Annotated in this window: 115 protein-coding genes, 2 tRNA genes, 2 rRNA genes and 3 other annotated features (1 of these 122 running past the window's edge); of the genes, 14 read left to right on the top strand and 105 right to left on the bottom strand. The window is 50.2% G+C overall.

Annotated features, from left to right (window positions below; genetic code table 11):
* From tuf to I8U19_RS12030, 27 genes are all read right to left on the bottom strand, one after another.
* Nucleotides 1-268 carry the 5' end (the start) of an elongation factor Tu gene (gene tuf, locus I8U19_RS12160; RefSeq protein WP_033100617.1) on the bottom strand. Its footprint begins 920 nt before the window's first position, so only the first 268 of its 1,188 coding nucleotides appear in the window; it begins with the start codon at nt 266-268; the stop codon falls past the left edge of the window.
* A gap of 107 nt (nt 269-375) precedes the next feature.
* Complete coding sequence (gene fusA / locus I8U19_RS12155; RefSeq protein ID WP_033100618.1) at nt 376-2,451, bottom strand: elongation factor G; 2,076 nt, start codon at nt 2,449-2,451, stop codon at nt 376-378.
* Between the two features lie 37 nt (nt 2,452-2,488).
* Nucleotides 2,489-2,959 (bottom strand): 30S ribosomal protein S7, encoded by a 471-nt coding sequence (gene rpsG / locus I8U19_RS12150; protein ID WP_033100619.1) that lies wholly within the window; start codon nt 2,957-2,959, stop codon nt 2,489-2,491.
* A 60-nt stretch (nt 2,960-3,019) separates the two neighbouring features.
* A complete protein-coding gene (gene rpsL, locus I8U19_RS12145) occupies nt 3,020-3,433 on the bottom strand; it encodes a 30S ribosomal protein S12 (protein ID WP_033100620.1) in 414 nt (137 codons plus the stop codon).
* Between the two features lie 152 nt (nt 3,434-3,585).
* Nucleotides 3,586-3,834, bottom strand: coding sequence for a 50S ribosomal protein L7ae-like protein (locus I8U19_RS12140; RefSeq protein WP_033100621.1), 249 nt, complete (start codon nt 3,832-3,834; stop codon nt 3,586-3,588).
* 79 nt (nt 3,835-3,913) lie between these two features.
* Entirely contained in the window at nt 3,914-7,528 is a 3,615-nt protein-coding gene (gene rpoC / locus I8U19_RS12135) for a DNA-directed RNA polymerase subunit beta' (RefSeq protein WP_198056017.1), read from the bottom strand.
* 74 nt (nt 7,529-7,602) lie between these two features.
* Nucleotides 7,603-11,142, bottom strand: coding sequence for a DNA-directed RNA polymerase subunit beta (gene rpoB / locus I8U19_RS12130; RefSeq protein WP_370589223.1), 3,540 nt, complete (start codon nt 11,140-11,142; stop codon nt 7,603-7,605).
* Nucleotides 11,143-11,392: 250 nt separating this feature from the next.
* Nucleotides 11,393-11,995 carry a class I SAM-dependent methyltransferase gene (locus I8U19_RS12125; RefSeq protein WP_198056016.1) on the bottom strand — a complete coding sequence of 201 codons (603 nt, stop codon included), beginning with the start codon at nt 11,993-11,995 and terminating at the stop codon, nt 11,393-11,395.
* A 138-nt stretch (nt 11,996-12,133) separates the two neighbouring features.
* Nucleotides 12,134-12,496, bottom strand: coding sequence for a 50S ribosomal protein L7/L12 (gene rplL, locus I8U19_RS12120; RefSeq protein WP_033100625.1), 363 nt, complete (start codon nt 12,494-12,496; stop codon nt 12,134-12,136).
* A gap of 47 nt (nt 12,497-12,543) precedes the next feature.
* A complete protein-coding gene (gene rplJ, locus I8U19_RS12115) occupies nt 12,544-13,056 on the bottom strand; it encodes a 50S ribosomal protein L10 (RefSeq protein ID WP_198056015.1) in 513 nt (170 codons plus the stop codon).
* Nucleotides 13,057-13,083: 27 nt separating this feature from the next.
* Nucleotides 13,084-13,217: a sequence feature (ribosomal protein L10 leader region), on the bottom strand.
* Nucleotides 13,218-13,289: 72 nt separating this feature from the next.
* Nucleotides 13,290-13,988 (bottom strand): 50S ribosomal protein L1, encoded by a 699-nt coding sequence (gene rplA, locus I8U19_RS12110; protein ID WP_033100627.1) that lies wholly within the window; start codon nt 13,986-13,988, stop codon nt 13,290-13,292.
* 83 nt (nt 13,989-14,071) lie between these two features.
* Nucleotides 14,072-14,497 (bottom strand): 50S ribosomal protein L11, encoded by a 426-nt coding sequence (gene rplK / locus I8U19_RS12105; protein ID WP_033100628.1) that lies wholly within the window; start codon nt 14,495-14,497, stop codon nt 14,072-14,074.
* A gap of 162 nt (nt 14,498-14,659) precedes the next feature.
* Nucleotides 14,660-15,193, bottom strand: a complete 534-nt coding sequence (nusG, locus tag I8U19_RS12100; protein ID WP_198056034.1) for a transcription termination/antitermination protein NusG — start codon at nt 15,191-15,193, stop codon at nt 14,660-14,662.
* A gap of 40 nt (nt 15,194-15,233) precedes the next feature.
* Nucleotides 15,234-15,461: a preprotein translocase subunit SecE gene (secE, locus tag I8U19_RS12095; RefSeq protein WP_052154121.1), complete on the bottom strand. Its 228-nt coding sequence runs from the start codon at nt 15,459-15,461 to the stop codon at nt 15,234-15,236.
* A 42-nt stretch (nt 15,462-15,503) separates the two neighbouring features.
* Entirely contained in the window at nt 15,504-15,653 is a 150-nt protein-coding gene (gene rpmG / locus I8U19_RS12090) for a 50S ribosomal protein L33 (RefSeq protein WP_033100629.1), read from the bottom strand.
* A 133-nt stretch (nt 15,654-15,786) separates the two neighbouring features.
* Nucleotides 15,787-16,032 carry a hypothetical protein gene (locus I8U19_RS12085; protein WP_198056014.1) on the bottom strand — a complete coding sequence of 82 codons (246 nt, stop codon included), beginning with the start codon at nt 16,030-16,032 and terminating at the stop codon, nt 15,787-15,789.
* A gap of 161 nt (nt 16,033-16,193) precedes the next feature.
* Nucleotides 16,194-16,847, bottom strand: a complete 654-nt coding sequence (sigH, locus tag I8U19_RS12080; protein WP_220184955.1) for an RNA polymerase sporulation sigma factor SigH — start codon at nt 16,845-16,847, stop codon at nt 16,194-16,196.
* A 94-nt stretch (nt 16,848-16,941) separates the two neighbouring features.
* Nucleotides 16,942-17,463, bottom strand: coding sequence for an NYN domain-containing protein (locus I8U19_RS12075; protein WP_033100631.1), 522 nt, complete (start codon nt 17,461-17,463; stop codon nt 16,942-16,944).
* Complete coding sequence (rlmB, locus tag I8U19_RS12070) at nt 17,456-18,196, bottom strand: 23S rRNA (guanosine(2251)-2'-O)-methyltransferase RlmB (RefSeq protein ID WP_033100632.1); 741 nt, start codon at nt 18,194-18,196, stop codon at nt 17,456-17,458. The genes I8U19_RS12075 and rlmB overlap by 8 nt, the downstream gene beginning before the upstream one ends.
* Entirely contained in the window at nt 18,189-18,623 is a 435-nt protein-coding gene (locus I8U19_RS12065) for a Mini-ribonuclease 3 (RefSeq protein ID WP_232330953.1), read from the bottom strand. Before I8U19_RS12065 ends, rlmB begins: the two co-directional genes overlap by 8 nt.
* The gene (cysS, locus tag I8U19_RS12060; RefSeq protein ID WP_198056013.1) at nt 18,620-20,020 is read right to left on the bottom strand and encodes a cysteine--tRNA ligase; all 1,401 of its coding nucleotides are present in this window, start codon (nt 20,018-20,020) and stop codon (nt 18,620-18,622) included. The genes I8U19_RS12065 and cysS overlap by 4 nt, the downstream gene beginning before the upstream one ends.
* Nucleotides 19,983-20,723, bottom strand: coding sequence for a serine O-acetyltransferase (gene cysE, locus I8U19_RS12055; RefSeq protein WP_081943797.1), 741 nt, complete (start codon nt 20,721-20,723; stop codon nt 19,983-19,985). Before cysE ends, cysS begins: the two co-directional genes overlap by 38 nt.
* Before the next feature lie 55 nt (nt 20,724-20,778).
* Nucleotides 20,779-21,006, bottom strand: a binding site (T-box leader).
* 35 nt (nt 21,007-21,041) lie between these two features.
* Complete coding sequence (gltX, locus tag I8U19_RS12050) at nt 21,042-22,502, bottom strand: glutamate--tRNA ligase (RefSeq protein ID WP_198056012.1); 1,461 nt, start codon at nt 22,500-22,502, stop codon at nt 21,042-21,044.
* 31 nt (nt 22,503-22,533) lie between these two features.
* A complete protein-coding gene (gene ispF / locus I8U19_RS12045) occupies nt 22,534-23,022 on the bottom strand; it encodes a 2-C-methyl-D-erythritol 2,4-cyclodiphosphate synthase (protein ID WP_033100635.1) in 489 nt (162 codons plus the stop codon).
* A complete protein-coding gene (gene ispD / locus I8U19_RS12040) occupies nt 22,997-23,662 on the bottom strand; it encodes a 2-C-methyl-D-erythritol 4-phosphate cytidylyltransferase (protein WP_198056033.1) in 666 nt (221 codons plus the stop codon). The genes ispF and ispD overlap by 26 nt, the downstream gene beginning before the upstream one ends.
* A 272-nt stretch (nt 23,663-23,934) precedes the next feature.
* Nucleotides 23,935-25,029, bottom strand: a complete 1,095-nt coding sequence (locus tag I8U19_RS12035) for a PIN/TRAM domain-containing protein (RefSeq protein ID WP_033100637.1) — start codon at nt 25,027-25,029, stop codon at nt 23,935-23,937.
* A gap of 118 nt (nt 25,030-25,147) precedes the next feature.
* Nucleotides 25,148-25,648 (bottom strand): CarD family transcriptional regulator, encoded by a 501-nt coding sequence (locus tag I8U19_RS12030; protein WP_268745617.1) that lies wholly within the window; start codon nt 25,646-25,648, stop codon nt 25,148-25,150.
* Between the two features lie 240 nt (nt 25,649-25,888).
* On the opposite strand from I8U19_RS12030, the gene I8U19_RS12025 reads away from it, so the two are divergent.
* Nucleotides 25,889-26,284 (top strand): nucleoside triphosphate pyrophosphohydrolase family protein, encoded by a 396-nt coding sequence (locus I8U19_RS12025; protein WP_033100726.1) that lies wholly within the window; start codon nt 25,889-25,891, stop codon nt 26,282-26,284.
* Nucleotides 26,285-26,362: 78 nt separating this feature from the next.
* Here I8U19_RS12025 and pssA read toward each other — a convergent pair whose 3' ends face one another.
* From pssA to I8U19_RS11980, 9 genes are all read right to left on the bottom strand, one after another.
* Nucleotides 26,363-27,073 (bottom strand): CDP-diacylglycerol--serine O-phosphatidyltransferase, encoded by a 711-nt coding sequence (pssA, locus tag I8U19_RS12020; RefSeq protein WP_033100639.1) that lies wholly within the window; start codon nt 27,071-27,073, stop codon nt 26,363-26,365.
* A gap of 102 nt (nt 27,074-27,175) precedes the next feature.
* Nucleotides 27,176-28,252, bottom strand: a complete 1,077-nt coding sequence (gene disA / locus I8U19_RS12015) for a DNA integrity scanning diadenylate cyclase DisA (protein ID WP_033100640.1) — start codon at nt 28,250-28,252, stop codon at nt 27,176-27,178.
* Nucleotides 28,253-28,255: 3 nt separating this feature from the next.
* Entirely contained in the window at nt 28,256-29,626 is a 1,371-nt protein-coding gene (radA, locus tag I8U19_RS12010) for a DNA repair protein RadA (RefSeq protein ID WP_033100641.1), read from the bottom strand.
* Nucleotides 29,627-29,855: 229 nt separating this feature from the next.
* Complete coding sequence (gene clpC / locus I8U19_RS12005; protein ID WP_232336373.1) at nt 29,856-32,297, bottom strand: ATP-dependent protease ATP-binding subunit ClpC; 2,442 nt, start codon at nt 32,295-32,297, stop codon at nt 29,856-29,858.
* 166 nt (nt 32,298-32,463) lie between these two features.
* Nucleotides 32,464-33,561, bottom strand: coding sequence for a protein-arginine kinase McsB (gene mcsB, locus I8U19_RS12000; RefSeq protein ID WP_033100643.1), 1,098 nt, complete (start codon nt 33,559-33,561; stop codon nt 32,464-32,466).
* A gap of 13 nt (nt 33,562-33,574) precedes the next feature.
* Nucleotides 33,575-34,096 carry a protein-arginine kinase activator protein McsA gene (gene mcsA / locus I8U19_RS11995; RefSeq protein ID WP_033100644.1) on the bottom strand — a complete coding sequence of 174 codons (522 nt, stop codon included), beginning with the start codon at nt 34,094-34,096 and terminating at the stop codon, nt 33,575-33,577.
* A 6-nt stretch (nt 34,097-34,102) separates the two neighbouring features.
* Nucleotides 34,103-34,570 (bottom strand): CtsR family transcriptional regulator, encoded by a 468-nt coding sequence (locus tag I8U19_RS11990; RefSeq protein WP_033100645.1) that lies wholly within the window; start codon nt 34,568-34,570, stop codon nt 34,103-34,105.
* Nucleotides 34,571-34,690: 120 nt separating this feature from the next.
* Complete coding sequence (locus tag I8U19_RS11985) at nt 34,691-35,380, bottom strand: MgtC/SapB family protein (protein ID WP_198056011.1); 690 nt, start codon at nt 35,378-35,380, stop codon at nt 34,691-34,693.
* 125 nt (nt 35,381-35,505) lie between these two features.
* Nucleotides 35,506-36,162 carry an HAD family hydrolase gene (locus I8U19_RS11980; RefSeq protein WP_235281643.1) on the bottom strand — a complete coding sequence of 219 codons (657 nt, stop codon included), beginning with the start codon at nt 36,160-36,162 and terminating at the stop codon, nt 35,506-35,508.
* A 206-nt stretch (nt 36,163-36,368) separates the two neighbouring features.
* Between I8U19_RS11980 and I8U19_RS11975 the strand changes: the two genes are divergently transcribed.
* The 7 genes from I8U19_RS11975 (at nt 36,369) to rbsK (ending at nt 41,906) form a co-directional block, all read left to right on the top strand.
* Nucleotides 36,369-36,518, top strand: a complete 150-nt coding sequence (locus tag I8U19_RS11975; RefSeq protein ID WP_160173828.1) for a hypothetical protein — start codon at nt 36,369-36,371, stop codon at nt 36,516-36,518.
* Nucleotides 36,519-36,854: 336 nt separating this feature from the next.
* A complete protein-coding gene (locus I8U19_RS11970; RefSeq protein ID WP_235281646.1) occupies nt 36,855-37,715 on the top strand; it encodes an ABC transporter ATP-binding protein in 861 nt (286 codons plus the stop codon).
* Entirely contained in the window at nt 37,699-38,508 is an 810-nt protein-coding gene (locus I8U19_RS11965; protein WP_198056009.1) for an ABC transporter permease, read from the top strand. Before I8U19_RS11970 ends, I8U19_RS11965 begins: the two co-directional genes overlap by 17 nt.
* A gap of 185 nt (nt 38,509-38,693) precedes the next feature.
* Nucleotides 38,694-39,548 carry a sensor histidine kinase gene (locus I8U19_RS11960; RefSeq protein ID WP_198056008.1) on the top strand — a complete coding sequence of 285 codons (855 nt, stop codon included), beginning with the start codon at nt 38,694-38,696 and terminating at the stop codon, nt 39,546-39,548.
* Nucleotides 39,549-39,570: 22 nt separating this feature from the next.
* On the top strand, nt 39,571-40,176 hold the full coding sequence (locus tag I8U19_RS11955; RefSeq protein ID WP_052154123.1) for a LuxR C-terminal-related transcriptional regulator: 606 nt from the start codon (nt 39,571-39,573) through the stop codon (nt 40,174-40,176).
* Between the two features lie 209 nt (nt 40,177-40,385).
* Nucleotides 40,386-40,799 (top strand): FixH family protein, encoded by a 414-nt coding sequence (locus tag I8U19_RS11950; RefSeq protein ID WP_033100649.1) that lies wholly within the window; start codon nt 40,386-40,388, stop codon nt 40,797-40,799.
* Nucleotides 40,800-41,000: 201 nt separating this feature from the next.
* Nucleotides 41,001-41,906: a ribokinase gene (gene rbsK / locus I8U19_RS11945; RefSeq protein WP_033100650.1), complete on the top strand. Its 906-nt coding sequence runs from the start codon at nt 41,001-41,003 to the stop codon at nt 41,904-41,906.
* A 17-nt stretch (nt 41,907-41,923) separates the two neighbouring features.
* Here rbsK and I8U19_RS11940 read toward each other — a convergent pair whose 3' ends face one another.
* The 7 genes from I8U19_RS11940 to I8U19_RS11910 form a co-directional block, all read right to left on the bottom strand.
* The gene (locus I8U19_RS11940) at nt 41,924-43,030 is read right to left on the bottom strand and encodes a site-2 protease family protein (protein WP_033100651.1); all 1,107 of its coding nucleotides are present in this window, start codon (nt 43,028-43,030) and stop codon (nt 41,924-41,926) included.
* Nucleotides 43,031-43,280: 250 nt separating this feature from the next.
* Nucleotides 43,281-44,474 (bottom strand): ABC transporter permease, encoded by a 1,194-nt coding sequence (locus I8U19_RS11935; RefSeq protein ID WP_198056007.1) that lies wholly within the window; start codon nt 44,472-44,474, stop codon nt 43,281-43,283.
* A complete protein-coding gene (locus tag I8U19_RS11930) occupies nt 44,471-45,166 on the bottom strand; it encodes an ABC transporter ATP-binding protein (protein ID WP_198056006.1) in 696 nt (231 codons plus the stop codon). Before I8U19_RS11930 ends, I8U19_RS11935 begins: the two co-directional genes overlap by 4 nt.
* Complete coding sequence (locus I8U19_RS11925) at nt 45,163-46,044, bottom strand: efflux RND transporter periplasmic adaptor subunit (RefSeq protein WP_198056005.1); 882 nt, start codon at nt 46,042-46,044, stop codon at nt 45,163-45,165. The genes I8U19_RS11930 and I8U19_RS11925 overlap by 4 nt, the downstream gene beginning before the upstream one ends.
* A 36-nt stretch (nt 46,045-46,080) precedes the next feature.
* Nucleotides 46,081-46,764 carry a YknW family membrane protein gene (gene yknW, locus I8U19_RS11920; protein WP_033100655.1) on the bottom strand — a complete coding sequence of 228 codons (684 nt, stop codon included), beginning with the start codon at nt 46,762-46,764 and terminating at the stop codon, nt 46,081-46,083.
* Nucleotides 46,765-47,091: 327 nt separating this feature from the next.
* Nucleotides 47,092-47,877, bottom strand: a complete 786-nt coding sequence (locus I8U19_RS11915) for a DUF169 domain-containing protein (RefSeq protein WP_198056004.1) — start codon at nt 47,875-47,877, stop codon at nt 47,092-47,094.
* A gap of 126 nt (nt 47,878-48,003) precedes the next feature.
* Nucleotides 48,004-48,741 carry a protein kinase family protein gene (locus I8U19_RS11910; protein WP_033100658.1) on the bottom strand — a complete coding sequence of 246 codons (738 nt, stop codon included), beginning with the start codon at nt 48,739-48,741 and terminating at the stop codon, nt 48,004-48,006.
* Nucleotides 48,742-48,907: 166 nt separating this feature from the next.
* Between I8U19_RS11910 and I8U19_RS11905 the strand changes: the two genes are divergently transcribed.
* From I8U19_RS11905 to I8U19_RS11895, 3 genes are all read left to right on the top strand, one after another.
* Nucleotides 48,908-50,203, top strand: coding sequence for an MFS transporter (locus tag I8U19_RS11905; protein WP_198056003.1), 1,296 nt, complete (start codon nt 48,908-48,910; stop codon nt 50,201-50,203).
* Between the two features lie 197 nt (nt 50,204-50,400).
* The gene (locus I8U19_RS11900; RefSeq protein ID WP_198056002.1) at nt 50,401-50,727 is read left to right on the top strand and encodes a hypothetical protein; all 327 of its coding nucleotides are present in this window, start codon (nt 50,401-50,403) and stop codon (nt 50,725-50,727) included.
* A gap of 27 nt (nt 50,728-50,754) precedes the next feature.
* On the top strand, nt 50,755-51,291 hold the full coding sequence (locus tag I8U19_RS11895) for a hypothetical protein (protein WP_198056001.1): 537 nt from the start codon (nt 50,755-50,757) through the stop codon (nt 51,289-51,291).
* A 44-nt stretch (nt 51,292-51,335) separates the two neighbouring features.
* Here the strand turns inward: I8U19_RS11895 and I8U19_RS11890 are convergent, their stop codons facing one another.
* From I8U19_RS11890 to I8U19_RS11880, 3 genes are all read right to left on the bottom strand, one after another.
* Complete coding sequence (locus I8U19_RS11890) at nt 51,336-52,025, bottom strand: hypothetical protein (protein WP_198056000.1); 690 nt, start codon at nt 52,023-52,025, stop codon at nt 51,336-51,338.
* A 50-nt stretch (nt 52,026-52,075) separates the two neighbouring features.
* Complete coding sequence (locus I8U19_RS11885) at nt 52,076-52,864, bottom strand: hypothetical protein (RefSeq protein ID WP_198055999.1); 789 nt, start codon at nt 52,862-52,864, stop codon at nt 52,076-52,078.
* A gap of 64 nt (nt 52,865-52,928) precedes the next feature.
* A complete protein-coding gene (locus tag I8U19_RS11880) occupies nt 52,929-53,846 on the bottom strand; it encodes a hypothetical protein (protein WP_198059206.1) in 918 nt (305 codons plus the stop codon).
* 442 nt (nt 53,847-54,288) lie between these two features.
* On the opposite strand from I8U19_RS11880, the gene I8U19_RS11875 reads away from it, so the two are divergent.
* Nucleotides 54,289-54,792, top strand: a complete 504-nt coding sequence (locus tag I8U19_RS11875) for a GNAT family N-acetyltransferase (RefSeq protein ID WP_198055997.1) — start codon at nt 54,289-54,291, stop codon at nt 54,790-54,792.
* Between the two features lie 113 nt (nt 54,793-54,905).
* On the opposite strand, the gene I8U19_RS11870 is transcribed toward I8U19_RS11875, so the two are convergent.
* Nucleotides 54,906-55,808 (bottom strand): YheC/YheD family protein, encoded by a 903-nt coding sequence (locus I8U19_RS11870; protein ID WP_198055996.1) that lies wholly within the window; start codon nt 55,806-55,808, stop codon nt 54,906-54,908.
* The gene (locus I8U19_RS11865; protein WP_033100669.1) at nt 55,795-56,202 is read right to left on the bottom strand and encodes an aspartate 1-decarboxylase; all 408 of its coding nucleotides are present in this window, start codon (nt 56,200-56,202) and stop codon (nt 55,795-55,797) included. The genes I8U19_RS11870 and I8U19_RS11865 overlap by 14 nt, the downstream gene beginning before the upstream one ends.
* A gap of 401 nt (nt 56,203-56,603) precedes the next feature.
* On the opposite strand from I8U19_RS11865, the gene sugE reads away from it, so the two are divergent.
* The gene (sugE, locus tag I8U19_RS11860; RefSeq protein WP_033100670.1) at nt 56,604-56,921 is read left to right on the top strand and encodes a quaternary ammonium compound efflux SMR transporter SugE; all 318 of its coding nucleotides are present in this window, start codon (nt 56,604-56,606) and stop codon (nt 56,919-56,921) included.
* Between the two features lie 240 nt (nt 56,922-57,161).
* On the opposite strand, the gene I8U19_RS11855 is transcribed toward sugE, so the two are convergent.
* The 47 genes from I8U19_RS11855 to I8U19_RS11625 all read right to left on the bottom strand — a co-directional run bounded on the left by I8U19_RS11855 (nt 57,162) and on the right by I8U19_RS11625 (nt 105,206).
* Nucleotides 57,162-58,685 carry an Hsp70 family protein gene (locus I8U19_RS11855; RefSeq protein WP_033100671.1) on the bottom strand — a complete coding sequence of 508 codons (1,524 nt, stop codon included), beginning with the start codon at nt 58,683-58,685 and terminating at the stop codon, nt 57,162-57,164.
* 234 nt (nt 58,686-58,919) lie between these two features.
* Nucleotides 58,920-59,549, bottom strand: a complete 630-nt coding sequence (locus I8U19_RS11850; protein ID WP_033100672.1) for a nucleotide exchange factor GrpE — start codon at nt 59,547-59,549, stop codon at nt 58,920-58,922.
* A gap of 875 nt (nt 59,550-60,424) precedes the next feature.
* The gene (gene lysS, locus I8U19_RS11845) at nt 60,425-61,915 is read right to left on the bottom strand and encodes a lysine--tRNA ligase (protein ID WP_033100674.1); all 1,491 of its coding nucleotides are present in this window, start codon (nt 61,913-61,915) and stop codon (nt 60,425-60,427) included.
* 107 nt (nt 61,916-62,022) lie between these two features.
* Complete coding sequence (gene dusB / locus I8U19_RS11840) at nt 62,023-63,018, bottom strand: tRNA dihydrouridine synthase DusB (RefSeq protein WP_033100675.1); 996 nt, start codon at nt 63,016-63,018, stop codon at nt 62,023-62,025.
* A 49-nt stretch (nt 63,019-63,067) separates the two neighbouring features.
* Nucleotides 63,068-63,601 (bottom strand): 2-amino-4-hydroxy-6-hydroxymethyldihydropteridine diphosphokinase, encoded by a 534-nt coding sequence (gene folK, locus I8U19_RS11835; RefSeq protein WP_033100676.1) that lies wholly within the window; start codon nt 63,599-63,601, stop codon nt 63,068-63,070.
* Nucleotides 63,598-63,957: a dihydroneopterin aldolase gene (folB, locus tag I8U19_RS11830; protein ID WP_198055995.1), complete on the bottom strand. Its 360-nt coding sequence runs from the start codon at nt 63,955-63,957 to the stop codon at nt 63,598-63,600. The genes folK and folB overlap by 4 nt, the downstream gene beginning before the upstream one ends.
* 2 nt (nt 63,958-63,959) lie before the next feature.
* On the bottom strand, nt 63,960-64,799 hold the full coding sequence (gene folP / locus I8U19_RS11825; RefSeq protein ID WP_033100678.1) for a dihydropteroate synthase: 840 nt from the start codon (nt 64,797-64,799) through the stop codon (nt 63,960-63,962).
* Nucleotides 64,780-65,676, bottom strand: a complete 897-nt coding sequence (locus tag I8U19_RS11820) for an aminotransferase class IV (protein ID WP_232330955.1) — start codon at nt 65,674-65,676, stop codon at nt 64,780-64,782. Before I8U19_RS11820 ends, folP begins: the two co-directional genes overlap by 20 nt.
* 31 nt (nt 65,677-65,707) lie before the next feature.
* On the bottom strand, nt 65,708-66,286 hold the full coding sequence (locus I8U19_RS11815; protein ID WP_198055994.1) for an anthranilate synthase component II: 579 nt from the start codon (nt 66,284-66,286) through the stop codon (nt 65,708-65,710).
* 151 nt (nt 66,287-66,437) lie between these two features.
* The gene (cysK, locus tag I8U19_RS11810; RefSeq protein ID WP_033100680.1) at nt 66,438-67,361 is read right to left on the bottom strand and encodes a cysteine synthase A; all 924 of its coding nucleotides are present in this window, start codon (nt 67,359-67,361) and stop codon (nt 66,438-66,440) included.
* A 313-nt stretch (nt 67,362-67,674) separates the two neighbouring features.
* A complete protein-coding gene (gene hslO, locus I8U19_RS11805; RefSeq protein WP_052154125.1) occupies nt 67,675-68,544 on the bottom strand; it encodes an Hsp33 family molecular chaperone HslO in 870 nt (289 codons plus the stop codon).
* A gap of 59 nt (nt 68,545-68,603) precedes the next feature.
* The gene (locus tag I8U19_RS11800) at nt 68,604-69,389 is read right to left on the bottom strand and encodes a type III pantothenate kinase (protein WP_033100682.1); all 786 of its coding nucleotides are present in this window, start codon (nt 69,387-69,389) and stop codon (nt 68,604-68,606) included.
* A gap of 192 nt (nt 69,390-69,581) precedes the next feature.
* Complete coding sequence (gene ftsH / locus I8U19_RS11795) at nt 69,582-71,609, bottom strand: ATP-dependent zinc metalloprotease FtsH (RefSeq protein WP_198055993.1); 2,028 nt, start codon at nt 71,607-71,609, stop codon at nt 69,582-69,584.
* A gap of 69 nt (nt 71,610-71,678) precedes the next feature.
* Nucleotides 71,679-72,218: a hypoxanthine phosphoribosyltransferase gene (hpt, locus tag I8U19_RS11790; protein WP_033100684.1), complete on the bottom strand. Its 540-nt coding sequence runs from the start codon at nt 72,216-72,218 to the stop codon at nt 71,679-71,681.
* 22 nt (nt 72,219-72,240) lie between these two features.
* Entirely contained in the window at nt 72,241-73,677 is a 1,437-nt protein-coding gene (gene tilS, locus I8U19_RS11785) for a tRNA lysidine(34) synthetase TilS (protein WP_198055992.1), read from the bottom strand.
* Nucleotides 73,678-73,770: 93 nt separating this feature from the next.
* Nucleotides 73,771-76,233, bottom strand: a complete 2,463-nt coding sequence (gene spoIIE, locus I8U19_RS11780) for a stage II sporulation protein E (RefSeq protein WP_198055991.1) — start codon at nt 76,231-76,233, stop codon at nt 73,771-73,773.
* 305 nt (nt 76,234-76,538) lie between these two features.
* The gene (locus I8U19_RS11775) at nt 76,539-77,027 is read right to left on the bottom strand and encodes a ribonuclease FAU-1 family protein (RefSeq protein ID WP_160173830.1); all 489 of its coding nucleotides are present in this window, start codon (nt 77,025-77,027) and stop codon (nt 76,539-76,541) included.
* Between the two features lie 96 nt (nt 77,028-77,123).
* Nucleotides 77,124-77,200 (bottom strand) — tRNA-Met (locus I8U19_RS11770).
* A 5-nt stretch (nt 77,201-77,205) separates the two neighbouring features.
* Nucleotides 77,206-77,281 (bottom strand) — tRNA-Met (locus I8U19_RS11765).
* Nucleotides 77,282-77,716: 435 nt separating this feature from the next.
* Nucleotides 77,717-78,094 carry an FtsB family cell division protein gene (locus tag I8U19_RS17680; protein WP_033100687.1) on the bottom strand — a complete coding sequence of 126 codons (378 nt, stop codon included), beginning with the start codon at nt 78,092-78,094 and terminating at the stop codon, nt 77,717-77,719.
* Between the two features lies 1 nt (nt 78,095).
* Nucleotides 78,096-78,659 (bottom strand): spore cortex biosynthesis protein YabQ, encoded by a 564-nt coding sequence (gene yabQ / locus I8U19_RS11755; RefSeq protein WP_033100688.1) that lies wholly within the window; start codon nt 78,657-78,659, stop codon nt 78,096-78,098.
* On the bottom strand, nt 78,656-78,946 hold the full coding sequence (gene yabP / locus I8U19_RS11750; protein ID WP_033100689.1) for a sporulation protein YabP: 291 nt from the start codon (nt 78,944-78,946) through the stop codon (nt 78,656-78,658). Before yabP ends, yabQ begins: the two co-directional genes overlap by 4 nt.
* A 41-nt stretch (nt 78,947-78,987) precedes the next feature.
* Nucleotides 78,988-79,272, bottom strand: a complete 285-nt coding sequence (locus I8U19_RS11745) for an RNA-binding S4 domain-containing protein (protein ID WP_033100690.1) — start codon at nt 79,270-79,272, stop codon at nt 78,988-78,990.
* A gap of 278 nt (nt 79,273-79,550) precedes the next feature.
* Nucleotides 79,551-81,017 (bottom strand): bifunctional methyltransferase/pyrophosphohydrolase YabN, encoded by a 1,467-nt coding sequence (gene yabN / locus I8U19_RS11740; protein WP_198055990.1) that lies wholly within the window; start codon nt 81,015-81,017, stop codon nt 79,551-79,553.
* Between the two features lie 4 nt (nt 81,018-81,021).
* Nucleotides 81,022-82,650 carry a putative polysaccharide biosynthesis protein gene (locus tag I8U19_RS11735; protein ID WP_198055989.1) on the bottom strand — a complete coding sequence of 543 codons (1,629 nt, stop codon included), beginning with the start codon at nt 82,648-82,650 and terminating at the stop codon, nt 81,022-81,024.
* Nucleotides 82,651-82,952: 302 nt separating this feature from the next.
* Entirely contained in the window at nt 82,953-83,495 is a 543-nt protein-coding gene (gene spoVT, locus I8U19_RS11730; protein WP_033100693.1) for a stage V sporulation protein T, read from the bottom strand.
* A gap of 150 nt (nt 83,496-83,645) precedes the next feature.
* Nucleotides 83,646-84,641, bottom strand: coding sequence for a peptidylprolyl isomerase (locus I8U19_RS11725; protein WP_033100694.1), 996 nt, complete (start codon nt 84,639-84,641; stop codon nt 83,646-83,648).
* Entirely contained in the window at nt 84,628-88,170 is a 3,543-nt protein-coding gene (gene mfd, locus I8U19_RS11720; RefSeq protein WP_198055988.1) for a transcription-repair coupling factor, read from the bottom strand. The genes I8U19_RS11725 and mfd overlap by 14 nt, the downstream gene beginning before the upstream one ends.
* 127 nt (nt 88,171-88,297) lie before the next feature.
* Nucleotides 88,298-88,528, bottom strand: a complete 231-nt coding sequence (locus I8U19_RS11715) for an anti-sigma-F factor Fin family protein (protein ID WP_033100696.1) — start codon at nt 88,526-88,528, stop codon at nt 88,298-88,300.
* Nucleotides 88,529-88,616: 88 nt separating this feature from the next.
* Nucleotides 88,617-89,189, bottom strand: a complete 573-nt coding sequence (gene pth, locus I8U19_RS11710; RefSeq protein ID WP_033100697.1) for an aminoacyl-tRNA hydrolase — start codon at nt 89,187-89,189, stop codon at nt 88,617-88,619.
* Between the two features lie 256 nt (nt 89,190-89,445).
* Nucleotides 89,446-90,033: a 50S ribosomal protein L25 gene (locus I8U19_RS11705; RefSeq protein WP_052154127.1), complete on the bottom strand. Its 588-nt coding sequence runs from the start codon at nt 90,031-90,033 to the stop codon at nt 89,446-89,448.
* A 284-nt stretch (nt 90,034-90,317) separates the two neighbouring features.
* A complete protein-coding gene (locus I8U19_RS11700) occupies nt 90,318-91,265 on the bottom strand; it encodes a ribose-phosphate diphosphokinase (protein ID WP_033100698.1) in 948 nt (315 codons plus the stop codon).
* A 25-nt stretch (nt 91,266-91,290) separates the two neighbouring features.
* Nucleotides 91,291-92,673 (bottom strand): bifunctional UDP-N-acetylglucosamine diphosphorylase/glucosamine-1-phosphate N-acetyltransferase GlmU, encoded by a 1,383-nt coding sequence (gene glmU, locus I8U19_RS11695; RefSeq protein WP_198055987.1) that lies wholly within the window; start codon nt 92,671-92,673, stop codon nt 91,291-91,293.
* A 146-nt stretch (nt 92,674-92,819) separates the two neighbouring features.
* Nucleotides 92,820-93,122 carry a septation regulator SpoVG gene (spoVG, locus tag I8U19_RS11690; RefSeq protein ID WP_033100700.1) on the bottom strand — a complete coding sequence of 101 codons (303 nt, stop codon included), beginning with the start codon at nt 93,120-93,122 and terminating at the stop codon, nt 92,820-92,822.
* Nucleotides 93,123-93,240: 118 nt separating this feature from the next.
* Nucleotides 93,241-93,615: a RidA family protein gene (locus I8U19_RS11685; protein WP_033100733.1), complete on the bottom strand. Its 375-nt coding sequence runs from the start codon at nt 93,613-93,615 to the stop codon at nt 93,241-93,243.
* 8 nt (nt 93,616-93,623) lie between these two features.
* Entirely contained in the window at nt 93,624-94,454 is an 831-nt protein-coding gene (gene purR / locus I8U19_RS11680) for a pur operon repressor (protein WP_033100701.1), read from the bottom strand.
* Nucleotides 94,455-94,494: 40 nt separating this feature from the next.
* On the bottom strand, nt 94,495-95,388 hold the full coding sequence (gene ispE / locus I8U19_RS11675) for a 4-(cytidine 5'-diphospho)-2-C-methyl-D-erythritol kinase (RefSeq protein WP_198055986.1): 894 nt from the start codon (nt 95,386-95,388) through the stop codon (nt 94,495-94,497).
* Between the two features lie 175 nt (nt 95,389-95,563).
* A complete protein-coding gene (locus tag I8U19_RS11670) occupies nt 95,564-95,728 on the bottom strand; it encodes a small, acid-soluble spore protein, alpha/beta type (protein ID WP_370589224.1) in 165 nt (54 codons plus the stop codon).
* 147 nt (nt 95,729-95,875) lie between these two features.
* Nucleotides 95,876-96,157, bottom strand: a complete 282-nt coding sequence (locus tag I8U19_RS11665; RefSeq protein WP_033100704.1) for a Veg family protein — start codon at nt 96,155-96,157, stop codon at nt 95,876-95,878.
* 127 nt (nt 96,158-96,284) lie between these two features.
* Nucleotides 96,285-96,758: a ribonuclease H-like YkuK family protein gene (locus I8U19_RS11660; RefSeq protein WP_033100705.1), complete on the bottom strand. Its 474-nt coding sequence runs from the start codon at nt 96,756-96,758 to the stop codon at nt 96,285-96,287.
* Nucleotides 96,759-96,792: 34 nt separating this feature from the next.
* On the bottom strand, nt 96,793-97,695 hold the full coding sequence (rsmA, locus tag I8U19_RS11655) for a 16S rRNA (adenine(1518)-N(6)/adenine(1519)-N(6))-dimethyltransferase RsmA (RefSeq protein ID WP_370589222.1): 903 nt from the start codon (nt 97,693-97,695) through the stop codon (nt 96,793-96,795).
* Nucleotides 97,683-98,249 carry a ribonuclease M5 gene (gene rnmV / locus I8U19_RS11650; protein ID WP_232330957.1) on the bottom strand — a complete coding sequence of 189 codons (567 nt, stop codon included), beginning with the start codon at nt 98,247-98,249 and terminating at the stop codon, nt 97,683-97,685. The genes rsmA and rnmV overlap by 13 nt, the downstream gene beginning before the upstream one ends.
* 88 nt (nt 98,250-98,337) lie before the next feature.
* Nucleotides 98,338-99,123, bottom strand: coding sequence for a TatD family hydrolase (locus tag I8U19_RS11645; protein ID WP_198056029.1), 786 nt, complete (start codon nt 99,121-99,123; stop codon nt 98,338-98,340).
* Between the two features lie 17 nt (nt 99,124-99,140).
* Nucleotides 99,141-99,692 carry a signal peptidase I gene (lepB, locus tag I8U19_RS11640; protein WP_198055984.1) on the bottom strand — a complete coding sequence of 184 codons (552 nt, stop codon included), beginning with the start codon at nt 99,690-99,692 and terminating at the stop codon, nt 99,141-99,143.
* Nucleotides 99,693-99,984: 292 nt separating this feature from the next.
* Nucleotides 99,985-101,967, bottom strand: a complete 1,983-nt coding sequence (gene metG, locus I8U19_RS11635) for a methionine--tRNA ligase (protein ID WP_033100707.1) — start codon at nt 101,965-101,967, stop codon at nt 99,985-99,987.
* Nucleotides 101,968-102,013: 46 nt separating this feature from the next.
* Nucleotides 102,014-102,248, bottom strand: a binding site (T-box leader).
* A gap of 135 nt (nt 102,249-102,383) precedes the next feature.
* Nucleotides 102,384-104,219, bottom strand: a complete 1,836-nt coding sequence (locus I8U19_RS11630) for an ATP-binding protein (RefSeq protein ID WP_033100708.1) — start codon at nt 104,217-104,219, stop codon at nt 102,384-102,386.
* Between the two features lie 36 nt (nt 104,220-104,255).
* Complete coding sequence (locus I8U19_RS11625; protein WP_033100709.1) at nt 104,256-105,206, bottom strand: DNA double-strand break repair nuclease NurA; 951 nt, start codon at nt 105,204-105,206, stop codon at nt 104,256-104,258.
* A gap of 393 nt (nt 105,207-105,599) precedes the next feature.
* Between I8U19_RS11625 and I8U19_RS11620 the strand changes: the two genes are divergently transcribed.
* Nucleotides 105,600-105,872: an AbrB/MazE/SpoVT family DNA-binding domain-containing protein gene (locus tag I8U19_RS11620; protein WP_033100710.1), complete on the top strand. Its 273-nt coding sequence runs from the start codon at nt 105,600-105,602 to the stop codon at nt 105,870-105,872.
* A 314-nt stretch (nt 105,873-106,186) separates the two neighbouring features.
* On the opposite strand, the gene nagE is transcribed toward I8U19_RS11620, so the two are convergent.
* From nagE to I8U19_RS11570, 10 genes are all read right to left on the bottom strand, one after another.
* On the bottom strand, nt 106,187-107,647 hold the full coding sequence (gene nagE / locus I8U19_RS11615) for an N-acetylglucosamine-specific PTS transporter subunit IIBC (RefSeq protein WP_198056028.1): 1,461 nt from the start codon (nt 107,645-107,647) through the stop codon (nt 106,187-106,189).
* 184 nt (nt 107,648-107,831) lie between these two features.
* Complete coding sequence (gene rsmI, locus I8U19_RS11610) at nt 107,832-108,704, bottom strand: 16S rRNA (cytidine(1402)-2'-O)-methyltransferase (RefSeq protein WP_033100711.1); 873 nt, start codon at nt 108,702-108,704, stop codon at nt 107,832-107,834.
* On the bottom strand, nt 108,695-108,964 hold the full coding sequence (locus I8U19_RS11605) for a GIY-YIG nuclease family protein (RefSeq protein WP_033100712.1): 270 nt from the start codon (nt 108,962-108,964) through the stop codon (nt 108,695-108,697). Before I8U19_RS11605 ends, rsmI begins: the two co-directional genes overlap by 10 nt.
* A 97-nt stretch (nt 108,965-109,061) precedes the next feature.
* Nucleotides 109,062-109,421 (bottom strand): initiation-control protein YabA, encoded by a 360-nt coding sequence (locus I8U19_RS11600; RefSeq protein ID WP_033100713.1) that lies wholly within the window; start codon nt 109,419-109,421, stop codon nt 109,062-109,064.
* 51 nt (nt 109,422-109,472) lie between these two features.
* Nucleotides 109,473-110,303 (bottom strand): PSP1 domain-containing protein, encoded by an 831-nt coding sequence (locus I8U19_RS11595; protein WP_198055983.1) that lies wholly within the window; start codon nt 110,301-110,303, stop codon nt 109,473-109,475.
* 331 nt (nt 110,304-110,634) lie between these two features.
* A complete protein-coding gene (gene tmk / locus I8U19_RS11590; protein WP_033100716.1) occupies nt 110,635-111,264 on the bottom strand; it encodes a dTMP kinase in 630 nt (209 codons plus the stop codon).
* 33 nt (nt 111,265-111,297) lie between these two features.
* Entirely contained in the window at nt 111,298-112,710 is a 1,413-nt protein-coding gene (locus I8U19_RS11585) for an aminotransferase class I/II-fold pyridoxal phosphate-dependent enzyme (protein WP_232330966.1), read from the bottom strand.
* 546 nt (nt 112,711-113,256) lie between these two features.
* A complete protein-coding gene (locus tag I8U19_RS17330) occupies nt 113,257-113,460 on the bottom strand; it encodes a sigma factor G inhibitor Gin (protein ID WP_198059213.1) in 204 nt (67 codons plus the stop codon).
* 1,396 nt (nt 113,461-114,856) lie between these two features.
* Nucleotides 114,857-114,971: ribosomal RNA gene (rrf, locus tag I8U19_RS11575) — 5S ribosomal RNA — on the bottom strand.
* Between the two features lie 85 nt (nt 114,972-115,056).
* A 23S ribosomal RNA gene (locus tag I8U19_RS11570) occupies nt 115,057-115,343 on the bottom strand; the annotation flags it as partial.

The raw sequence follows: 115,343 nt of genomic DNA, 5'->3' as shown, positions 1-115,343 counted from the left end.
TCACGTAGTCAGCGTGACCCGGGCAGTCAACGTGAGCATAGTGGCGGTTGTCCGTTTCATACTCAACGTGAGCGGTGGAGATGGTGATACCGCGCTCTCTTTCTTCCGGAGCTTTGTCGATTTGGTCGTAAGCTTGTGCTTGAGCTTTACCTTGTTGAGCAAGCACGGTGGTGATTGCAGCGGTCAAAGTGGTTTTACCGTGGTCAACGTGACCGATGGTACCAATGTTAACGTGTGGTTTTGTACGTTCGAACTTGGCTTTTGCCATGACTGATGATCCTCCTTATTTAGGACTAAGTAATATTGTAATAGATTTATGGAAATCCGGGAAGCGGATTAAACCGCTTCACCAGTTTCTTTAACACAAATTAGACATTACTGTCCAGTTGCTTTTTTGATGATCTCATCAGCAATGTTTTTCGGCACTTCTTCGTAGTGATCGAAGAACATTGAGAAGACACCGCGTCCTTGGGTGCGGGAGCGCAGGTTATTTACATAACCGAACATCTCAGCCAACGGAACCATCGCGCGGATGACTTGGGCACCACCGCGAGCTTCCATTCCCTCAACGCGGCCGCGACGAGAATTGATGTCACCCATCACGTCACCCATGTATTCTTCCGGAACGGTCACTTCCACTTTCATGACCGGTTCGAGAAGAACTGGGTTACATTTGGATTTGGCCGCTTTCAGCGCCATGGAACCAGCGATTTTAAAGGCCATTTCCGAGGAGTCCACATCGTGGTATGAACCATCGACGAGGGTAGCCCGGATATCGACCATCGGGAATCCGGCCAAGACACCGTTTTGCATAGCCTCTTCGATCCCGCTTTGAACAGCCGGGATGTATTCTTTCGGAACCACACCGCCAACGATTTTGTTGACAAATTCGAACCCGCTTCCTTCCGGCAGTGGCTCGAATTCCACCCAAACGTGACCGTATTGTCCACGACCACCGGATTGGCGAACGAATTTCCCTTCCACTTTGGCAGAACTGCGGAAGGTTTCTTTGTAAGCAACTTGCGGTGCACCAACATTCGCTTCCACCTTGAATTCCCGTTTCAGACGATCAACGATGATTTCAAGGTGAAGCTCACCCATACCCGCAATAATGGTTTGGGCTGTTTCTTCGTCGGTATGCGTGCGGAATGTCGGATCTTCTTCCGCCAGCTTCGCAAGTGCAACAGCCATTTTATCCTGGTCAGCCTTGGATTTCGGTTCGATGGCAATCTCGATTACCGGTTCCGGGAACTCCATCGACTCGAGCAAAATCGGGTTTTTCTCATCGCAAAGCGTTTCACCCGTCGTCGTGTCTTTCAGACCGACAGCTGCAGCGATATCACCTGCGTAAACGGTGTTGATCTCTTCACGGTGGTTCGCATGCATTTGCAGAATCCGACCGATCCGTTCGCGTTTTCCTTTAGTTGCGTTAAGCACATAGGATCCGGAGGATAAGGTACCGGAGTAAACGCGGAAGAAGGTGAGTTTACCCACATAAGGGTCGGTCATGATTTTGAATGCCAAAGCGGCAAAAGGTTCTTCGTCGCTGGAATGGCGAACCGTTTCCGTACCGTCCGGCAATGTACCTTGGATCGCCGGTACGTCAACCGGAGACGGCAGGTAGTCAATCACAGCGTCCAGCAAAGGTTGTACCCCTTTGTTTTTGTAGGAAGAACCACAGAGAACCGGAGTGATTTTCACTTCACAGGTTCCTTTGCGAAGGGCTGCCTTGATCTCCTCGACGGTGAGCTCTTCACCTTCGAGATATTTCATCATCAGCTCTTCATCCAACTCGGCCACTGCTTCCAACAGCGCGGTCCGATACTCTTCGGCTTTTTCCTTGTATTCCTCAGGAATGTCACGAGCTTCGGAAGTGGTACCGAGATCATCGGTGTAGATAATTGCCTTGTTGGTTACGAGGTCAATGATGCCCTCGAATGTATCTTCAGATCCGATCGGCAATTGAATCGGAACTGCGTTTGCACCAAGGCGCTCTTTCATTTGTTCTACGGCCCCATAGAAGTTCGCACCGAGAATGTCCATTTTGTTGACATAGGCGATGCGTGGAACTCCATAGCGGTCCGCTTGGCGCCAAACGGTCTCAGATTGTGGCTCAACGCCACCTTTTGCACAAAATACTCCCACGGCTCCGTCCAATACACGCAGAGAACGCTCAACCTCTACGGTAAAATCAACGTGTCCCGGTGTATCAATGATGTTGATCCGGTGACCTTTCCATTGAGCGGTGGTAGCGGCGGACGTAATCGTAATCCCCCGCTCTTGCTCTTGTTCCATCCAGTCCATGGTTGCGGCGCCATCATGCACCTCACCAATTTTGTGCACGCGACCGGTATAGAACAAAATCCGCTCAGTCGTCGTTGTTTTACCAGCATCGATATGAGCCATAATCCCTATATTACGCGTATTTTGCAAGGAGAATTCACGTGCCATCGGAAATTTCTCCCTTCATGTTGGAAAGAATAGTAGATTACCAGCGATAATGAGCAAATGCACGGTTGGCTTCGGCCATACGATGCGTATCTTCTTTTTTCTTCACAGCTGCGCCGGTATTGTTTGCTGCATCCATAATTTCGTTTGCCAGTCGCTCTTCCATGGTTTTCTCACCACGAAGGCGTGCGTAGGAAACGAGCCAGCGGAGACCGAGGCTGGTACGGCGCTCAGGCTTCACTTCCACCGGAACCTGATAGTTGGCACCGCCCACCCGGCGCGCTTTAACCTCGAGTACCGGCATAACGTTTTTCAGCGCTTGTTCAAACACTTCCATCGGATCATTACCGGTGCGTTCGCGGATAATATCAAATGCGTTGTACAAAATACGTTGAGCGATTCCTTTTTTACCATCGTACATCAGGCGATTGATGAGACGGGTAACCAATTTGCTGTTGTAAATTGGATCCGGAAGTGCATCCCGACGAGGTACTGGGCCTTTGCGTGGCATGCTTCTCCCTCCTTTTCTCATTGATTATTCGATCTCAGACATCAACTCTTATGGCAATCGTTATTTTTTCGGACGTTTCGCGCCGTATTTGGAACGACCTTGCATCCGGTTGGCTACGCCGGCCGTATCCAATGCACCGCGGACAATGTGGTAACGAACACCAGGCAAGTCTTTAACACGGCCACCGCGAACAAGAACCACGGAGTGCTCTTGCAGATTGTGTCCAATCCCCGGAATATAAGCCGTAACCTCCGTACCGTTGGTCAGGCGAACACGCGCATATTTACGGAGAGCGGAGTTCGGTTTTTTCGGCGTCATCGTACCCACACGGGTGCAAACACCGCGTTTTTGCGGAGCGCTTTGCGGCACGATCTCTTTTTTCATGCTGTTAAAGGTGTATTGAAGCGCCGGAGATTTGGATTTCGTGATTTTCTTTGTGCGACCTTTGCGCACGAGCTGGTTAATTGTCGGCATACCAGGCACCTCCTTCTACGTTTTGTTAATCAAGACCACAGATCCAGGTGTTTCATCCATGATCATAAAAAAGCTGAACGACTTAAAATTTATAGGGAGTTGACCGCACCCCGGCACCGGAGCGCGATCAACATGATATCAGTCGCTCTCGTTCATTTCAGGATGGCTACGGCTGCCGCCCCCACCTCGATTCCGCAAGCCTTTCCGAGCTTCTTCATCGAGTCCACACAGGTGACAGCGATACCGTGATTTTTGCATAACGACAAGATCGGGTGTGTTACTTGCGGATCCGCATCATCAGCCACGATCACTTCAGCCACTTTTCCTTGTTCAATGGCCTTCTTCGTTTGCTTGGTGCCAATCGTTAACGACGTTGCCTGTTTCACTTTTTCATAAGACATCGAATCGCCCTCCAAAGTGAAATAGTTCCAAGCACACGACGTAATATTACCACCTTGAAATCACAAAGTCAACAAGAAACTAATCAATCAACACCGTTTCCTTGGATGAAGGATCGGTTTCGCCTTGTTCATTCGCCAAACGGGCAGTCAAGTTGCGATAGCGCGTCATACCCGTTCCCGCCGGCACCAGCTTCCCGATAATGACGTTTTCTTTCAAGCCGAGCAGTTTATCCACTTTTCCTTTGATCGCCGCATCGGTAAGAACGCGGGTCGTTTCCTGGAACGAAGCTGCGGAGAGGAACGATTCGGTTTCCAGGGACGCTTTCGTGATCCCCAAAAGAACCGGACGTGCCACTGCCGGGTCGCCTCCCTCAAGAAGGGCTTTGCGGTTGGCCTCTTCGTAATCATGAATATCCACAACCGAGCCTGGCAACAGTTCGGTTGTACCTGCATCAGTGATGCGAACCTTCCGCATCATTTGGCGTACCATGACTTCAACGTGTTTGTCGTTAATTTCCACCCCTTGCAGGCGGTATACTTTTTGCACTTCCTGCAGGAGATAGCGTTGTACGCCGGCGATCCCTTTCACCCGCAACAGTTCTTTCGGATCAACGGAACCCTCTGTCAGCTCGTCACCGGCAGCGACGGTGTCACCGACGGAAACACGCAGACGGGAGCCGTATGGCGCGGTATGAACCTTCGATTCAACATCACCTTCGATTTCAATTTCACGGCGATCCTTGGTTTCGCGAATGTCGACAACCTTACCCGAAATTTCGCTGATGACCGCCTGTCCTTTCGGGTTGCGGGCCTCGAACAATTCCTGAATCCGCGGCAAACCTTGGGTAATATCGTCGCCGGCTACCCCACCGGTATGGAAGGTACGCATCGTCAGCTGCGTTCCCGGTTCCCCGATGGACTGAGCGGCGATAATTCCGACCGCTTCGCCGATTTCCACCGGCGTGCCGAGAGCCAAGTTGCGTCCATAGCATTTTTTGCAGACGCCATGGCGGGTACGGCAAGTCAACACGGAGCGGATGACCACCTGTTTGATTCCGGCTTCGATGATTTGGCTTGCAATATCCTCATCGATCAGCTCATCGCGGCCGATGATGATTTCACCGGTTTCCGGATGGCGCACGGTCTCAAACGAAGTGCGGCCCACGATCCGGTCATACAGATTTTCGATCACTTCATTGCCATCCTGAATAGCAGTGACGGCAAATCCTTTATCCGTGCCACAATCCTCTTCACGCACGATGACATCCTGAGCCACATCGACAAGACGGCGGGTCAGATAACCGGAGTCAGCCGTACGCAACGCCGTATCCGCAAGTCCCTTCCGCGCACCGTGGGTGGAGATGAAGTATTCCAACACGGTCAGCCCCTCACGGAAGTTGGTGCGAATCGGTTGTTCAATAATTTTACCGGCCGGGTTGGCCATCAGTCCGCGCATCCCAGCCAATTGCGTGATCTGGGAGACGTTACCCCGGGCTCCGGAGTTGGCCATCATGTAGATCGGATTGTATTTGCCCATGTTGTTCATGAGAACTTCCGTAATCTTATCCTTGGCGTTGCTCCAGATGGAAATGACGCGCTCATACCGTTCATCATCGGTAATCAAACCGCGGCGGTACTGTTTGAGCACTCTGGCGACTTCTTCTTCGGCGTTCGCCAGGATCTCCTGTTTTTCAGCCGGAACGGTTACATCCGATACCGAGATGGTAATCCCCGCTTTGGTTGAATACTTGTATCCCGTTTCTTTCACCTTGTCGAGGATTTCCGAAGTAATCGTCGTCCCGAAACGGCGGAAACATTCAGCGATGATCGCGCCCAAATGGCCTTTTTTCAGCGCACCGGGATCTTCCATCTTCCGGATGAACTCACGCACGTTGGTTCCTTTCTCAAAGATGAAGTATTTATCCGGTGTTTTGACGAAGTTCGCTTTCCCCGGCTCACTGATATACGGGAATTCTTTCGGGAAAATCTCGTTGAAGATCAGCTTGCCCACGGTTGTAACCAAGAGCGCATTCCGCTGTCTTTCCGTGAAGCTGGTCTTATTGATGTTTTTCGCCGGAACGGCAATCCGGGTATGCAGGGTGATGTAGCCGTTTTGATAGGCGTTGATCGCTTCGGAGGCGGAGTAGTAGATTCCTCCTTCACCCTTTTCCCCTTCTTTTTCGATGGTCAGGTAATAACAACCCAAAACCATGTCCTGTGAAGGGGTGACAACCGGTTTGCCGTCTTTCGGGTTCAGGATGTTTTGCGCCGCCAGCATCAGAAGGCGCGCTTCAGCCTGAGCTTCCGCCGAAAGCGGCACGTGAACGGCCATTTGGTCACCATCAAAGTCGGCGTTGTATGCCGTACAAACGAGCGGGTGAAGACGGATGGCGCGTCCCTCAACCAGGATCGGTTCAAACGCCTGAATCCCGAGACGGTGAAGGGTTGGAGCGCGGTTTAACAGAACCGGATGCTCTTTGATCACTTCTTCCAAAACATCCCAAACTTCCGGATGAACCCGTTCCACTTTGCGTTTGGCACTCTTAATGTTGTGAGCCAATCCCTTGGCCACGAGTTCTTTCATGACAAAAGGCTTGAAGAGTTCCAGGGCCATTTCCTTCGGCAAACCGCATTGGTACATTTTCAGGTACGGTCCGACAACAATAACAGAACGGCCGGAGTAGTCAACCCGTTTTCCCAACAGATTTTGACGGAAACGTCCCTGTTTCCCTTTCAGCATGTGGGAAAGGGATTTGAGCGGACGGTTTCCAGGTCCGGTTACCGGTCTGCCGCGACGGCCGTTATCGATCAGAGCGTCAACGGCTTCCTGCAACATCCGTTTTTCATTCTGAACGATAATATCCGGCGCGCCGAGATCAAGCAGGCGTTTCAAGCGGTTGTTGCGGTTGATCACACGGCGATAGAGATCATTCAGGTCCGAAGTGGCAAAACGCCCTCCGTCCAACTGAACCATCGGACGCAACTCCGGTGGGATGACCGGCAATACGTCGAGGATCATCCATTCCGGACGGTTTCCGGAAGAGCGGAAAGCTTCAAGCACTTCCAGGCGTTTAATCGCCCGGTTGCGGCGTTGCCCCTGAGCTGTGCTCAATTCCTCCTTGAGCATGTCAACCTCTTTGTCAAGATCAATTTCCTGGAGCAAGCGCTTGATCGCTTCGGCCCCCATCATCGCCGTAAAGGCATTGCCGTATTTCTCGCGATACGAGCGATATTCCTTCTCAGACAGCAATTGCTTTTTCTCGAGAGGAGTCGCACCCGGATCGACAACGACATAGGATGCGAAGTAGATCACTTCTTCCAGCGAGCGCGGGGACATGTCCAGAACAAGCCCCATTCTGCTCGGAATCCCCTTGAAATACCAGATATGGGAAACAGGAGCTGCCAATTCAATGTGCCCCATCCGCTCACGGCGCACTTTCGCGCGGGTAACCTCCACACCGCAGCGGTCACAAACGACGCCTTTATAACGGACGCGTTTATATTTGCCACAGTGGCATTCCCAGTCTTTGGTCGGTCCGAAGATCTTTTCACAAAACAAGCCTTCTTTTTCAGGCTTTAACGTACGGTAGTTAATCGTTTCCGGCTTTTTCACCTCGCCGCGGGACCAGGAGCGGATTTTTTCAGGCGAGGCGAGGCCGATTTTCATATATTCAAAGTTATTCACATCGAGCATTGGGCGATTCCTCCCTCAGGATTCATCCCGCCAGCGCGCGGGAAGGGCGTGCGGTCACGCCCCGCGCACGACGATCAAGAGTTGGATCGAACGTTGTCATCGTCAACGACCAGGTCGAAACCGAGTTTGTCGTTTGCCGGTTCCTCATCCTCGTCCAGTTCGCGCATCTCGATTTCCTGCTCGTCTTCGGAAAGGATTTTCACGTCCATGCCAAGGCTTTGCAACTCTTTGATCAATACTTTGAATGATTCGGGGACGCCCGGTTCCGGCACATTTTCCCCTTTGACGATCGATTCGTAGGTCTTCACGCGACCGACGACATCGTCAGATTTAACGGTAAGGATCTCCTGCAAGGTGTAAGCTGCACCGTATGCCTCGAGAGCCCATACCTCCATCTCACCAAAGCGTTGACCGCCGAATTGCGCCTTACCGCCCAACGGTTGTTGGGTGACAAGCGAGTACGGACCGGTGGAACGAGCGTGGATTTTATCATCAACCATGTGAGCCAGTTTAATCATGTACATCACACCGACGGTGACGCGATTCTCAAACGGCTCACCGGTACGGCCGTCATACAAGACGGTTTTGCCGTCTTCATCCAGGCCCGCTTCCTTCAGGGTTTCAAATACGTCCGTTTCCGTAGCGCCGTCAAATACCGGAGTCGCCATATGCAGACCCAGCGTTTTGGCCGCCATTCCGAGATGCACTTCCAAAACCTGTCCGATGTTCATCCGCGACGGTACCCCGAGCGGATTCAGGACCACTTGAACCGGTGTGCCATCCGGAAGGAACGGCATATCCTCTTCAGGCATAATCCGCGCGATAACCCCTTTGTTACCGTGGCGGCCGGCCATTTTGTCCCCTTCGGAAATTTTCCGTTTTTGCGCGATGTAGACGCGCACCAGCTGATTGACACCAGGTGGAAGCTCATCTCCGTTTTCACGGGTAAATACTTTTACATCGACGACAATCCCGTCTTGCCCGTGCGGAACACGCAGGGAAGTATCACGCACTTCGCGCGCCTTTTCCCCGAAGATGGCATGCAACAGACGCTCTTCCGCCGTCAGCTCGGTCACACCTTTCGGCGTTACTTTGCCGACGAGAATATCCCCCGGTTTGATTTCTGCGCCAACGCGAATAATTCCGCGTTCGTCCAGATTTTTGAGGGCGTCTTCACCCACGTTTGGAATATCGCGGGTAATTTCTTCAGGACCCAGTTTGGTATCCCGCGCCTCACTCTCGTGTTTTTCAATGTGAATAGAGGTATAAACATCTTCTTTAACCAGCTTTTCACTCAGCAAAATCGCGTCTTCGTAGTTGTACCCTTCCCATGTCATGAAGGCTACCACGACGTTGCGGCCGAGTGCCAATTCACCCTGTTCGGTCGAAGGGCCGTCCGCAAGGGTATCTCCCTTTTTCACCTTCTCGCCCATCCTGACCACCGGGCGTTGGTTAATGCAGGTTCCCTGATTGGAACGGGTGAACTTGGTGAGCTTGTATTTATCAATATCGCCCTGAACAATTTTACCATCCACTTCTTCCTCATGGCGAACCCAAATCTCATCCGCCGTGACCCGGACAACCGTGCCCGGCCGTTTCGCTAAAACCATCACGCCGGAATCGCGCGCAGCCACGTGTTCCATTCCGGTTCCGATGAACGGCGCTTCCGGCTTGAGAAGAGGTACAGCCTGCCGCTGCATGTTGGAACCCATCAGGGCCCGGTTGGAGTCGTCGTTTTCCAGGAACGGAATGCATGCGGTGGCAACGGAGACAACCTGCTTCGGCGATACGTCCATATAATCGACGCGGTCGCGCGGAACAGTGATGATCTCATCCTGGTAACGAACGGTCACCGTTTCTCTGGCAAAGGTTCCGTCATCGTTCAGCGGGGCATTCGCTTGGGCGACATAGTAGTTATCTTCCTCATCCGCCGTCAAATAATCAATCGTATCCGTTACCTGACCGGTATCGGGATCGACACGGCGATAGGGGGTTTCAATAAATCCGTATTCATTTACCCTGGCATACGTGGACAGTGAGTTGATCAAACCGATGTTCGGACCCTCAGGAGTTTCGATCGGACACATCCGACCATAGTGTGAGTGGTGAACGTCACGCACTTCAAACCCTGCACGCTCCCGGGTCAAACCACCGGGCCCCAGCGCGGATAAGCGCCGCTTGTGCGTCAACTCGGCCAACGGGTTCGTTTGGTCCATAAACTGGGACAATTGGCTGCTGCCAAAGAATTCTTTGATCGCAGCGATCACCGGGCGAATGTTGATCAATGCCTGCGGTGTGATTGCATTGGCATCCTGGATCGACATCCGTTCACGAACCACGCGCTCCATCCGGGATAATCCGATCCGGAACTGATTTTGCAGCAGTTCCCCGACCGAACGCAGACGCCGGTTGCCCAAATGGTCGATATCATCGGTGGAACCCACTCCATAGAGCAGGTTGATGAAATAACTGATCGAAGCGATGATATCAGCCGGCGTAATATGTTTGATGGAGTCATCCACTTCTGCATTGGAGATCACTTTCAGCACTTTGCTCTCGTCCGTGGGCGAAAAAATATGCACGGCCTGAAGCTGAATCGGACCATCATCCGGCACACCGCCACGAACCTTGTATTCCTTACGGCCAAACGATTTTTCGCCGGTCAGATACGGGAGCAATTTATCCAAAACGCGCCGCTCCAGCACTTGTCCAGTCTCCGCCAGGATCTCGCCCGTTTCCGGGTCAATGATCGGCTCAGCCAAGCGTTGGTTGAGCAAACGATTTTTGATATGAAGTTTTTTGTTGATTTTATAACGTCCCACAGCCGCCAAATCATAGCGTTTCGGATCAAAGAAACGGGCATAGAGCAGACTGCGTGCATTTTCCGCCGTTGGTGGTTCACCGGGGCGGAGGCGCTCATAAATCTCGATCAGCGCTTTTTCCGTATTTCCGGTATTATCTTTGTCCAAGGTGTTGCGCAGGAACTCATCATCGCCCAAGAGATCGATAATCTCGGCATCGCTGCTGAAGCCCAGCGCACGCAAGAGAACGGTTACGGGAATTTTCCGCGTACGGTCGATCCGAACATAAATGATATCCTTGGCATCTGTTTCAAGTTCCAGCCAAGCCCCACGGTTGGGAATTACCGTCGCTGTGTAAGTTGGTTTCCCGTTTTTGTCCACTTTCGTGTTATAATACACACTAGGCGAGCGAACCAATTGGCTGACGATGACGCGCTCGGCACCATTAATGACAAAGGTACCGGTTTCGGTCATGAGCGGGAAGTCACCCATAAACACTTCTTGTTCTTTCACTTCACCTGTCTCTTTGTTGATCAGGCGAACTTTCACCCGCAGAGGTGCGGCATAGGTAACCTGATGATCCTTTGCCTCCTCAACCGTATATTTCGGTTCACCGAGGCTGTAATCGATAAACTCGAGGACCAAGTTACCCGTAAAGTCTTCGATTGGCGAAATATCATGGAACATTTCGCGCAATCCTTCATCCAAAAACCACTGGTACGATTTTTGCTGAATCTCAATCAGATTCGGCAATTCCAATACCTCATTAATGCGAGCATAGCTGCGACGTTGTCGACGCCCACATGGGATCATTTTACCAGCCAAACAAACTCCCCCCTCGCACCCAGTCGAAGCCGCTTTCTGATTAGCGACTGATCACAGTAAAAAAAGAAAATGAGTGAAAATTTGACCTCATTTTACCTAGAAGCAGTCTATTTACCTATTTTATCCAGCTGTATACACAAATAAACCAGCCGGGAAAGAACAGAACACCAAAAAAATGCAAGTCTCATTTAACGAGACTTTCTGCAATTTATAACACTATCACAAGCGGAAAAAGATGTCAACGATCGGTTCCGCAAATGATCCAGTAGCCTTTTTTTTGCGCGACAACCTGAACATCGCCAAAATGTTGTTCAAGCTCTTTCTTTGCCGAGGCCGCCCCCTGTTGTTTGCGGATGACAATCCAAAGGGAACCCCCTGCCGCGAGCTGTGTTTTCGCTTCGGCAAACAGTCGATAGATTGTCGCTTTTCCGGCCCGGATCGGCGGGTTGAATAGGATATGATTAAATTGAAATTGCTTGATTGCCGAAAATCCATCGCTCACGAAAAGATCGGTATTTGCTTCCGCTTGATTGACACAGGCATTCTCCCTCGCCAGTTCCACCGCTCTTTCATTCACGTCTGCCAGCACCACACGAACGTTTGGGATTGCCTTGGCGATCGCAATCCCGATCACCCCGTAACCGCAGCCGAGGTCAAGCACGGAAGAGCCTGGTTCGATCGTTACCGTCTCGATCAAAAGCCGGCTGCCAAAATCGACTCCCTTTTTCGAGAACACACCGGCATCTGTTTTAAAGGTGAAAGGCATCCCCAGCAGTTTTGCCTTGACTTCCCTTACTTCGCTTTTTACACGAGGATTTGCGGAAAAATAGTGCTCTGTCATGTTCAAAACTCCTTTGGCGGCTGATCGCCGGAAAGAACACGGACCATCATGCAATCCCCGGCCGCACGGGCAGAGACACCGAACGCAAAATAAGAACCCGCCGACCGACGACGGCGGGTCTGGCCGGAGTCAAGCCCATTACTTGATTTCTACAGTTGCACCGGCTTCTTCGAGTTCTGCTTTGATTTTGTCTGCTTCTTCTTTGGACACTCCTTCTTTAATCGGAGAAGGTGCACCGTCAACAAGTGCTTTTGCTTCTTTGAGGCCAAGACCGGTGATACCGCGAACCACTTTGATCACGTTGATTTTGGAAGCACCGGCATTTGCCAGGATCACATCAAATTCGGTTTTTTCTTCAGCAGCTTGACCAGCGCCGCCACCCACTACAGCCACGGGAGCAGCTGCGGTTACGCCGAATTCTTCCTCGATCGCTTTAACAAGATCGTTCAATTCAAGAACGCTCATACCCTTAATCGCTTCAATGATTTGTTCTTTCGACATGAAAGGAACCTCCCTGTTTAAAATATTTCATTTCCTATTAACAGACATTAAGCTTCTGCAGTCTCGGCACCCTCGCCGTTTTTCTCAGCCACTGCTTTAACCGCAAGCGCGAAGTTGCGCACCGGAGCTTGCAGCACGCTGAGCAACATGGACAAGAGACCTTCGCGAGAAGGCAGTTCAGCAAGTGCTTTGATTTCATCAAGGGAAACAGCTTTCCCTTCAACTAGTCCACCTTTGATCTCGAGCGCTTTGTTCTCTTTGGCAAAGGTGTGAAGCACTTTTGCTGGAGCTACCACATCTTCATAGCTGAACGCAATCGCAGTCGGCCCGGTCAAATGCTCGTTCAGTTCGGTCAAGTTCACCTTTTCGGCAGCACGACGGGTCAACGTGTTTTTCAAAACTTGAAATTCGATGCCGGCTTCACGCAGTTGTTTGCGAAGCTCGTTCATTTGTTTTACGTTCAAACCGCGATAGTCAGCTACGATTGTGCTTTTGCTCTTTTCCAGCTTTCCAGCGATTTCATCGACAATCGCTTTTTTCTGTTCGATCGCTTTGGACACGCGGCACACCTCCTCATCAGGAGTTTTTCAGAAAAACAGAAAAAGCCTCCGCAGACAGTCGAAGGCTTAAGTTACAAAAGGATGTATATCCGAACTTACCTCGGTAGGAGATTAAGCGTAACTTACGCGCCTACTGTCTACGGTAACAGCTTTATTCCATTTTTAAAGGAGCGACTATAGGTTACTTTAATAATGACGATTTGTCAACTTTCCAATCGCCAATCCATCTATTGTCAGCGGGCAGTCAAACGTTGGGTGTTAACCGCAACTCCAGGACCCATCGTTGAAGAAACGGTAACGCTCTTCATGTAGGTTCCTTTGGCTGCCGCAGGTTTTGCTTTCAACAATGCTTCAGCAAGCGCCTGAAGGTTTTCGGCAAGTTGCTCAGTGGAGAAGGAAACTTTGCCGATCGCTGCATGCACGTTGCCGGCTTTATCTGCGCGGTACTCGATTTTACCGGCTTTGATTTCTTTTACGGCTTTATCCACTTCAAAAGTAACCGTACCAGTTTTCGGGTTTGGCATGAGTCCTTTCGGACCGAGAATCCGGCCGAGGCGACCCACTTGACCCATCATGTCCGGGGTTGCCACTACCACATCAAAGTCCAGCCATCCTTGGCTGACTTTGTTTACAAGATCCTCATCGCCAACAAAATCCGCACCAGCCGCTTCTGCTTCTTTTGCCTTTTCACCTTTGGCAAAAACAAGCACGCGTTTGGTTTTACCAGTTCCGTGCGGAAGTACAACCGCACCTCTCACTTGTTGGTCCGCTTTTTTCGTGTCGATCCCAAGCCGGAAAGCGGCTTCTACCGTCTCGTCGAATTTGGCGGTAGAGATGCTTTTTACGAGATCCAGCGCTTCTTGAGGCTCGTATTCTTTTTCACGGTCTACTTTGGCCAGTGCCTCAAGATATTTTTTACCATGTTTTGCCACAGACATTTCCTCCCTTCGTGGTCGTAGCGGAAGATCCTCCCACAAGCCCAAGCTGCTCGTGGCAGAACAGCTTAAGCGATCGATCAGTCTTCGATGACAATGCCCATGCTGCGCGCCGTGCCTTCGATCATGCGCATAGCCGCATCCACGTTGGCCGCATTGAGGTCAGGCATTTTAAGTTCAGCGATTTCGCGAACTTTGTCACGTTTGATGGTCGCTACTTTTTTCGTATTCGGCTCGCCGGAACCGGACTCAATTCCTGCTGCTTTCTTGAGCAGAACCGCAGCTGGAGGAGTTTTTGTGATAAAGGTGAAAGAACGGTCTTCAAAAACCGTGATTTCCACCGGAATGATGAGTCCAGCTTGGTCAGCGGTACGAGCGTTAAACTCCTTACAGAAGCCCATGATATTTACCCCAGCTTGACCAAGAGCCGGACCTACAGGCGGTGCCGGATTGGCTTTACCAGCGGGAATTTGCAGCTTGACCACTTTAATCACTTTTTTGGCCACGCTAACCAACCTCCTTCAAACATGTGGTTTTCGCGGGGTTAACCCTCCCACGGAAAGGCAAGCTCCCTGTACAGTCGACGGGCTTGCGCTCGCCCCTAAGACGGGGGTAACAAACAGTACTAATTTAACACAACCTCGTTCAAAACGAAAGCGATTTGCCGACTAAATTTTTTCCACCTGAAAAAAGTCCAGTTCCACAGGCGTTTCACGTCCGAACATATTCACCATTACTTTGAGTTTGGAACGGTTCAGGTCAATCTCATCGATTCGGCCGACGAAATCGGCAAAGGGCCCCTCTTTAACCTTGACGTTTTCACCCACTGTGAAATCAACCGATGCTCTTGATTCTTCCATCCCCATCTGGCGGAGGATCGCGGCGACTTCGTCTGGCATGAGGGGGGTCGGTTTGGAACCAGCCCCTGATGAACCGACAAATCCGGTTACCCCTGGCGTGTTTCGCACGACGTACCACGAGTCATCGGTCATGATCATCTCGACCAATACATACCCCGGAAACACCTTGCGCATCACGGCTTTCTTCTTGCCGTCCTTATGCTCGATCTCTTCTTCCATCGGAACTAAGACGCGAAAAATTTTATCTTGCATATCCATGGAGTGAACGCGTTTTTCCAGGTTGGTTTTCACCTTGTTCTCGTAGCCAGAATACGTGTGAACCACATACCAATTCTTTTCCATGCTCATCAGGGCTGAACCCTGTCCCCCCTTAACCTTCCACCTATTTTGTAATCAAGTTCACCAATTGCAAAATACCAGAGTCAATGATAAAGAAGAAGACGGACAATATCACAACCGTCAACAGCACAACGAGTGTGTAATTGACCATTTCCTGGCGCCCCGGCCAACGGACTTTTTTCAGTTCTTGCACGCTGCCGCGGAAAAATCCGGTTGTACCGGATACGCTTCTGCGAATTCCGCGCCCGATATTGCCGAGAAAAGCAGCCATGGCTGTCACCCCCATCTTATCTCAAGCGTCTAAACCCAAAGCTTATTTCGTTTCACGATGAACTTTGTGCGCGTTGCAACGCGGGCAGTATTTACGGAGTTCCAGGCGATCCGGATGTTTCCGTTTGTTTTTGGTCAGCGCGTAGTTACGAGAACGACAATCCGTGCAAGCCAATGTGATGTTAACCCGCATACCGACACCTCCTCTATCCTTATCACCGTACGTGTGAATGATTATAGAAAATACCCAAACTACATTATCACACCGGCTCCCATCCTGTCAATGTAAAAGCCTCGTGATCTCAGTATTGACAAAATCGACCATCTCACAAACCGATGGTTCCTTTTTTGCCATCTGCCGCAAATCCCCCGTCTTTGGCAAACGCAATCCCGGGGCGGACGTTCGAGCAAATCAACAGACTCCTCCGATCAACTTTTGGAGACAAAGAAAGATCAAGGGCACCACTTCCCGGCCGGCAACGGACTTTTACGGCAAAACCGCAATGGGCCGGGCGAAATCCCGCTAGATAAAAAATCGCGTTTATACCCGCTTTTTCGACAAAAAAATCCATCCCGGGTCGAACCGCCGTCAGTGCGTGAATGACGGAGATTTTTTGCTTATTTTTTTAGTTCGGCAAAAAGGGATATGATGATTTTTGTCGAATTAAACAAAAAACAGGTGGGGGGCACCTGTTTTTGAAGACGGAAACCAACTTTGTCTGTTTTTTGGTGATTAAAGGGAAATCTCACGTACTTCGAGATATCTTTCCAATTTTCTTTTTACCCGTTGCAGGGCATTGTCGATCGATTTGACATGTCGATTTAAGTCGACAGCGATCTCTTGGTACGAACGCCCGTCCAAGTAGAGCATAAGAACTTTTCTTTCCAAATCACTAAGAATTTTCGCTATTTTATCTTCAATATCGTTATACTCTTCCTGGCTGATATAAATCTCTTCTGGGTTTGATAGACTTCCCGGAATCTTGTCCAACAACGTCCGGTCTGTATCGTCGTCGTAAGCAGGCTTGTCCAGTGATACATAAGAGTTTAGCGGAATGTGTTTTTGACGAGTAGCTGTTTTGATTGCAGTGATAATCTGGCGTGTGATACATAACTCGGCAAAGGCCTTAAATGACGCAAGCTTGTCTCCTTTAAAGTCGCGAATCGCTTTAAATAGGCCAATCATTCCCTCCTGTACGATATCTTCGTGATCGGCTCCGATGAGAAAGTAAGACCTGGCTTTTGCTCTGACGAAATTTTTGTACTTATTGATCAAATATTCGAGCGCTTGATGATCTCCTACGCGAACGCCATATACCAGCTCTTCGTCGGCCATTGTCTTGTAATCAACTTCACTGTCAAATACGACGGAATGGCTGGATTGCAAGTTTACACTCACCGCTTTCCCTCCCGACCAAGTGCCTATAAACCCACAGTAACGATATTATATCCGAAATGAAACAAAAACGTCAAATTTTCACCTATTTTTTCCTTCTCCAATTCTCAAGTTTTTGCTTGATTTCCCCATTCAATCGCTCTTCCAAGGTATTTCTTTGTCGTTCATTCTTCTCCTTTCTCAATTTTTCGCTCAAATTCTTTTTGGCCAGCCGGATTTCCTCCAACAGTTCCCGCGAGGAGATCCGGTAAGCTCCCTGACCAAAAACCATGCGCTGTTCCAGGTAATCGGATGTGGCCACATAGATCGACCGATGCGGACTTTTGTATTTTTTTACAAAGCGTTCAATAAACTCATCAGCCGTTTCCTCCCGGCGCGTATAGTAAATCGCTATCTTTTCCTGGTTGGTCTCTACCTGTGCCCCCGGCGTTTGATGCGCATCGAACACCAGAAATACACGGCGGCCGGTCATCGCTTGATATTCGGACAAGTCACGGATTAATTTTCCCCGCTCTTCCTCCAATGAAACGGGATTCCATCGCACTTGCGGATCTGCGCCGATGACATTGTAACCGTCGACAACCAACCATTCTTCACGCCTAACCATTGGTCGTCCGGCCGCGCAACACTTCATACATAAAAATTCCCGCCGCCACCGATGCGTTGAGAGAGGTCACCTTTCCCTTCATGGGCAGTCTGGCAAGAAAATCGCATTTTTCCTTGAGAAGACGACTCATTCCTTGCCCTTCGCTCCCGATGACAACAGCGACCGGTCCTTTATAATCCACTTCCGTATAGAGCGTTTCCGCTGCCCCGTCGCTTCCGACCAGCCAAACGCCACGTTCTTTCAATTCATCCGCCAAGCGGTTCAAGTTGGTTACCCGGGCGACCGGAACATATTCAATCGCTCCGGCGGACGTTTTGGCGACAACCGAGGTCAGCCCTGCCGCTCTCCGTTTCGGGATGATCACGCCATGCACCCCCGCCGCATCGGCAGAACGCAAAATCGATCCCAGATTGTGCGGATCTTCAATGCCGTCAAGCAGGACAAAAAACGGCGGTTCCCCTCTTTCTTCAGCACGGCGGAACAAATCATCCACGGTCGCATAGTTGTAAGCAGCGACCTGCGCCAACACGCCCTGATGGTTATTCCCTTCCGCCAACTGATCCAAACGGGCACGCGGAACCCACTGGACGGGGATCTTTTTCTCCCTGGCCTTGCGCAGGATTTCCTGGATGCTGTTTTTGTTGATTCCCTCTGCCAGCAAAATTTTCTCAATCTCTCTTCCCGACCTCAGTGCTTCAAGGACTGTATGTCTGCCAAAAGCCCAATCACTCATCTGAATCCGTCTCCTTTTCCACTGTTGCAATGGCTTTCTGCATTAATTGGCTTAACCGTTCTTCGTCTCCCCGGCAGTATAAATAGCCGACCAAAGCTTCCAGGCCCGTACTCATCCGGTAATCCGTCACCTTTGCTTTTTTGGGGACGCTGCCTGACTTGGCATTGCGCCCCCGCTTGAGGATCTCCCGTTCTTCGTCCGCCAGTTCCCCTTCCAACTCACGGTAAATTTTTGCCTGGGCACCGGCGGAAACATAGCGCGTCGCCTCTTTTTGCAAATCGTGGGGCCGGCTCACTCCGCGGGCGACCAAGTGGGAACGGATGAAAACTTCATACACGGCATCGCCGAGATAAGCGAGCAGTAGAGGATTCAACTCTTCCGGAGCCTTTCCGATACTCTCCATCATGCCCAAAAGGGAGTGCTTCATTTCCGTTTCCACCTTACCCCTTGCGGAGTATCCTCGACGATGATCCCCATTCCCAAAAGCTGGTCGCGGATCGCGTCGGCCCGGGCAAAATCCCGCTGTTTCCGTGCTTCCTGCCTCTGTGCGATCAGCGCTTCAATCTCTTCGTCCAGATTAACTTCCGCTTCCGTCGCCACGAGTCCCAGGATTTCCTGTCCATAGGTTTTAAACCAGGAAAGAAGGGCTTCCGTCTCTTCTTTGGAGACAACGGGTCTGGCAATCCACTCATTGGACAGCTTTACCGCTTCAAACAGCACGCTGATCGCATTGGCCGTGTTGAAATCATCGTTCATCGCCGCTTCAAATTCTTTTTTATAGCGATCCAGGCTGGCCGCGAGGTCGGGAGAAATCTCTCCTTCAAGAGCCGTTTCCGCCCGGTGCTTCAGATTGTCCACCGCTGTCTGCAATCGTTCAATGCTGGATTCTGCCTGTTTCATAACCTCCTCGTTGAAGGAAATGGGATGGCGGTACTGCACGGACAAGAGGAAGTAACGCAACACTGCCGGATCATATTCCCGGCGCAACTCGACGACGCGTTTCACATTTCCCAGCGATTTGGACATCTTCTCGTTGCCCATGTTCATAAATCCGTTATGGAGCCAGTACCGGGCAAACGGTTTTCCCGTCCACGCCTCGCTCTGGGCAATCTCGTTTTCGTGGTGCGGAAAGCACAAGTCCGCTCCGCCGGCATGGATATCCAAGGTGTCACCCAGATATTTGCGGGCCATCACGGAGCATTCGATATGCCATCCCGGACGCCCTGGCCCCCAAGGGGTATCCCAGCTGATCTCACCGGGTTTCGCCGCCTTCCACAGCGCAAAATCCAAGGGGTTTTCCTTCTCTTCATTTACTTCGATCCGCGCTCCCGATTTCAGTTCATCGAGCGATTGGTGCGACAGCTTTCCGTACCCCTCTTTCTTCAGGGTGCGAAAGTAAACATCTCCGTCTTTTACATAGGCGTAACCTTTGTCGATCAACACGCTGATCGCCTCAATCATTTCATCGATATGGCGGGTTGCGCGGGGATGAACATCGGCCCGTTCCACACCGAGCGCGTCCATATCCTCAAAATAGGCCTTGATATAGCGCTCGGCAATTTCCGGCACCGATTGTCCGGTTTCCTTGGACGCTCCAATCAGGCGATCATCCACGTCCGTAAAGTTTTGCACATAGGTGACGCGATAGCCGAGATAGCGCAAATATCGGCGCACAACGTCAAAAAAGACGAACACGCGGGCGTTGCCGATATGGATGTAGTTATACACAGTCGGTCCGCATACATACATGCGCACTTCGCCTTCGTGAACAGTTTTCAGCTCTTCCTTACTTCTCGTCAATGTATTGTAAAGCCGGACGGTCATTGTTTGTCGTTCCTCCTTGCTTTTCTTCCGTCTCTTTCAGCTTTCTCTTCAGTTCCGCCACTTCTTTTTTCAATTCACTGATCTCATTGGACAGCGAGCGGCAAATTTCCGCAACTGGGTCGGGCAAATTGCAATGATCCAGATCATTATTCACCCGGATGCCATCTTGAATCACAACGCGCCCCGGCACTCCGACCACTGTGGAGTTCGGGGGGACTTCACGCAAAACAACCGATCCTGCACCGATTTTGGCAAAACGGCCGACCCGAATCGAGCCCAGCACTTTCGCCCCGGCGGCGATCAACACGTGATCCTCGATCGTTGGATGGCGTTTGCCTTTTTCCTTCCCGGTCCCCCCCAGGGTAACGCCCTGGTAAATGGTTACATAATCCCCGATTTCACACGTTTCTCCGATGACAACCCCCATCCCGTGGTCAATGAAAACGCCCCGGCCGATCTTCGCTCCCGGGTGAATTTCAATCCCCGTAAAAAAGCGGCTCAGTTGGGAGATAATCCTTGCAATCAGGAGCAGGCGCCTCTTGAAAAACCAGTGGGCAATCCGGTGTGACCAAAGCGCATGCAATCCTGAGTAGGTCAAAATCACTTCCAATGCGCTCCTCGCCGCAGGATCCCGGTCAAATACCGCCTGAATATCAGCTTGCAACGTTTTGCGCAGTTCTCTTAAACCTTTGAAAAAAGCCATCTTGTTCCCCCTCCCCATTTGAACCAAAATAAAACGCCTCTGCAGCAGATTTTGCTGCAGAGACGGCGAAAACCGCGGTTCCACTCTGCTTGAATTCAAGAGAGAATTCCACTTTTACCCATAACGGCGGGTTAAACCGGACTTCCCCTACTCTGAACTGCGGTTCATTTCAGGGGTCAGCTCTTGGGGGCATTCGGGAACCGGCGAAGGGAACTTTTCACCAACCAGTTCCTCTCTGGGACATTCGCCGCAGGTTCCCTACTCTCCCAATCATCGCTTTGACGAACAGGGATGTTGTTTTCTATTTTCGCGAACGGTTCAGCCCTTGTCAATGACCGAACGCAGCCGGTTTACGACGCTTTCTTTTCCGATCAGGGCCAGGGCCTCACGCAAATCAGGGCCGTGATCCTGCCCGGTCACTGCGACGCGAATCGGCATGAACAAACGTTTTCCTTTATAGCCTGTTTCTTTCTGTATTTCTTTAAACATCGTTTTGATGGTTTCAGGCTCAAAACGGTCAGCTTCCTGCACTTTTTGCAAAAATGCCCCGAGCACTGCCGGCACATGCTCTTCGCGCAGCACTTCTGCGGCCGAATCCCCGTAGGTTACTTCGTCTTGGAAGAACAGATCCGTCAGCTCAACAATTTGCGCCACATACTCCAGTTGCTCCTGATAAAGGGAAACCAGACGGGTCACCCACTCCTCCTGTTCCGGAGAGAGCGGTGTTGTCACCCGTCCGGCCTTTTCCAGATAAGGAATCGCCAGCCGGGTGATGCGCTCAAGCGGTGCCTGCTTAATATATTGGCCGTTCATCCATTTCAATTTGCCCGTATCGAAAATGGCAGGGGCCTTGGAAACGCGACTCAGGGAAAAAGCCTGAATCAATTCGTCTTTGGAGAAGATCTCTTCCTCTCCTTCAGGCGACCAGCCCAACAGGGCGATAAAGTTGATAATTGCTTCCGGCAGGTAACCCAGTTCCTTGTATTGATCAATAAACTGGATGATCGTTTCATCGCGCTTGCTCATCTTTTTGCCTTCCGCATTCAAAATCAGCGGAATATGCGCAAACTGCGGAACCTCAAAGCCGAGCGCTTCATAGATCAAAATCTGTTTCGGCGTGTTGGACAGGTGCTCTTCCCCACGGATCACGTGGGTGATCTTCATCAATGCATCGTCGACGACAACGGCAAAGTTGTAAGTCGGGCGCCCGTCCGGACGACGAATCACAAAATCACCGATCCCGTCGGATTCAAACCTGACCGTACCGCGGATCTCATCGTCAAAAATGATCGTTTTCCCTTCCGGAACGCGGAACCGAACGCTGGGAACCCTCCCTTCCTCTTCAAACCGCGCCCGCTCTTCCGGAGTAAGATCGCGATCCCAACCGCTGTATTTCGGGGTCTCTCCACGGGCCAACTGCTCTTCCCGCTCTTTTTCGATCTCTTCCGGAGTCGCATAGCTTAAGTATGCTTTTCCCTCCGAAAGCAACTGGTCAATATAACGATTATAAATATCGGTTCGTTCCATGCAACGGTAAGGGGCGTAAGGACCGCCCACATCAACCGATTCATCCCATTCAATTCCAAGCCATTTCAGCATGGCCATCTGTTTTTCATCCGCTCCGGGAACATTCCGCTCCGTGTCGGTATCCTCGATCCGGACAATAAAATCGCCGCCGTTCTTCTTGGCATGCAAATAGCTAAACAGCGCCGTCCGCGCACCGCCAATATGCAAATGGCCGGTCGGACTCGGTGCATATCTTGTGCGAACTCTAGCCATTCCCCTACTACTCCTTTTGCTTAAGATCAGTTTATGCGTTGCAGCCGGTTTTGACTAAACAAACGACAGCCATTGCGGCAATCCCTTCTCCCCGGCCGGTAAATCCCAGTTTTTCCGTTGTGGTTGCTTTCACATTGACATCGGTTTGCTCCGCTTCGAGCAATTGCGCGATCCGCTCGCGCATCTCCGGTATGTACGGCGCCATCTTCGGCTTTTGAGCGATAATGGTCGCATCGACATTCCCCAGTCTGTATCCCCGTTCTTTCACCAGCTCCCAGACATGCGACAGCAATTTTGCACTGTCGGCATCCTTAAAAGCGGGATCCGTATCAGGGAAATGCTTTCCAATATCCCCCAAAGCCAACGCGCCCAAGACAGCATCGGTGATGGCGTGCAGAAGGACGTCAGCATCCGAGTGCCCCAGTAAACCTTTTTCATACGGAATCGTTACACCGCCAATCACGCAGGGGCGATTTTCCGCCAACTGATGCACATCAAATCCTTGACCTATGCGAATCATGTTTTTTTCTCCTCATCTGGTAAATCGCTTCCGCCAAAATCAAATCGTCGGGAGTGGTCAGTTTGATGTTCGTATACTCACCGGCAACCACTTTTACCTCGATCCCCAGTGCTTCCATCAACATGGAATCATCAGTGACGAGCAGGCTTCTCTCCTGTCCGAGCTCATGGGCCCGCAGCAGATGCTCCCGGCGAAATGCCTGTGGTGTTTGCACAGCCCACAAGCGCCTGCGGTCGGGCGTTTGCTCAACCGTGCAGTTTTCATTGACCACTTTGATTGTATCCTTGACAGGAACGGCCAAGATAGCCGCATGATGCTGATAAACCTCCGCCAGCAGGCGGGAAATCGTTTCCTGACTCACAAACGGACGCACAGCATCATGGACGAGAACCCATTCACTCGTCAAACGTTTCAACCCTTCATAAACACTGTGCTGCCGTTCCTCTCCGCCGACGACGACATCGGCCACCTTGGTCATCCCGTCTTGTTTGATCCATTTCTTGATCCGTTCTATTTCAGCCTCTTTGCTTGCGATGACGATTTCATCAATTTCCGGATGCGTTTCAAAAATGCGAAGTGTGTGAAGCAGCACCGGCTTTTCATGAAACAGCAGGAACTGTTTGCTCTCCCTGGTGCCCATTCTCTTCCCTTGTCCCGCCGCCGGAATGACTACTCCAACGCTCAAGAGTCGATCTCCTTTCAGATCCAAGCCTGTCGGAAGAATAGCGGAAGAGATTCTGCGTCCGGGCCCTTGCCGCCTCCCAAGAAAGCGGACAAAAACCGCCGGATTAAAAAAATCCCATCCACATCCCGCATTGGTTTAATCAATATCCTTGTTTCAGACAAAACAATGCCCGTCTCGGTTTAGAATAAACCAACCACGGGCGTTAAGGCAATGTTTTTCTGTTATTTTTACAAGGCGCGCTCCAATAGCTTGGGCTTTGCGAAGATCATGCGTCCGGCCGAGGTCTGAAGCACACTGGTGACCAATACATCAATCTGATCCCCGATGTACTCCCGCCCGCCCTCAATTACGATCATCGTCCCGTCATCGAGATAGGCCACACCCTGGCCGTGCTCTTTTCCGTCTTTGATCACTTGCACATTGATCTCTTCGCCCGGCAGAACAACCGGTTTGACGGCATTGGCCAAATCATTGATGTTCAGAACACTTACCCCTTGAAGTTCGCAAACTTTGTTCAAGTTGAAGTCATTTGTCACCACTTTGCCGGACAGCACTTTGGCCAGCTTCACCAGCTTGCTGTCCACTTCCTGCACTTCTTCAAAATCGCCTTCGTAAATCAGGACTTTGATATTCAACTCTTTTTGAATCTTGTTGAGAATATCCAATCCACGGCGGCCGCGGTTCCGCTTCAATACATCGGAAGAATCAGCAATATGTTGAAGCTCTTCCAATACAAAGCTGGGGATCACCAGCGTCCCTTCCAGAAAACCGGTGCGGCAAATGTCAGCAATTCTCCCGTCGATAATTACGCTGGTATCGAGAATCTTATGCTCGGAGAAATGCTTTTCTTCCTTTTTGTTTTTGCTCTCCCGATTCTGGCGGCCCAGCTTAAAAATGGAAATAAGTTCATCGCGTTTTTTATACCCCACTCTGAATCCAAGATATCCGAACAAACCGGAAAAGATAAAAGGCAAGACGCGATTAACCCCGGGTATGGGCAGTTGCGTTAAGGGCTGTTGGATCAGAAAGGCGATCACCAAACCGAAGATCAAGCCCAAAAGACCAAATAACCCGTCGACCGCCGGAATTTTCATCAAACGTTCTTCGCTCCAACGAATCCACTTGACCACATTGTTCGATATCCAAAAGGTGGCCACAAACATGACCAGCGCACCAAGCGTAGCACCGATATAATGCGGAGCCGGCACTTCGCCAAAATTCAGAGGAGATCGTTGAAGCACCCCGAAAAACTGCGGTCCGAAATAGAATCCGGCGGATGCTCCGATCAAGGTAAAAGCCAATTGTACAAAGCGTTTCAGCACGGGGCTTCACCTCCTCCCTTCCTTCTGCTATTACTCATTATAGACATTCTTCCAAAATGAAAACCTCTAAGTGCTCATTTTCTTATGTCCTTTTTGTAACAACGATAAAAACAAAGAATCAGTTCTGTTGCGATGATGATAAAATACCGTCAATTAACTTAAATGCTGCAGCTTCATCCAAATCCCTGGCCAACGCCAGCTCGCTGATTAAAATCTGTTTCGCATTCTCCAACATTTTTCGTTCCCCCGTGGAGAGGCCTTTTTCCTCGTCCCTCACCATCAGGGACCGCACGACATCAGCCACCTCGTAGATGTCACCGCTTCTCATTTTGTCCAAATTGGCCCGGTAGCGACGGTTCCAGTTCAATGTATCTTTGATGTCCCGTTTCTTCATTCGTTCTAAAACTTTATCCACGGTCGAATGGTCAACGACTTCCCTGAGTCCGATGTTTTCGACATTGTTGAGCGGAACCATCACTTTCATATCACCAATCGGCATCCTCATGACATAGTACTTTTGCCGCTCACCCAGGATCTCTTTCTCCTCGATCGCTTCGATGATGCCAGCACCATGCATAGGATAGACCACTTTGTCGCCAATGTTGAACAAAACGTCCACCTCCAGAGGGCAATGTCTATTTCCAAGATATCACAAAACTTAAACTCAGTCAATAAAATAAAAATCATTATCTTAGCATATCTGCATTTACTACGTCAATAACTTTTTTCATGAAAAAGACCTAAACTATTTAGTCAAAAAATTGACACTTATGGAGGCCGCTTTATATAATGAAAGTGATCTATGTTCCATCTGTACGGCAGCGGGCATGTTTGCGAAAATCAAAAAGGGGTGAAAGGCATGGGTGAAGATAACCTTCATTCCTTTCAAAAACTAGTTTCTGAGCTTTTGCTACGCCATCGGAGTTTTTTAGATGTTGTCAGCAAGTTTCAGGAATCCAATTCCCGCGTTAATCGCGCACTCATGAAAGCGGTTACAGAATGCGGGTGCCTCCATGTGGAAGCCGGACGGCAGAACTTTCCCAAGGAACGGTCGGTTCACGAGTGGAAAGATCACTTGAAAACCCATCTGTCCGGCCGGTTATGTGACCATTGCCTCGAAATTGTCAAGGCGGAAATGGGCAAAAACCTTTTTTACCTTACGGCTCTTTGCAATCTGCTGAACATCCCGCTCACCGATGTGGTCAAACAGGAATCCGATCAATTGTCAACATTGGGAGTTTTTAACCTCCGATAAGAAAATATAAATCCGTTCACGGAAAACAAAGTGCCTTAAAAGCAAAACAACCCCGGATTCCAGGGTTGTTTTGCACCGTTATTTCAGGTCTTCCACCGGTTCTTCATTTTCTTCCTTCCGCTTGCGTTCAAGCCCTTTCTTCACCCCGTACAGAGCGTAAAGGGCCAGCGGAATAAAAATCACCTTGGGCAATTCATAAGGATATTTCAGCGCGGAGACGGCAACGGCCAGCAGAAACAACGGAGCAATCCAGATCATCGACCTGGGAATGGCCACTTTTTTAAACGCCGGGTATTTAATCTGGCTCACCATCAGGAAAGAGAGGAAGAGCATGGCAGCCATCCATACATAAACGTTGTGCACATACACGTTATATAAGGCCATCGTCGCCAGAATCCCTCCGGCCGCGGTGATCGGCAAGCCGATAAAATACCCCGGCTCACCGGGATGCACGTTGAACCTGGCCAGCCTCAGCGCACCGCAAATCGGGAAAATGGCCGTGACAAGCCAACCTTCAGGGCCGGTGTATTTAAATGTGGAAACATACATAATGATTGCGGGAGCGACACCAAAGGAAATAACATCAGATAACGAATCCAGTTCCTTTCCAAACTCACTCTGGGTGTTTAACATCCGTGCCACCCGTCCGTCCAAACCGTCGAGCAACATCCCGATGATGACCATGATCGCGGCATATTTCCAGGAGTCATGAACAGCCAATAAAATCGAAATGATTCCTAAAAACAAGTTCCCAACCGTAAAACAACTGGGCAACGCTTTCGCAAACATAAGGGAACCTCCTAAATAATTAATACCTGGTAAAGGTGGCGAAAAGCGCCCTACTCGTAACATTTTCTCTCAATTTTCTGTAATGGTTTCATTCTAGGTTATTTAGATATGTCTGTCAATAAACACCTGTTCCTGGATCCTCTTTAACCCCTCTTTAATCGTTCTCGCCCGAACATCGCCGATTCCCTCAACATCATCCAATTCCTCAATCGTCGCCATCATAATGCGCGACAGTGTTTCAAAACGGGCAACCAGCTTGTGAATTACATTGGAGGGCAAGCGGGGAATTTTGTGCAAAATGCGGTATCCCCTGGGCAAAACCGATTCTTCCTGAATGTTGATATGGGTCGGGTAACCGAGAATCCGCACCAGGTGACCGTGTTCCAGCAAGTCATCAGCGGACAGCTTTTTCAGTTCCTTAAAGACGATCTGCGGGTTCATCTCCGGATCGACGCAATAATCTTTGATCAGCAATTCGGCTTCTTCCTCCACATCGGCGACCAACTCCTCCAGCTGCATGCTGATCAGTCGCCCTTCCGTCCCCAATTCATGGATATAAGTCTCGATCTCCCGCTTGATCCGAAGCACCATTTCCACCCGTTGCAACACCAACGCCACTTCGCTCAAGGTCACCAACTCTTCAAACTCCAAGGCCGTCAGGTTGGTCGTTGTCTGATCGAGAACGGATTTATATTTTTCAAGCGTCTGAATGGCCTGGTTCGCTTTGGTCAAGATCACGCCGATGTCCTTCAGGGCATAGCGGAAGTTTCCTTTATAAAGCGTAATGATGTTTCTTCGTTGCGAGATGGAAACGACCAATTTTCCCGTCTGCTTGGCCGTCCGTTGCGCAGTCCGGTGCCGAATCCCCGTCTCGGTGGATGGTATGGAAGATTGGGGGACTAGCTGGGCGTTGGCGTATAATATTTTTTTCCCGTCATTGCTCAAGATAATCGCGCCGTCCATTTTTGCCAATTCATACAAGTGAGCAGGCGTAAACGGGCAATCGATGTGAAATCCGCCGTCCACGATTTCCCGAACACTTTCATCATAGCCCATCACGATCAGGGCTCCCGTCTTTGCTCCCAGCACATTGTCAAGCCCTTCCCTGAGGGCTGTTCCCGGTGCAATCAGGCGAAGAATTTCGCTGCTCACCTTTTCTCTGCGTTCTTCTTCCTTCACACATTACCCCCCCAACGCCACTTTTAAAGCTTCATCCAATGTTTGTACCCCAATCAGTTCCACCCCGCTTGGCGGAGTCCACCCGCGGCAGTTTTTCTCCGGAATCACGACCCTCCGGAAGCCCATGTTGTGCGCTTCAGCCACGCGCTGTTCAATTCTGGAAACTCCCCGTACCTCCCCTGTCAATCCCACTTCGCCGACAAACAGGTCGAAAGGGGAGACGGGGCGATCGCGAAAACTGGAAGCCAGGCTGACTGCGATACTCAAATCGACAGCGGGCTCATCTAATCTTACCCCGCCGACAACATTAATATAAGCATCTTGGTTTTGTAAAAAGAACCCCAATCTCTTCTCAAGGACCGCCATTATCATTGCGACCCGGTGATGATCAACCCCTGTTGCCATGCGTTTGGGGGTTGCGAAGCTCGTCGGAGTGACCAATGCTTGCAATTCAACAAGCACAGGCCGTGTTCCTTCCATGCTGGCCGTCACCGCGGTCCCGGGGGCTCCGAGCGGCCGGCCCGACAAAAAGATTTCAGAAGGATTTTCCACTTCAACCAGCCCGATATCCTTCATCTCAAACACGCCGATTTCATTGGTGGAACCAAAACGGTTTTTCACCGCACGCAAAACGCGATACGTATGATGCCGTTCACCTTCAAAATACAAAACGCAATCCACCATATGTTCAAGCATGCGCGGACCGGCAATCGCCCCGGCTTTGGTTACATGGCCGACAATGGTGATCGCAATGTTTTTCTCTTTCGCCCATCTCATCAGAATTCCTGTACATTCGCGCACCTGTGAAACACTGCCCGGCGCGGAAGTGACTTCCGGATGAAACATCGTCTGAATGGAATCGATGACCATAAGCCTTGGTTTTGCTTCTTCCATTAATATTTCCACCGCGGTTAAATCCGTTTCCGAGGCGACGAGCAGATTATCGGAAAGAGCGCCCAGACGATCGGCGCGCAAACGGATTTGTTCTGTCGATTCTTCTCCTGATACATATAAGATGGGCAAGCCTCGCCTTGCCAATTCATTGGTCGCCTGCAACAGGAGGGTCGATTTGCCGATACCGGGATCGCCTCCAACCAAAATAAAAGAACCCGGAACCAATCCGCCGCCCAATACGCGGTTCAACTCCCGAATCCCCGTATCCGCGCGAGGCTGATCCAGCTTCTCCACCTGAGTGATCGGTGTGGCTTTTTCCTGTTTTCCCCTCTGGATCGACGTTCCCGGAACCCGCCGGGAAGAAGGCTCTCTTTCTTCCACCATGGTGTTCCAGGCACCGCAGCCGGGACAACGTCCCATCCATTTGGGTGTCTCGTATCCACATTCCTGACAGACAAATTTGCTTTTGTTCTTGGCCATCGTCTTTTCCCCTACTTCACTCCGCGTTCATCTATGTTTTTTCAGTCACTAAACAAAAATTTATGATCACAGCATTACTTCTTTCCCATTATAGCAAATCTTAAAAGAAATACACGTGAACATAAAGTGCAATTGTCAGGAAGACTTTAAAAAGCAAACGACAAAATTTTGACGAAAAGAAAAAAGACTGCTAAACCTCATTTGTTTAGCAGTCTGTGATGATCCCGGATCAGGTGGAAGATCTGGCCCCTTCTTTTTCTACCGTCAGCTGGCCGTCCCGGTAATCGATCACCACCGAATCTCCTTTTTTAATGTTGCCCCGCAGCAGCTCCTCGGACAGACGGTCCTCGATGTGTTTCTGGATTGCACGTCTCAACGGGCGGGCGCCGTATGACGGGTCAAACCCTTCTTTTGCCAGATGTTTTTTCGCTTCGTCAGTCAGTTTGAAGTCGATATTTTGTTCATGGAGCCGTTTTCTCAGCTCTTCGACCATCAGCGAGACGATTTCCTGCAGATGCTCTTCTTTAAGCGGATGGAAGACAATCACATCGTCAATCCGGTTGAGAAACTCCGGCCGGAAGGTCTTTTTCAACTCTTCCATCACATTTTGTTTCATGTTCTCATAATCATCACGGGACGTGTCACCGACGGCAAAGCCGAGCCTTGCATTTTTCCGGATGGTCGAAGCCCCGACGTTGGAAGTCATGATGATGATCGTATTGCGGAAGTCGACCGTGCGCCCCTTTCCGTCGGTCAAGCGCCCGTCTTCCAGCACCTGAAGCAGGATGTTAAATACTTCGGGATGCGCTTTTTCAATCTCGTCAAACAAGACGACCGAATAAGGTTTGCGACGCACTTTTTCCGTCAGCTGCCCGCCTTCTTCGTATCCAACATATCCCGGAGGCGAACCGACCAGGCGGCTGGTGGAGTGTTTTTCCATATACTCGGACATATCGATGCGGATCATCGCATCTTCATCGCCGAACATCGCTTCGGCCAACGCACGCGCCAGCTCGGTTTTTCCAACCCCGGTAGGCCCGAGGAAGATAAAGGAACCGATCGGCCGTTTCGGATCTTTCAGTCCGGCACGGGCACGACGGATCGCCCGGGAAACCGACTTCACGGCCTCATCCTGTCCGATGACGCGGTTGTGCAGGATCGATTCCATGTTGAGCAAACGCTCAGACTCTTCTTGTGCCATTTTCTTCACCGGAATTCCCGTCCAGCTTGAAACGACTTCGGCAATATCATCAGCCGTCACTTCCGAGTCTGTTTTTCCTTGATCCTGTTTCCAGTTGTTGCGCGTGATCTGAATTTCCTCGCGCAGCTTTTGCTCTGTATCTCTCAGCGATGCCGCTTTTTCAAACTCCTGGCTCTGTACGGCCGCATCTTTTTCCTTTTTCACTTCTTCCAGTTTTTGTTCCAGTTTTTTCAGTTCCGGCGGAACCATATACGATTTCAAACGAACCTTGGATGCCGCCTCGTCGATCAAGTCAATCGCCTTGTCTGGCAGATACCGGTCAGTGATATACCGGTCGGAAAGCCTGACCGCCTGTTCGATGGCCGCATCGGTAATTTTCACGCGATGGTGCGCCTCATAGCGGTCGCGCAGTCCTTCCAAAATCAAAATCGCTTCCTCAATGCTCGGCTCATCGACGAGAATCGGTTGGAACCGCCGTTCGAGAGCTGCATCCTTCTCGATGTATTTCCGGTATTCATCAAGCGTGGTCGCCCCGATGCATTGCAATTCTCCGCGGGCAAGAGCCGGTTTCAAGATGTTGGAGGCATCAATTGCCCCTTCGGCTCCGCCTGCACCGATCAAGGTGTGCAATTCATCGATAAACAGGATGATATTCCCCGCTTGGCGGATTTCATCCATGATTTTTTTCAGACGGTCTTCAAACTCCCCGCGATATTTCGTGCCGGCGACCACCGTTCCCATGTCGAGCGTCATCACCCGTTTGCCGCGAAGCGTTTCCGGGATTTCCCCATCGACGATTCGCTGGGCCAATCCTTCTGCCACAGCCGTTTTCCCCACACCGGGCTCCCCGATCAGCACCGGGTTGTTTTTTGTCCGCCGCGACAAGACTTGAATCACGCGTTCAATTTCTTTGCTCCGCCCGATCACCGGATCAAGATTTCCGTCCCTGGCTGCTGCCGTCAGATCACGGGCAAGACTGTCCAGCGTCGGTGTATTGACGTTGGTGTGCGCACCCGGATGGGAAGAGAGTGCTTCGCTGCTGCCCAAAAGTTGCAGCACTTGTTGCCGTGCTTTGTTCAGGCTGACCCCCAGATTGTTGAGCACGCGCGCAGCGACGCCTTCTCCCTCACGGATCAACCCGAGCAGAATATGTTCCGTGCCGACATAGGTATGCCCCAGTTTGCGCGCTTCATCCATCGAAAGCTCAATCACCTTTTTGGCCCGGGGGGTATAGGCGATGTTTGTCGGTACCCCTTGGCCGCGCCCGATCAGGTTTTCCACTTCTTTTTGAATTTTATCCAGTCCCAGTCCCAGCGCGATCAACGCTTTGGCGGCAATCCCTTCGCCCTCGCGCACGAGACCGAGCAAAATGTGTTCTGTGCCAATATTGCCATGTCCAAGGCGAACCGCTTCTTCCTGTGCCAGAGCCAACACTTTTTGCGCCCGTTCGGTAAAACGGCCAAACATCATCTTCTCAGCACCTCACCTTTTCTGTGAAAGTGTGTTAAAAGAACCTTTGCCATGAAAATTTCTGCTCCGGAACGAAACCCGATCCCGACCCGCGCCTTTCGAGGCCGGCCGGCAATGGTTTCATCCCTGACCCGTTTTGTGAACAGTCCATCAACCAAAACGGTTTCTATGAGGGGTCAGGGCTTCCTCCTTTTCCTTTCTCAAGTGCAAGGCGTTCCCGAATCAATCTTGCCCGCCTGGTATCCCTCTGCTCCGCATTGAGGCGCTGACCGGCGTATTGTTGCAAAAAACCGGGTTGTGTCATCACCATCAGTTCATTCATGACATTGGCCGACACGCCGCGAATCAGTCCGAGATCAATGCCAAGCCTTACATCGGACAACCGTTTCATCGACTCCTTGGAATCGATAATCCGGGCATGAGCCAAAATCCCGTAGGAACGCTGCACGCGATCCTCCAGTTGAATCGGGGAAACTTCCTGCAATCGCTGTCTCGCCACATGCTCATGTTCGATCATCTGCTTGACAACTCCTTGCAGGTTGCTCAGAATCTCTTCTTCAGCAAGGCCGAGCGTTACCTGGTTGGATACCTGGTACAATTGTCCCAATGCCTCACTGCCTTCTCCGTAAATGCCCCGGACAGCCAGGCCGACCTGGGTAATCGCCGGCAACAGGCGATTCAACTGCTGCGTCATCGCAAGTGCGGGCAAATGCACCATCACTGAAGCGCGAATCCCGGTTCCGACATTGGTCGGGCAACTCGTCAGGTACCCCCGGCGGTCATCGAAGGCAAACGCAAGATGCCGCTCCAGCCAGTCATCAATCTGGTTGGCCAGTTCCCATGCTTTTTCCAGTTGCAGTCCCGGAAAGAGCACCTGAATCCGAATATGATCTTCTTCGTTGATCATGATGCTGACTGACTCATCCTGGCTGAGAAGGACAGCACCATAACGTGATTCTTCAGCCAACATCGGACTGATCAGATGTTTTTCCACCAGCACCCGCTTCTCAAGATCGGTGAGATCTTGCATTCGCACCAGTTCGGCTCCCTGCAGGATGGGGTGAAGATCCTGTTCTTCCCTCCATGCCTGTTCCACCCTGCGGACAACCTCTTCTGCCTGCGATTGGGTACTGAGCATAGGAAAGGGAATCCCGACCAAGTTACGCGCGATCCGCACCCGGCTGCTAAACACGATATCAGATTGCGGACCCTTCACCCGCATCCATTCACTGATCGCATTTTGCATAAAATGTTCGAGCGACATGGAAGGTTCCTCCCTATTTCTCTAATCGTTCCTGAAGCGAGCGAATTTGGTCCCGCAGGCGGGCTGCTTCTTCAAACTCTTCCGCCTTCACTTTGATCGCCAACTGTTCTTTTAGTTTTTCCAATTGACGCTTTAACTTAAGCTCTCCTTTTGTCCGGGACGGTATTTTTCCCGCATGGTTTGCGTGACCGTGAATTCGCCGAAGCAGGGGATCGAGACGATCCTTGAACGTTTTATAACAATCGCCGCAGCCAAAGCGGCCGATTTTGCTGAATTGATTGTACGTCAGCCCGCAGGTGGGGCAACGCAGCGTCTGAGACGAGAACGATTCGTGCGTACCGGATGCAGGAGAATTATCAAAGTTTAAAAGTCCCGAGAGCAGCTGCTGAAAGGAGATTCCGCTGCTGAATCCCGGCATGCTTTCCCCTTTTTCTCCTGCACACACTTCGCAGAGGTGCATTTCGGTTTTATGACCATTGACGATCTTCGTGTAATGAATCGTAGCCGGCCGCTTTCCGCACTCAGGACAGAGCATCGGCCGTCACTCTCCTTTACTGAATAATGTAGTGATCAGGATTCGCATCATTTTCGCACGGATCTGGTCGCGAATCCGAACTGGGAGCTGAAGTGTTTCCCTGGAAATCAGGCGTTGCATCAGCATCGCTTCCCGTTGAGTCATCAGGTTCTTCTCCAGCAAATGGCTGATCACATGCTCCGCTGCCAACTGCGGAATGGCATCACCGATTTTTTCCAGCATCTCCTCGAAAATCTCCCGGCGGTTTTTATAACGGACTTTTTGAATTCGGATAAACCCGCCCCCGCCTCTTTTGCTTTCCACAATATACCCTTTTTCAATCGTGAAGCGGGTGCTGATCACATAATTGATCTGAGAGGGGACGCACTGAAACAAATCGGCCAGTTCACTGCGTTTGATCTCGATTACGCCATTTTCGCTTTCATTTAGAATGGATTTTAAATAGCGTTCGATTATGTCGGAAATACTGCTCATTCGAACGCCCTCCTGCTGACTTTGACTAACTTTGACCTTATGATTTTATTATAGATAAAAAACAAGAAATTGCCAAGCCTCTCTTCTCTATTTTAGAATTGACTTCGTTCGGCCCATTTATTACTCGAATCGTACCGATTTTACTCCTTCCAGCTCGCGCACCTCCTGAGCCAACAGGGGCGATTCGATCCGTTCCGGAAACCGGATGGTAAAGGTGATATTCAGACACCGTTCACCATCATCCTCTTCCTGGATATCGACTTTGCGGATACTTCCGCCTCTGTCTGCGATCATCGAGGCGATTTCGCCGAGCATCCCGGGTTCATCCGCTACCCTAATATGAAGGATATGCAGATGGCGCTTTTTAATCCAAACCGATTCGAGACGGTTGAGCAGTTCGAGGCTGACCAGTACCAGAAGTGTGGTTAAAATCGCCCCGAACAAAAAGCCGGCACCCACCGCCAGGCCAATGCCGGAAACCACCCACAGGGAAGCCGCAGTGGTAAGCCCGGTGACCGAGGCACGGTGGCGCAAAATCGTCCCCGCACCCAAAAAGCCGATGCCACTTACTACCTGGGCAGCTAGGCGCGCCGGGTCAATCCGAACATTGGCCTCTTTCACAAAATCGGAAAATCCGTAGATCGAGATCAGCATAATCAGCGCCGAACCCAGACTGACGAGAATATGGGTGCGAAATCCCGCCGGATGATTGTTCCGCTCTCGCTCCCATCCGACCACTCCCCCCAGCATGCCCGCCAAAAACAGGCGCAGGGCCACCTCAAACCAGGAGATTTCCCATATGCTTTGCATACCATGTTCGCCTCCCCGGCCGCTTTTTCCGTGAAAGTGATCAAGCCGGGTCAGGGCCCCACTCCAGACTTCCATCGTTCCTGATGGCCAGTCCTGCGGGACACTGTGACCCTCTTCAATCTTTCTTAAGCGAGATCGAGCATTTGCGCAAACGAAGAAATCAAGTGATCCGCCCCCGCCAATTCATCCCGGGAGCCAAACTGGGGAAAACCGCTGTAGCGGCAGCCGACCGTGACAAGCCCATTTTGCTTGCCAGCCTCCACATCGGAACTTCGGTCCCCGACCATCATCCCGTCTGTAACCTGATGCTGTTCTTTTAAAAGTGAGACCAAATCCACTTTGCTTTTCGTTTTATACTCTCCTGCGGAATAAATTCCCGTAAACAAGGAAGTTAAATCCCCGGATTCCAGTACGCCGCGGACATAGGGCCCCACCCCGTTGCTGGCGATAAATAAAGCGTATCCCCGTTCTTTTAATGCATGGAGTGTTTCTTTCACCCCGGGATAAAATTCCCCGCGGTGCCTGCCGATCAGCTCAAGCTCAAAACCGAGCATCATCCGGTCGGCTTTTTCCCTGATTTCTTTCGTCGCATCGGGCAGTAATGTCTGCCAGAGTTCATCATGGGTCATGCCGAAAACAGACCTGATTTTGTCTTCAGTCGGCATCTCTTCCCGGTAAAGCCCTTCCTCCTTTAAAACGCGAAACGTTTCAAGAAAAGCGGGGAGTCCCACTTTTTCCGATTGAAATAAAGTACCGTCAAGATCGAAGATGATCGCTTTCACCTGAATCCCTTCTTTCTATTGAAAATCATTCCCTATTTTAGCGCGAATCATCGCGATTGGCGATTTTCCCGCCGACTCCCCGGTTCAGAATAAAGAACAAAATAATAATTGACAAAATATTGTCCAAAAATATAAAATACTTCTATGAAGCGACTGAATTGTCGTTTCCCCATTCCATCCATCTTTTTGAAAGGAGGTCGTCAGCCATGATGTTGCTCATCGCTTTTGCATCCAACGGGATTCGTATGCCCATTTTCACCCTTGTGCCCGCAATGAACGGCAGCGGCAACATTTATCATGGCAAAATTCCATATTCATCCCCGTGCGGCGGCCTCAGTGAAAAAAAGGTGGATTAGGAATCTGACTGCAAAAATCACCACAGGGCTCCACACGGATACCTGTGGTTTTTATATTTGCGTTGAAAACCACAGGTCTGCTCCGTTCCTGTGGTCTTTTTTTTGCTTTGATTAACAAAAAAAGGAGTCGATGTGAGATGTTGGTCAATTTTTGGTTGATCGAAGGGCCCCGTTCATACCGGGAGAGCATTATCAACGACAAGATACGAGGCTTCTCATGGAAACGGCAGCTTTTCTTCTTTTATTATTAATCGCCCGGGCGGGAACGGGTCCTCATCCCTTCCCGCTGTCACGTCAACAAGTTCAATCCCTTGGGAGTGATTTCGATTGCTTACTGTGAATGAGGAAAAGAAAACAGAGAACCATTCCTCAGCGAGCCAAGTTGCGGTGGAATGCCGGGACGTCTGCAAATCATTTTATGAAGAAATAAAAGACAGCCGTTCATGGAAAAACCTGTTTCTGGGAAAGAAGCGGGAAGTGAAAGCCGTTCATCAAATCTCCTTTCAGATTCGCAGGAACGAGGTGTTCGGTTTGCTCGGCCCAAACGGCTCCGGCAAATCAACCCTGATCCGCCTTCTGTCCACCCTTCTGTTCCCGGACCGGGGCCAGCTGACCATCTTCGGACACGATGTCGTCCGCGACCAGCGTCAAGTTCGCCGCTTCATCAATCGCGTTTCCGTTGAGGCGTCCTTTTTCAAAAAGTTATCCGCGATTGAAAACTTGCGGTACGCCGCCCGGATCTACGGATTAAACACAAGCGAGGGAGAGAGAAAAGCGCTCTCTATCTTGCGGCGCCTCGGCATGAACGAAGACAAGGCGCAAACATCGCTGGAAAACCTCTCCCGCGGGATGCAGCAAAAAGTGGCCATCGCCCGCGCATTGATGACTTCACCCACCCTCCTGCTGCTGGATGAACCGACAACCGGGCTCGATCCCAAATCAAAACGGGATGTGCAGGAGTACGTGGAGGAAGTGATGGAGACGCACGATGCGACGATAATTTTGACTACACATGATATGGATGAGGCTGAACGGTTATGCGACCGCATCGCCATCATCGATCACGGCAAAATTGTCGCCATGGATACGGCGGAGGGACTGAAAAAACAGATCGGAACCGCTTCTATGGAAGAAGTTTTTTTCCGTTTTACCGGAAAATCATGGGAGGATGTTTTGGCCGATGAAAATACAGAATGAATTAAACGCCATGTATGCCTTTGTCGAAAGAAGCTTCAACCTGGTCCGGCGCTACATCACATGGGAGATCGTCTTCGTTTTTTACAACATCGTCAATGCATTGACCATCGGGCTGATCGGCACGACCATCAAAAACCAGGAACAACGGGCCGAGATGATTCTCTATCTCGTGATCGGCGCTCTCTTCTGGGGTTTTATGTCCGTTTTATTTGAAGAAGTCTCGAACTCCATCACATGGGAACGTTGGGAAGGAACGATCGAATATACGTTTATGGCACCCATTCGCCGCATTACCCATCTGACGGGGATGTGCCTGTTCGCCATCCTTTACGGATTGGCCCGTACTGCGATCGTTCTCGTTGCCGTAGCCTCCTTTTTTGATTTTTCCCTGCAAAAGGCAAATCTGATCGGCGCCCTGCTCGTCCTGGCGGTCGCCAGCCCTGCGTTTATCGGATTGGGCTTGATCGCAGCCGTCCTGCCGTTGCTCTCGCCGGAGCGGGGAGCTCAAGCCACGCATATCATTCAGGGGATTATCCTCCTCGTCTCCGGTGTCTACTACGATGTGAGCGTCCTGCCTGCTTGGCTGCAACCGCTCGCCTATCTGTCACCGGGAACCTATGCGCTCCAGGCAGTGAGAAAAGCGATCCTTGACGGGGCGGCGATCACCAGTCTCTGGCCCGATCTCCTCGCCCTGATCGGCATCGGGATGATCTTAATCCCGCTGGGGCTATTTGTTTTCTCCACTGCAGAAAAATATGCGATGCGCACCGGCAAACTAAAGAGAAACGGGTAAATCTGAGTTTCACCGTATTGGCGCTTTCGCCTGTAGCGACCCGCTTTCAAAAATCCCTCCATTTTATTCAGTCACAACTTGAAATAAACCGGGTTCATTTGACAAAATGGCAGAATTCGGTCTTTAATAACCCCAAACCATTTTCCGTTTGGGGTTTCTTTGCGAAAAAGGAGGGACGACCCATTTTGTCCTATAAACAAATCAAATGGCTGATCCTCATCATCCCCACACTGGTAACAGGAGTGTGGGAATACGTCCGCCATCAGTTTCTGCTGCCCGTCATCTCCATGCAATTCGGAAATTATCTGACACCGGTGCTGGTTTTTGCCGTGACCATCACCCTGCTTTACCGCCTGTTTGCCATCTATGAAAACATGCAGGAAGAACTGAAAAAGGAACGGGAGGAAAAAGCGGTCTTCAAAGAGCGGGAACGGATCGCCCGCGAGCTTCATGACGGAATCGCCCAAACCCTGTTTCTCTGCTCGGTCAAACTGAACCGGTTGCGGGAAAAGTACCCGGATGCCGATCTGGTCAGCGTCGATCAACACCTGCGCCAGATCCACGATGATGTGCGTCAGGCGATCTTCAATGTCAAAACGGCCTCATCCCTCCCGTCACAAATCTGGCAAAAGCAGTTGGAAACGTGGTTTCACCTGTTTGAAACGGATACCGGTATTGCCGTCCGTAAGAAAATCGATCTTGAGGAGAGCAGGTTGTCCCCCAAAGAGAAGATCGAGTTGTTCGCCTGCATCCGGGAGGCATTTACCAATATCCGCAAACATTCGGGAGCCCGTCAGGTTGATTGCCGTCTCTCCTCCTGCCCGGGCGGCTGGAAGCTGGTGATTGAAGATGACGGAAAGGGATTTTGTGGCGATCCCTTCGCCTCCCCGACCAGCTTCGGCCTGAAGATCATGCAGGAGCGGGCCCGGCAAATCGGGGCAGTACTCTCCTTTACCCGAGAGCAGGAAAAAACGAAACTGATCATTCAAAAGGAGGGCGGGGAAATTGGAATCCCGTTGCCGTATCCTGATAGGAGATGACCATGATCACGCCCGCGAAGCGATGCGCATCATTCTTGAGGAAGATTCCCGTTTTCAAATCGTCGGGGAAGCCAAAACAGGGCAAGAGGTGATCCGTCTGGCGGAAGAATTGATGCCGGATATGATATTAATGGATATTAACATGCCCGGTCCGAGCGGTTTGGAAGCGACACGTGTGATCAAAGAGAAATTTCCCTACATCAAAATTGTGATGGTCACCGTTTCCGATGACGCGTCCGACCTGTTTGCAGCACTGAAACAAGGGGCACAGGGATATCTGCTGAAAAATTTAAATCCGTCGCTCTGGCTCACCTACTTGCGTTCCATTGCAGCGGATGAGACCCCGATGCCAAAAGAGGTCGCCAGACGAATCCTCCAGGAGTTTACAACACCGTTCTCCCCTTCCGAGGAGCCCGGCCACGCCCTGACGCCGCGGGAGCAGGAGATTCTCACCCTGGTCGCACAAGGACTCACCAATCGGGACATTGCCGCAACTTGTTCCATCTCCGAATATACGGTAAAAAATCACCTGAAAAACATCATGCAAAAACTGCATCTGCAAAACAGGGTGCAACTGACGAGATATGCACTGAAAAGAGGCTTTTTGCGCTCCCGGCCCGGTGAATAAAACATTTCGGTCTTTTTGGCGCAACAATGGGATGAGACTCTGAACAAACGCGCGAGGAAGTCAGGCCCCTGACCGGCCTGCAACCAACTCTCACAGATAAAATAGCCCCAAAGAGGGATAGTATAAGCAAGGAGCTTTGTTAAGATGAATTTGTATCCTTCCGGCAACCATGCACGTTTTGCTGATGAAAAAGGAGGCCGTATGCCAAAATGGGGATGAAACGCCGTGTGATCGGACTGGCGGGAATCATCATGCTGCTGATTTCCGTAACCGCATGCAATCAGGCAGGCAGCAAACCGCATCATGAAGCGAATACGCCGACTCCGATTCAACTTAAAATCTCCTTCCAGTCCGATCCCAACCATCCACAGGCCAATCAGGCAACGCAGCTCAGCGCCAGTGTCCAGTCAAATACCGCTCCGGTAAAAAATGCGAAAGTGGAGCTGGAAGTGTGGAAAGAAGGAGAAAAACATCAAGTGCTTCCCACCACACAGACAAAAGCTGGCGTATACAGCACCAAACACACTTTTCCGCAAACAGGAACCTACCAGGTGATTGTCCATGTAACCACGCCCAACATTCACCAGATGATCATGGGAAAAGTCAACGTGGGTCGTTCTTAGCCCCTTTTTCCGCAATCAATCGTTTGGTAAAATAACCTGAAGATGGGCAATTGCCATAACATCTGAGCTAATTCCACTTCAATCGGGAGGAGTCTTTTTGAAGCAAAGACTCCTCCCGTTCATTCACCGCCTGCCCATGGCATCGCAGTTGATTCATGACCGTTTTCCCCACAACACCCAAAAGATAAGGATGGAACCCGTATGAATCAAGGCAAAATCGTGGTTATCGGAAGCATGAGCATGGATCTGGTCGTCACTTCACCAAAGCGTCCTCTTGCCGGAGAAACCGTCATCGGCGAGGAACTTCATATTGTGCCCGGAGGAAAAGGAGCCAACCAGGCGGTTGCCGCCAGACGGGCCGGAGCAGAGGTGGAAATGGTCGGAGCGGTGGGAAACGACCAGTTTGGCCGCATGGTGCGCGAAAATTTCCGCAAGGAAGGGGTATCGATCACCCATCTGAAACAGCTCCCCGGCATGAGCACCGGAACTGCCCACATCGTGCTTGCCGAGGGAGACAACAGCATCGTCATTGTCCAGGGAGCCAACAAAGAAGTGACCCCGGAGCAGGTCGAGGAAGCAAGCGAGCTCCTGTTATCCGCCTCCATCGTACTCATGCAATTGGAAATCCCCTTGGAAACAGTCTGTTATGCAGCGAATTTGTGTAAACAGCATAACATCCCGGTCATTTTAAACCCGGCTCCGGCAAACGCTTTGCCGCCATCGTTGATTGAACAGGTGACTTTTCTCACACCGAATGAACACGAATGCCGCACCTTGTTCGGGGAACAGGCAGAGGTGGAAGCGATTCTGCGCAAATATCCCAATAAATTGATCCTAACTGAAGGGGAGAAAGGAGTGCGTTACTTTGATGGGGAAAAAATCAGCCGCATCCCCGCTCTGTCCGTCAAGGTAACCGATACGACCGGAGCCGGAGACACTTTCAACGGCGTATTAGCCGTCGCCTTGGCCAAAGGATTGTCATTGGAAGAAGCGATTCGGCACGCCTGTGCCGCCGCCAGCCTGTCGGTCACCAAGCTCGGTGCACAAGGCGGGATGCCTGCATGGGATGAAATCAAAAAAGCACTTCAATCACGAAATGAAATATAACCTCCTTCCCTTTTGCTTCAACTGACCTGACCGGGTACCAGCAAGCCGGACCGGCTCAACTGAATCATCATAAAGACGAGAAAGAGTGCCAGCCCGAAATAGGCGATGCCATACAGCCAGCGTATTTTTGCCGGAACACGATAGTACTCATCATCACTTTGCAACCCGCCGACCGGGTCCTGGATCATTTTTACCCGGATCACCATACGGACATCAGGATGATGCGGGGACGGGGAGGATGTGCTGACCAGTTCAGCCCCGGTCACCTCACCCGGGCATATAAACCGCAAAATCGTCCCAATCCCGGGAAACTCCACTTCGGCGAAATGTTCCTGTGTCTCAACCGTACAGTACTGGCGATAGGGAAGAGAACGGCGATGCGCTTCACCCGGAATCCAAATGCCCGATTGCTCAAAACGGGAACGTTCCACATTTGCCTGCATGTAAACATCCTTTTCCTTTCTCCGGCGTTTCCCTCGACGCAGGTGGGACCACAACTCCAGGACAAAGAGGATATAGATGAAGACCAGCAACAAGCTTTTAAGATAGATAATCAGCACCAGCCCGAAAACCAGTCCCGCCACCCACAGCCATCTCGTCACGGCGATGACAATCCGCCCGCCATCCAAAGGGTGAATGGGAAGCAGATTAAATAAATTAATAAAAAATCCGATGTAAGCGATGGCAAGCAAGATTGGATTATGCCACCAAATCCCCAGACAGTAGCAGGCAAATGCTCCCACTGTTCCCAACAACGGCCCGCCCAGGGCAATAAACGCTTCCGTTTCCGCATCGCTCGGCTGTTTCTTCATCGTGATCAAAGCACCCAAAAAAGGAATAAACGCCGGGGCGGAAACAGGCAACCCCCGCTGCTTGGCAGCAAGTACATGTCCCATCTCATGGATAAAAATCATCAGAACCAACCCGACGGCGATGCGAATCGGAAAAAAGAGGGCGTATCCGCCGATGGAGACCAACATGGAAATCAACGTACCGCCAAACTTCCCGAATTTCAAGAGCGGCAACAGCGCTTTCAGCTTTCCGAGCAAACTCATCAGAACCACACCGATCCAACCCAGCCAGGAAACAAATCGGTTCTTCTTTTTTGGATTCTCCTGATCCACTGCAAGGGCCTCCTTGTTGTTTATGTCGCGCTTTCTCCATTCGCAGTCAACCCTGCCAAAGAAACACCACTCCCCCGTTTTCAATAACTTATTTCCCGTGTTACCCCTATTCTATGACGAAACAAATCAAAAATAAAAAATATGCCGCATTTGTTTTACCGGGCCGTAACGGCAATCGGCCCGGCGTTATTCCTTCATATTTCACAACCGGTCGCCGGCCGGCTTACCGGCGCGGTCATCTCAATCGGTTTTACTCATACCGCAAACATTCGATCGGATGAAGACGGGCCGCTTTGTTTGCCGGAAGAATACCGAAGACGATGCCGAATACCATCGAGAACAAAAGGCCGCCGATGGCAACGGGCAACGAGACAGAAGCCGGCCACAGCCCGATCGCCTCCATTCCTCCCGCAACAGCGGCACCGAGCAAGATGCCGATGGCCCCGCCGATGAGGGACAAGGTAATCGATTCGACCAGAAACTGCATCAGGATATTGTTCCTGCTCGCCCCCAACGCTTTGCGAATGCCGATCTCCCTCGTTCGTTCCGTTACGGAAACAAGCATGATGTTCATAACCCCGATTCCGCCGACCAGCAGGGAGATTCCTCCAATGCTGCCGATGACGATCGTCATGATTCTCGCAATCTGGGTGATCCCCTGCGTCAGCTGTTCCAGATTTTGAACCTCATATCCATCCGTCTTATTATGGTTGCGGTTGAGAATGTTTACTGCTTCTTTCCCCGCTCTCTCCATCTGATCCGCTTGACTTACCTGCAAAGTCACTTGGTCAATTTTCAATTTTCCAAATACGACGCGCCAGGTTTGTGCAGGCAGATAAACCTCCGGGGTCTGGAGCAATCCCTGAATTCCTTCTGCTTTATCCAGCACTCCGATCACTTTTAACGGTTGCCCTTTGATGCGGACAATTTGCCCAAGCGCAGACTGGCTGGGAAAAAGCTTTCTGGCCACGACATCGGACAAGATCACGCCGCCGCTTGAACTGTTAAAATCGCTCTCATAAAACAAACGCCCCTTGTCCACTTTTGCCCCGTTGGAGATTAAATGGGAATTGCTGTTAATCCCGAAGACGATCGCTCCGTCCACTTTATGATCGCGATACCGGATCGTCGCCGTATCATAGCTGTAGGACAGCACCTGACGCACCTCGGGAATCCGCTTCAGTTCCTCAATGTCTCCCTGGGTGAATATCTGTTCATCACCGGGAAGATCAAGATAGCTTTGATCCCGTTTGGGAACGAGGTTAATCGTATTTTTTGAACCGGCGAACTGCTCGGTCAATTGATCGGTTCCGCCTTGTCCGATGGAGACGATAATCATCACCGAGGCCACTCCGATGATAATCCCCAGCATGGTCAGGACAGAGCGCAATTTATGGGCCAGAATCGAGTCAAGGGCCATTCTGAAATGTTCCGCCAGTTTCATGTTGCCGCTCCTCTCACAGGGCTCATCCGTTCTTTTAACAGTTGTCCGTCGCGAATATAGACGATCCGTTCCGCCCTTCCGGCAACCTCCGTATCATGGGTGATCATCACGATGGTTCGCCCTTCCTTATGCAATTCCGCAAACAAATCCAAAATGACCTGACCTGACTTCGTGTCCAGCGCCCCGGTCGGCTCATCGGCCAAAAGGATTAAAGGTTCGTTAACCAACGCCCGCGCAATCGCCACCCGTTGTTGCTGCCCTCCCGAAAGTTCCGACGGCCGGTGATCTTTGCGTTCTTCCAGTCCTACCTTTCTCAGGGCCGCCACCGCTCTTTTCATCCTCTCCTCTCTGGAAACGCCGGCATAAATGAGGGGCAATTCGACATTTCGCCGGGCGGACATGCGCGGCAACAACTGGAACTGTTGAAACACAAACCCGATGGTGCGGTTGCGAATGGCCGCCAGTCCTTTATCATCTTCGGCCAACACATTTTTGCCGTTAAGAGTATAACTTCCCCCGGTAGGCCGGTCCAAACAGCCAATAATATTCATCAGCGTTGATTTCCCCGAACCCGAAGGCCCCATGATTGCGAGAAACTCGCCTTGTTTAACCGACAAATCGATATCCCGCAGCACCGGGATCACCTGGCTGCCGATCCGGTAAGATTTATGTATCCCCTTGAGCTCAATCATTTCAGCTTCACTTCCATTCCGGAACTCAGCTCTTTCGGCGGTTGGGCAATCACCTGATCCTTCGGCGTAATTCCGGACAGAATCTCGGTTGTCTGCTCGCTCGTTTTCCCGACGTGAACCTCTTTTTCCACCGCTTTGCCATCTTTCACGACATAGACGATTTTGCGATCCCCTTTGTCCACGACAGCAGATGACGGGATTCCCATTACTTTTTGGCTGCTCGTCATGATCTCCACAATCAGCTTGGTGCCAAGATTAAAGGGAACCGGCTCCGTCAACTTGATATCGACCGGGTAATTCACCTGGGAATCGGCATTATCCACGCCTGATTTTTCCTGCGGCATCAACCCCACTCTTTCCACCCGGCCAGACCATTTTTTCCCTGGTATGGCATCGGAAGTGAGCGTTACTTTTTGTCCCGGTTTTACTTTTAAAATATCGTAATCGGAGATGGCGGCTTCCACTTTTAAATGATCGAGATCCGCCACCACGACAAGCGGTTCGGTTCCTGCTCCGCCTGACACAATATTATCAACCGCCCGCACCACCGTTCCATTCAATTTGCTCGTCACATAGCGCTGCGCTCCGTTTTCATATTCGACGAGCCGGTCACCCCTTTTCACTTTCTCCCCCGGCTCGACCAGGATTTTCTTCACATCTCCGCGCTCCGGCTGCTGATAAACCGTCTGCTCACGCTCTGACATCATGGTTCCGGAGGTGGTAAAGGTTTGCGTAAGGGTAAGCGGCTTCAAGTTGACAACGGAAAGGGGAACATCCGCTTGCGCCTGATTCATCACCGCCACAGTGACTAAAACGGCCAGAAGCAAAACCGTCCCCAGGCCAATCCATCCTTTTTTTCGATCGATCCTTACTCTCATCCAAACTCATTCCTCCACATTTGATCTTTCTGTTGTTCATGAGGCGGCCAAAATGACGTTCAAGAGCAGGTCAGCGAGAAAAAACAGGAGCGAAATCAACCACGCCTGTCTCTTGGACAAGCCGGCAATCTCACGAATTCCGCCCGCATATAAAACCAAAGCCCAGATGGTAAACACTTCGATGGCGGACAGCAAGCCTTTCAACACCCCTGAAGCAGGTATGATGCCAGCCAGGCTGGTGACCGGTATTCTCGGGTCCAGTCCAAAACCCGCCACGCCGAGCACATTCAACGCGAGTGACAAGGCGTAGAGAACAGAGAGGTGAAGGTGGAAAGAAAAAAGGGAACGAAACTGGACAATCCGGCTGAACAACCTGATCGTCAGCCAGGCAATCCCGGTGGAGAGAAGCAGGGCCGAGAGATAGGCGAGCCAAGCTGCTGCCACGCTGGCTGCGATGAAAAGCGGCTTCAATGATTGGGCATCAAGCACGGGGGCACTCATGGTCAAGCGAATCCACTCATCGGACAAGTAAGGGTGATTCAAATAAAAATCCGCTTTAAATCCCACCAAAACGGCAAAAATCACCATCATCAGCGTCAGCGGAGCCCATACCAGCGGCGTTTGGCGAATCAGGGCATATTGTTTCCCGGGATTGACAAGCATTCCGAGCAAGCTCGGTTTCTCCTCCTCTTTGGTTGCAAACCCCAGATTTGGTTTCATCCGGCCCCTTCCTCCTTTACCTCCCATTCCCATTTTTCTCACTATTACATTAACACAGCTTGCCACCTGTTGTGGTAAAAATTTTTTGTTTTTTTACACATGGACTCCCGTTCGAATTCCAACGCTCTTTCTTTCATGGAAAACATAACTCTGTCTTTTCGGCACAACCCGGGGATCAACTTGAGCCCGGAAGGGAGAGTTCCCTCCGGAAAATATGAAAGATTCCTCAGAAAAAAGCCGTGCTGAATCAGCGCCGGCCCGGTTTGCAAAAAAAGCGGGATGCAATGCCCTGATCCGAAAAAGCACCGCATCCCGCCTGCTTGATTTTCAGGTGGTTTCATTCTCCATCTCTTTCCACATCTGATTCATCCTCTCATAGGTGGCCGGAAACGCGGCTTCATAGCGCAAAAAAGTGGGAATGGGATAGCGGACGCCACCCTTGTGGGTACCGGCAAGCCCCTCGGCGATTTCCTGCGCCCAAGCATACGGAAACGAAAATGCTATCTCATGATCGTGCGTTTGCCCAAACACCCGGTCCCCGTAACACGGAAGAATCACTTGCGGTTCCCCTGTCTGTTTGGTGCGGACAACGATATCGGCACAATCGGCCCGCGCGCTGAAATGAGATGTTAACGAGCCTCCCCGTTTATACAGCGCTGCAGCAACCAGACGCATCACTTGCGCCGAATTGCCATAGACAAGCACCAAATCCGGTTCATGGCCGATTCGGGCAAGCGGACCGACCACAACCGTGCCCCGCTCCGCTTCGGAAAACTTCGGGACGGCAGCCTCGGCGTTTCTTCCCGCTTCCATCGTTTCCGTATACATTCCGCAGGCGAGCGTTCCTTCTTCATAATAGGGCAAACTCTCCTTAAAACCGAAGGCGACTTTGGCGATGGGACACGAAAGGTCTTCATCCCCCATGGCGAGGCTCCAACCATACCGTCGGGACATCGTGATCGCCTGGCAAATGGTCAAGGTCACTCCGAAGTCGCGAAAGGGTCGTTTCCATTTTCCTTCCGGCAGCTTTTCTTTTACGACCGTGATCCCCAGGGGAAATGTATCCGGACGCACGTATTTCTCAATCGTTTCTGCCAGTTTTGCCATTTCCATTCCGGCCACTCTCCTATCCCATGCATTTATCTTATAATTCCATTTTATCAGATCATTCTTTGCCGGATCGCAGAAAAATGCCGGCATTGATTAAACGATGCCGGCAACCAGCATACGAGATGGAGATCAAGCCAGCCAATTCAGCAGACGGGCATACTCCTCGATCCGGGGGCGCTTTCCCATGTCAAACGAAAAGGAACGCATCACCAATTCGTTTAATTCAGGCGGACAATCGCGGCGAACCGTTGAAAGGGGTGTAATCGTCAATCCTTGCCCCATCGGATTGTTTCCTGTCAAAATCTGATAGATAAGCACTCCCAATGTATACGAATCGTACAGCATATCCCTTTCTTGGTCAGGTGAGTAAAGGGAGAAGTCCATTCCCACCCCTTTGGGCAAAAAACCGAGTCTTCCCCCGTATAAAAAACGAAGGGATCTGTCAGTGGTTAACACCATGTTTTGGGGATGGACCAGTGTAAATTGCCTTTGATCATACAGCCGGCGCAGATGATTCACGATCCTCCGAATCAACCGCAGCCCTTCAGAAAACGGAAGTGGAGAACATCTGCTCAAGTGATGTGCGAGCAGCGTGCCTTCCATCCGGTGAAATACCTGGTACAACACATCCTCTTCCACAAATGCGTCCCGAACCGGGAAAAATACAATTTCATCACGATGGAAAACCGACTCAACACGAATGCGGTCCCGGACCGGTTCTATGTCCAATGCATGAATGAAGCGGGTTGCAACATCACCGCTGTCAAGGCGAAGCTCTGTGAAATAAAGGGTTCCGATGACAAACGGAAACGCCTTTACCACACGGTATGTACCTTTAATCCACTCTCCTTGTGTCTTTGGCTTCATTTCCCCTTCCCCTTTTTCACACCTACTACGCTTCATTCTATCACGATCATGGCAGAGAGAGTAGTCAACCACCAAAATCGCCAAATCGCATGCAAACCGGAAAATCCGTATGATACACTTATAAATGGGGCAATCAATTTAGACAATTCAGATATGGAGGACCCCTATGGACAAAAAAATCATTCGCTCCTGGGCGATGTATGACTGGGCCAACTCTGCTTTTTCCACCACCATTCTGGCCACCGTCATGCCCATTTTTTACTCGGGCGTGGCCGGCAAGAACCTGGGCCCGACCACGGCAACGGCATACTGGGGATATACCCAATCCGTCTCACTCTTTCTCATCGTCCTCCTTTCCCCGGTGCTCGGCGCCATCGCTGATGCCGGTAAAGGAAAGAAAGGTTTTTTGCGTTTTTTCACTGCCCTGGGCGCTGTCTCTTCAATTCTGATGGCCACGATCGGGGAAGGAGAATGGCTGTGGGCTTCGATACTCGTCCTCATCGGCTCTCTCGCCTTTGCCGGCGCAACCACTTTTTACGATGCCTTTCTCACGGATGTTGCTCCCGAAGCCAGTCGGGATCAGGTTTCCACCACCGGCTATGCCTACGGTTACATCGGCGGAGGCTTGTTGCTGGCCCTCAACCTCGCACTCATCCAATTCCACGACCGCTTTTTCCTGACAAAGCTGGCCGCCACGCAACTTTCCTTCCTCAGTGTCGGCATCTGGTGGTGGGTCTTCTCTCTTCCCTTGTTCCGTCATGTCAGGGAACGCGCACCTAAGAAACCCGTTCCCCCGATGCTCATTCTTGCCAAAACCGGAGTCCGGCGGGTATGGACCAGCCTCACCCAGGTGCGAAAATACCCCGAACTGCTCAAATTCCTCATCGCCTTCTGGTTTTTTAACGACGGCATCAACACGATCATCAAGATGGCAACCATCTATGGCACGGAAATCGGGATCGGTCAAACCGACCTCATCGCTGCACTCCTCATCACCCAATTCGTCGGGATTCCCTGCACCTTCCTGTTCGGAAACATCGCCAGGCGCATCGGCGGCAAACCGGCTCTGATTGTCACCCTGATCTGCTACCTGCTCATCGTCATTTTGGGATACTTTATGAAGAACGCGGTTCATTTCTATTTGCTGGCCGTTTTCGTCGGCTTCGTTCAAGGAGGCAGCCAGGCCCTTTCCCGCTCCCTGTTCAGCCTGCTCGTCCCTGTTCATAAGAATGCCGAGTTCTTCGGCTTTTACGGCTTGTGTGGGAAATTCTCCGCCATCTTCGGCCCCGCCGTCTTCGGTCTTGTCGGTCAACTCACCGGTTCCAGCCGAAACGGCATTGCCTCGCTCGCCCTCTTTTTCATCATCGGTATCATCCTGCTGCTGGTGGTCGATCTGGAAAAAGGAAAGAGGCAGGCACTCGCTGATGAAAAAGCGTCCGGTGCGGAGACAGGCACCGCGTAAAACAAAGAAAGAGGGTTTCCCGCAAGGACCTGTCCCTCCGGCGGCGAAACCCCGTTATCAAACAATAAACAATTACATATTTTATAAATTTTACAATTATACATTGACAAATGGCCATGACCTTGTTACGCTTGCCATTGAGTTTCCAGCACGAACCAATACTTATTTGCGAAGACAAATCAGTCAGGAGGAGACAAATGCCAAAAAGATTGCTTAGAGCATTCTTGTATGCGTTCTCTATTTCTCTTGTCATGTTAATCGCACTATTAATGCGTTTGAAAGCTGATACGGAGTTTGTTAATTTCATGCTGCCTTGGGGCCTGTCCTACGCCTTTATTGTCATTTTTGTCCTGTATCTGTTTTTCACATCAAATGTGATGAAAAAATTGATAAACTTCGTCAATTCCTGGGCGGCAGATTTTGCATTTTGGAAAATGAGCATTCTTGTTATCTGTATATTTATTGGCATCTTCATTTTTGCTACTGTGATCATCATCATACCCATCGCCATTTCTACAATATGAGTCTCGCTTAGGACAGGATGATTGGACATGGAGATCATCGAAACCATCGCTTTATCCCTCTTATTTCTCGTTATTGCGATTGCTATTTTTTTTGCTTTTTATTCCGCCTTCCAGGATTTCTGGGCCAAAAGAAAAGAGCTGAAAACATTTTTAAAAGATGCCGTGATCTTGGAAGCGACAGTGGTTGAGGTAAAAAGGGTGAAATTGGATCAACCGGTCTATGTCGGCAGGTTCAAAACCCCCGTATGGGAGATTGAATCACCGGTTCTTTGTTTCGTTGATCCGGAGGGAAATGAGTCGATTTGGGATACATCCGATCCAAAAGATCGTTACACTTTTTTTAATAAAAGGCAGTTTTACATCGGTGTATCTGACTTAACTCCCCCCGTGCCCGGCGATAAAAAGAAAATTTACTATAACCGCCGAACTGGGGAGAAATGCTTCTACTACCGCTATGGGATCACTCTCTTTGGCTTCAGTCTTGGATTCGCCCTTTTATTATTGCTCGGCCTCATTACCCTGCTATTGCTGATCAGCTCCTTCTCTCTGCTATTTAACGGCTAACGGGAGGATAATCTCCCTCCCGTTTTGTTGACTTTATGCTTTCTTTACCATTCCCATTTGTTCGTAATCCCCGCCCAATCGCGGAAATAAAAGGTTGTTACACCGGTCACATAGGGGACGAACAGCATGTTAAACAAGATTTGCGCCACACCGTAAACGAGCAATGTTCCGGTCAATTCCACGGCGATGAACTGAAACAGCAGATTAACAATCAGTGTTATGATCATCAGGAGGACAGAGATCCCCAGAATCGGAAAAAACTTTGCTTTGCCAATGGAGAACGCTCTTTTCCAAGCGGTGAACCAGCGGTGTTTTTCGATCACAGCAACATAAGGAAAATTCATGAACCAGACCATTAAAACAATTCCCGGAATAATAAACAACATCGACCCAAAAGCAACCAAAAATGCCGTAATCGCCCCGATCACATAAACGGGAAAAAGATTTTCAAAAAAGGTGGAGTAAACTTCCCCATAAGTGGGCCGCTCCTGGTTCATCCACTCATTGGCCATGTAAATAAAGGGAATCTCGATGACAAACATAAAAGTAAGGGAGATGATATACTGCGGAATTCTCATGAGAAACGGAACTCCCAGCGCAAGGTTATAAGCAGTCATAAAGGTGGACAAAAAGTCGGACAACAACAATAGCGGCAGTGTCGTCGTCAACGCCAGCACCAATATCGCCACAAAATTTCTTTTATAAAAAGAAAATCCATCCAAGAAGTATCTCATGAATCCGATCACCCATCTGTTAAGCATATTTCTGTCAGATTTAATGTTCCTTAATCCGGATTTCTCAATTTGGTCAATGCTTTTTGGAATTCTTCTTCATCCTCATGCAATTTCTCCCCATCCAAAAATCTCCTTTTCGACAACTCAAAATCCTTGCGGTCTTTTTCTTTTATCTCGTCAGTCAGAAGCTGACCATGATAAAAAGACAACAGCAACGCGCTCATCCATTTTCGGTACTGTCGAAGATAATCAATTACCTTTTTCCGATCCTCATAAGTTTGCATCTGAATATAGTTTTGATTAAAAAAGGCCTTGCCGATTTTAAATTGGTATTCCTGCATCTCTTCGTATAATGTCAATGTCAATACTCCATCTTGGATTCCTTTCTCGATAAACTTTGTCATTTCTCCTGTAACGTTTCTGGCCAGCTCCTGCTCTTTTAGCATCGTCTGCGTCATCTCCAGAAAACGATCAAGAGAAACCTGATAATCGGTCTCTTTGATGTTTTCAGTCGACTTCTTCAATTTCAACAGGAGATTTCGTGCCATTTTGGTCAAGGTTAATTTCCTTTTAGACGCTTTGAGAAAAAAAGTTCGATAGACCTGGGCTATATGGGAAACCCCAGCTGCTATTAATAGATGCTCATCAAGCCCATTTCTCGAAGGAAGCATTCCGTTCTCGTCGATAATTATATAACCTACTACATCATTCCCACGATGATAAGATGCACCATAGTAGCGTTGATTTTGCACCAGAATAAGCTCTGGTAAGATATTATAATATTCCCCTTGTTGTTTATGCTGTTCAATAACGGACTGGATATGTTTTGGAGTTGCCATTGCCATCCCCCACTTTCAGGAAATATTCAGCAACAATCGGGTGAAAAACCCGACTGTTGCCCGTTTAGAAAGGCCATAACTTCTTGGCAACACTCTTGACAGCACCTACCGCAGATTTGGCTATCTTTTTACCAACATCCGTATGCTTAAGAATAGTAGACGCTCCCCAAACAATTCCACCGCCCACGGCCATTCCTACTGCCAAAGGCGGACATGCTGCAGCAAATGGAGCTGCCGCCATCGCCATATTCCCCAGGCCCCCAATGCCGTTCCAAAAACCATCAGACTGATCTTGACTGCCTGCCTGGGCCGTAAAAGCTTTGGCAAATCCGCTTCCCGATTCAATCGCGGAAAAGCCGATCCCCACGACGCCCCCTACTTTTCCAAGGACAGAGGGTGCTTCCACATTTGATAATAAACCGAGTGCATTTTTTACATTACCACCTAAACCACTAAACCCTGCACCAGTAAAAGTTCTAGCCGCCTGAGCAAGATTACTCCATTTAACTGCTTGACCCGCTGTAATCGCGTGATCAAGACCATCCCAAGCATCCAGCCATGCGTTATCAAATTTGACTCCCAGAGAATCCCGGGTAATCGCAGATGCTAACAGATAAACTTTGGAAGAAATCGATAACTTCCCGCTCATAGTCAGGGGGTTTCCTGAAACGCTGGGCAATTCATTAAATATTTCTTCCAATGTTTGAGCTTTGGCTGCCCAAAGATCACCAAGTGCCACTTTTGTAATTTTGTATGTTTCCGAATCCGCGGTCTTGCCGTACAGATCCCACACTCCAGGCTTTGAAGACGGCGGTTTCTGCGCTTTTACCTCCGACTTGTTTATCGACTGTTGCGGGGCCGGCTTCGGACCTTCCTTCGGCTTATCAAAATGGTCACTCACATGGGGAACGGAGATCCCTCCCGCTTCTGCATAAACAATGCCTTGTCCAAATGAAATGCCGACTCCAACCACTGCGATCAAAAAAGCCATGATCCATCGATAGATGCTGTTTCGCATACTGATCGTTACGGAAAACAGGTGATGCCGGGATCATGCTCCGGTTCTTCCAAAGCCATGATGCCATTTCCCTCCCTCTCCATTGCCTTCCGTAACCGGTTCACCGTCCTTTCTCCCTGATGTTCAACACATGATGAAAAACCGGCCGGAAAAGAAGACAAACTTCATCCTTCGGCCTCTCTTCTCAGGAAAATTCCTCCATTTCACTGAAAATTCACCGACATGAAGTTCAATCCTTCCCGCAATATGTATTAGAGTGTTACTATAGATTACATGGTAAAATTATACCTTTATTAAGTATTATTTATAATATTCATTCTAGTGAATTTTGTGTCCAAATCCGTAAATTTGTCCCATTTATTCATAACTGATCTTAATCGATTAACTTCCGGAGGGGAGTCAATTAATGGAAAACGTTGTAATTCGGGATGCAACCATCGAGGACTTGACACGAATTGTTGAAATTTATAATGCCACGATTGCCGGAAGGATGGTAACCGCAGACACCCAACCGGTGACGGTGAAGAGCAGGGAAAAATGGTTTTATGAACACTCGGCAGACTCCCGTCCCTTGTGGATGCTGGAATATCAGGGGGAGGTATGCGGTTGGCTCAGTTTTCAATCGTTCTATGGCCGGCCCGCTTATCAAAGTACGGCGGAAATCAGTATTTATCTGAGCGAAAAGGCAAGAGGAAAGGGACTTGGATACCATTTTTTAAAAAAAGCGATTGAAAGCTGCCCCCGTCTCGGAATCAAGACCTTGCTGGGGTTTATCTTTGCCCATAATGAACCCAGTTTAAGGTTGTTCGCCAAATTTGGCTTTGAACGGTGGGGATATCTGCCGAAGGTGGCCGAACTGGACGAAGTGGAGCGCGATTTGGTGATCATGGGCAAAAGGGTTATGAACTGAGAATAAACGGGTCTTCTCTTGACCTTCGGCAGGGGCTGACGCGTCCCGATCTGCAACAAAAAAGCCGTCCCCGGGAATTGGACGGCTGGCGCCATTTGCGGTCCGGATGAGAATCATGATTCATCCGGGCGGTATTTCTCCAACACTTCGTCGAGAGCGCTGCTCAGATCATTTTCCGATAACCATTCGTCCGGATCGCACTCAAACGGAGGGAGCGTTTCCGCAAAAAAAGCTTCGCGGAGAATCAGCGGTACACGGAATCGTTCAAACGTCCGTTCCATCATCCGCATATAAACCGAAGCATCGGGCAGTTCCGCGAACAGTTCATGGCTGGGCATTCCGATCGCATCATTGGTGTTAACCTCAATGATCCAGGGGTTCTGCTCATGATCCACCCCAAAATCGATCCCCACTTCGTCATAATCATAAATTTGATCCAGCAGCCGGCAAATTTTAAAAGAAACTTCCTCCAGCTTTTGTCTGATTTCTTGCGTCTCCTCTTTCAGGATCTCATCGGTGGGATGAACGCGGCCATTGCTGATTTTGACATTAGAAACGATCGCATTTTCCCCGCCGATTCGGACCAGATCACCTGCATAGTGCCAGGTGCCGTCGCTCCCTTTTTGCATGTGGACGCGAATATCCATCGGCCGGTCGTTGCTCTGGCGGATGGGTGCACTCTGTTGGATAATATAATTCTTTTTTTCCATTCGCAGAGCCATCTCCCGGATCAATTCCTGTTCATCGAAAAAAACTTTGAGCTCTTCCCCTTGAGATGACAAAACAAAGGAATCAGGGCAATCCTGAAGCTGAATCCGGAATATCCCTTCCCCGCCCCAAGTGGAGATCGGTTTCACATAAATGCAGTGATAACGGCGGAGCATCGGGACAAGGTCGGCTTCCTTTTCGTACAAGACCGTAAACGGGAGGAGTCCCGGCTTGATTTCCTCTTGGGACAGGAATTTATACATTTCCCACTTATTGATAAATCTTCTTTGGGGATCAAATTGAACCATCGCTTGCCTCCTGGAAGTGAGCAGATTGAAACGCTGTTGTTTTTGTCTCCGTCACTTTATTTTGTTCATCCACATAAACCGTTGTATGTTGAAAACCGTCCATTTCTTGGGGATTCAGATAAGCCAGACTCAGGATCGCAACATAATCACCCGGTTGAAACAGGCGGGAGGGGGGACCGTTGAGGCAGATCGTTCCTGAGCCGGGAGGAGCAGGAATCGCGTAAGTTCTCCATGTCTGCCCGGTTCGGTAACCGTTGATTTGCACCATTTCAAAGGGCAGGATGTTCGCTTTTTGCATTAAAATCTCATCAATGGTAATACTCCCTTGGTAATCAAGGTCTGCTTCTGTTACGAGTGCCTTGTGGATTTTCCCTTTGCAGAACAAGCACAGCATGATTAAAATCCTCCCTTTTGCGTCTGTCCCACGTCATACTATGTTGGCAAGAACGCAGATGAAACTTGTCCTGAAGGGGTTGAGCCGCTCGACATCGGCTTTCCCAAACCGCGATATTTCGCCAAGCAATCTGGTCTTATGTTAGAATAAACAGGAGGTTTTCCAGGGAGCCGCAGCATTGTCGCTGGTCCGGTTCGGGAGAAAACGCACAGTGGCAAACTGTGTACATGAAGGGCGAAAAGCCCGGGAGGATATCAATCAGGATATCGCTCCCGGGCCTTTTCAATTGCAATCGCGTCGTGTGGTACCGCCGACCTCCTCACGTTTTCGGGGGTGGTCAGGGGACGCCACACTCTCCGTGGGGTGCGCAATGAAACATTTTATCAAAGGAGGATTTTCTTATGGCATGGCTTTATCTCTTGATTGCCGGTATCTTTGAAGTGGTATGGGCCATCGGGATGAAATACACGCAAGGTTTTACCCGGCTTATTCCTTCCTTGATCACCATTGCCGGTATGGTTCTGAGCATTACCTTTCTCTCCTTGGCAACCAAAACACTGCCAATTGGCACCGCCTATGCCGTCTGGACAGGCATCGGAGCATTGGGAGCGATCCTTCTGGGAATGATCTTGTTTAATGAACCCCGTGATCCCGGCCGCCTTCTCTTTCTCAGCCTGATTCTGATCGGCATTATCGGTTTGAAACTGACAACCCGGTAAACAAGATTTAAAAGCATAAACAACGCATGTGGTTGCCAAAGGATATACCGGAACCGTCTCAGGGTTTTTCCCCTGATGATCGCAAGAAGAGACAGTCGGAAACCGTCCGGCCTCGGTAAGAAGGACAAAAACCACGGAAATTAAAAAACGGGAAGACTCAGCTTCCCGTTTTTTACCTGATGGTCAGGTTACAATTCATGATGAATAATAATTGCAATAAAAAGATGCTTTCGCTTATGTTTATCCAATCGCCAGCTGCGCCACACGTCGTCTCTTTTCAATCACTTCCGACTCGGTCAGGTTGGACGTACGCTGGATCTGAAGCTCTCCAAGCCGGGCCCCCTGGGTCGAATCAATCACAGTGATATGAATGATACCGTCGCTGTCGTATTCAAAGATGACTTCCAGAGGTGCGCCTTTGGGGTATTCAGGGAGATCGATCATGCCTTCACCGACGATTTTTACATAATCGAGCTCACTGTACTCTCCTTCGGTGATCTGTAAATGCAATCGCGTCTGATGATCGACCGTGGTGGTATAGTGCCCGCTCACTTTGCAGGGGATCGGCGTATCTTTGCGCAAAACGATGGAGTTGAATTCACGTCCTTCTTCATCGAGCGCCACAACCCCCATGCTGTGCGAATTGACATCCTGCACATTAACCACAGGGAAAACGCTGGTAAGCTGAGGATCGGCCTTTCCTTGTTTCACTTGCAAAATGGCTCCCTGGATCGCCGCTCCCATCGCGACCACTTCGTCGGGGTTGACATCCAGTGACGGTTTTTTACCAGTGACGCGCTCAATCATGGCCGGTACCTGTCTCATGCGGGTCGAACCGCCGACAAGGAGCACTTTATCAATATCCTTCCAATTCAGTTGGGCATCTTCCAGCACAAACTCCATGATTTTTTTCGTTCGGGTGAGAAGATGCGCAGTGATCTCGTCAAATTTTGTCCGGGTCAGCGTCACCGATGTGTTTAACCCGTTGGCGGAGAGGAAGACGTTGGTACGATCCCGCACAGAAAGGGTCTTTTTGGCAATCTCCGCTTTATCCCGGAGATCTTGCTCCAGCATCGGATCTTCCAGAAGATCAATCCCGCCCTGCTTTTTAAACTCCTCATTCAGGTAAGCCATCACGGCGTTGTCCCAATCGAATCCGCCCAAATTTTTGGCTCCACCCGTGGATAGCACACGCAGGCCCTGCGGAGACAGATTCATGATGGTGACGTCAAACGTACCGCCTCCGAGATCATAGACCAGAAGGTTTTGTTCCTGGTTCATTTTGTTCAACCCGTAGGCAAGGGCGGCTGCGGTCGGTTCGTTAATGATGCGCAAAACGTTGAGGCCCGCGATCCGTCCGGCATCCTGCGTCGCTTTCCGCTGCGCGTCGTCAAAATAAGCCGGAACGGTGATCACTGCATCTTCGATCTCTTCATTCAGCAGCGTCTCAGCATCTTCTTTTAGACGGCGCAAGATCATCGCGGAGATTTCTTCCGGAGTAAAATCTTCCTTGTTATCGGTCTGGAACTTCCATGATTTGTCCCCGATCTGCCTTTTGACAAACTGCACGACATTAAAGGGGCTGGCTACAGCCGAGCGCTTTGCGATACTTCCGACGATGACATCGCGGTTATCAAAGAGAACGACTGATGGGGTAATCCGTTCTCCTTCGCGGTTCGTCAATATCTCTGGTTTGCCGTAATTGTTGACTATAGCGATCGCCGAATAAGTTGTTCCCAGGTCGATCCCTACAACTCTTCCCATCTTTTTTCACTCCTTCGTTCACTTCCATGTGAATCAGCCAAAAAAAGAAACCGTGATTAGAAAAAAGATCTTATGTAAGAGAGGCAAAAAGTGGATGATGATCTTGCAATAAATGAAAACGAAAAGATGGGAATCCCATCTCTCGTTTTTAAAAAGGCATATGGCATTTGCGGCTGCTTCTCCCGTCCCGGTTTGAGGGAGAAAAAGCCGCGGGGAACCATTCGCTTTGTTGAATCAGGGATGGTACTTTTTCACTACTACTTCTTCAGGGCGGAGAACCACTTCTTTATATTTAAACCCATGTCGTACCATATGGACAACCAAATTATCTTCTGCCGGATTTTTGGTGGGTATGACTTCGACGACTTGCTGAATGCGCGGATCGAATTTATTCGATGGCGCAACGATCAACTCGACGCCACGCCTGTACAAAATCTCCAATACTTCATGGCTGAGCGTCTGCAAAATATTGACAAGCTCAGGATTTTTCTCCCCCACTTCCAACTTGTCATTATAAATGTTATTCATGCGATCAATCAGCAAAATCAGGTCAATATATAGAGGACGAAGCTGGTTAAGCTCCTGATCCTGTTTCAGCTCTTCCATTTCCTTATACAGCCGGTCGAAAGCCACTTCTTTTGTTTTATCGTAACTCAGGCGATTGGTTACTACCTGAAGCAAAGAGGCAAAATTCTGCTGCAAGGAAGACAGCATGGAAAGAACCTGCTGATGTTGCCTGTCAGGCCTGGTCTCTTTCACCTCTCTGATCGCATTCTCTCGCCTCGCTAAGCCAAAACGGGATTCAGGCAATGAAAGATGGTTGCTCTGTTCAAAGAATCTATGGTTCTCTTTCCTGGGACCCATAGCTTAACCTCCCCGATGTTGTCGATTTTAAATTCAAATTTATATAAAGGCTAAACTATCTGTAAAATATTAAGCCGATAGAAGGAAACCAATCTCCGTGTCACGTTTTCTCTTTTGCCTTATATAATTTTACTAATAACATAAATAATGTCGCAAGTATATGTGCAAAAACATTTGTAATCCAAATATAATATTTACAGATAGGGTTACTCCATTCCAAATAAGAAAGAAAATACGGAAAATAGCCAAAAAGAGGGAATGGGTCGCTACTGCGTAACCTAGGGCAATTATAGACCCTTTCCTACATTTAGACAAGGATTATTTATCTTTAAGGAACCCTTAATTTTACGGCCCTTCTATCTATTCGCTAGGCAGGAAAAAGTTCCTGCACCTGAAAACCGAAAACAAAAAGCCCTTTCAACCAGGGCTTCGATCAGTAAAACTTTCAAAATTGCGTTTAACGGTTATTTTGATCTTCCTCTCCCTGGGCCTGCGAATTTCAGGGAATCTGACAAAGAGCCGGAAGAACCGCTTTTTTTTGACCTTTTGCAATTGATCGGTCAGGCACAACCGGCAATAATGCTTGCCTTCAAATTGAAAAAACTGAATGTATAAGGACTTTGCTCCACAATTTGAACAAGTGCACTTGTCCGCCATCACAGCCCCTCCCCCCGCTCTGGACTCATGAAACAAAAAAGGGTGTAATGATTTATTCTTCAAAAAGAGGAAAAATCCTCCAATCATCCGAATATATTATCATTTTCTTTCTGGCATTCAGATTCCAATAAAAAAAGCAGCCCCGAGGAAAGGCTGCTTTATTCACAACTTATCCACATTTTTCTTCCCGGTTGTGAACAAAATGTGGATAACTTTGTTTAACCTTGTTGTTCACGCATATGCGGGAACAGGAGCACATCGCGGATCGAAGGCTGATTGGTCAACAACATCACCAGGCGGTCAATGCCGATGCCCAGTCCGCCGGTTGGCGGCATCCCGTACTCGAGCGCTTCGAGGAAATCTTCATCCATCGGATGCGCTTCATCATTGCCTGCCGCTTTTTCCTTCACTTGCTGTTCAAACCGCTCACGCTGATCAATCGGGTCATTCAACTCAGAAAAGGCGTTGGCGTGTTCGCGGCCCACGATGAACAATTCAAAGCGGTCCGTAAAGCGCGGGTCTTGTTCGTTCTTTTTCGCCAACGGGGAAATTTCAACCGGGTGACCGTAAACAAAGGTCGGTTGAATCAGTTTGTCTTCAACCTTTTGTTCAAAAAATTCGTTGACGATATGGCCGAATTTCATCGAATCCGTAACGTTCACACCATGTTCCTTGGCCAGGCGATGCGCTTCTTCATCAGTCATTTGCCGGCTGAAATCAACACCTGTGTGCTCCTTGACCAGTTCGACCATCGATTTGCGCGCCCAGCCCGGAGACAGATCCACCTCATGCCCCTGATACTCGATCCGGGTTGTGCCGAGAACTTCTTTGGCCGCGTGGCTGATCAGGTTTTCGGTCAGGTTCATGATATCATGGAAATCGGCATATGCTTCGTACAGTTCCAACATGGTGAACTCCGGATTGTGCCGGGTGGAAATCCCCTCGTTGCGGTAGACGCGACCAATCTCATACACTTTTTCAATCCCGCCGACAATGAGGCGCTTCAGATGAAGTTCGATCGCAATGCGCATGTAGAGGGTCATGTCCAATGCATTGTGATGGGTGATAAACGGACGAGCCGCAGCCCCGCCGGCAATCGGATGCATCGTGGGCGTCTCCACTTCCAGGTAACCTTTTTCATCGAGATAACGACGGATTGAAGAGATGATTTTACTCCGGGCGATAAAGGTATCCTTTACTTCCGGATTCATGATCAGATCGAGATAACGTTTGCGGTACCGAAGCTCCACATCTTTCAGGCCATGGTATTTTTCTGGGAGCGGCAGCAACGATTTGGTGAGAAAGACGACTTCATCCGCCTTGACGCTCAGTTCACCGCGATTCGTTTTAAAAACAACACCCTTGATTCCCAGAAAGTCGCCGAGATCAGCCAGTCCAAACGCTTCGTACTGTTCTTCCCCGACCCGGTCCAGGCGGACGTAGATTTGCACGCGTCCGCTCATATCCTGCAAATGGGCAAAAGAGGCTTTGCCTTGCTGGCGTTTTGCCATCAATCGCCCGGCAATGGAAACCTCGATATTTTTCTCCGCCAGTTCTTCTTTGGATAAAGATTCATACTGACTCAGAATGTCACGGGCGGTTGCCGTTCGTTCAAACTTGTGTCCGAAAGGATCAATTCCCCTCTCTCTGAGGCGATCCAACTTATCCCGGCGCACCTGAAACAGATCGCTGTGTTCTTCATGAGACATGATTCATCACTCCTTCATTTCTTGCCAATCCGGCCTCCTGCATATGTAGAAAAGCGGGCGGCAAAAAAGCCGGGAGCCATCCGCCCGCACTCGACAAAACACAATGCTTACGCCGGTTCTTTTTGTCTTCTCTCTTCTGCCTCAGCAGCAAAATTCAATAAAAGCTGTGCCATTCCATCCCGTGTTTCCTGCTGGTTGACGAGATCTTTGATTTTGGAAGCACCGGGCAGCCCTTTCAGATACCAGGCGGCATGCTTGCGCATTTCCCTGACGGCGATCCGTTCCCCGCGAAGACGAACGAGCCGGTCCATGTGCAACACGGCGATCTCCATCTTCTCTTGCGGCGACGGTTCGGGCAAAAGTTCCCCCGTTTCCAGATAGTGAACCGTACGGTAGAGCATCCAAGGATTCCCCAAAGCACCGCGCCCGATCATCACCCCGTCACAGCCGGTGGTATCCAGCATGCGTTTTGCATCTTCGGGTGTCAATACGTCACCGTTGCCAATGACCGGAATCTTCACTGCTTCTTTCACTTGGCGGATAATATCCCAATTCGCCTTGCCTCTGTACATTTGCTGCCGGGTCCGTCCGTGAACGGCAACTGCTTTGCCGCCGGCGCGCTCCACGGCCTGGGCGTTTTCCACGGCATAGATATGATCCTCATCCCAGCCCATGCGCATTTTCACGGTAACCGGCTTTTTGACGGCTTCCACCACTGCGGAAACCATCTCCTCGATTTTGTTCGGATCGAGAAGCCAGCGTGCCCCGGCATCGCATTTCACGACTTTTGGAACCGGGCAGCCCATATTGATATCAATGATATCCGCATTGGTTTGCTCGTCAACCACTTTGGCTGCTTCGACAAGCGTTTTCTTGTCGCCGCCGAAGATTTGCAAACTGAGCGGTTTTTCCCGTTCGTCGACGAACAGCATCTCTTTTGTCCGCTTGTTGCCGTGCAAAATCGCTTTGTCGCTTACCATTTCCGCACAGACAAGCCCGACTCCAAACTCCTTGGCAATCAGGCGGAAGGCGGGATTGCAGACACCGGCCATCGGAGCCAGCACAACCCTGTTTTTCAGCTCGATATCACCAATCTTCAGCATCGGAAACAACCTCCTTCCATTCCAATAATGCCTTTTCATATGAAACCATTTATATGAACAACTGGCGTTCCGTGAAAAGATCACTGAGCGGCGAAAGCTTTTTGATCTCCTGATCGGGCGGCAAGTGGCTGATCCATTCCTCGAGCGTCTTGTCCGTTCCCGGAATCCGTATATTTCCCGCCACTTCACGCAAAGGAATCAAGACAAAAGCGCGCTCCGTCATTCGCGGATGAGGAATGGTCAATTTATCCGCAGTAATGATTTGCTCATCATAGAGAAGCAGATCAATGTCAATGGTGCGGGGCCCCCAGCGAATCTCGCGGACCCGGTGCAATTTTTTCTCGATGTCCAGCACCCGGGCGAGCAGTGCAAAAGGGGACAGCGCCGTTTTCACTTCGACCACGAGATTGTAGAAATCGGGTTGCCGTGTAAATCCGACCGGGGCCGTTTCATAGACAGAAGAAACGCCGGTAACCAGAATGTCTTCGCTCTGGTGCAGCAGCTCAATCGCTTTTTTCAGCTGGCCCGGACGATCTCCCAGATTGGCTCCCAAACCCAGATAGGCGGTTGTTTGAGGATTCATGCTCTTCTCCTCACGATCTCGACACCGACTGATTGATAGTATCCGGGGATGGGCGGGTCCGGCTTTGTGACACGCACCCGGACCTCGGCGATCGGAAAAACGGAAAGGAGGCTGGCCGCGATCCTCTCTGCCAGCGTTTCGATCAATTTCACTTGTGTTTCCGTCATTTCCTTTTTGACCAATTCGTATACATCCGCGTAATTTACGGTCTTGCTCAGGTCGTCGCTCTCTCCGGCCGCTTTCAGATCAAGCCTCATTTCCAGATCGACGTAAAACCGCTGCCCCAATCTGTTTTCCTCCGGAAATGCCCCATGATAAGCGTAAAAGCACATTCCGTTCAGCAAAATTTTGTCCACGGCTATGCCTCCTTCACGGACGATTCATAGACAAGTGCATCCATCATCCGGCATACCCGCACCATCTGTTTCACATCGTGAACCCGCACGATCTGACATCCTTTGGTAATCCCGAACGCCACGGTCGCCGCCGTCCCTTCCATCCGCTCTTGCGGCGGGAGTCCCAATGTGCGGCCAATCATCGATTTGCGCGAAGTTCCCAACAGGACGGGATACCCCAATTGGACAATGCGGTGCAAATTGCGCATGACAATTAAATTTTCCTCATAATTCTTGGCAAAGCCGATCCCGGGGTCAAGGATGATATTGTGATCTTTTACTCCCGCCTCTTTTGCCAGGCGAACGGACTCGAGCAAATCCCCGCATACCTCTTCGACCAGGGAATGATACCGGGCTTCACGGCGATTGTGCATCAGGATGAGGGGAACATCCAATTCCGCGGCCACGTGCGCCATCTCCGGATCTTTTTTTGCTCCCCAGACATCATTGATGATATGCGCACCCGCCCGGATCGCCTGCCGCGCGACTTCCGCTTTATAGGTGTCAACCGATAGCGGAAGATCAATTTCCTTTGTCAAAACCTCAATCACGGGCAGAACCCGCTCCAGTTCCTCTTCAAGGGAAACCGGTTCCGCTCCCGGCCGGGTGGATTCACCGCCGATGTCGATGATGTCCGCTCCGTCCTGCGCCAACTGCCGGGCATGGCGAACCGCCCGGTCGATCCGGTCATATTTTCCGCCATCGGAGAAAGAGTCGGGTGTCACATTTAATATTCCCATCACCAATGTGCGATTGTGGTAAGAAAGTTGATAAGGTCCAGCTTCAATCACTTGATTCGTCATTTGTTTCGCCCTTCCCGCGCAACTCATCGCTGTCAGTCAGCCATGTCACATATTGATGATAGGCTTCAATCAGGCGTTTCGTCAAAGGAAACTGAAACCACTCCCGCCCTTCCCATTCGGTGACCGGGACAATTTCAAGCAATGAGTTAGCGATAAAGATTTCGTCAGAATCGTACAGAAAAGAGGGAGAAAAGGCACCCTCTTTTACCGGAATGCCGAGCAGCGCTGCCAGGCGCAGGATAAAGCGGCGCGTCACTCCGTTTAAAATCCCGAGATCCAGCGACGGTGTGTACAACACGCCATTTTTCACAAAAAAAAGGTTGCTGACGATTCCTTCTGCCACATAGCCATCGGGAGTGAGCATCAATCCTTCGGTATCCGACAATTGGCCCAGCTCCTGCCTGGCCAGGATGCTGTTCAGATAGTTATTTGTCTTGTACGGCTCCGCTCCCCCGATCGCTTGGCGGGGAACAGATACCGTTTTCATCTTTCTTCCGCGGTTAAAAGGCTCTCCCGGAGAAAAGGGGAGCGGACGCAGCCAGACAAAGCTGTTCGGCTGATCATAGCCGGAACCCAGCCCTGCCCCCGCATTTCCGCCGGTCACCATCAGGCGGACGACTCCCGAGGTATATCCGGTCTCTCTGATCAATGTATCAATCTGGCCCCGCCACTCATCGGGAGAATGCGGAGACTTGATGGCCATTCGCTTCAGCCCGGCCTCCAAACGTTCGAGGTGATCGGCAAACAAAAACAGATGACCATCATAAAGGCGCATCGTTTCAAATGCCCCCACTCCGTACAGCAGGCCGTGATCAAAGACGGAAACCACCGCTTCCTCTTCCCTAACGAGCCGTCCGTTCATCATGATCGTTCCCATGGGATTCCCCTTCCATTCCCGCTTGAGGAAATCAATTCTGTTTGACATAGGTTTGCAGGAAGTTGGCCAAAAGCGTTTTTCCATGTTCACTCAAAATCGCTTCAGGGTGAAATTGCACACCCTCCACCGGCAAAAAGCGGTGTCGTATTCCCATGATTTCACCTTCCGCCGTTTTCGCGCTGACAACCAGCTCTTCAGGCAACCGATCCGGATTGACGATCAGGGAATGGTAGCGGGTCATCGTCACAGGGGAAGGAAGCCCGCTGAAAATGGTTTCTCCGTCATGGAGCACCTCGGAAGTTTTTCCGTGCATAAGACGTCCCGCCCGGATCACTTCCCCGCCAAATGCCTCGGCGATCGTCTGATGTCCGAGACATACGCCCAGGATCGGAATTTTCCCGGACAGGTGCTTGACCACATCAAGGCAAATCCCTGCTTCCCGCGGCGTTCCCGGCCCCGGCGACAGCACAATCGCCTGCGGGTTCTCCTTTTCTATTCCATCAACGGTGAGCTCATCATTGCGCACCACTGTCAAATTCTCACCCAGTTCTCCAAGATATTGAACCAAGTTGTACGTAAACGAATCATAGTTGTCAATCATGAGAATCATCTTTTCTCTTCTCCTCTCACCTGATCTTATCTAAGCTCTTCTAATCACATTATTTTAACACATGCATAATCAATCTTCATCTGTCATTCTCTCTTCAAGCCAAAAAAGCCATCCCGGAAAAAGGGACAGCTTGGAACAGGTCATGATTCGATTAATCAAACTGGTACAACGGCGTGGTCAGATACCGTTCACCGTTGCTCGGAGAAACGGTAACCACTTTCTTGCCGACACCCAGGCGACGGGCTACTTTAACCGCAGCGGCCACAGCAGCTCCCGAGGAAATGCCGACAAGAATTCCTTCCTCGCGGGCCACACGGCGCGCCCAGTCAAACGCTTCCTCGTTCCCGATCTGGATCACTTCATCGTAAATTTGCGTATCCAAAATTTCCGGTACAAATCCCGCACCGATTCCCTGGATTTTATGAGGCCCCGGTTTGCCGCCGGATAATACGGGAGAATGAACCGGTTCAACCGCAATCACTTGAATATGGGGAAATTTCTCTTTTAACCGTTTCCCGACACCGGTAATCGTGCCGCCTGTTCCCACACCGGCCACAAAAGCGTCAAAGTCGCCGCCTGTTTGTTCGATGATTTCCACCGCAGTGGTTTCATAATGAATCTTGACGTTATCCTGATTGCTGAATTGCTGAGGCATATAGGCATTGGGGTTTTCGCGCGCAATTTCTTCCGCTTTGGCGATCGCTCCCTTCATTCCTTCGGCACCGGGGGTCAGCACCAATTCGGCCCCATATGCTTTCAACAGATTGCGACGCTCCATGCTCATGGTATCCGGCATGACCAGAAGGGCGCGGTAACCTTTGGCAGCAGCCACCATCGCCAGTCCGATTCCGGTATTTCCGCTGGTCGGTTCCACAATCGTATCGCCCGGCTTTAGTTCGCCCCTTTTTTCTGCTCCTTCTATCATGCTCAAAGCAATCCGGTCCTTGACACTTCCTCCGGGATTGAAAAACTCCAACTTGAGAAACACATCAGCATCCGATTTCCCGACTACGCGGTTCAGTTTCACCAATGGCGTCTGCCCGATCAAATCCAAAACGTTGTTGACCACTCGCATCGCGAACCCCTCCTAATCCGATTTAGTTGATCAGAATTAAACCCTAGTATAGCGAATCATAGGACCATGGATCAATCCATTTTTCTCATTTTGAGGGCTGCTTGGCGGGAATTTCGGGCTGATCCATGCACCCGCGAAGCCAACGGTTTTCCCTTCTGCTGAATGAAGAAGGAGGGCTGTTCTGCCGGTTGACAAAATCCCGAACAGGAATCCGCCGGGCCACAGGGCTTTACTCTGCTCCCGGCTCCTTCATCGCAAAGGTCGCTGAAAAAAAAGCACCCATTCGCTTCTGTTTAAAGCTTGTCAAAAGCCTTTACCGGTCAAAAGAGGAAATCAGCTTTTCCAGATCACCGGCACTGAATAGATATTTTTCGTTGCAGAAGTGGCAAATCACCTCTGCTTGCCCCAATTCACGCAAAATGGATTCCAGTTCCTCTCTGCCCAGCGCTTTCAGCATCGCTTCCGTTTTGGTGCGGGAACAATTGCAGGCAAACTGCACCGGCTCCCGATGCAGGATCTCCAAATCATTCCCCATCAGGAAAGCGAGCAATTTCTCAGGGGTTTCCCCTTCTTTCAATCGCTCCGTAATCGACTTGAGCTCGGAAATTCGCTGTTCCAGCCGGCTGATCGTTTCATCATCGGCGCCCGGCAATACCTGAATCATATAACCACCGGATACGAGGATTTTCTCCTTCTGCACCAGGACTCCCAGCCCGACGGAAGAGGGGATCTGCTCCGATACGGTCAAATAATAAGTAAAGTCTTCGGCCAATTCCCCGGAGATGATCGGCGAAGTTCCGCGATAGGGTTCCTTTAGCCCCAGGTCTTTGATGACATAAATGCTCCCTTTTCCCACGGCGGAAGCTACATCCAATTTATAGTCCTGATTGCCTTCCACGGCCGGGTTATCCACATAGCCGCGAACTTCCCCTCTCCCGTTCGCGTCCGCCACGATCTGCCCGATCGGTCCGTCTCCCTGCACCTGAAGGGTTACCTTATGTTTTTCTTCCTTAAGCGTCAATCCCATCAAAGCTCCCATGGTAGCCGTTCTTCCCAAAGCCGCGCTGACCACGGGCAATGTCTGATGACGACGCTGCAATTCTTGCACCAACTCCGTCGTGAGGGCAGCAAACCCACGCACCTGCCCGTTCGCTGAGATGGCTCGAATCGCATAATCACCCATGTTGGTTTCCTCCTTCAATCCTTGACGACAGTAACTGAATCCTGCAGTTTGGCAGAGTCTTACTTTTGATTTCGTTCATAAATGAGTTTCAGCCCTTCCAGAGTCAGGTGGGGGTTCACGATATCGATTGTTTTAGTATCTCCGCAGATGAGTTGGGCCAATCCGCCGGTCGCCACTACTTTGGGGCGCTTTTTCAACAGGGCTTTCATCCGTGTCACAATTTCATCGACAACCCCCACATAGCCGTAATAAATGCCTGCCTGCACCGCGTGTACGGTATTCCGGCCGACGACTGAATCCGGCTTGACAATTTCCACCCGCGTCAGCTTGGCCGCTCTTTGGTATAAAGCTTCAGCGGAAATGTTTACCCCAGGGGTAATCGCTCCGCCAACATAATGCCCCTCTTCATCGATGAAGCAAAAAGTGGTAGCCGTGCCGAAGTCCACGATGATGAGCGGCGCCCCGTAGAGTTCCAGTGCGGCTACGGCATTGGCAATACGGTCGGCCCCCACTTCTCTCGGATTGTCATATTTGATGTTCAGTCCGGTTTTTACCCCGGGCCCGAGAATCAAAGGCGTCTGATTCATGTATTTTTGTGTCAGCCGCGTCAAGACGATGGTGAGCGGAGGAACAACCGAGGAGATGATGACACCGCCGATCTCATTTAACGACAATCCTTCGTGGCTTAACAAATTTTTCAGCAACACCCCGTACTCATCTTCGGTGGCATTGCGATCGGTTTGCAGACGCCAGTGATGGAGAAGATGATCTTTATGGTAAACCCCTAACACGATATTGGTATTTCCCACATCCATCACTAATAAAAGTTGATCGATTTTCTTCATTTTTGACACCCGCTTTTGGTATAATCACCTACATCTTAGCAATCTCCGGTTTATTGGACAATGGCATCGGGAGCTCACCAAAGCAACCCGGCAGAGTCGTGGAGGCCATCAATCCGGTGAAACAGGCCCCACGACTGTACATGCAAAGACAGGATCATAGAAAAAAGAGGCGTTTTCCCGCCTCTTTTCCCGTTAAACCGTTCGGTTTCCGTCCGGATTGGTTGAATCCGAATCATTGTGGACAATCGAATTTTTATCCGGCTCTTCATCCAACTCGTTCAATGCGGATGCTCCGTTGGTATAGGAGGTATCACCGGAATTCTTTGTTTCATGGGAGACGCTGCTCTCGTCCTTCTCTTTTTCCTCTTTCCCCTGGATCGTCACCTTCACGTCATCATCATCCAACTTCCCGTTTTCGAGAAGCTGCTTAATTTGTTCTTCATCCAAGGTTTCACGAACAAGAAGCGTTTGCGCAAGCAATTCCAGTTTATCGCGATGTTCGATGATCAGGTTTTTGGCGCGATTGTAGCATTTGCGAATCATCTCTTGCATTTCCATGTCGATTTCATATGCCACTTTATCGCTGTAGTTTTGCTCATGACCGAGGTCACGGCCCAGGAATACCTGACCTTGGGAACGCCCGAAAATCATCGTCGCCAGCTTGTCGCTCATCCCGTATTCGGTAATCATCGCACGAACGATGCTGGTTGCTTTCTCGAAGTCATTGCTTGCTCCCGTGCTGATCTCCCCGAAGAAAACCTCTTCGGCCACGCGACCGCCCAACAAACCGGTAACCCGATCGAGAAGTTCGCCTTTGGTTGCCAGGTAGCGATCCTCTTTGGGCAACATCATCGCATAACCCCCGGCCTGACCGCGGGGAACAATGGTTACTTTGTGAACGATATCCGCATTCTCCAGGTAGTAGCCGCAGATTACGTGGCCGGCTTCGTGATATGCCACAATCTTGCGTTCTTTTTCACTGATGACGCGGCTTTTCTTCTGCGGGCCGGCGATTACCCGGTCAACCGCTTCGTCGATTTCTTCCATGGTGATTTTCTTCTTGTTGTTGCGTGCTGCCAGCAATGCCGCCTCATTGAGCAGGTTTTCCAGATCTGCTCCGGAAAAACCGGTCGTCCTCTGTGCAATCACGCTCAATTTAACACTGTCCGCCAGCGGTTTGTTGCGGGCGTGCACTTTCAATACCGCTTCCCGGCCTTTCACATCCGGACGGTTGACCAAAATCTGACGGTCAAAACGTCCCGGACGCAACAGCGCCGGATCGAGGATATCGGGACGGTTGGTTGCGGCCATGATAATAATTCCCGCATTGACGTCAAATCCATCCATTTCCACCAACAGCTGGTTGAGCGTCTGCTCGCGTTCATCGTGACCTCCGCCCAGGCCGGCACCGCGCTGACGACCAACGGCATCGATCTCATCTATAAAAATAATGCAAGGAGCATTTTTCTTCGCTTGTTCAAACAAGTCGCGTACACGGGAAGCTCCCACCCCGACAAACATTTCGACAAAATCGGAACCGCTGATCGAGAAAAACGGGACTTTTGCTTCACCGGCAACCGCTCGCGCAAGCAAAGTTTTCCCCGTACCAGGCGGACCGACGAGCAGTACCCCTTTGGGAATGCGCGCGCCCATTTGCGCATAACGGCGGTTATCCCGCAAGAAATCCACAATTTCAACAAGTTCAGCTTTCTCTTCATCTGCCCCTGCCACATCATCAAAGGTTACCCGCTTCTTCTCATCATTGTACAGTTTCGCCTTGCTCTTGCCGAAGTTCATGACACGGCTGCCGCCGCCTTGAGCTTGGTTTAACATGAAAAAGATAAGAAGTAGGATGATGACCGAGGGAATGATGGATGTAATGAAGCTGAGCCATACGGATTCACCCTTCGTCGGCTCCACTTTCATCCGAACATTGGCCTTTTGCAAATCCTGAATGACCGTGCTGCCATCACCGGCAGGTGCAGTGGTGACAAAGCTTTTCTTGGGGTCATTTGTGAACTTGCCGGTAATATGGTAAGTTCCTTTATCCAACTGGATCGAAATGTCGTTCACTTGCTTGTGAAGGAGCATCTGCCTGTATTGAGAATAATCCAAAGTTGTCGTATCCGTGCTCGGGTTTGCGATCATATTCACAACCCCGATGGTTACTAGGATGAGGATAATATATAATACTCCGTTCCTGAGGAAGAAGTTTTTCATCCCTGGCCTCCTCTCAGTCCACTTGTATCATTGTATCACAGTCGGCAAAACATTCTCAATAGAACCTGATTACGACTTGTAAACCTCTTCCTTTAGGATGCCGATGTAAGGGAGGTTTCGGTATTTTTCGGCATAATCCAATCCATAACCCACCACAAACTCATCCGGGATGGTAAATCCGGAGTAGTCAGGACTCAAATTCACTTTCCGGCGATCCGGCTTATCGAGTAAGGTAACGATTTTGACGGAAGCGGCATTTCTCCCTTTAAGCATTTCTACGAGATAACTGAGAGTCAAACCAGAATCGATAATATCTTCGACGATCAATACGTGACGTCCTTCGACGGCGCTGTCCAAATCTTTCAGGATTCGCACTACACCGGAAGATGTGGTGGAATTGCCATAACTGGATACCGCCATAAAATCCATCTGCAGCGGGATCTCCAATTTGCGGATCAAATCGGCCATGAAGGGAACGGCTCCTTTCAGAACGCAGATGCAAAGAGGGTTGAGGTCTTGATATTCTCTGGAAAGCGCCTTCCCCAGTTCGGCCACTTTTTCTTGAATCTGCCTTTCCGAGATTAGTATTTCCTTAATATCCTGATGCATGTCCGTCCTCCTGTATCTTTTTTCAATCATTCTCCCGATTCGGACCATCTCCTGCATGCCAATGCAAATAAAGAAAGCGCCTGGTATCCGGTGTTACCGGTGCCGCGCCCGACCGCTTAATCCCCGGAATCCATACGATCTCATCTTTCGTCACCACAAGCGGATACTGATCCCGGATCCGTTTCGGCACTTTCGCCTCCATCATTAAGCTTTTCACTTTTTTTCTTCCGGTCATACCCAAAGGTTTCATTTTGTCTCCCGGCCGGCGAAATCGTACATAAAGCGGTTCTTTCAGCTTGTCACGATCAAAGACGGCACTGTTCGGCCCCATCCTCATCCTATGTATCGGCTCATCCGTTTCCAACACTTCTATTTTACCCAAAAGACCCGGCAACGAAGTCACTCCAGGAATGGACAGCGGAATGGTCTCTGAGAGAATCGGCGTTGTTTGTTCATTTGTGCTTGAATGAACTTTCAGGATCAGCTTTTCATATTCCCGCTGCGCGATGATGCCTCCAGGGAGGTGGATCATTGCAGACGGGGACGGAAGCTGGGCCAGATTCCTTACTTGTTCCACAGAGTCAAGCGTCACCTCATGCGTACCGTAATCCCAAAGATAACTTAATATTAGTTTAACTACCCTTCTTTGTAAAGCGACCGGAAGGTGAAGAAAACTTGAAACATCGACAAGAAATTGTCCATTTTCCTGCTTCGCCACGACTTGATCCGCTGCCTCAAGTGTCAACTTTTCCCAAATTTTTTCTTCCTCACGGATCAATTCCGACAGGCGCAAAACGGCGTCTGCCACTCTGGGGTTAAAAGAGTGGATCAGCGGAACGAGTTCGTGACGCAAACGGTTTCGGGTATAGTCATTGGACAGGTTGCTCGAGTCCAAGCGAGGGTGAAGCCCCTGCTCCCGGCAATAATGTTCAATCTCCTCCTTGGTGACTCCCAGAAGGGGGCGGATCAGCCCGATGCCCTGCCACCGCCTTTCCCATTCCATCCCGGCAAGACCGCTTACCCCGGTTCCGCGGATCAGCCGCATCATCACTGTTTCCAGCTGGTCATCGGCATGGTGCGCCAGCGCCAGCTTCGTCGCTTTTCGCTTCCTTGCCACCTCTTGAAATGCATCGTAGCGCAACTGACGGGCAATCGCCTGCTTGTTCCCGCCCAGCTCCTTTCTCTTTCCGCTCACATCGACCCGCACTACATCGCACGAAAGAGCCAGGCTGCGGCAAAATTCCCGGACAAAACGGGCATCCTCTTCGCTTTCCTCTCCCCGCAACTGGTGGTTGACATGAACAGCCCCCACCGAAAAACCCGTTTCCGCAGACAAACGGTGCAAAACATGAAGGAGTGCGATAGAATCAGGGCCGCCTGAAACACCGACCAGGACATGATCCTGTTTCCCAATCAGTTTCCGATTGGCAATTTCCTGTTTTACCCGATCATAAAACAAAGCCATCTTCCCCTAATCGTGAAAAATAAAATCCCGGGAACCCCCCGGGACTCTCCACTTCCATCATACTCTTTTTGCCGTCTGGAAGCAATTTCATCCAGCTGCTTGCGTCCGCTGCAATCTTTTTACACCCGGCAGGCGGATGGTCGACCATTCGGGCGTGTGCCGTTCGACTTTGGAGACAACAATCGTCATATCGTCCCTGATTCTTCCTTCATAAACCCGGACCACCTTTTCCAGCAGACAATCGGCAAAATGCTGCGGGTCCTTGGTATCGATTTCCGCAATCATCCGGGTCATCCACGCATCTTTGTTCACTGCATAATGCGGCGCATCATAAACCCCGTCGGTCATCATGATCAGCAAGTCTCCCGGCTCCAGCTGCATTTCGATCGGATCGAACTCAATCTCGTTCAAAATCCCGATTGGCGGGTTGGAGCCGGAAAGCATGATCACCTTTTGTCCGCGTTTAATGAACCCCGGGGTTGAGCCGATCTTCATAAACCGCCCCACCGCCGTGTTCAAGTCCACAATCGCCAGATCGACGGTGGCAAACATCTCATCTGCCGAACGCAGACTCAGTATGGAGTTCACGGTGTCAACCGCCCGTTCTTCATGCATTCCCGCCATCAGCAGGCGCCGGAGCAGTTTCAAGGCCGCACTGCTCTCCTCTTGCGCCCGTTGACCGTTCCCCATTCCGTCGGAAAGAGCCACCGCATATTTTCCCGTTCCCAGATTCATGTAACAATAGCTGTCCCCGGAAACCAAGCCTCCGCCCTTGGCCGCCGTTGCCGCCCCTGTCTTCAGTTCAAACCGCTGGGCGGAACCCAACGTAATCACCGCACCGGGTGAGCCGTCTTTCACCACCTTGCGATAAACGGAAATCGGTTCGCCCAGGATCTCCGTCAACAGGGGAGCAACCAGCTTTTTGCATTCCTCCAGGCCTTCCCGTTCCGGCATGACAACCTCGATCTCCACTTTCCCCTCTTCGAGATTGATAATATCCACCCGCTGAATCGCCAGTCCCAGTTCTTCCAGTGCCTCATGGATTTGCTCTTCATGGGCGGTCAGCACTTGTGTCTCATGCCTGATTTCCTTGGCCAATTTGCCCATCACTTCCGACATTCCCGCCAGTTGGTCGGAGACGAGCCGGCGCGATTCCTGCATTTTTTCTTTCCAGTAAATATTTTGCTCGAATCGCGCATATTGATTTCGTATCGAGGCAAGAACCCGCTCCGGACGGATACAGTGGCCCCGCCAGCTTTCCGGAATTTGCACCGGGGCCCGCGCTCCCTTCGCTTCGACCAGTGTCATGAGATCCGTCATGCCCTGATAGGTTTTCATCACATGTTGTTCCCAGCATCGCTCTGCATTGCGGCAGCCCGCGCAGGCCTGGTTCATGATCTCCGAGATGAAGATCTGCACCTGGTCTTCATCCTCTTTGCGATGTTTGGTCGCATCCTCGCGGAAACTGAAAGCCAGCTCTTGGAACAATTCCGTAAATTGCTCTACTTTTTTCGCCGTTACATCGCGAAGCCGCTTGATATATTCCTGATGGGCAATCTGATTTTCCGATGTCCCCGGAACATAGCGGGACAGCATGCGAATAAGCTTCTCCGGCGTCAGCAGAAGGAAAACAATGGCGATCGCCGATTCCTGCAAGGACAACCACATCGCCGAAGTCCCGCCGTCATAAAGCGTCAAAATGGAAGAACCCAACATAAAGCCAATTGCGACTCCAATGCGTTTTCCTTCTTTGAACAAACCCGCGAGCAAACCGGAAAAAGCCAGCAAGCTGATTTCAGGAAGCGTCCGCGTATCGGACAAGCTAAGGATGAGACCTGTCACCACTCCCATTGAAGAGCCGAGCATGCCTCCTCCGACCAGAGCCAATACCAGGATCGCGTAGCGGGAAACGATGTGAACCAGGGACAAGTCTCCCGCTTTTAAGCCAATCGTGCCCGTCATCACCGACCCGAGCAAGATGACCAGGCAGACGATTTCCTCATGGCGCAGGGTGATTCTTTTTTTCTTGACGGTAAACACGGGGAGGGACTGGACGAAAATGAATGTGAGAATAAAGCTGAGAGTCACATCGACCCCGTCCAGCATCATCCGGTACGGACGAAATCCTGTCCATCCCAGTTCAATAAGGTGGGCCGCGATGCTTGACAATCCCACAACGAAAGGGGCGTAATTGATCTGTCCTTTGCCCGCCCATTCCCACAATCGATGCATTAAAAGCAAAATGAGCAAGGTTCCGGTCGTTTTTGCCGCTTCCATCCCCCCCAGCGTCGCTGACCCGGCAATCAGGGAAGCCATCACGACCGGCCATTGTTTTCGTGCCAGGTATAAAATCACCGCCAGATAGGCGATCGCAAACGGGGAAACAAAATCGAGAATCGTCGCGCGGCCCAGCAGCACCCCCATTCCGATCACAGGGATATTCCACATGCCGGTCCAGCGATGGATCGCCCTCTTCTGCCGGCTTCGATCCACACCAAACCACATAACCGGACGAATGAATAAATTTTTAAAATGAGTTCTTACTTGCATCCCTTCCACCTCGCTATTCGATTTGTGCCCTCCCATTATAGCGAGGAAGCAACTGGAAAGTTTGTCAATTTCTCTGACTGTTTTAAAATTTTTTTGCGACATTTTTTAACCATCATCGCCTTTTGTTCATTTTCCCGGTTTCCTTCTGTTGCAAGATTTTCAGGGCAAATGAAAAAGGCCCCGGAATGGGTACCGGGGCTCATTTGTTTGCGTCATAGTTTGTCGTTTTCAATCTGATTGGGCATGGGAGCGACAAAACTTCCAAAGAAAGGATCAGACAGGAAATCCCCCCTGTCGAAAACGGGCTATGTTCTGCGATGGTAATGATCAGTCAGAGGGTACATCTTCGCTTCGTGGATAAACGCCGGGATCAGCTTTCGTTCCGTTTGCAGGCGAATCATTTGATCGAGCGTGCGCAAGGCATGTACCTGCTGCCGCCGTTTCAGCTGCCCGCGCTCCACCGCATCGGCAAACTCATCGATGTCGATAAGGTGATAGCGCCCGTCCGGGTAGACGATCAGATCGAGCAGCAAATCGACCATCACATATTTCAGCCGGTTGACCTGGTACATTTGCATCACATCGCAATAGTAATACAGGAATTCACCGGAACGGCCAAACACTTTGGAAATCGTATATCCTTTGCGAACGAAATAATAGGTGAGAAAAATGCGCTCGCCATCCGGGTTGGCATATTGGGTGGCAAAACAATGGCGGCCACGCCAGTCTCGCACTTTTTCCGTATAGGTTTTATTAATCGTTGTAAATTTTATTTTTTTAATGGCGACATTCACACAACCACTCCCATGCTTTTCAAGCCGCAAAACGGCACAAAAAAAAGGCGATTTCCCACCCGCGCGGGCTTCCTCGCCTTCTCCTCGGTTTAAAATTGGTAGCGGCGGAGGGCCTCGAACCCCCGACCTCACGGGTATGAACCGTACGCTCTAGCCAGCTGAGCTACGCCGCCATGTTTGGTTGCGGGGACAGGATTTGAACCTGCGACCTTCGGGTTATGAGCCCGACGAGCTACCGACTGCTCCACCCCGCGACATTTTAATGAGCATCGCTGCGAACAATGTTTATTATACTGACAGTCCACTGCAATGTCAACAAATAAATTTATTTTTTTTATACGAAATTCTCCATGGCGGATAGAGAAGGTCTTTCCCTTGAAAATCCTTAACTTATTCAATTCTCCCGTCCGTTTCCGGTCATGTCATCCTGGCGGAAACCGCTTGAGCTTCTGTTCGCGAAACTCGCCGCTCCCTGTTTATACCGGTCTATCCTGTATGGTTCCCGGGATTCCCCCCGGACAAACTCATTCGCATCTACTTTTTCGATTTTCTGTAAAAGTCTGTTGCCGTCTCCCCCCTTCTGGGTTTGCTGAGCTTTCTCATAAAATCCTGCCGGCCGTCCTTCTCTTCCAGAAAAGAAGCCTCTTGCCCTTTCCCAAAAGCAAGAGGCTTCCCCTGGACACGACCCCTTAATCATCTCCGGTTGAATAAACTTCTTCACCCGGTTTCCCAAATCCCATTTTATGCGCCAATTCGAGCAGGTACTTTTCATCGTGCAACTTTTTGATCTCATCCTTCAGCTCTTTGGTGTGCCGCTGCCCGTCAGCCAGTTCCGCCTTTCTTTCCGCCAGGATCTTTTCCCTGTCCCAGATATGCACCTGCTGCACAATCAGCTCCACAATCGCCCAGCAGAAGAAGAGAACCATGGCGCCCAGCCAGATCAGGCGTCGCCGACGTACAACCGGGTGCAGCGATCTCTGCTTTCTCTCCCGGACTTTGGGCTTTTCCGATTCCTGTGATGTCCGACGAAACTGCAAAATGTTGTCGTTCATCCGATGAAAAGGCACGTTATCCACCCTTTGCTCTTATCTTATTCCACCATCGCTTTCCTCTCTGAATCAAGTTGCGACCTTTGATGAAGCAAGGCTCCAGCCAGCGCTGCACGGGTCGGTACAGCGGGCGTGCCAGCCACAGAAAGGGCATGAGCAACCACCTGATCACCTGAAGGGCAAACCGCAGAACCACGATGGCCAATTGCCAAAGAGAAAGGAGCGGCACCCAGAGACACAGGCGCAAAATCCGGAAGCAGAAGAACAAAAGCCGCTCCATCCCGTAAAGAAACAAACGGATCATTTTAGTGACCGTCCGGCTGAACCAGCGAAAGTACAAGAGAAAACCAACTCCGACGGCCACAAAAAAATAAAACCGCATCTCTCCCCAATTGCTCCAGAAGAGCAAACCGAACACAAGCCCCGCTGAAACAACCCAGTATAAAAGGTCGATCAGGGAAATGATCCAACCCCGCAAGCGGAACCGAATGGTCAGCACGCGATAAAAGTCCAAAAAAACGCCCAAGATCAGCCCGGAACTGAGCATGAGCCCCATCGTCAGCCATTGCGTGCCGAGGTTCACTTGAAGATCCTTCCCCAGATGCTTTTCGCTTTTTCCGAAGCGGGCATATGGACATCCAAATAGCTCATATCGATAATGTTGCCTTCGATGGAAACCCGCCCTTGATCGAGATCCAGATTTTTTATGTGCAAGTCTTGTCCGCGAATGCCAAGATACCCGTAGTCGGTTTGCAGCAAAAATTCTTCGCTGTCAAAACTCTCCACCCGGATCACACCGCTCACTTCGAGCGTATTCCGGTTGGTCAATACGATTTCATGCCGGGTTGCAGCCAAGACGTCTTCAACCATATCAAGTACCTCCTTCCTTGGTACCATGATATGGACAAAGCTTATAAATTAGAACTGGCCTGTTCCTCTTCCACGGTCGGCTCTTCTTTGACGATGGTAAACATCTGCCCCGCATCCTCTTTTTTGACGGATTCCCGGATCGCTTCGACCCGGGCTGTTACCGTTTTTTGGCCAAAACGGATGCTGATCTCATCCCCCACTGCCACATTTGTCCCGGCTTTTGCCGGCTTGCCGTTGACCGAAACCCGTCCCTGGTCGCACACTTCCTTGGCAAGCGTACGGCGCTTGATGAGGCGTGATACTTTTAAAAATTTGTCCAATCTCATGCTGTCACCTCATTTTTCAGGCGGCCGATGTGCATTGGATGGCAAGGATTCCGCCTCCAAACGGAAGGAATCCTGAAGAGGAAATTTGCTCCCGGACACTTGACGCTTACGGCAAAGCGATCAGAACCGCGGAAATCCCCCTCCGTCCCAATCCTGTATTTGCTTAATCAACACCGCCTGATCTGTCAGTTTTAGATTTTCTCATCAGAAGGGAAAATCCCTGCTTAGAATTTCACATTATTGACAAGATCCGGGAAGAAGCCGATTTTTCACCGGACCTACCGGTGTTTCTCTTTTTGTTTGGCTTCGTTCCACCATTCATCCATCTTCTCCAGCGTCAGATCTTCCAGGCGTTGGTTATGCAGAGCAGCCTGGTTTTCGATATGGCGAAATCTGCGTTCGAACTTGCGGCAGGCGTTTAAAAGCGCCAATTCCGGATCGACTCCAAGGAAGCGGGACAGATTGACAATCACAAACAGAAGATCGCCCAGTTCCTCTTCCTGTTCCGCTGCGGTCCGAGCCTGGTGCAGTTCCTTCAGTTCCTCCTGCACCTTTTCCAGCACTTCCTCTTTTTTCTCCCAATCAAACCCCACTTTTGCCGCCTGTTTCTGCTGTTCAAAAGCCATCATAAGCGCCGGCAGATGCTTGGAGACCCGATCCATGACCGACTTTTCCTGATGCCCTTCTTTTTCCTTCGCTTTGATCTTCTCCCAATTCACCTTCACATCCTCGGCGGTTTCCGCATGCTGCTCGCCAAAAACATGGGGATGGCGCCGGATCATCTTGTCATTCAGGCGGCCGATCACATCGTAGACATTAAATGTCCCCTCTTCGCTGGCGATTTGCGCATGGAGCATCACCTGAAGCAAAACATCGCCCAGTTCATCCGCCATTGCATCGGCATCCCCCTGGCTGACGGCTTCCAAAAACTCATATGCCTCTTCAAGCAAATAGGGGCGCAGACTTTGATGTGTCTGTTTGCGGTCCCACGGACAGCCCTCCGGACTGCGCAAATGCCGGATCACTTCCACCAAGTATTCAAAGCGGCGGTAGAGGGCTTTCTCTTCCTTGACCGGCGGAACATAAACGGAAGTCAGATCGGTAAAAGCCTCCACCCGGTCGAGTTCAAACAAGGGGAGCGTAACCATCTCTTCCATTCCTTCAATCCCCAAAGCCGTGGCAATCGTTACCTCGTACTCATCGGGATACACCTCCATCAGCGTGAGCTTCACATCGGAGGCAACAAAACGATCATATACCTGTGCGATCAGCACATGGGAGCGCGGATTGAGTTGTTCCGCAGTTAAACCCGTTCCATCCAAAAGGACAAACCCTTCGACCGGGTCGATTTGCAGCCGGGCAAACGCGGGATCCAAAAAGCTCCCGCTTCCCCCGCGTATATCGATCTCAATTCCTTTCCGTTTCCCCTGGTCGAGCAGCAATTGCACCGTCCGCTCAGCGACCATGGGATGACCCGGAACCGCATAGACAATCTCTTCCCCTGAAGCAAGCGCGAGCAACCGACTGGCAATTTCCCGGTAGACAGAAGGGAAGTCGGCGAATTCCTCATAGACGGAATCGAAAGAGGAAAAAGGAATCCCCTCCTGTTCCAGCCACTTCACCACCGGATGCTTTGCCGTTCGCAGCCAGATCTTTTTCTTGTCTTTCAAAAGGCGAAGCGTGCCAAGCGACAACCCTGTTTCATCGCCAAATCCCAATCCGACAACCACAATTTTTCCGTTCATCGTTTCACTCCTTCAGCTCGAGCAGCCGCCACCTTTCCAAAAGCGGCAAAATTTTTCTTTCCAGTTTCGGCACTTTTTCAAGGTCGGCACGCGTCAACGCACCGAAGCGCAAAAGCGCCCACAAATAGACGACTCCCCCGATTCCCACGCAAGAGAGAGCGATCACGCTCATCGCCATACGAGATTCGTCGCCGTCAACGAGGAGCGCCTTTAAGCCCAGCATCACCAGATAAACGACTGCCGCCATCCACGCGGTTGCCCAGATGGTTTTCAACGGCAGCCCCTTCAGGACGGTGGTTCCCCATTCCTTTTTGAGGGCAAACAAATTGAGTGCTGCCGTACAAGCAAAAGCGATGACAGTGGCAACCGCCGCACCACGGATGCCCAGCAGAGGGATCAGCCACAGATTGAATCCCAGTTTCACGGCTACTCCGATGAGCAAGGTCACCGCCGGTACATAAACCCGGCCCAACCCCTGCAAAATGCCGGTTGTGGTATGCACGAGTACGGTAAAAATCGCGACAAAGGCCAGGATCGACAGCGCATCTGTACCGGAAGCATCCTTAAAGAGCATCACATTGACAGGTTCGGCAATCACCGCCAAGCCGACCGATGCCGGCAGTCCCAGCATCCACGTCAGACGCAGGGCCAACTGCGCCCTCTCTCCGGCCATCTGATCCTGTTTGCGCGCTCTTGCTTCCGCAACGGCGGGCACGATGGAAAGAGAGATTGCCGTCGCAAAAAAAGAGGCAAATTGAATCAAAGGCTGCCCCCGGTCAAAAATGCCTTTGGCAATCACCGCCTGATTCAAGCTCAAGCCGGAATCAACCAGCAGATTGGCAATCGTAAAGGAATCCACCAGGGAAAAGAGCGGCAGCACCAGCGCACCGAAGCAGACCGGTAAAGAAATCGAGATAATGGAAACGACGATGCTCCTTATGGAAGATTTGCTTCGCGGTCCTCCCGATACGTTCCGGCTGTACTCTTCTGCCCGGTTTTTGCGCATAAAAAACAGGAGTACAGCGATGGCTCCAACTGCACCCGTTGTCGCACCGAAAACGGCCCCGGCACCGATCTGCGCAAACCCGAAGCCCGTTCTGGTCAGATACCAGGAGAGAGCCAGAATCGTCGCCACGCGGATCAACTGCTCCACTACCTGTGACAGAGCTGTCGGAGCCATGTTCTGATACCCCTGGAAAAAACCCCGAATCGCTGAAGCAGCCGGAACGAGCAAAAGAGCAAACGATACCGCTTGAATGGGCAGGGTTAACAAGTTCCTGTTTCCCATCCATTCAGCCAGCTTCCCCGCTCCGAAAAAAAGAACCAGAAAGAAAACAAATCCGATGAGCAGAAGCGACACCAGAGCAATCCGGAAAATTTGTCGCGCTTCCTCTTCTTTTTCCTCGGCCAACTTTTCTGAAACCAATTTGGAGATGGCTGTCGGGAATCCGGCCGTCGCCAGGATCAACAGCACACTGTACAAGGGGTAAACTTGTTGATAGACAAACATCCCTTCATTGCCGGTGATATTTTGATACGGAATCCGGTAAAGGGCGCCAAGTATTTTGCTGAAAAAAGCCGCCAGCCCCAATATGGCCGCCCCGCGAACAAAAGATGATTGCAGTTGTGCCATAACGTTCCCCTTTCACTCCGCTATCCTTCCCATTATACAAGGAGTGAAAAAGGCCCGCAAAGAAAAAGTGGCAGTGCTGAGCTGGTCATAATCCGGCACAATCCGGGGATGAAGCCAAAAATGCGTGAATCATGGTGACACCGATGAACAGCCATTCGAAACGCAGGGAAGCGGGGGATGTCCGCCCATCGGACTGAAATGCACTTTTGCAGAAAAAAAGCAGGTGTCATTTACCTGCAAATTTACCTGTACAACCATTTTGGGGCTTTCAGGCCGGCAGCCAAGCGCTTCATGCTTCATCTCTAGTGTTCCATCTGCTTGCCGAGAAACGATGCCGCCGTTCCGGCCACCTTCACTTCCAATTCGCCCAGCCTGACTCCCTCTTTTTTTGAAAAAATCACCACGGCTCCGATGGGATCTCCTCCTGCGATGATCGGGACGATGCAGTAGGATTGGTATTCTTCTTGCATCCCTTTGAAAATCTCCGCCTTCCCCGGCACGGTCTCCAAATGGGTCCGGCGCTGCTCCATACAGGATTCCACCGTCTCACTGATCGGCTTATCCAAGTATTCCTTTTTGGATACTCCTGCCGCCGCGATCACCCCATCCCGATCGCAAATCACCGTGGCATGCTGCAAATTCTCAAACAGCGCTTCCGTGTATTCCTGTGCAAAATCGCCCAACTCGCCGATTGGGGAATACTTCTTCAAAATGACTTCGCCATCGCGGTCAACAAAAATCTCAAGCGGGTCACCTTCGCGAATGCGCAGTGTTCGACGAATCTCCTTGGGGATCACAACACGTCCGAGGTCATCAATTCGGCGAACAATGCCGGTTGCTTTCATAAACACGAGTTCCTCACTTTCCTAAAAATTTTTAGTAGTTCTGGTTAAATTAGTTCTAACGCCCATAGTATTGTTCTGCTTCCAATTAATTATGTACATAAAAAAAGCAGAGTCCGATTGAACTCTGCTTCAGATCAAACGATTTGATTGTTACGCGGGCAAAAGCGATTTGAACTTCAAGTCACTTTTAACCAGGTTGTTGTAGATTTCTTCCCGCTTTTGGGCTTTGACATCATCCGGGGCATCGGCAATCGGTTTCTGCTGTCGGTCCAGCACCTTGATGATGTGATAGCCGTAAGAGGTTTTGACAGGATCGCTCACTGTATTCAGAGGCAATGTTTTGCATGCTTTGGAAAACTCAGGTACAAACTGGTCAACCGATCCCTCGATCACCCCACCGTTATCCTTGGAGCCGGGATCATCGGAATACTGCTTGGCCAGTTTGGCAAAATCACCGCCAGCCGCCAGTTTTTTCTCAACTTCTTCGGCCCGTTTCTTGGCATCGGCATCAGAACGCTTCGGCTGCTGGTTTTGTCCATCCCCGACGGCGATCAGAATATGGGCCGCCTTCACCCAATCATATTTGTCACCTTTCATCTGCTCATCGTAGTACTCATTTACTTTATGGTAATCGACGAAGAACTGTTGGAGTTCCTCTTTCGTAAATCCTTTTCCTTTGATGGCATCCGCCAGATTTTTCGGCGCTTTGGAGCCTTCTGCCTGCGGTGCGTTTTTCAAACCATTTTCAATATCGCTCATGGTTTGATCCGCTTCCTTGTCATACTTTGGATCATCCTTGACCTTGCTCACCATATATTGTCTGGCCGCATATTCTTTTGCCAGCTCTGCCCGCAACTGATTCTGCTTATCCTTCATCGAAGACATCATCAGCCCCAACTGCGGATCAAGGAAAGCGATAATATTGATATAGCGATTGAGTTCCCCTTCCGTCACTTTCCCTCCGTTATACTCCGCCACCACTTTTTTCCCCGTCGTACTGAGCGGCTTGAATTCCGTCACCTGCTGCGAATTCTCCTTGTCAGCGGTATCCTGGTTGCTCTGTGTGGCGGCACATCCGCCGGCAACAATCGAGACAATCAAAATTAATGCTAACAGTCCCGCGATCCATTTTTTACCCAGTCGCATTTTTAACGGCTCCTTTCAGTTTGGGAACGTCTTTATATTTTATCAAAAACTGTTCCACCATTTCTAATGCCCTCTTTGAAGACATTCCTTTCACTTTGAAGACAACCCCGATTTTTTCTCCTGTGGAGAAGCGAATTTTTCCCGGGAAATCTTGCGCGATTTGGAAAAGCTTTTGTCCGTCGATTTTCTCGTTTTGCGAAGGGTGAAACAGAAGGGAGATATCCCCGTCCTTTTGCTCGATGGCTTCAATTCCGCAGGACATCGCAAAAGCCTTGATTTTCGCGATTTTCAAAAGCATCTGCACCGGTTCCGGTAAATCGCCGAAACGGTCTTCGATCTCCTCTTCCAGATCACTGACCTCATCCAATTCGGTTACTCCGCGAATTTTTTTGTACAGCTCGATTTTCTGCTTCTCATCCCGGATATACCCTGACGGCAAATAGGCGTCAACGCTGAGATCAATCACCGGTTCACCCGGCTGTTCCTGCACGTTTTTCCCCTGAAGCTCATTGATCGCTTCCTTCAGCATCTGACTGTAAAGCTCAAATCCGACAGTGGCAATATGTCCATGCTGTTCCGCCCCCAAAATATTACCCGCACCGCGGATGGACAAATCCCGCATGGCGATTTTAAACCCGGACCCGAGCTCAGTAAATTCCTTGATCGCTTGCAACCGTTTTTCCGCCGTTTCCGAGAGCACTTTATCCCGCTGATACGTAAAGTAGGCATACGCGATCCGGTTGGAACGGCCGACACGTCCGCGCAATTGATACAGCTGGGACAAGCCCATCTTATCCGCATCATAAATGATCAGTGTATTGACATTTGGAATATCGACGCCCGTTTCAATAATGGTGGTACTTACCAGTACATCAAACTCACCGTCAAGGAAGTCGAGCATAACCTTTTCCAGTTCCGTTTCCGGCATTTGCCCGTGCGCGACCGCCACGCGTGCTTCCGGCACGAGCATGCGAATTTGCTCGGCCATCTGTTCGATGTTCTGCACCTGATTATACAAAAAGTAAACCTGTCCTCCGCGCGCCAATTCCCGCTCCACCGCTTCACGCACGAGTGCGGCCGAGTACTCCAGAACGTACGTTTGCACCGGGAAACGGTTTTCCGGCGGCGTCTCGATCACCGACAGGTCACGCACGCCCATCATCGCCATGTGAAGGGTGCGCGGAATGGGGGTTGCCGACAAGGTGAGCACGTCGATGTTGTGTTTCAACTGTTTGATCTTTTCTTTGTGCTTTACGCCAAACCGCTGTTCTTCGTCGATGATCAACAGTCCCAGATCCCGGAACGTGATATCTTTGGAAAGCAAACGGTGTGTCCCGATCACAATGTCCACTGTACCATTCGCCAAGCCTTCTATTGTCTCCTTTTGTTCCTTGCGGGAACGGAAGCGGCTCAATACATGGATCTGCACCGGAAAACCGGAAAACCGCTCACGGAACGTTTCAAAATGCTGCTGTGCCAGGATGGTGGTAGGAACCAGCACCGCAACCTGCTTCCCGTCCATGGTCGCCTTGAAAGCGGCACGAATCGCCACCTCCGTTTTTCCGTAACCCACATCCCCGCACAGAAGGCGGTCCATCGGTTGTTCTTTCTCCATGTCCTGTTTAATCTCTTCAATCGATCGGAGCTGATCCGGCGTTTCCTCATACGGGAACATCGCCTCAAACTCTTTCTGGTAGGGCGTATCTTTCGCAAAGGAATAGCCCTTGGCCTGTTGCCTTTTTGCATAAAGTTCAATCAGATCCTGGGCAATATCCTGCACGGAGGTGCGAACCTTGTTTTTCACCTTGCTCCATTCGCTGCCGCCCAAACTGTAGACTTTGGGTGCTTTTTCCTCACTGCCGATATATTTTTGCACTTGGTCGATCTGCTCGACGGGAACGTAAAGTTTATCGTTGCCGGCATACTGAATGTGCAGATAATCCTTGTGCATTCCACCTACATTCAGCGTTTCAATCCCGACATACCGACCGATCCCGTGATTTACATGCACCACATAATCGCCCGGCTTCAGTTCCTGATAATCCTTGATCTTCTCGGCATGATCCAGTTTTACGTGGCGTCTTGTCCGCCTTTGCTTCTGAGTAAAGACTTCGCTCTCCGTCACAACCGCCAAGCGGATGCCGCTCATTTCAAATCCGTTTTGCAAGGTGCCGACCCGAATCACCGGTTTTCCCGGGAGCGGCAGATGTACGGGATTGTCACGTTCGATTTTCATCCCGTAATCAGCCAGCACGCGTTCCAAGCGTTCCGCCCGCTCTTCGCTGCTGGCCAGGAAGAGGACGCGATACTGCGCCTTGACCCAACGGTCCCACTCTGTCTTTAAAACGTGCATCTGTCCGTGAAACTGTTGCATGCTGCGACAGATCGCCTGAATGATATTCTGCGGTTGGACACCGGGAATCTGCCTCATAAACAGTGATAAAAAAATGCGTTGAGGCCGGCTTTTTAAGATTACTTCATCATACGGAAGGGAAATTTTGAGTTGAGGCAAAAATTCCCCTTGTCCCAAAAGCGCGGTTTGCCATTCTCCTTCTTCGCGTTCCATCTGCTTGGCGCTTTCCATGATCCTGGTCGGTTCATCCAGAATCATCACGGTCTCCTTTGGCATATAATCCAGCAGACTTTCATAATTCGGATAAATGCAATCAATATACTTGTAAATACCGGCAAACACTGCTCCGGATTTCAGTTGTTCAATATCGTATCCGATCGAACTGGTCAATTTCTGTTTCAACGCAGAATTTTTTACGTTAGCCAGACGTTCCGCCAACAGCTTTTCCACTTGTTCTCCCGCTTGGTAGAGCCGGTCGGCATCGGCAAACAGCTCTGTCGCCGGAGGCAACAGGACTTCTTGCCATTTGTCGATCGATCGCTGGTCGGAAACAGAAAAAGGGCGAATCGAATCGACTTCATCGTCAAACCATTCGATCCGTACAGGTCTGGCAAAATTGACGGGATAAATATCGACGATTCCCCCGCGGACACTGCATTCACCCGGCTTTTCCACCATGTCGACCCGCCGGTAACCGATTTTGACCAATTGTTCAACCAATGGTTCAATTTCTTGCACCATTCCTACTTTTAAATGAACATGATTTTGCGCAAATACGCTTTTCGGTGGAAATAACTTCCGCAGCCCTGAGAACGGAACGATCAACACTCCGTTAAAACCGAGTGACAACCGCGACAACACATCGATCTTGTCACCGAGTGTCTCATGGCCTGCCATGGCAATTTCCGTTGTCACCAACTCATTGGCCGGATAGAGAAGCACTTCTTCCTTGGGCAGGATCTCCTGCAGATCATCTGCCGCTTTTTGCGCCTGATTGAGATTGTGGCAAACGAGCAGCATCGGCCGTTTGCTTTCCTGGTAGACTGCGGCGATATACAACATGCGGGCGGTGCCGGTAAGTCCGGAGACCAGCTGATCTTTCAGTCCGGCTTTAAGCCCCTCCACCGTTGACTGGAAGTCATGATCTTGTTTAAATATATGGATCAACGGCATCATCAGATGTTCCTCCCCTTTTCAAAAACTTCAATGTGAAATAGAAAAGAAGCCTTAGCTCTCAACAGCCAAGGCCGTTTTTTCGGTATAATCAGAAAAATACCCGCCATCAGGTTATTCATTTGCCATGTCAATGGTAAAGGGATGGATACAGCAAACGTTCTGGGTCGCGCTCCAGCACCTGCTGGCATGCTTCGCAGGTGACACGCACCACCTGATTTCCATCCATATCATTGGATATTATATCGTTCCGTTCATCCGGGGTCAACTGATCAAAGCCGAGATCCGTTTCGGACAAGACGGTTTTCTCAATCGTTCCGACGGGATATCCACAATGGCGGCAAACATAGTGTATGGCCATAAGGCTGCCTCCCTAACGCCAATTTTGCTATTAGTATCACCGCAAAAGAACAGAATATACCTGGTGCAGCGCCGGGAGACAATGATGTTCAGGACTGTTTTCGCATATTGTAAATATTCATCGCTTCGAGAAAAGTGGAACTGAGCCAACGTTCTACGGCATCTGCCGAGCGCACGACTGCATCGGATATCTCCTCCAATTCGGCGGAAGAAAATGTGCCCAGCACATAATCCGGTATAGGAACCGGGCTTTCCGGCCTGCCGATGCCGATCTTGATCCGCTTGAACTGATCGCTGCCCAGATGAGCGATAATTGATTTCATCCCGTTATGTCCGCCGGCGCTTCCTTTCAGTCGCAACCGAATTTGTCCAGGCGGCAGGTCCAGGTCGTCGTAAATGACGCATAAATCTTCCAGATCCGCCTTCAGCCAGTCCATTGCCGGACGGACGGCTTCACCGGATAAATTCATATAAGTCAAGGGCTTCATGAGGATCACCTTTTCCCCCCGGATCACCCCTTCTCCCACTTCCGCATTCCACTTTTCTTTTGTGACGGGAATTCCCCATCGCCGGCTCAGTTCGTCAATCACCCAAAAGCCGATATTATGACGGGTCCTGGCATACTTGATGCCCGGATTCCCCAACCCTGCAATCAATTTCATGCTGTTCCTCCTCAAGTCTGGCAAGCCTCAACCCATTGGAAGGATGAGGGACGGTTTTTACTCCATTTTTTTATTTTCTCAGATCAGCCGCAAATTAAAAAGGCTTCCCCTTTGCAGATTATTGTAAATGTAAACAGCTTTTTCTGTTGCCAATTTTACAACGGATCACATCAAATTCAAAATATCCCGTTAAACAGGTGCAAAAAAAGCGAGAGGATATAAAAAAAGCGCAACCGGGAAAGTTGCGCGTCGGGGATCACTCGTTTTCTTTTTCGTTTTCTTCTTCCGCCTCCTGCGAAACTTCTCCTGCCTGAGGAGGCACGATGCTGACAACAACGGCTTCCGGGTCTGCCAGGAGCTCAACCCCCTCGGGGAGATGCAGATGATTCAGCGATAAGCTATCCCCCATTTCCAAGCCACTGATGTCCAGTGTCAATTCCTGCGGCAACCGGTCGGGCAGGGTGCGGACTTCGACCGTGCGCAGATGTTGTTCAACGATGCCGCCCGCTTTCGCTCCCGGAGCTTCCCCTGTGAGAACGAGGGGAACTTCTGCATCAATCGGCCGGTTTTTCTCCACTTTGAAGAAATCGATATGCAGCAGGCGATCTTTAACCGGGTCTCTCTGGATGTCTCGAACCATTACACGATAAGCTTTTCCTTCCAAACGCAGATCAGCAAAGCCTCTTGCCCCGAGTTTGCGAACCTCGCTTTCCGCCACGTGAATCAACTCGGGGGAAAAATCCTTCCCATACAGGACTGCGGGTATTCTGCCTTCCCGGCGCAACCGGTTTATATATCCCTGCGTTGTTCTTTCCCGCTTCTCTGCTGTAATGGCAACTGACATAACCAAACATCCCCTTTCTTGAGTAAGGGTATACCCGGATCATCGGCTTCCTAAACTTCAGCTGCCGTCAACCGGCAAAAAAAGTTCCATCTCCCGCAAACACCGGAACAAATCTCAAAAAAAGGAAAGCGCTTTCTCTGTTTTGCAAAAGTACAGGTGTGTTACAGGTTGGATCGTGATGTCCCCTTAACCTCCCCACATCGATGGTCGGTGAAAGGGGCACCACTCCCCACCCGAGTTTGCCGGTTTTCATCCTGATTTGGTTTGGCATCATGTCCGTTTTCTCAGTCAAACAGCTTGCTGACCGATTGCTCATTATGAACGCGCAAAATGGCCTCCCCCAGCAAAGCAGCAACAGACAAGACCTTAACCTTGTCCAATTGCTTGTTTTCCGACAGCGGAATCGTATCGGTTACCACCATCTCTTTGAGATTGGAATCACGGATTCGGTCAATGGCCGGACCGGAGAAGACCGGATGGGTACAGCAAGTGTAAACTTCCTTGGCGCCATGCTCCATCAAGGCGTTGACGGCCAGCGTGATCGTTCCGGCGGTATCAATGATGTCATCAATAATGATGGCTGTTTTTCCTTTTACATCTCCGACAATGTTCATCACTTCAGCCACGTTGGGTTCGGGCCGGCGCTTATCGATGATCGCAATCGGCGCTTCCAAACGCTCAGCCAAACGACGAGCCCGAATCACACCACCGTGGTCGGGGGAGACAACAACGACATCGGTTAAGCCCTTGCTTTTGAAATAGTCTCCGAGGATCGGCACACCCATCAGGTTATCCACGGGGATATCAAAAAAGCCCTGAATCTGTGTTGCGTGCAAATCCATTGTAATCACGCGGTCGGCTCCGGCTGTTTCGATCAGATTGGCCACCAGTTTGGCCGTGATCGGATCGCGCGCACGGGTTTTGCGATCCTGGCGGGCATAGCCGTAATAGGGAATCACCACATTAATCGTTCCCGCGGAAGCTCGGCGCAGCGCATCAACCATGACCAATAGTTCCATCAGGTGCTGGTTGACAGGATCACAGGTGGATTGGATCACATACACATCGGAGCCGCGCACACTCTCATTCAGTTTGACATGAATTTCCCCATCGCTGAATTTGCCGACATGGGCATCACCGAGCGGGATCCCGATATGATCGCAAATCGCCTTTGACAAAGCGGGATTGGAATTGCAACTGAATACCTGCAAGCGAGAATTACCTGTCGACATAAGCTGAAGTTCCTCCAATTTCATTTCATTTGGCTGAGCGTTTTTCTTTTAATTTTTGCGCGTAACCCGGTTTGTTGGTTTGCCGCTCACGCGCAATCGCCAGGGCATCTTTCGGCACATTGTCCGTAATGGTTGAACCGGCGGCCACATACGCCCCTTCTTCCACCTTAACCGGAGCCACCAGGTTAACATTGCAGCCGACGAACGCCCCGTCCTCAATCACCGTTTTGTGTTTATTCAGTCCATCATAATTGACCGTGATCACACCGCAACTGACATTTACATTCTCTCCCACATCTGCATCTCCTACATAGGCGAGGTGAGAGATTTTTGTACCGTTTCCGATATTGGCTTTCTTCAGATCGACAAAACAGCCCACTTTGGTGTTGGCACCCAGATCCGTTCCGGGACGAAGATAAGCGTAAGGCCCGACTTTGGCCTGCTCCCGGATTTTGCTGCCTTCAATCACGGCATAGCGAATCCGGGCTCCGTCCGCCACCACCACATCGGACAAATCGGCTTGCGGCCCAATGTGGCAACCTTCACCAATGACCGTTTTGCCCCGCAAAAACGTTCCCGGTTCAATCACGGTATCCGGTCCGATCTCCACATCTGCTTCAATATACGTACTTGCCGGGTCAATGATTGTCACACCGCTTCTCATCGCTTTGCGCAAAATGCGCTCACGCATCTGTTTCGCCGCTTCGGCCATCTGAACGCGGTCATTCACACCCATCGCTTCATCCGGATCATCAAGAATTTCTGCGCGGATCGGCTGCCCCTGCTCACGCAAAATGGCTACGACATCCGGCAGGTAATATTCGCCTTGAGCATTATTATTATTAACGAGAGAAAGTGCAGAAAATAATTTTTGATTATCAAAACAATAAGTTCCGGTATTAATTTCCTTAATGGCCCGTTCTTCTTCCGACGCGTCTTTTTGCTCGACAATGCGGTCGACTTGGCCGTCCTCCCGGCGCACGATCCGTCCATAACCGGTCGGGTTCTCCATGACCGCCGTCAGCACGGTCGCTGCCGCACCTGAAGCACGATGGTTTTCCACCAGCTTCCTGAATGTTTCCGCGGTAAAGAGAGGATGGTCACCGTTGATCACCAAGGTGATTCCCTCTTCATTTTGCAAAAGAGGCCTTGCTTGCATGACTGCGTGGGCCGTTCCCAGCTGCTCCTTCTGATCGGCAAATAAAACCCGGTCACCCAGATGTTCTTTAACCGCTTCCGCCTGGTGCCCGACGACAAGAATGGTTTTTTCCGTCTGAAGTTCATCCAAAGTATCCAGAATATGGTCGATCATCGGTTTTCCGCAAACGGGATGAAGGACTTTGTGTTTTCGTGATTTCATCCGCGTCCCTTTTCCAGCTGCCAATATCACCGCATAAACATGTTGCATGAACAAAGCGCCCCCGTTTCTCGAAACTTCCTCCCTGAATATATCGCATCATATGTAGGATTGCAACCAAACCGGTCTTTAAACTTTCGCAACAAAAAAGAACCCGGGGCACGGGTTCCTCTTCCTGATTTATCATTTTCCAACCATCACAAAGCTTTTTGCGCGTTGATATTCATCTGTTCTGCCGCTTCGAGTTCGCCGGCCTTGCGATACTCTTCCAGAACAGCCGCCTCGATCTTCTCCCGGCTGACCGGAGAAATCGGATGGGCAATATCGCGAAATTCGCCATCCGGAGTCCGTTTGCTCGGCATGGCAACGAACATCCCGTTATTGCCATCGATCACTCGAATATCATGCACCACAAACTCGCTGTCAATCGTAATCGAAGCAATCGCACGCATTCGACCTTCACGGTTGACTCTGCGTAAACGCACATCAGTAATTTCCATCTGATCCCACCACCTGTTTCCTATGATGACTAATCATTTCTAAATTACCTATTCGAGGCAACGGGACCAATTCCTCCCATAAATAGACAGTATTAGTAAATTTCTCTTGTTTTCCAATCTATTTCTTCTTGGCAATGACCTCCATCTCAATCAGGACATCTTTGGGCAAACGGGCAACTTCTACGCAGGAGCGAGCCGGCTTATGCCCGGAAAAATATTGGGCGTAAATCTCATTGATTTGCTGGAACTGATTCATGTCTTTTATGAAAATCGTCGTTTTAATGACATGGTTGTAATCACTTCCGGCTGCTTCCAGCACAGCTCCGATATTTTTAAGAACCTGGTGCGTTTGTGTCGCAATATCGGATCCGGCGAGTTCCCCCTCGGGCGTGAGCGGGATCTGCCCGGACGTGAAAATCAACTCTCCCAGTTCAACCGCCTGTGAGTAAGGACCGATTGCCTGCGGCGCTTTTTCCGTTTGCACTTGTTTGATCATGGTGATCATGCCCATCTCTCCCTGTTAAAAATATTTCCCAAATCGACTTGTACTCTCCGTTCCTTCACATCCAGTTCCCTGACTTGGACCAATGAGGCATAAGCGTCGACCAACCGTTCCCTGGCCGGGGCTTCCAGCATCACTCCGACACCGACGACCTCTGCGTTAAACTCGTTCAGAAGATCGAACATCCCCCGCACCGTGCCACCCGCCTTCATGAAATCATCGACAATGAGCACGCGTGAACGCTCGGACAAGCTCCGCTTTGACAGAGACAGCTGCCTCATCCGTTTGCCTGAACCCGACACTGTGTTGACCGTCACAACCGATCCTTCCGTCACCCGATAGTCATAGCGCGCTATCACCACGGGGGCGCGAAGGTAAGCCGCTGTCGCATAAGCGATGGGGATTCCTTTGGTTTCGACGGTTAAAACGGCATCGATTTTTTTGCCGCCGAATACCGAGGCGAAAATGCGGCCCATCTCGTTGACCAAGGTTGTGTCTCCCAACAGGTCGGAAAGGTATAAAAACCCTCCCGGCAAAATTCGTTCGGGATTGCTCAGCCGCTCGCACAATCCTTGAATCACGTGAAGAGCCTGATCCCGGCCGATATCCGGAATATATCTCACGCCGCCTGCCGCACCGGCCACCGTCTCTAATTCGCCATTTCCTTCTGCTTTCAACACTTCATCAATGATGTCCAAATCCTCACTGATCGAAGATTTGGCCGCATGGTATCGCTCAGCAAAAGTCGTAAGCGGAATTAAACGGTATGGCTGGACCAGTAATTGGCGGGTCATGTCAACCAGTCTCGCGCTCCGTTTCCACTTATCCATTCCATACCTCCGAAGTCCTAATATTCCTGACCGAAATATATCATTTTGTTCGGATTCCATCAAGCACACTTTCCGTGCGTACTCCCAGCATGCGCACGCAATAGACTTGCCGGCAAAATCCCCGAAGGCTGTTTACAATCCGTCTCGCCCGCGATTCTTGCCTTATCAGGGCAAAAACCGTGGGTCCGCTGCCGGACATTAACACGCCATCGGCTCCGAACTCTTTCATCTTCTTCTTGATCTTGCCCACATCCTCATGCATTTCCATCGTCACCGGCTCCAACACATTCCCCAACAGACGAACCATGTGATCGTAATCTCGTTTTCTCAGCGCCTCTGCCATTTGTTCTGTTTCCGGGTGCTCCGCGATTTCATCCACTTTCAGACGTCCGAATACATCCGCCGTGGAAACGCCGTGCCCCGGCTTGGCCAGCACGACCCAGCAGGGCGGCGGCGGAGGCAACGGGGTGAGGATCTCTCCCCGTCCTCTGGCGATTGCAGTGCCTGAATAAACGCAAAAAGGAACGTCCGAACCGATTTCCGCTCCGATGGCTGCCAGTTCTTCATCGCTCAAACCCAGCCCCCATAACCGGTTCAGCCCGCGCAGGGTTGCCGCCGCATCGCTGCTTCCCCCGGCGAGTCCCGCTGCTACCGGAATATGTTTATCAATTCGGATATGTATCCCGCGCTTGATCCCGATTTTCTCTCTCAGAAGAACGGCGGCGCGATAAGCGAGATTCCGTTCATCCTGCGGCACGAGTCCCGAACTGGATTCCAGTGTGATGGACGAGCTTTCCTTTTCAAACAAATCGATTCTGTCAAACAGATCGACTGTCGTCATCACCATTTCCAGTTCATGGTATCCATCCTGCCGTTTATAAAGGGCATCCAGTGTCAGATTTATTTTGGCCGGTGCTTTGACTGAAACGAGCAATTCTCTTCCCCCCAGTGCACCAACTGATGATTTCTCCGTTGTTTAACAAGAGCGGTTGACCAGACTTTCCTTATTTTATCACGATCGGTTCGCCAGAAGTATGAAAAGAAATCGGGTGTAACCATCCAGACAAGAAAAGCCCAAGGGAAATATCCCTTTGGGCTTCTTACCCTGTTTACTTTCCTGAATCTCTCGCAGCCAAATGTTCTTCGGCGATCTGAATCGCCCGTTTCACCATGTTTCCCGCATCGCGGGTTCTGATTCCACCCCAGCCTTCACGCTGAACCACATCGTAAAAGCCGAGGTCTTTGGCCAACTCATACTTAAAGGCTTCTGACATCACTCCACCACGCCGACGTGCCAAGTGATCCCCTCCTTTTCGGATTCAAGAACAAGTCACAGGGCATCCCTAGTATGACAAATTCAACGCATTTTTATGTAAGCGCTTTCACATCGTAAAAAAAAGAACACACCGAAATGTGTTCCATTATTGAGATGTTTTCACGTATTTCACGGGAATTTGTTCGTTATTGTTATTAAAAACAGTGAGTTCCACTGATTCTGTCAGTATATCTGCATAGCTGTAAGAAACTCGGTTGAAAGAATGGTCTTCATCCAACTTGACAACGAACACGGAGGGGTAAGTCTCTTCGAGAATCCCGGTCCGTTCAACGGTCTTACGGCGTCCGCTGTTTGCTTTTAAGCGGATTTTTTGTCCGATGTATCCCTCAAGAGTACACTTGATTTCGGTTAACGCGTTTTTGCCCATTGGTCGACCACCTCACTTATAGAAGATTATACTACAAGCGAGGTGCAAAGTCAAACGAAGTATTATAGCAGGGGGACAAACTTCTTGTCAATGGGATTCTGCATAATTTTTTGCCATAAAATAAGACTCACTTGGTAAAACGGTCAGCCACGGCACTGGCCGCAAAAGATTCCGGCTTGATCTTGGCCGTATAGCCGACAGACGTGACCCAACCGACCACTTCCTGAATCAGTTTTCTCGTCTCCCCCTGCTGCCCCACATCCAAGTGGATCTCCATCGGAATGTTGACGGAAAAACCAAAGAACCCTTTTTCCTTCAGCAGTTCCACCACTTTCAAACTGTATTCCGTCTCGCGATAAATGCGGTAACGGAGATCACGCATCGCGTTATGGCGAATCTTCGCATAGTAGAAAGTGGCACCTTTGCCGATGCGCTGCACAATTACGGCCGTGACGTAGATGGTCTCCCGCTCGCGCGTTTGCGAGTCGGTGCCGATCACCATCTTATAGCTGGCCTTCGGGTCTTCCTGAATATATTCCTTAATCTCCGCAATCATGTGATCAAGACTGCGTCGGCCCTTACGAGGATGATAAAAGTTCACGGAAAAACCCCCAACGATTTAGGATGGTTTGATCCTACACGTCGAGTCTGAGGTTCGTATCCGCTTTTGCATCTATTACTTCGGTTAATCGTGCATATTCCGCCAGGTCTAATGTTTCTCCGCGTCGTTTCGGATCAATATCCGCCTCACGAAGCAACCTCTCCACTTCCGCTTTGTCCAGGCTGGTGAGGAGATTGGCATGAAGCGAATTCAACAGAGTTTTGCGCCGCTGAGCAAAAGCTGCTCGCACGATTTTGAAAAAGAGTGACTGATTTCCAACTTCGACCGCAGGTTGATCGCGGATGGTTAAACACGCCACTGCGGAATCCACCTGTGGACGGGGAACGAAAACATGACTTGGAACGCGGGCCACTTCTTTTGCTTCAGCAAAATACTGCACCAGTACGCTCAGCGAACTGTAATCCTTCGTTCCCGGCTTCGCAGTCATGCGGTCGGCCACTTCCTTCTGGATCATGATAACGATATTTTTGAGCGGCAGTCTCTCCGTGAGCAGCCTGATCACAATCGGGGATGTGACATAATAGGGAAGATTGGCGACCACATGAAGGGAATTCACTTCCTGAAAATATTCATCCACCAGAGCATGAAGATCGACGGTCAAAGCATCTCCATGAACTATTTCCACCTGCGGCCGGGTTTGAAACAAATCCTTCAAAACCGGAACCAACCGGCCGTCAATTTCAACAGCAACCACTTTTTTCGCTTGATCGGCAATGCGCTCGGTCAGAGCGCCGATCCCAGGCCCGATCTCAATCACTCCCGAATCGGGGGTTAAATCCGCTGCGCGAATGATCTTGTCCAGGACATGGGAATCAGTGAGGAAATTTTGGCCCAAGCTCTTTTTTAGTATGATTCCATATTGGTTAAGAATATCCCTCGTCCGTACAGAAATCGGTTTTTGCGTCATCCCTTCCATCCTTCCTCCTCTGCTGCCATGGCTTGCAGCAGTTCTTCACGCGAAATGCACAGCACTTGCAGACGACGGTAAAATTGCTTGGCATTCCCGTAACCAATCCCCAAACGCTCTGCGATCCGTTCTCTGCGTTTGCGCGAATCGCTCCCGCCGGCAAAACCCAATTCATAATATTCTTCCCAGGTGAGCGGCGGCTCTGGCTCCTCCCCGTCCCATTCGGCGCGAACGGACTGGAGCGCCTTGGCAATCGCCTCCGCCCCGGCGTGTTCAATGCCGATTTTACCCTTCCCTGCGGCTTCGCTTTGCGGCAAAAAGGCGTGTTTCACCCCGGCCACATTTTCCGAAATGATGCGCCGGATCCGTTCTCCGGCATAGTCAGGGTCGGTAAACACGATCACTCCCCGCTTTGCCTGCGCCCGTTTTATCTCGGCAAGCACCTCTTCTCCCAGCGCCGAGCCCCGCGTTTCAATTGTATCGGCTTCGACGGCGCGCCTGATCGCCAATGTATCGTTTTTTCCTTCTACGACAATAACTTCTTTCAACTTCGGACGTGACAAAATAAGCTACCTCTTTCCAGGACTGTATTTCAAACTGAACTTTGAAAGAAGGGAGCACTGGACCCAGGCTCCCTTTTGTTTCGCTTCGTCAAGCGTTCAGCACTTTTTCAAGTTTAAACAGACGAATCGCATTGGCCCGGGTGGCCTCGGCCAGTTCTTCCGGGCTCATCCCGCGCAATTCGGCAATCTTCTCGGCCACGAGCCGGACGTATCCCGTTTCATTCCGATTGCCGCGATAGGGATGCGGCGCCAGATAGGGGCAATCCGTCTCGATGAGCAGACGATCAAGCGGAACCTCTTTGGCCACCTCTTTCGGTTCTTTTGCATTCTTGAAGGTGACAGGACCGCCCAACCCGATCATGAAGTTCAGTTTCAACACTTCCTCCATGATGCGAAGGTCGCCGCCGAAACAATGCATGACTCCTCCCACTTCTTCGGCATGTTCTTCCTTTAGTATGCGCACAACGTCCTCATGGGCATCCCGGTCATGAATGATGATGGGAAGCCCTGTCTCCTTCGCCAGAGCGATCTGCCGGCGAAACACCTGCGCCTGCACATCGCGGGGGGAGTTGTCCCAATAATAATCAAGCCCCATTTCCCCCAGTGCAACCACTTTGGGATGGGTGGTCAGTGAGCGAATCCATTCCAAATCGGCATCGGTGCAATCTTTGGCATCATGGGGATGCCAGCCGACAGCGGAATAGATGAACTCATATTCCTCGGCCAATTTCAGGGATGTCGCAATGGTTTCCTTGTTGTATCCGACATTTAAAATCGTTTGCACGCCATATTCCTCACGCGCCCGCCTGATCACTTCCGCCCGGTCCCCGTCGAATTTGGGATCGTTCAGATGGGCATGGGTGTCAAACAACATCACGGCTGAATCCTCCTCTATCGCTGGGTCGCCAGAGACAGTAAATGGATGCGGTTCACCGGCAATACAACCACATCAGCCCGGCCCACTACCGCGCTGATGTCAACCGGGCCGATCATGCGGCTGTCAAGGCTGTTGTTGCGGTTGTCTCCCATGACGAACAAATGGTGAGCCGGAACGATCAAATGCTTGTAACTTCCGATCGCATCATTCATCGCCCCGTTGATATAAGGTTCGTCAAGCGGTTTTTTGTTTCGGTATACCTTTCCGTTTTTAATATCGATCTGGTCTCCCGGCAAACCGATGACCCGTTTGATAAAATCGCGGCCTTCATTGGTATGAAAGACGATAATATCTCCATAATCGGGCATATCGACACGATAAATCCATTTATTTACAATCAGCAGCTCATCGCCTTTCAGTGTCGGTTCCATGGATTGACCGTTTACTTCATACGGGGCAAACAAATACCCGCGAATGCCAAAGGCAATCAACACCGCCACGGCAATGGCCACAAACCACTCCAATGCGGTCACCCATTTTTTCGATGAGCTTTTCGGATCCGCCATCAAAAAACCTCCTGTATGAAAAAATTTCGAACCAGGTTCTATACCAAATTCACTGTCTGGCCGTTTTTGTAATGGACAGACCGTTTTTTCCCCTTGGTTTCTGAAAGCGGAACAGGCAAAAGAAGTTCCTTGCATCCATTTCAAGGAACCGATTCACTTCAACTTCTGGCATAAAAATCACCGCGTGCCGGGGTAGTGGCCCGAAGTGTGTGGAGAATCGGGACATGGCGCCTCCCAACCTCCCGGAACAATCGGTCAGGAGGGCCCGCTCCCTTCTCAAATCATGCTTGGGTTATTTCACTTTGGTTCCGTTGGGAATGTCACCGGAAACCGTCGCCAAAACCAGCCGGTCCTGATCAGAAGCGGCCAGAATCATCCCTTCGGACAACTCCCCACGCAATTTGACCGGTTTCAGGTTGACCACGCAAATCACTTTTTTGCCGATCAAATCCTCCGGCTTATAATGTTTGGCGATCCCAGACACCACCTGGCGCTTTTCCGACCCCAGGCACAATTGCAGTTTCAGCAGGCGATCCGCATTTTTCACCGGCTCAGCCTGGATCACCTCGGCAACACGCAGTTCAACTTTGGCAAACTCGTCGATCGAGATCAGCCCTGCCGCTTCATCCTTCTCTTTTATTGTTTTCTCTGCTTCCGTTTTTTCATCCGGTTTGAGGGTTGATTTGCTGATCATGTTTTTAATCTCCTCCACTTCTGTTTTAACATCGAGTCGGGGAAAAATCGGTTTTCCTTTCTGCGTTTTCGTACCAGCCGGCAGCACTCCAAACTGCTTGAGCGTATCCCATTCGGTCAGCGGGCCTTCCTCTATCCCCAGCTGCTGCCAAATTTGTTTGGGTGCCCTTGTCATAAAAGGCTGAATCAAAATGCCGACCATTCTCAGCACCTCAAGCAAGTGGTAGAGAACCGAACCGAGAACATGCTTCTTCTCTTCATCTTTGGCCAGATTCCACGGCTGGGTTTGCTCAATATAACGGTTGCCGAAGCGAACCAGTTCCCAGATGGAAGTCAGTGCAACAGAGAACCGGAGGTTTTCCATCGCTTCCTCCACTTTCTCCACCGTTTTTCTTGCGAAGTCGATCAGCGGCCGATCATGCTCAGTGGCTCCTTCAACCTGCTTTGGTACCACTCCGCCGAAGTATTTCTCCACCATGGTCAGGGTCCGATGCAGCAAATTTCCCAGATCATTGGCCAAATCGGCGTTCACCCGCTCGACAAACGCCTCGGCCGTAAAGATTCCGTCTGCGCCAAACGGGACTTCACGCAACAGATAATAGCGGATCGGATCCAATCCGTATCGGTCGATGAGCGGAACGGGGTCAACGACATTTCCTTTTGACTTTGACATTTTTTCTCCCCCGACCATGAAGAACCCATGGGCAAAAACCTTTTTCGGCAGCGGCAATCCGAGAGCCATCAGGAAAATCGGCCAATAAATCGTATGGAAGCGAACGATGTCCTTGCCAACCAGATGAACGTCGGCCGGCCAATACTTTTCAAAACGGGCAGCGAGCGCGGGATCGTCGGACAGATAGCCCACTGCGGTAATATAGTTGGTCAGGGCGTCCAACCAGACATAAACAACGTGCTCCGGGTCGTCCGGCACCGGAATTCCCCAATCGAAAGTGGTTCGGGAAATGCTCAAATCTTCAAGCCCCGGCTTGAGAAAGTTCTGGATCATTTCATTTTTGCGGGATTCCGGTTCAATGAAGTCCGGATTGGCCTCATAATGTTGCAGTAAGCGATCCACGTATTTGCCCATCCGGAAGAAATAACTTTTCTCCCTGATTTTCTGGATGGGACGATTGCAATCGGGGCACTTGCCATCTTTCACCTGGCGGTCAGTGAAGAAGGATTCCTCATGAACACAATACCATCCTTCGTATTCACCCAGGTAAATATCACCTTGGTCAAGCAATTTTTTAAAGATCTTTTGCACCACTTTTTTGTGGCGTTCCTGTGTCGTGCGGATAAAATCATCGTAGGAAATGTCCAGCTTCTGCCACAATCTTTGAATTTCATTCACGTTTTCATCCAAAAACTCCTGCGGGGTCTTCCCTGCCTCCTGGGCCGATTTTTGAATCTTTTGCCCGTGCTCATCTGTCCCGGTCAAGTACATCACATCGTACCCGCGCAAACGTTTGTAACGCGCCATCGCATCTCCGGCCACCGTCGTATAGGTATGACCAATGTGAAGTTTGCTGTTGGGATAATAAATCGGTGTCGTCAGATAAAAGGTCTTCTTGGCTTCACTCATTCCCACATACTCCTTTCCCGTTTTTAAAATAAAAAATCCCGCCCGTCATTGGGGCGAGATCTGTGCACGCGGTACCACCCAAGTTCAGCACCTGCTTTGTCGGCAGATGCCCTCAGACGCCTTTTAACGTCGGCACACGTTCTTCCCTAGTCCGGAGAACCTCCATTTCAGGAAGAAGTCTCAGGGGCCATGTTCATCCGCTTCCGCTATGCTGGCTTCCACCTGTCCCAGCTCTCTGGAGATAGCGTCCACCGACTACTCTTCCCCTTCACAGACTTTGATTCTTTCCATTGATTACGGATCAAGATCTTTTTCCTATTATACAATAGTCAAAAACGGTTGAAAAGTAAAAGCGGCGCCTCTGCCAAGCTGCTTCTCTCCATAGCTTTTCCAGCGAAAAAACCGGATAAACCTCCCTATCTCTTATCATAGCGCACGGCGAACGGAGTTGCATGCTTTGACAGCTTTCCCTCAAGGGTTAAACGTTCCAGTTCCTGTTTCAGGCGATGCACATCCCAGCTTAACCCGCAGGCACGATTGATCTGGGCAACCGCTCCGACCAGATCGGTATCAAAAAGAGGGAGCAACCCGGCCAGGACGCCCAGCAATTGATCATCCTGTTTCTCGGCAAATTGCTTGAGTTCATCAAAAGGATTGGACAAATGCGGGCTTTGTGTATAAGCGCAGCGGATGCGAATAAAGATCGTACGTCCAAACACGGCCGAGGAAACAAACGTATCTCCGGAGCGCAGATAGGGAAGCCGTTTCCCTTCTTCCGGCGTCAAATCCGTTTCTTCCCGCAACGTGGCAATATCGGTTCCCCGCACAGTGCGGAAAACAAATTTGGTATTCAACTGCGCAGTAATCGTCTCATCCAAAAGCGTTGGTCGCTGCGTGGCGAGAAAGAGAAACACTCCGTATTTTCTTCCCTCTTGGGCAATCTCTTTCAAGATCGCTTTCGCCGGAGATTCGAGCGCCTTGGGAGCAAAATTGTGCGCTTCATCCGTCACGACGATAAACGGCGGAAAAAATTTCGCTTCCTCCCCGTTCATGCGGGCATCTTTATATTCGCGGCGCTTCCGGTACAAGGAGCCGATCACATAGGTGGCAAACACTTGCAAAACCCATGTGCTCCCCTGAATCACCACCAATTTCCCCTGTTCGAGGCCTCGTTCGATCGCCCGGATATCCTGTTGGAACAATCCCGCCCTGTCAAGCCGCTGCAAACGCCAATGGACCCCTTTGACAGAGGAGAGCGGCAATGTTCCATACTGCGCCAACAGCTGCTTCAAGTCGTGGATGCGCTGCACATCGGTCGGAGTTAAATCCGCATTGTTCAACTGCCGTTCCAGCCCCTGTTTTCCCTCCTCCAACGCCTGCACCAGATTATTGATGCGGTCACTGAAGGAAGCAAAGGAATCACGCTTCCGATGGAGCATCTGGATCACATTCACCATCGCGTCAGACAGTTGGCTACCGGCAGCGCCCAAAAGTTCGGTCACATCGCGCGTCGACAGATCGGAAAAGGAAATACCCACTTCTTGCCCGATTTGCACGGCGATAAAGCGATCGGTAAAATCGTCCCCTCCTTCCACTCCCGGAACGCGGTCACGAAAATCCATCTCAAAATGCGGATCAAAAACCAGTGTCGGGATGCGCAATTTCATGAGTTCTTCCAGCATCACGCGCAAGCCGAACGACTTCCCCGACCCCGAACCGCCAAAAATGCCGACATGGGGATATTGCTGCATCGTTTTGATATCAAAGATAAAGGGAACGCCCCGCTGCTCCCTGAGCGCTCCTTGTTCCATGATCATCACCCGGTTTCGCAAATCGGGGGTAATCGTTTCCGACATCGATTCGGTTCCGCGAATTTCACCGAGCAGCATCCCCTCTGACGGCGTTGTCTTCACCAGCAGATCGCGCACTTCGGCAAATTCCGGCAAACGGACGGAACAGCCGGTGCGAACGGGATGCGGCGCCTCTTCATATAAGCGCAATTTGGCCAGATTGATTTCATCGGATTCGATATCATATCCGATTTGTTCCAGGGAACGGATCACCTGGGCATCCACCAGGGACTTGTCCAGACCCATCGGGATCAAGCGGTTGTAGGATAAAGTTTCCACCACTTCCCCCCGCGGATTATTCAGGGCATTGTCTTCAATAACCAAAATCTCATTGATGCGAAATTTACGCTCCCGCGACACGATATATACTTCCTGCTGTGTTGTGACCCCAACGACCTGCATTCTCATCTCTCCCTTTCCATCGCGTATTTTGTCCCGTCAAATCATGCGTTCACTCCGCTTTACGGCCAGCAGGCGATGACGCAGATCAGCGTCGATATACTTCTCAACCATCGTCTCGACCAAAGGGTTGGTCACCCGCACCTGGTTATCGACAATATCCAGCCAAAAAGGAATGCCCCGGCCCTGTTCCGGCGTCAGGCTGTAAATCAACCGCGCCAGAGCCAGCCGCTCTTCCCGTTGGGACATCAGCCCGTCCAAACCAATCGGCTGGGGACTTTTCGACGAGCGAAAGGCCATTTTCCACATTCCGCTTCCGGCCGGACTCCACTCCTCCCATTCAAACGCTTCTCCCACATTTAACACGCCATAGAGCAAATCGCGATCAGACCAGGCGGGAAATTCCGGAAACAGTTCCTTGACCAGCCGGCGCGTGCTGATTTCTTCGGCCGCGCCCACGATCAGAATTCCCCGATCCTCGGCGATCCTGGCCAATTTCTCCCACTCTTCCGCATCATCGATATAAAAATGCAGAAGTGACCCGTCCATGATCACCACCCGCGCTTCCCACTCCCGCATCGCCTCACCAGCCACCCTCATTTCCAGCGCCGATAAAATCGCTCCCCGTTTTCGGGCCTCCCGGGCAGCTTGTCCCTCTTCTTCCTCCTCTTCAAGCAGCGGGGTGTATACATCTGCAGCCCACTTTTCTTCGCCCAGCGTTCCTTTTGCCAACGCTTGAAATACAGATAAAGTCCGGGTTTGCGAGCCGCGGGTGGAGTTGACGGAACCATCGACTCCGATCACGGATCTCCCCTGTAGCCAATCCCGCATTTCTCCGTCTTCCCATTTTTCAATCCGGTAAAATGATCCAACTTCACGCAGGCGGGCGCGGATTTTCTCTTTGTCGAACGCAGTCGACGGATAGATTTCACGCAGGGAATCATTTAATTTTTTCAGTTTCCATTTTAACTCCTCCGATACGGGCAGCATGTCTTTTCCTCCTTTGGTCCTTCATTGTCAAGAATCTGCCATCTAATAATCCCGAGTTTTCTTACCCTATTTTTTCAGATTATGATAAAGAAAGGAAAGGTATTTTTGGAAAAACAGTCTCATTTAAGCCCGGAACCGACACAGAATAAACTTAAGATAAAAATAATATTTATATATTAAATGTTTCATGCTGATAAAATAAACTTTTTTTGACTAAGAAATAACTATTCTTTTACATGATTAAGGAATTTTCTATAAAAATCCTCTAATTATATTGACTGTTATGGGAATGGTTGGTATGATGAGTTTGACGTCGATGTCGAAATTTGACGTCAATTTAAAGATAAAAACAAAACCCAAAACCAAAATCAAAACTGAGAGGGGATTCCGGATATGTTGAAATCTACTGGTATTGTTCGCAAAGTTGACGAACTCGGCCGCGTTGTCATTCCAATCGAATTACGCCGAACGTTGGGAATTGGTGAAAAAGATGCTCTGGAAATCTATGTAGACGGAGAACGCATTGTTCTGAAAAAATATGAACCGGCTTGCATCTTCACCGGCGAAGTGGATGAAACAATCCGCTACAAGAACAAAGTCGTGAGCAAAAAATGCATTGAAGAAATGTACCAACTGATCCACGGTGAAAAAGTGACGGTAGAATAAAGTTAAATCTGCCAAAATCTTCATTTACCATTATCTCATGCATCCGCCTTTTTTCCTATAGATGAAACACGTTATTCCCAGCATCATCCGCAACACTTACGCACTTAATGAGGATACATATTACCTGCATGGGAAGTGGCGAGGAAGAACTTTGAAAATATTGTGTCAACCATATTGCCGTTTTATCAGGCGGAGATTTACGAAACGCCTGCTTCAGCAAACGCAAGCAGGAAGTCATCCTTCCTTGGAGATTTTGATATGCCGGCACAGAGTAAAGCGGTTGCCCTTCGTTCACGGGCAACCGCTTTCTTTTTTTACTCCTTTTCGGGTTTTTCCGCTTCCTCCGCCTTCTCCTGTTTGGCTATTTCCAATATGCGTTCCTTCAATAGTTCAGATTTTGTGCCAAACACAGCCTGAAAATTGCCCGGCCCCACCTGTATCACACCGGAAGCCCCCAATTTTCGCAATTGGTCGCGATCCAGCTTTTCTTCATTCTTCAAAGTCATGCGCAGGCGGGTGATACAAGCATCCAGATGTTCGATATTTTCCTTTCCGCCGATGGCCTCGAGAACCTGGCGCGCCAGTTCATCCTCTCCTCCTCCGGCTCGTTTCCCCTTTTCTTCCGCTGCATTTGCCGTTTCATCCTCTTCATCTTCACGTCCGGGTGTCTTCAGGTTAAAGATGCGGATCATGAAGCGGAACAGGACGTAGTACAGCACAGCATAAATCACGCCGATGACCAACAACAGCAACGGCTTGGTAGCCAGATTGTAGTTGAGAATATAGTCAATCGCCCCTGCCGAGAAGGTAAAACCGTGGCGGATTCCCAGCAGATCGACAACCGCCATGGAGACCCCGGTCAGAATGGCGTGCACCACATATAAAATCGGCGCCACAAACATGAACGAAAACTCGATCGGTTCGGTAACCCCGGTCAAAAAGGCAGTGAGAGCCGCGCTCACCAGCACACCGTACACTTTTTGGCGCTGGGACGGCCGGGCTTCATGCAACATGGCAAAACACGCAGCCGGCAAGGCAAACATCATGATCGGGAACATCCCGGCCATGAAGATTCCCGCAGTCGGGTCCCCATGCAAAAACCGGTTCATGTCTCCCGTAACCCCGTGATACGATCCGACATTAAACCAGACAATCGTGTTAACAATATGGTGAAGCCCAAAAGGAATCAGCAAACGATTCAAAATCCCGTAGACAAAGACTCCGACGGCACCCGCACCGATCAACCAGTTTCCGGCACTATTAATCCAGTCTTGAACAGTCGGCCAAATGAATAAGAAAATAATACCTACCCATACCATCACAAAAGAGGTAATGATCGGAACAAAGCGTTTTCCGCCAAAAAACTGCAACCAGTCGGGCAGTTTAATTTTGTGGTACCGGCGATAAAGCACTGCTGCGATGGCCCCGGAAATGATCCCACCGAGAACTCCGGTATCCAGTTTCATCGTCTTGGTGCTTCCCAGATCGACCACCTGGCTTAACACCAGATATCCAACGAGAGCTGCCAGTGCCGCGGCACCCGCCTCTTCCGCCAATCCGATGGCCACCCCAACTGCAAACAGGACGGGCATATGGTCCGTAATCGCACTCGCACCACGGGTCAGAATTTCGCCTACATAATAAATAATACTTCCTTTGGCGAAGTATTTCGGGTCGGACAATAACGCGCCCAGGCGGAGCAAAATCCCCGCGGCCGGCAACACGGCGATCGGAAGCATCAATGATTTTCCGATGCGCTGCAATGACCCTAAAATACCCCCTCCTCGTCGTTTGCTCAAACTCTTACACCTCCGTTAGTCTATTTCCAGCCTGTCTGCCGCGACTTTGGACATCCAAACACATACTTTTATTATACATAGAAAGTTAATTTTCCTGTCATATTTTTTATATTGACTGAGGATAATACCTGGATGACAAAATGCCTTCTTTCAGGCAAATTCAGTTCCGGTGATAGGTATTATAAACCTCTCGCTTGGGCAGGGAACGATCTTTCGCCGTTTGGGCGATCGCCTCTTTTTTTGACATCCCCTTTTTTATATAAATCTCGACATGGTCTTCAATCGCAAGTGATTCCCACCATGCTTCCTCTTGAGATTCCTCTTCTTCCTGAAGATCTCCGGATACGACAATCGTATATTCCCCGCGGGCTCCATGCTCCTTTAAGTAATCCAAACAGCGGTCAATGTCTCCGCGCAGCCATTCCTCATGCTTTTTGGTCAATTCCCGGCAGATGGCCAAACGTCGGTTGCCCATCACTTGCCGAAGATCGGCCAGCATCTCGGTGATCCGGTGCGGAGATTCATAAAACAGCAGGGTGGCCGGGGTCCTGGCCCAGCGTTGCAACTGCGCCCGTCTCTCTTTAGTTGACCGCGGCAAAAAGCCGATGAACAGAAAAGGTTGGGTCGGCAATCCTGAAGCAACGAGCGCAGCCAGAGCGGCATTCGGGCCGGGGATCGGAACCACCGGAATCTGATGTTGGACGGCATCCCGAACCAATTCTTCTCCCGGATCGGAAATTCCGGGCATCCCCGCATCGCTGACCAGGGCTATTTTCTTCCCTTCCAAAAGCTGATTGAGCAGTTGGGCTCCGCGTTCTCTTTTATTATGTTCATGGTAACTGATCAATTCCGTATGAAACTGAAAAACCTGGAGCAACTTTCGCGTATGCCGTGTATCTTCAGCTGCAATCAGGTCGACTTCACTCAGGATCTCCAACGCTCTCGGACTCATATCCTGCAAATTGCCGATCGGCGTTCCGACGACATAGAGAATACCTCTTTTTTCTTCGGCAAAACTCTTGATCACGTGCATCGCTCGGTTCCCCTTTCTGCGATTAATCTCCATTTTTCCTTCCGTGACATCTTTTTAATCTCATGCTCCCGTTTCAGGGCCCACGATTTGCTCGTGCCCGCTTCATAATACCGCAGAACCACCGGCAAGCGGGCGCGTGTATATTTGGCCCCTTTTCCGAGACGATGCATTCGCAACCGCCGCTCCAAATGATTAGTCATCCCTGTGTATAATGTACCGTCCCGACACTCCAGTATGTAAACATAATAGGAATCGGCCATTTTCTTCCTCCATTTGGGCAAAGAAAAAACGCCGGCTTCCGGCACCGGACGGGTCTGGTGGTTACACCATACTCGAATTGGTACCACTTTGCCAGCGTCATTCTTCCTTGGATGATTTATTGAGAAAGGCGATACAAAACAGGCAATCTCCCTCTCCGCGCAACCGACCATAATGAACATTGCATATATGAAACCCTTCTTCATATAAATCTGCGAGATGATGAACCCCTTTACCTGCGGCTTCTTCTTTTGGTGGAAGCGTCTTTTCTTCTGTTTCGCCTGAAGGTGAAGAGAACCTGGCTTCCAGCTCTTTCAGCCGTTGGTTCTCCATCATTAATCGGGTATTATCTTCGATTAATCCGACAATCTGTTCTTTCAGCCCGGCTAATTCCTTATACAGTTCACCGATTCGCTCTTCAACGCGAGCGACCTGCTCAAAGATAGCTTCTTTGTCCAAGCCCCCCCACCTCGTTTATCACCAAAAGCGGTTAATATTCGTGGTTTCCGGTCATTTAAAGCTTCCGCTCGTCTGCGGAGACTCTGTCAGTTTGATCTCTTCCAAAGAATGTTCCACCAACGCCCCCGTTTGAAACAGTTCCACTTGCACCCGCCGCTCCAAAAGGTTCAACAAAACCACTTTTCCATCTCCGTTCGGCGTCAACACATTCTCACCGAGATCGGGCAAAATTTGCTTCGCTTCATCATAAAGGTCGTTTTCATATTTCAAACAGCACATTAACCGGCCGCAAAGCCCGGAGATTTTAGCCGGATTCAGGGATAGATTCTGATCTTTTGCCATTTTAATCGAAACAGGCTCAAAGTCTCCCAAAAAAGACGAACAGCAAAGAATCCGTCCGCACGGGCCAATTCCGCCCAACATTTTTGCTTCATCCCGTACCCCGATCTGCCTGAGCTCGATACGGGTCCGAAAAACCGCAGCCAAGTCGCGAACCAATTCGCGGAAATCGACACGTCCATCCGCGGTGAAATAAAAGATGATTTTATTGCGGTCAAACGTGTATTCTGCATCAACCAACTTCATTTCTAAACCATGTGTTTGGATTTTTTCATGACAAATGGATAAGGCCGCTTTTGCCGCCTGGCGATTTTCTTCCATTTGTTCAGTATCTCCATCCGTGGCAATCCGTAATACCTTTTTAAGGGGCAGTACCACTTCATCCTCCTTGACAAAACGGATTCCCGTCACCACATGGCCGTATTCGACTCCCCGCACCGTTTCCACGATGACATGGTCCCCGCGTTGCACTTGTAAATCGGCAGGGTCAAAAAAATATATCTTACCCGCTTGTCGAAAGCGAACTCCAATCACTCTTAGCACTTACAGCGTCCCTCCTCTACCGCCCAACCTATTTTCCGAGTACGGCCAGAGGTTGCATCGTATCAGCCTGTCGCTGACGAAAAGCGATGATCTCTTTTTTGTTCCATCCAAGAAATATTGATGCTTTGCCGGTTTTGTTTGAATACACGCCTCCCAATTTATTCAAAATAAACCCGTTTGGATCATCTGATCTATCCGTCAATTTGTTCATTGATTCTCACAGGATTCTGTTAAAGAATCTCATATACCATTCTATCATTCACAGTAAAAATTGAGCAAACATCTCATTAAGTAAGAGCTGGAAATTCGTCCCGACAGCATCATTCTCCCGTCAATCTTTCACCAAGTTGAGGATGTCTTCGGCCAGCTGCCCGAATATCTCTTCTTTGCTCAAGCATGCATCCAGCTTGCGATAACGTTCGGGGGCGCTTTGCGCCAAAGAGAGAAACCCTTCACGAACCCGTTCATGGAATAATTTCTCTTTCAATTCCATCCGATCCTTCTTTCCGCCGCGATTCTTCATCCGGCTCTGGCTCATTTCCACGGGCAAATCAAGCAAATATGTACGATCAGGTTTCAGGCCGCCGGTTGCCCATTCGTTAATCTGAATAACCTCCTGAAGATCCCACTGCGCCCCGTAACCCTGATAAGCAATGCTGGAATCAACATAACGGTCGCATAAAACAATCTTGCCTTGCTCCAGCGCGGGGCGAATCACTTGATCCACCAGTTGGGCCCGGGAGGCAGCGTACAGCAGAATTTCGGTTCGCGGCCTCATATCGGAAAATTCCGTGCTCAATAAAATCTGACGAATTCCGTCTCCAATCGGTGTACCACCCGGCTCACGCACTGTGATGCATTCTTTTCCCTTCAGCCGCAAATAATCCTCGAGCAGTCGGATTTGTGTCGTTTTTCCGGCCCCTTCCGGCCCTTCAAACGTAATAAACCTACCTTTTCCCATCCTTGTCGCACCTCCTCACTTCGCCGTCAAGATTTAAAGGAGCACCTCCACCGCCGGTGTGTCGGAAGAACGAATACCGCGCACGTTTCCTCCACGCCGGATCACATCGCACAAAAAGTGAAGAACCTCTTCACGCAATTCCTCTCCAGGTAACACAAGAGGAATCCCTGGCGGATACGGAGTGATCATTTCTGTCACAATCTCACCCGCGGCACTGGCCAAAGGAATCCAGCGCCTTTTTCTCCGCCTCAGTTCATCGAACTCCACCTTCGCCTGGGTATGTATGGAGAAGCTCGGTAAATTGAAAGAAGGTTCCTTGGGAAAATGGGAAATTTCCCTGTCCAGCCGCCTGAGAACCTGCTCAAGCCTGCTCAGCTCGCTTTCTGTTGTTCCAGGCGAAAAAACAAACAACACTTTTCGGTGGTCAGCCAACTCAGCATAAATTCCCTGTTTATTTAACCAATCGGCCATGGCATAGCCGGACACTCCTGGATCGGCAACTAAAGTCAATTTTAACGGATCATGAGGGCTGAGAACAGAAACCTCATGTATAAAAGAACCGTTTTTTATATTTCCCCGGAAATGATCCAGGGCAATTAACAAACGTTCCAATTCTTCCTTTCCCTTCGTGGCGATCCATCGTCTGGCCAAGTCAAGAGAAGCCATCAACGGATAAGAAGGGCTGCTTGATTCGATCATGCGAAGCCAGCGCATGATATCCGCGATATTTACTCTTTCTCCTTGAGCGTGCAGCATTGAGGACATCGTCATGGAGGTGAGCAATTTGTGCGTGGACTGAATGGAAACATCGGCTCCTTGGTCGATGGCCGACAGCGGGAGACGCGGGTGAAATCCAAAGTGGGCTCCATGTGCTTCATCGACAACCAGCGGAATTTGATGTGCATGGCAAATCTCTGCGATTTCGCGCACATTCTGGACAACTCCAAAATAGGACGGACTGGTAATCACCACCCCTTTGGCCTGTGGGTACTGACGGATCATCTGTTGAACCGTATCCGGGGAAATCGGGATCTCCATTCCGTTTTGGTCAAATTCGCATGGCAGATAGCGCTGTTTTGCCCCGGCCATCATACATCCGTGAAACACAGATTGATGGCAATTGCGCTGAATAATAATCTCTTCTCCCGGACGACAGAGGTGAAGAATGGTCGCTAAAATGCCGGCGGTGGTTCCTCCCACCAGAAAAAGAGTATGTTCTGCCCTGAATGCTGCAGACGCCAACTGCTGCGCTTCCAAAATCGCTCCTTGCGGATGGTGTAAGTCATCCAGTTCCCCCACCTCTGTTAAATCCAATTGCAAAACGGATGCAAACCATTTCTTTCCGGCATCATCAAATGCCTGACCTTGTTTATGACCGGGAACATGAAAATTGCCCGTCGAACGGTTGATATGCCTTATCAAAGCATCAAACAACGGCGCCTTCATCTGATCCACTTTCGCGCCACCTCCTTCCTATTTATATAAAACAATTCATGGCAAATGGGCAAGCAAAGTTAAAGTACGCCCTCACTCAAATCCGCAAGCAGCTTCTTGAAGAATAGAGAAATCCTTTCTGTCACAGAGAGATCATTTTCCGTGGTCCGCTTGGGTTTGCAACCACCCACCCAAATAAAAAAGCCGGCCCCTGGAACATTGTCCGACAGCCGGATAACGGATGAGGTGAGCGGATGGTGAACAGAATCCCCTGTCTTTTCTGTCAAGATGAAACCAAGTCAAATTGGAGAGATTTAGCGCTCCCCGTTTTCAGGAAATATGGTTTGAAAAAATCCGTCTCTGTGATGATCATCGCAACTTCTTGAAGGAAACCGATGTCCCGGTATCTGAATTGCGCTGCTCGAAAGGGCAGGGAACAAAACCACGCAGCACAAATATCCGCGACAGGCAAATGAATCGCCCTTTACCCATCCTCTCTCGCGAGGATTCGCTTGTTTTCGCCAGACGGCAACAGAGGCTTCACCTCTCAGTAAAAAGTTAAGGTGCTTCATATAATGTTTTTCCCTGATGATTCCAAAATACCCTTAAACGCCAAACATAGTAGCCATAACGCAGATCATCAACGGTACTGCGCGCCAACTCTCTTTCACAGAGGGTACAGATATATTGATCCAATAAAGGTAACATTTCATCGCGAACCTGGTCACAAATGATACAGTGATAGGGCTGCTTATTCTCCATCTCAATCGCCCGCCTTTCCCTTTTGTTCACATCATTTCCAAAAGGGCAATGATTTAAACAATAAACAATGACCAATAGCCCTGTTTTTTGAGGAAAATTCATTATGGTTGCTGTCAGGGATGTGTTGATGTTTTGCATGGTATTGCTCCAATTCCGGTTGCCCGGGCCGCTTCTTGTGTGGAGAAAGCTTAGCGAATAAAATTCATTGCTTCCATTTTTCAGGGATTTCATCAACAAAATTTTGTCCGTCTGTGAGTGGATGATTACCGACACAAACAATTCCAGCGGCAGGCGACTGCATCGAAAAGCAACCAAACTCCCCTGCTTCAACGCACTTCAGGCGAAAATGACAGTCATGAAACTCCGCTGAAGTCAACCTTAGATCCGGTCGGTCAGTGGGGCACCTCTACCCTGGCAATTTTGTTTACTTCTGATCCACTGTATATACCGTAAAGAGATAAACATTTTCCAAGAAGAAGGATATCTCCTGTCGGGAGGTGGCACAGTTCTTGTTCAGGCATTCCTTTCCTTAACCGGATTTCCCTGATAAACCATCTCCCGTTTTCTATAACCTGTCAAACATCCTACTCCCTATGCTTATTCATCACCCTATTAGAATATTTTCGTCATTTGCGTAACAGGCTAAATGAAAAAGGAGGAAATCTGATGCTTACTCCAAGATGGATTGTCATTTTCATTTTTGCTATTTTTATTCCTCTAAATGCACTGCTCAGAAGCTATTTACGTATTAAATATGAAAACACAAGATCCAAAACAAAGTAGAAAACAAGTGATGCTCTGCTGTCTCCCAGCCAATCCTCGGCACATGCTTCTTGATCTTTTCTTTCTTTTATCCTTCCATTTTAGTAGAAAAATGCTAACCGTTTCCCAACTACACTACCACGGAACCCTAAACGCTAACAAAGACTCCTGGTCGCAGTGAACGTCGGTATCGTATCGTCGAAGCGATCCATTCTGCAATTTATCAGTAGAAGCAGTTCACAGCGTCTTCCTTGAATAAAACCAATATTTTTGAATGAGACCAATATTTTCAGCTAAATTGATTTGTCTCAGCTCAATCGCGATTAAAAATTAAATCTGTAATTTCCTTAAGCCGGATTCCAAACCAGATTCCCCAAGCCTGGTAAAATTGTACTTTGGAGAAGCGATTTCCCGCCCCTATAACTTGTATCCCATTTGGATGAATCCGCAAATCTGAGGAGAACATCGGGGAACATCCTCAGGATTTCCGCGAGGATTCCCGACGGAGTGAATGAAATACGCTCAAAAACAGATGGCGATGGGAAAGGATGGAGAAGGAGGATGAATCGAAGGAAATAAAAATAACAAAGACAACAATGAAAAAGCCACCTCCAACGAGGTGGCTTGTATCTTTGCCTGGCAACGACCTACTCTCCCAGGGGTGAACCCCAAGTACCATCGGCGCTGGAGGGCTTAACTTCCGTGTTCGGGATGGGAACGGGTGGATCCCCTCCGCTATCATCACCAGACGATGTTTTTTGTTAAGTGGTTCCCTGAAGGGAACACACCCTGAAAATAAGATTGGAATAAGGGTTGCGAGTGGAAGAGAAGTAGTAGGATAAGCCCTCGACCGATTCGTATCCGTCAGCTGAACACATTGCTGTGCTTACACCTCGGACCGATCTACCTTGTCATCTTCAAGGGGTCTTACTTCCACGAAGGAATGGGAAATCTCATCTTGAGGTGGGCTTCGCGCTTAGATGCTTTCAGCGCTTATCCCGTCCGCACTTGGCTACCCAGCGGTGCTCCTGGCGGAACAACTGGTACACCAGCGGTGCGTCCATCCCGGTCCTCTCGTACTAAGGACAGCTCCTCTCAAATTTCCTGCGCCCGCGACAGAT

Origin of the sequence: Thermoactinomyces sp. CICC 10523 (assembly GCF_016055105.1) — a bacterium.
Classification (GTDB): Bacteria; Bacillota; Bacilli; order Thermoactinomycetales; family Thermoactinomycetaceae; genus Thermoactinomyces_A; species Thermoactinomyces_A daqus.
This window is presented reverse-complemented; position numbering and strand designations above follow the sequence as displayed.

Bases quoted from the DNA above. Each gene is read 5' to 3' on its own strand.
- fusA (WP_033100618.1), bottom strand. From the start codon at position 2,451: ATGGCACGTGAATTCTCCTTGCAAAATACGCGTAATATAGGGATTATG.
- rpsG (WP_033100619.1), bottom strand. From the start codon at position 2,959: ATGCCACGCAAAGGCCCAGTACCTCGTCGGGATGCACTTCCGGATCCA.
- spoVT (WP_033100693.1), bottom strand. From the start codon at position 83,495: ATGAAAGCAACCGGCATTGTTCGCCGAATTGATGACCTCGGACGTGTT.
- I8U19_RS11985 (WP_198056011.1), bottom strand. From the start codon at position 35,380: ATGCAAAGCATATGGGAAATCTCCTGGTTTGAGGTGGCCCTGCGCCTG.
- I8U19_RS11625 (WP_033100709.1), bottom strand. From the start codon at position 105,206: ATGCTGCCCGTATCGGAGGAGTTAAAATGGAAACTGAAAAAATTAAAT.
- yabN (WP_198055990.1), bottom strand. From the start codon at position 81,017: ATGAACGGAAAAATTGTGGTTGTCGGATTGGGATTTGGCGATGAAACA.
- metG (WP_033100707.1), bottom strand. From the start codon at position 101,967: ATGAGTGAAGCCAAGAAGACCTTTTATCTGACGACACCGATTTATTAT.
- spoIIE (WP_198055991.1), bottom strand. From the start codon at position 76,233: ATGCAAGTAAGAACTCATTTTAAAAATTTATTCATTCGTCCGGTTATG.
- pth (WP_033100697.1), bottom strand. From the start codon at position 89,189: ATGAAATTGATTGCAGGGTTGGGGAATCCGGGCATCAAGTATGCCAGG.
- lepB (WP_198055984.1), bottom strand. From the start codon at position 99,692: ATGGCGGATCCGAAAAGCTCATCGAAAAAATGGGTGACCGCATTGGAG.
- rpmG (WP_033100629.1), bottom strand. From the start codon at position 15,653: ATGCGGGTTAACATCACATTGGCTTGCACGGATTGTCGTTCTCGTAAC.
- I8U19_RS12075 (WP_033100631.1), bottom strand. From the start codon at position 17,463: ATGGTTAGGCGTGAAGAATGGTTGGTTGTCGACGGTTACAATGTCATC.
- I8U19_RS12025 (WP_033100726.1), top strand. From the start codon at position 25,889: ATGGGTGAAGATAACCTTCATTCCTTTCAAAAACTAGTTTCTGAGCTT.
- rsmI (WP_033100711.1), bottom strand. From the start codon at position 108,704: ATGCACGTGATCAAGAGTTTTGCCGAAGAAAAAAGAGGTATTCTCTAT.
- purR (WP_033100701.1), bottom strand. From the start codon at position 94,454: ATGGATAAGTGGAAACGGAGCGCGAGACTGGTTGACATGACCCGCCAA.
- I8U19_RS11865 (WP_033100669.1), bottom strand. From the start codon at position 56,202: ATGCTGTGCTTGTTCTGCAAAGGGAAAATCCACAAGGCACTCGTAACA.
- rbsK (WP_033100650.1), top strand. From the start codon at position 41,001: ATGAATCAAGGCAAAATCGTGGTTATCGGAAGCATGAGCATGGATCTG.
- I8U19_RS11725 (WP_033100694.1), bottom strand. From the start codon at position 84,641: ATGCGACTGGGTAAAAAATGGATCGCGGGACTGTTAGCATTAATTTTG.
- I8U19_RS11965 (WP_198056009.1), top strand. From the start codon at position 37,699: ATGAAAATACAGAATGAATTAAACGCCATGTATGCCTTTGTCGAAAGA.
- I8U19_RS11975 (WP_160173828.1), top strand. From the start codon at position 36,369: ATGATGTTGCTCATCGCTTTTGCATCCAACGGGATTCGTATGCCCATT.
- radA (WP_033100641.1), bottom strand. From the start codon at position 29,626: ATGGCCAAGAACAAAAGCAAATTTGTCTGTCAGGAATGTGGATACGAG.
- clpC (WP_232336373.1), bottom strand. From the start codon at position 32,297: ATGATGTTTGGCCGTTTTACCGAACGGGCGCAAAAAGTGTTGGCTCTG.
- ispF (WP_033100635.1), bottom strand. From the start codon at position 23,022: ATGATTCGCATAGGTCAAGGATTTGATGTGCATCAGTTGGCGGAAAAT.
- I8U19_RS11585 (WP_232330966.1), bottom strand. From the start codon at position 112,710: ATGAAGGCGCCGTTGTTTGATGCTTTGATAAGGCATATCAACCGTTCG.
- cysS (WP_198056013.1), bottom strand. From the start codon at position 20,020: ATGACCGTCCGGCTTTACAATACATTGACGAGAAGTAAGGAAGAGCTG.
- cysE (WP_081943797.1), bottom strand. From the start codon at position 20,723: ATGGCTTTTTTCAAAGGTTTAAGAGAACTGCGCAAAACGTTGCAAGCT.
- ispD (WP_198056033.1), bottom strand. From the start codon at position 23,662: ATGGGCACCAGGGAGAGCAAACAGTTCCTGCTGTTTCATGAAAAGCCG.
- I8U19_RS11910 (WP_033100658.1), bottom strand. From the start codon at position 48,741: ATGAAGCCAAAGACACAAGGAGAGTGGATTAAAGGTACATACCGTGTG.
- rpsL (WP_033100620.1), bottom strand. From the start codon at position 3,433: ATGCCGACAATTAACCAGCTCGTGCGCAAAGGTCGCACAAAGAAAATC.
- lysS (WP_033100674.1), bottom strand. From the start codon at position 61,915: ATGTCTCATGAAGAACACAGCGATCTGTTTCAGGTGCGCCGGGATAAG.
- I8U19_RS11935 (WP_198056007.1), bottom strand. From the start codon at position 44,474: ATGAAACTGGCGGAACATTTCAGAATGGCCCTTGACTCGATTCTGGCC.
- I8U19_RS12085 (WP_198056014.1), bottom strand. From the start codon at position 16,032: ATGGATTTTTTTGTCGAAAAAGCGGGTATAAACGCGATTTTTTATCTA.
- I8U19_RS11850 (WP_033100672.1), bottom strand. From the start codon at position 59,549: ATGGGTCCCAGGAAAGAGAACCATAGATTCTTTGAACAGAGCAACCAT.
- I8U19_RS11735 (WP_198055989.1), bottom strand. From the start codon at position 82,650: ATGGCACAACTGCAATCATCTTTTGTTCGCGGGGCGGCCATATTGGGG.
- yknW (WP_033100655.1), bottom strand. From the start codon at position 46,764: ATGAAACCAAATCTGGGGTTTGCAACCAAAGAGGAGGAGAAACCGAGC.
- ftsH (WP_198055993.1), bottom strand. From the start codon at position 71,609: ATGAAAAACTTCTTCCTCAGGAACGGAGTATTATATATTATCCTCATC.
- pssA (WP_033100639.1), bottom strand. From the start codon at position 27,073: ATGTTTGCGAAAGCGTTGCCCAGTTGTTTTACGGTTGGGAACTTGTTT.
- I8U19_RS12065 (WP_232330953.1), bottom strand. From the start codon at position 18,623: ATGAAGCACTCCCTTTTGGGCATGATGGAGAGTATCGGAAAGGCTCCG.
- gltX (WP_198056012.1), bottom strand. From the start codon at position 22,502: ATGGCTAGAGTTCGCACAAGATATGCACCGAGTCCGACCGGCCATTTG.
- hslO (WP_052154125.1), bottom strand. From the start codon at position 68,544: ATGGGTGATTATGCGATTCGAGCCATCTCAGCGAACGGGCAGGTGCGT.
- rpoB (WP_370589223.1), bottom strand. From the start codon at position 11,142: ATGATCCCATGTGGGCGTCGACAACGTCGCAGCTATGCTCGCATTAAT.
- I8U19_RS11700 (WP_033100698.1), bottom strand. From the start codon at position 91,265: ATGTCGACAGGTAATTCTCGCTTGCAGGTATTCAGTTGCAATTCCAAT.
- folK (WP_033100676.1), bottom strand. From the start codon at position 63,601: ATGAATCCTCAAACAACCGCCTATCTGGGTTTGGGAGCCAATCTGGGA.
- I8U19_RS11990 (WP_033100645.1), bottom strand. From the start codon at position 34,570: ATGAGCAGTATTTCCGACATAATCGAACGCTATTTAAAATCCATTCTA.
- I8U19_RS11875 (WP_198055997.1), top strand. From the start codon at position 54,289: ATGGAAAACGTTGTAATTCGGGATGCAACCATCGAGGACTTGACACGA.
- I8U19_RS11905 (WP_198056003.1), top strand. From the start codon at position 48,908: ATGGACAAAAAAATCATTCGCTCCTGGGCGATGTATGACTGGGCCAAC.
- I8U19_RS11855 (WP_033100671.1), bottom strand. From the start codon at position 58,685: ATGGGAAGAGTTGTAGGGATCGACCTGGGAACAACTTATTCGGCGATC.
- I8U19_RS11800 (WP_033100682.1), bottom strand. From the start codon at position 69,389: ATGAAGAAAATCGATCAACTTTTATTAGTGATGGATGTGGGAAATACC.
- sugE (WP_033100670.1), top strand. From the start codon at position 56,604: ATGGCATGGCTTTATCTCTTGATTGCCGGTATCTTTGAAGTGGTATGG.
- I8U19_RS11820 (WP_232330955.1), bottom strand. From the start codon at position 65,676: ATGGGAACGATCATGATGAACGGACGGCTCGTTAGGGAAGAGGAAGCG.
- I8U19_RS11925 (WP_198056005.1), bottom strand. From the start codon at position 46,044: ATGAGAGTAAGGATCGATCGAAAAAAAGGATGGATTGGCCTGGGGACG.
- I8U19_RS11955 (WP_052154123.1), top strand. From the start codon at position 39,571: ATGCGCATCATTCTTGAGGAAGATTCCCGTTTTCAAATCGTCGGGGAA.
- I8U19_RS12125 (WP_198056016.1), bottom strand. From the start codon at position 11,995: ATGACAGAGCACTATTTTTCCGCAAATCCTCGTGTAAAAAGCGAAGTA.
- I8U19_RS12140 (WP_033100621.1), bottom strand. From the start codon at position 3,834: ATGTCTTATGAAAAAGTGAAACAGGCAACGTCGTTAACGATTGGCACC.
- secE (WP_052154121.1), bottom strand. From the start codon at position 15,461: ATGGCTGCTTTTCTCGGCAATATCGGGCGCGGAATTCGCAGAAGCGTA.
- I8U19_RS11890 (WP_198056000.1), bottom strand. From the start codon at position 52,025: ATGAGATACTTCTTGGATGGATTTTCTTTTTATAAAAGAAATTTTGTG.
- I8U19_RS11815 (WP_198055994.1), bottom strand. From the start codon at position 66,286: ATGATTCTCATGATTGACAACTATGATTCGTTTACGTACAACTTGGTT.
- rplL (WP_033100625.1), bottom strand. From the start codon at position 12,496: ATGTCGAAAGAACAAATCATTGAAGCGATTAAGGGTATGAGCGTTCTT.
- I8U19_RS17330 (WP_198059213.1), bottom strand. From the start codon at position 113,460: ATGGAGAATAAGCAGCCCTATCACTGTATCATTTGTGACCAGGTTCGC.
- I8U19_RS11620 (WP_033100710.1), top strand. From the start codon at position 105,600: ATGTTGAAATCTACTGGTATTGTTCGCAAAGTTGACGAACTCGGCCGC.
- glmU (WP_198055987.1), bottom strand. From the start codon at position 92,673: ATGCAACATGTTTATGCGGTGATATTGGCAGCTGGAAAAGGGACGCGG.
- I8U19_RS11665 (WP_033100704.1), bottom strand. From the start codon at position 96,157: ATGGGCAAAAACGCGTTAACCGAAATCAAGTGTACTCTTGAGGGATAC.
- I8U19_RS11645 (WP_198056029.1), bottom strand. From the start codon at position 99,123: ATGTTGTTTGACACCCATGCCCATCTGAACGATCCCAAATTCGACGGG.
- mcsB (WP_033100643.1), bottom strand. From the start codon at position 33,561: ATGTCGCTCGAACATTTTATGCAAAATGCGATCAGTGAATGGATGCGG.
- I8U19_RS11745 (WP_033100690.1), bottom strand. From the start codon at position 79,272: ATGAGATTGGACAAATTTTTAAAAGTATCACGCCTCATCAAGCGCCGT.
- folP (WP_033100678.1), bottom strand. From the start codon at position 64,799: ATGACGAATCAAGTGATTGAAGCTGGACCTTATCAACTTTCTTACCAC.
- I8U19_RS11950 (WP_033100649.1), top strand. From the start codon at position 40,386: ATGGGGATGAAACGCCGTGTGATCGGACTGGCGGGAATCATCATGCTG.
- nusG (WP_198056034.1), bottom strand. From the start codon at position 15,193: ATGGAAAAGAATTGGTATGTGGTTCACACGTATTCTGGCTACGAGAAC.
- dusB (WP_033100675.1), bottom strand. From the start codon at position 63,018: ATGCTGAAGATTGGTGATATCGAGCTGAAAAACAGGGTTGTGCTGGCT.
- I8U19_RS11900 (WP_198056002.1), top strand. From the start codon at position 50,401: ATGCCAAAAAGATTGCTTAGAGCATTCTTGTATGCGTTCTCTATTTCT.
- mcsA (WP_033100644.1), bottom strand. From the start codon at position 34,096: ATGCTCTGTCCTGAGTGCGGAAAGCGGCCGGCTACGATTCATTACACG.
- rpoC (WP_198056017.1), bottom strand. From the start codon at position 7,528: ATGCTCGATGTGAATAACTTTGAATATATGAAAATCGGCCTCGCCTCG.
- I8U19_RS11915 (WP_198056004.1), bottom strand. From the start codon at position 47,877: ATGGAAATGGCAAAACTGGCAGAAACGATTGAGAAATACGTGCGTCCG.
- hpt (WP_033100684.1), bottom strand. From the start codon at position 72,218: ATGCATCAGGATATTAAGGAAATACTAATCTCGGAAAGGCAGATTCAA.
- I8U19_RS11895 (WP_198056001.1), top strand. From the start codon at position 50,755: ATGGAGATCATCGAAACCATCGCTTTATCCCTCTTATTTCTCGTTATT.
- I8U19_RS11885 (WP_198055999.1), bottom strand. From the start codon at position 52,864: ATGGCAACTCCAAAACATATCCAGTCCGTTATTGAACAGCATAAACAA.
- I8U19_RS11705 (WP_052154127.1), bottom strand. From the start codon at position 90,033: ATGTCAGTTGCCATTACAGCAGAGAAGCGGGAAAGAACAACGCAGGGA.
- I8U19_RS11870 (WP_198055996.1), bottom strand. From the start codon at position 55,808: ATGGTTCAATTTGATCCCCAAAGAAGATTTATCAATAAGTGGGAAATG.
- I8U19_RS11670 (WP_370589224.1), bottom strand. From the start codon at position 95,728: ATGTCAGAAGCCTTTAAGTATGAGTTGGCCAAAGACCTCGGCTTTTAC.
- tmk (WP_033100716.1), bottom strand. From the start codon at position 111,264: ATGGGAAAAGGTAGGTTTATTACGTTTGAAGGGCCGGAAGGGGCCGGA.
- cysK (WP_033100680.1), bottom strand. From the start codon at position 67,361: ATGCGAGTGGTCAACAACGTTTTGGATTTGATCGGGCAGACGCCATTG.
- spoVG (WP_033100700.1), bottom strand. From the start codon at position 93,122: ATGGAAATTACTGATGTGCGTTTACGCAGAGTCAACCGTGAAGGTCGA.
- I8U19_RS11715 (WP_033100696.1), bottom strand. From the start codon at position 88,528: ATGGCCATACACTATGTTTGCCGCCATTGTGGATATCCCGTCGGAACG.
- mfd (WP_198055988.1), bottom strand. From the start codon at position 88,170: ATGATGCCGTTGATCCATATATTTAAACAAGATCATGACTTCCAGTCA.
- I8U19_RS11605 (WP_033100712.1), bottom strand. From the start codon at position 108,964: ATGGCCGATTCCTATTATGTTTACATACTGGAGTGTCGGGACGGTACA.
- yabP (WP_033100689.1), bottom strand. From the start codon at position 78,946: ATGGTTGAAGACGTCTTGGCTGCAACCCGGCATGAAATCGTATTGACC.
- I8U19_RS11630 (WP_033100708.1), bottom strand. From the start codon at position 104,219: ATGCAGGTCGTTGGGGTCACAACACAGCAGGAAGTATATATCGTGTCG.
- rlmB (WP_033100632.1), bottom strand. From the start codon at position 18,196: ATGAGTGATTGGGCTTTTGGCAGACATACAGTCCTTGAAGCACTGAGG.
- I8U19_RS11930 (WP_198056006.1), bottom strand. From the start codon at position 45,166: ATGATTGAGCTCAAGGGGATACATAAATCTTACCGGATCGGCAGCCAG.
- rsmA (WP_370589222.1), bottom strand. From the start codon at position 97,695: ATGGAAGGGATGACGCAAAAACCGATTTCTGTACGGACGAGGGATATT.